The organism is Brevibacterium linens, assembly GCF_003999335.1.
Classification (GTDB): domain Bacteria; phylum Actinomycetota; class Actinomycetes; order Actinomycetales; family Brevibacteriaceae; genus Brevibacterium; species Brevibacterium linens.
Genome location: NZ_CP026734.1, coordinates 2642390 through 2756438, shown reverse-complemented (window position 1 = coordinate 2756438; position 114049 = coordinate 2642390). Strand labels below are relative to the sequence as shown.

Below are 114049 nucleotides of genomic sequence, written 5' to 3'. Positions count from 1 at the left end.
CATGAGTAGTCGGTGCCCTCGGCACCCCAGGTGCGGAACCCCTCCTCGGCCTCGGCGAGGTAGTTCTGGACCATGTCGTAGTCGTCGGTGAGCGGGAATGCGGAGACCGCGGTGGCGTTGAAGACGGTCAGTCCGATGCGTTCGCCGTCGAAGCGGTCGACGAGTTCCTGGTAGGACTCGAGCAGATCGGCATCGTAGCCGAGCATCGAGCCGGACACGTCGAGGCAGAGCATGACATCGCGCATCTTCCGTTCCGGGTTGACCGTCTCGATCCAGGCCGGGCGAGCGATTCCCGCCAGCGCGGACAGTCCGGTGAGGACGACGATGCCGAGGAGGGCGACCGTGGTCACCAGCCGTCTGCGCATGGCTCTGCGGAAACTCGGCAGGCTCGTCATCCGTCCGCTGTGAGCCACGGCCAGTGAGGACTCCGTCGACTTCGGACGGCGGAAGAAGTAGACCGCGGCCGCGGCGAGGACCAGCAGGATGAGCGCCAGCCACCAGAACATCAGGACCATCGCGCCACCAGCTTCCTGGCCTCGGCGATCTGCGGCTGCAGACCCGCCGGCTCCGCTTCGGCGAACTCCGCCTCATAGAGGCCGAGCAGGCAGTCCGCGAGGTCATCGAGACCGGCGACGGCCGCATCGCGGTAGGTCAGATGTTCGGCTTTGACGCCCCACGCGTCATGGGCGAATTCGCGCACGATCGCTGCCAGTTCCTGTGCCGATTCGCGCACGTCCGCGGACTCGGCGCTCAAGCCCGTCTCCACCGCGCTGATGCGGGAGAGGTAGATGCTGCGCACGGGAATCGGGATGCGCGGACCTTCCGCCGCGGTGACTCCGGCAGCGGAGCGGAAGAGCGGGGCGAAGACGTTTCCGAGCACCAGCAGCAGCACGAAGCAGGCCGCCACGTACCACGCCGGTGAGACCTCCAGGGGCCCGATGAGTTCAGCGGGGCCCACGGCGGTGCCTCAGCAGAAGAGTGTGGAGGCGGCCGAGGGCCGACTTCGGATGGTCGATTTCGATGTGGGCGATCCCCAGTTTGGCGAGAAGGTCGTTCCGCTGCTGACGGCGGGCTGCCTCGGCGAGGGCGAATTCCTGTCTGACCTCGGGTTTCGTCATCACCGAGGTCGGCAGCCCATGGTCGGGGCGGGCGACGTCGAACGGCGCCGAGGCGGCCGGCAGACCCGCGAGGTCCGCGTCGGTGATCGTGATCCACAGGACCTCGTGTTGGGCGCGCAGTCGGCGGATCGTCGCTTCGGCCTCCGGTCCCAGCGGGGCCTGATCGGAGATGACGACGAGCAGCATCCGACGGTTGATGTGGCTGGTGATCCACTGCAGCTGAGTGTTGATCGACCCGGGGGAGGTGGTGCCGGTCTCGGCGAGGATCTGCTGCAAGAGGTGTTCGAGGTGGGCCTCGCTGCCCTTCCGCGGGGAGGCGGTGGTGTGGTTCGCGTGGCCGTGGATGAGCATGACGTCGTCGGCGTGGCGGACGGCGAGGTACCCGACCATTCCGGCCATGAGGATGGCCAGGTGGCGTTTGTCGGCGCCGGCGGAGGTCACGGCGTCGAAGTTCCGGGAGGTGTCGACGACGAGTCCGAGGATGTGCCTGCGGTGGGCGACATAGCGTTTGACCAGGGGCTCGGTGTGTCTGGCGGTGGCTTTCCAGTCGATATCGCGGATCTCGTCACCGGGGATGTAGTCGCGCAGATCATCGAAGTCGAGGCTGTGGCCGTGGAAGACCGAGGAGTAGTCCCCGTCGAGGAGGCGCCGGGTCCGCCGGTGGGCGTGGATGGTCATCCGCGCCTTGATGCGATTGAGCAGGACAGTCATGGGTATCGCCGCTCAGGGGGTGGGCACGGCCATGAGGAGAGCGTCGACGATCTGGGTGCTCGTGATGTTCTCGGCGGCGGCTTCGAAGCCCAATTGGATGCGGTGGGCCAGCACTCTGTGGGTGAGGTCCTTGATGTCTTCGGGGATGACGTAGTTGCGGCCGCGGATCATCGCCAGCGCCCGGCCGGCGTTCGTGAACGCGATGGAGGCACGCGGGCTGGCTCCGTATTCGATGTATGGGGCGAATCGCCCGAGGTACTTCGTCGTATTGCGGGTGGCGTGGACGAGTTCGACGAGGTAGCGGGTGATGGCCGGGTCGATGTAGACGGTGCGGGCATAGCTCTGCATGGTCACGACATCGTCGAGAGTGCAGGCCGGATCGGGCACCGAATCCTTGTCGAAGACTCCGGAGTCGAGGCGGGAGAGGATCTCGACCTCCTCGCCGGGGTTCGGGTGGGTGAGCAGATCCTTGATCATGAACCGATCGAGCTGAGCTTCCGGCAGCTGGTAGGTGCCCTCCTGCTCGATCGGGTTCTGGGTGGCCATGACGAGGAAGGGGCGGGGGAGTTCGAAGCGTTTGCCGCCGATCGTCGTCTGCTTCTCCTGCATGGCCTCGAGCATCGCCGACTGGGTCTTCGCCGATGACCGGTTGATCTCGTCGAGGAGGACGATGTTCGCATGCACGGGGCCGAGCACCGTATTGAACGAGCCCTCATGCGCGTTGTAGATCTGCGAGCCGATGATGTCGGCCGGCAGCAGGTCAGGGGTGCACTGGATGCGGGAGAACTGTCCGTCCACGGCATTGGCCAACGCGGCGGCGGCCGTGGTCTTCGCCAGCCCCGGCACGCTCTCCAACAGCAGATGACCGCTGGAGAGGAGCCCGATGAGCAGGGATTCGCGCAGCCGCTGCTGCCCGACGACGAAATGGTCGAGGTAGGACTCCAAGGCCTTGAGGATCGTCTGTGCGTGCGCGATCTCCTGCGTGTTCGCCGGTGCCGTTGCCGTCATGGTCCCTCAGTCTCTCGGTGTCACTGTGCTCGTCAGTCACGCAGTGCGGTGCGTTTCTGTGGTCTCCAGCATATTGGGTGGCACTGACACGCAACAGCCGTCGACGTTGCAGTGCTGACACACTTCGACCGCGTCCCGGTCTGCTCCCGCCGGCCAGCCACCCTCCGTTCACGGCGGGGCCATCTCATGTCAGGACCGAGCTGTAGCGTCGGTGGGACCGACAGACGGATGGGAGGAGGTGCTGTGATGATCGCCTCCGCTACGACGTGACCGGCACCGCATGGAGGAGGTCGAAATCGTCGATCGAGGGTTCCGCAACATGCCCACAGGCAAAAAGTTTTCCTGTGGAAAGCGGTGGAAAACGTCGGTGGAAAAAGAGCCGAAAATGAATCTGGAAGCCGCCGATGCCAGCGTCCGCGCAGGTGATCGAACTACACGAGTGTCGTTCACAGTCTGTGGACGATTGTGGACGGTGATGACACAGGGTGTGAAACCTCCGAATGACACTGGTGTAACACTGGATATAGGGGTAAGGTCTAACCCGAACACAACATCTAGTGGTCACCCCTGAGCCTGCGCCTGGTGATATTCATCATGATCGAGCAGTTGACGGGACACGGTCACAGCCATCAGAATGCCGAACTGCACAGCAGATTGAAGGAGTCGTCATGATCACCGTGTACACCAAGCCAGCTTGCGTCCAGTGCAACGCCACCTACCGTGCTCTCGACGCCAAGGGCCTGAAGTACAAGTCGGTCGATCTCAGCGTCGACGAGAACGCCCTCGATGTCGTCAAGGCGATGGGCTACATGCAGGCTCCTGTCGTCGTCACCGACAACGACCATTGGTCGGGCTTCCGTCCCGACAAGATCGCCACTCTGACCGGCGAACAGTCTGCGTCCGTCGTGGCCTGACAATGCTGCTGGTCTACTTCTCTGCCAACTCCGAGTACACGCACCGCTTCGTCGCGAAGCTGCGTCACCCAGCAGTGCGGCTGCCGACGTTGACCACGGAGCCGACGCTGCGAGTGGATGAGCCATTCGTTCTCGTCACCCCCACATATGGGGCCGGCCGCAATCGCGGGGCTGTTCCCAAGCAAGTCATCAGATTCCTCAATGTCGAAGAGAACCGACGTCATCTCGTCGGTGTCATCGGCGCCGGAAACACGAACTTCGGCGAGGACTACTGCCGCGCGGCCGTCAAGGTCGCGGCAAAGTGTCAAGTACCCCTCATGTATCGAGTCGAACTCCTGGGCACTCAGGATGATGTCGACGCTGTCAACCTAGGATTGGACAAACTGTGCGCGAGCTCGCTGAAGACCGCAATGTAGAGGACATCATCCGCGAAGAGACCGATCTGGATTACCACGCGCTCAACGCGATGCTGAACCTGTACGACGAGGACGGCAGGATCCAGTTCGAACGTGACAAGCAGGCTGCCCGCCAGTACTTCCTGCAGCACGTGAACAACAACACCGTCTTCTTCCACAACCTCAAGGAGAAGCTCGACTACCTCGTCGAGAAGGACTACTACGAGCCCGAGGTCCTGGAGCAGTATTCGTTCGAGTTCATCGAACAGCTGTCGACGCGCGCCTATGATCAGAAGTTCCGCTTCCAGACCTTCCTCGGTGCGTTCAAGTTCTACACCTCCTACACGCTGAAGACCTTCGACGGGAAGCGCTACCTCGAACGCTTCGAGGACCGCGTCGTCATGGTCGCTCTGTTCCTGGCCCGTGGCGACGAGACGCTGGCCACCCAGCTCGTCGACGAGATCATCGCCGGCCGTTTCCAGCCGGCCACCCCGACGTTCCTCAACGCCGGAAAGAGGCAGCGCGGTGAGCTCGTCTCCTGCTTCCTGCTGCGCATCGAAGACAATATGGAGTCGATCGGCCGCTCCATCAACTCCGCTCTGCAGCTGTCCAAGCGCGGCGGCGGTGTGGCCTTCGCCCTGACGAACATCCGCGAATCCGGTGCCCCGATCAAGAAGATCGAGAACCAGTCCTCCGGCGTCATCCCCGTGATGAAGCTGCTCGAGGACTCGTTCTCCTATGCCAACCAGCTCGGAGCGCGTCAGGGCGCCGGTGCCGTGTACCTGCACGCCCACCACCCAGACATCTACAAGTTCCTCGACACCAAGCGCGAGAACGCCGATGAGAAGATCCGAATCAAGACCCTGTCCCTGGGCGTTGTGATCCCGGACGTCACCTTCGAGCTGGCCAAGCGCAACGAGGACATGTACCTCTTCAGCCCCTACGACGTCGAGCGCGTCTACGGTGTGCCCTTCTCCGACATCAATGTCACCGAGAAGTACACCGAGCTCGTCGACAACGCGGCGATCAAGAAGAAGAAGATCAACGCCCGCGAGTTCTTCCAGACTCTGGCCGAGATCCAGTTCGAGTCCGGCTACCCGTACGTGATGTTCGAGGACACCGTCAACAAGGCGAATCCGATCGACGGCAAGATCATCATGTCCAACCTCTGCTCGGAGATCCTCCAGGTCTCCGAGCCCAGCAAGTACGACGATGATCTCGGCTACGATGTCGTCGGCAAGGACATCTCCTGCAACCTCGGTTCGCTCAACATCGCTCTGACGATGGACTCGGACAACTTCGGTCAGACCATCGAGACCGCGATCCGCGGACTCACCGCTGTCGCCGAGACCTCGAACATCCAGTCCGTGCCCTCGATCGCCCGCGGCAACGACATGTCGCATGCCATCGGCCTGGGGCAGATGAACCTCCACGGCTATCTGGCTCGGGAGCACATCTACTACGGCTCCGATGAGGGCCTGGACTTCACGAACATGTACTTCTACACCGTCGCCTACCACTGTGTGCGCGCGTCGATGGAGATCGCGAAGGAGCGCGGTGAGACCTTCGCCGGCTTCGAGCGGTCGAAGTACGCCACCGGCGAATACTTCGACAAGTACACCGATGAGGCCTGGCAGTCGCGCACCGCTCGTGTGGCCGAACTGTTCTCCGCAGCGAACGTGCACATCCCGACCCAGGACGACTGGCGAGAGCTCAAGGCTCAGGTGGCCGAGCACGGCATCTACAACCAGAACCTCCAGGCCGTGCCGCCGACCGGTTCGATCTCGTACATCAACAACTCGACCTCGTCGATCCACCCGGTGGCCTCGAAGATCGAAATCCGCAAGGAGGGCAAGGTCGGCCGCGTGTACTACCCGGCTCCCTTCATGGACAACGACAACCTCGAGTACTATCAGGATGCCTACGAGGTCGGCTACGAGAAGATCATCGACACGTATGCCGAGGCCACGAAGCACGTGGACCAGGGGCTGTCGCTGACGCTGTTCTTCATGGACACCGCCACCACTCGTGACATCAACAAGGCGCAGATCTACGCCTGGCGCAAGGGGATCAAGACCATCTACTACATCCGGCTCCGGCAGCTCGCTCTGCAGGGCACGGAGGTTGAAGGCTGCGTCTCCTGCATGCTCTGATCAATGGAATCGGCGGACCGATGTGAATCGGTCCGCCGGCTTCGTGCGGGCCCCGTCCCACCGGCCGGGCCCGCGCATATGACTTTCGTCTGCCGCGCAGACAACTCGTACTCACGACGAACAGCACTTTGGGAAGAGAGAAAGCGTTGGAGAATCTGACTCTGGCATCGCATGTCGATGCCATCAATTGGAACCGCGTCGTCGATCCGATCGATGATGAGGTCTGGGATCGCCTGACCGGCAACTTCTGGCTGCCGGAGAAGGTCCCGCTGAGCAACGACATCCAGTCCTGGGCGACTCTGACCGATGATGAGAAGACGCTGACGATGCGCGTCTTCACCGGTCTGACCCTGCTCGATACGATCCAGGGCACTGTCGGTGCGATCTCGCTCATCCCGGATGCGGTGACCCCGCACGAAGAGGCTGTGCTGACGAACATCGCGTTCATGGAGAGCGTCCACGCGAAGTCGTATTCCTCCATCTTCTCGACCCTGTGCTCGACGAAGGAGATCGACGAGGCCTTCCGCTGGTCGCGTGAGAACAAGTACCTGCAGTCCAAGGCCGATATCATCCTCAGCTACTACCGGGGAGACGATCCGCTCAAGCGCAAGGTCGCCTCGACGCTGCTCGAGTCCTTCCTCTTCTACTCGGGCTTCTACCTGCCCATGTACTGGTCGGCACACGCCAAGCTGACGAACACTGCTGACCTCATCCGTCTGATCATCCGCGATGAGGCCGTGCACGGCTACTACATCGGCTACAAGTACCAGAAGGGTCTCGAATCGCAGTCCGAGGAGCGCAAGCAGGAGCTCAAGGACTACACCATGAACCTCATGTTCGAGCTCTACGAGAACGAGGTCGCCTACACCCACGACATCTACGATTCGGTGGGCCTGTCGGAGGACTGCAAGATGTTCCTCCACTACAACGCCAACAAGGCGCTGATGAACCTCGGCTACGAAGCGATGTTCCCCAAGGAGGTCACGAAGGTCAATCCGGCGATCCTCGCGGCTCTCTCACCGGGCAGCGATGAGAACCACGACTTCTTCTCCGGTTCGGGTTCGTCCTACGTCATCGGCAAGGCCGAGAACACCGAAGACGACGACTGGGACTTCTGAGTCCTTGCACCACAGATGGCGAATCGGCCCAAACCGAGCAGACAAGCTCGGTTTGGGCCGTTTCGGTATTTGTCATGAGCGTATGCCGTGATCGATGCGGCCGTGAATGACTGACGCCCACCTGCTGCGTAAAACCCGGCAGCAAGTGGGCGTCTTCTCAATCAGTCCGGATCAGGCCGACCCGATCGGGGTTGTGCTGGTCCCAGCGGATCAGAATGACCGGGGTCCGGTCAGGCGGCGGCCATCGGCGTGATCTCACGCAGCGAGGTGCCGGTGAACAGCACGAGACGGCCGGTCGCATCTTCGATCGTGATCTCACCAGGAGCCTGACGGCTGATCCGGGGATCGATCATTCCTGCGTGTGCGAGTCCGCGCTGGACCCACTGTGGGAACTCAGACATGGTTCCCTCCTTTCTTCAGTTGTGAATAGCAGGCATCGACGCGCGCTATTCTTCAGGTTCTCGATACGGCGATTGGGTGATCGCCACGGGGATCTGCGATTCGAAGAGACACAGTGTCCGGAACATTCATCTGCAAGGTCGAACCATGATCGGGGCCTACGACTTCACAAGTTTGTCGTCAGGAGCAACGCAACGATCGGTTCGATGAATGCGGACTACTTCGAACGCAAGTATTGATCGTATCGCGTCCGATCGACGATTGTCCAATTCGGATCAGACAGTTCCACTCAGGTTCGCGATATCCTCGCCGAGGCGGCACCGAGTCCGCGCTCCGACCGACCCTTGACGAGGTCAGGCATCGCGTCGTCAGCGACGGCCCTGCATCCGCGCCCGGACTCGCACCCACAGCGCGAAGGTGGCGATGAACAGCACGATACCGCCGGCCAGAAGGACGAGAGCCAGGGGATTGTCCAGCGCCACACCAACAGCCTGGGACGTCATCGACGGCTGCGGATCATCTGACTCCTGGGAATCCGCCGCACCGCTCGCATCCGAATCCGCGCCACCGGCATCACTCGAGCTGCCGGTGGCGGTGGGGACCGCCTCGGCGGTGGCCTGAACCCCGACGGGAACGGTCTGCAGCGATTTCGGGTCGGTCTGGGCGAAATCCCATTCGAGCAGGTCGACGGCGGCCTGACGCGAGTTGTTGTCGATGCCGAGCATCGTCGCGACCACACGGTGTCCGTCACGCTCGGCCACGGCCACATACGAACCCTTCGCGGCCCGGGTGAACCCGTTCTTCAGACCCAGCCCGCCGTCGACCTGGCCGACGATCTTCGTGTGGTTCTGGATCTCGTAGCCTTTGAACTTCTCTTTCGTCTCCGGGTTCGTCCCGCCCGGGAATTGATAAGTCTCTGTGCCGATGACTTTCATGAGGTAGTCGTCTTCGCACACCGCCCATGCGAGCTTCATGAGGTCCTCGGCGGTCGTGTACTGGCCCTTTGCGTCGAGTCCCGAGGTGTTCTTCGCCTGCGTATTCGACATGCCCAGCTCGGCAGCCTTCTCGTTCATCAGGTCCACGGCTTTGTACTGCCCGCCGGCTGCACGACCCAGAGCATTCGCCGCATCATTGGCGCTCGACATGAGCATCGCATGGAAGAGCAGGTCGATGGAGTATTTGTTCGTCTGCATGAGACCGACCTTCGTCCCATCGACTTCCATGTCCTCGAACTCGGCGGTCACCTTCTTCTTCTTGTCGTCGAACCCGTCGACGAGCGCGAGAGCCGTGAGCAGTTTGATCGTCGACGCCGGAGCGTGCCGCTTCTCCACATTCTTCGCCACATGCAGCTCCCCGGAGTCGAGGTCGCCGACAAGCCAGGACGTGCCCGTCGGCTTCGGCGGCTTCGCACCGTCACCGAGGTCGTCGGGACTGACATACGCCGGTGCTGTCGACTCCGCCGGCTGGGCCACCGCCTGCGCGGGGGCGGGGGAGTGGACGAGCTGGGCCGCGAGCACGAGCAGTGCGGCAGCGAAGCCGAGGACACGCAGGAGCGCGGCACGCGGTGAGGAAGCAGTCGAGCGGGTGAAACGCATGCGCCCCAGTCTACTTTCGCCGCAGGCAGCTCGTCCTCAGGATTCCCTCACCCTCTTCGAGGCGGCCCACACGAGAAGCGAGCGTCCGCCGGCAGCCCAGTCTGAAGCGGATAGCCCACGTTCAAATGTGGCCTATCCACCCTCGACTGGGCCACCTCCGCAAATGCATAGTTGAAGTTCAATAGCACATGTTCAAATCAGTGCTGTCTGACTTCAACCGTGTATTTGAGGAAGTTGTTCCCACCACCGAGGCGGCCCGATCCCACCGAGGAGGTCCCGCTAGACGGCCGCCAACCCGCTCAGAAGGGACGCAGACGAAAGCGGCCCCGCACCGTGTGGTGCGGGGCCGCTGCGGTCTGACTTGCGCTTACGCGATCAGAACGCGCGCTGCAGGATCGCCTGCTTCACCTCGGCGATGGCCTTGGTGATCTCGATGCCGCGCGGGCAGGCCTCGGTGCAGTTGAAGGTGGTGCGGCAGCGCCACACGCCTTCCTTGTCGTTGAGGACCTCGAGGCGCATGTCTCCGCCTTCGTCACGCGAATCGAAGATGAAACGATGCGCATTGACGATCGCGGCGGGACCGAAGTACTGGCCGTCGGTCCAGAACACGGGGCACGACGAGGTGCAGGCTGCACAGAGGATGCACTTCGTGGTGTCGTCGAAGGCCTCACGCTGTTCGGCCGACTGCAGACGCTCACGCGTGGGCTCGTGTCCCGAGGTGACGAGGAACGGCATGACCTCGCGGTACGACTGGAAGAAGGGCTCCATGTCGACGATCATGTCCTTCTCGAGCGGAAGACCCTTGATCGCCTCGACGGTGATCGGCTTGGACGTGTCGAGGTCCTTGAGCAGCGTCTTGCAGGCCAGGCGGTTGCGGCCGTTGATGCGCATCGCATCGGAACCGCAGACGCCGTGGGCGCAGGACCGGCGGAAGGACAGCGAACCGTCGATCTCCCACTTGATCTTGTGGAGAGCATCCAGCACGCGGTCGGTGCCGTACATCGTGACGTTGTATTCCTCCCAGTGCGGCTCCGAATCGACCTCGGGGTCGAAACGGGCGATCCGGAAGGTGCAGTCGAAGGACGGAATGGTTCCGCCTTCGCCCGACACGTGGGTCGGCAGGTCGATCTTCGACGCTGGCTCTGGGGTGGTATCGGTGCTCATCAGTACTTACGCTCCATCGGCTGGTAACGGGTGACGATGACGGGCTTCGTCTCCAGACGCATGCCCTTGATGCCGTCGGTCTCCGCTTCGGGATCGAGGTAGGTCATCGTGTGGTGCATGAACTTCTCGTCGTCACGATCCGGGAAGTCCTCGCGGAAGTGTCCTCCACGCGATTCCTTGCGGTGGATGGCGGCGACAGAGATGACCTCGGCGAGCTCGAGCAGGAAGCCGAGCTCGACGGCCTCGAGCAGATCGAGGTTGTAGCGCTTGCCGCGGTCCTGGATGCCCACGTTGTTGTAGCGCTCGCGTAGCTTGGCGATCTCGTCGAGAGCCTCACGCAGCGTCTCGTCGGTGCGGAACACCTGGACGTTGGCGTCCATGATGTCCTGCAGATCCTTGCGGATCGCCGCGATGCGCTCGGTGCCGTCCGAGGTGCGCATCTTCTCGAGCATCTCGACGACTTCGGTCTCCGGGCTCTCGGGCAGCTCGACGAACTCGGCGGTCTGCGCGTATTCCGCGGCGGCGATGCCGGCGCGCTTGCCGAAGACGTTGATGTCGAGCAGCGAGTTCGTGCCCAGACGGTTCGAACCGTGCACGGACACGCAGGCACACTCACCGGCGGCGTAGAGGCCGGGGATGACGGTGTCGTTGTCGGCGAGCACTTCGGCTTCGACGTTCGTCGGGATGCCGCCCATCGCGTAGTGCGCGGTCGGGAAGACCGGCACCGGCTCCGTGTAGGGCTCCACACCGAGGTAGGTGCGAGCGAACTCGGTGATGTCGGGCAGCTTTTCGTCGATATGCGAGGGCTCGAGGTGGGTGAGGTCGAGCAGGACGTAGTCCTTGTTCGGTCCGCAGCCACGGCCTTCACGGACTTCGTTGGCCATCGAACGGGCCACGATGTCACGCGGGGCGAGGTCCTTGATCGTGGGGGCGTAGCGCTCCATGAAGCGCTCACCCTCGGAGTTGCGGAGGATGCCGCCCTCACCACGTGCCGCCTCGGAGAGCAGGATGCCCAGGCCGGCGAGACCTGTGGGGTGGAACTGGAAGAACTCCATGTCCTCCAGCGGGATCCCGCGGTTGTAGGTCACGGCCATGCCGTCACCGGTCAGGGTGTGCGCGTTCGAGGTGGTCTTGAAGACCTTGCCGACACCGCCGGTGGCGAAGACGACCGACTTGGCCTGGAAGACGTGGATCTCGCCGGTGGCCAGTTCGTAGGACACGACTCCGGCCGGGCGCTTGACCCCGTCGACCTCGGTCATGAGGAGGTCGAGGACGTAGAACTCGTTGTAGAACTCCACGCCGTGCTTGACGCACTGTTGGTACAGGGTCTGGAGGATCATATGACCGGTGCGGTCTGCGGCGTAGCAGGAGCGGCGCACGGCGGACTTGCCGTGGTCGCGGGTGTGTCCGCCGAAGCGACGCTGGTCGATCTTGCCTTCGGGGGTGCGGTTGAACGGCAGCCCCATCTTCTCGAGGTCGAGGACGGCGTCGATGGCTTCCTTGGCCATCACCTCGGCGGCGTCCTGGTCGACCAGGTAGTCACCGCCCTTGACGGTGTCGAAGGTGTGCCATTCCCAGTTGTCCTCTTCCACGTTCGCCAGTGCGGCGCACATTCCGCCCTGGGCGGCACCGGTGTGCGAACGGGTGGGGTAGAGCTTCGTGAGAACGGCGGTGCGGGCGCGCTGGCCCGACTCGATCGCCGCACGCATGCCGGCGCCGCCGGCGCCGACGATGACGACGTCGTAATGATGTACCTGCATGTTTCTCCTTTAGGCCTTGCAGAACTCAGCCAGGACCGAGGGGTCCGCTCCGGCCGGGCAGGGATCGAACGTGAAGATGACGAGCGTGCCGAGCACGATGACGATGACCGAGGCGATGTAGAGGATCACCTGCAGGGACATGCGTGTGCCGGGCTTCTCGGAGTAGTCCATGATGATGGTGCGCAGACCGTTGGTGCCGTGCAGCATCGCCAGCCACAGCATGAGCAGATCCCAGATCTGCCAGAACGGGCTGGCCCACTTGCCTGCGACGAATCCGAAGTCGATGGCCTGGACGCCGTCGCCGGCCCACAGGTTCACGAACAGGTGGCCGAAGATGAGGATGACGAGCACGACGCCGGAGATGCGCATGAACAGCCATGCGAACATCTCGAACTTCGAGCGCGTCGACTTGTGCCGGGAGTAGCCGGTCCGCGGAGCCGGAATGGATGTTGTGCTCATGTCAGCCTCCGAAGGTGTGCATCAGCTGGCGGGGAATGAAGGCGATCATGATGATGAGCCACACAACCATGACTCCCCAGAACAGCTTCTTCTGATTTTTCGGGCCACTCTTCGAGAAATCGACGAGAATGACGCGCAGACCGTTGAACGCATGGAATGCGATGGCGGCGACGAGCGCGATCTCACCGAATGCCATGACCGGTGTCTTGTAGGTTCCGATCACTGCGTTGTAGGCCTCGGGCGAGACGCGGACGAGGGCAGTATCGAGCACGTGGACCAGAAGGAAGAAGAAGATTCCGACGCCTGTGACGCGATGCGCGACCCAGGACCACATTCCTTCGTTTCCTCGGTACAGAGTGCCCGTAGACGCTTTGGCCACGGAGCATCCTCCATCTTGATAATTCGGGTGTGTACGTCTAGAAACTACGCCGAAGACCGCTTCCGTGCCAGTCGAGACACGGGTGAGCGTCCCGGATCACACCGCAACCCTGGCAATTCCCTCAAAACTGGGATTCACCGTCTCGCGGAATTTCATTTACATCACAGTCGTGTGCTCTAAATTGTCTCGTTCCCGTTCTGACCTGGTCAGCCCGGGAACACGGGCACACCCTCGCCGAGGCGGTCCTGAGGTGGGGAGATCCCCACCGGGCGCTTGGGGATCGGCTCATCCGACACGGCGGGCAACCTCGGGGAAGGTGTGCCCGAACTCTGAGACACTGAGATCGTGAACACGCACTTCCACGCCATCATCCCCGCCGGCGGATCCGGAACGCGCCTGTGGCCGCTGTCGCGTCGGGCGACGCCGAAGTTCCTCCACGATGTCCTCGGCCTCGGTCGCAGCCTCATCCAGGCCACCTGGGACCGCGTCGCGCCGATCGTCGGCGACGACAGAGTCTGGGTGGTCACAGGCGAGAGCCACTTCGATCAGGTCGCCGAGCAGCTGCCGCAAATCGCCCGCGGCCAGATCATCGCCGAACCCTCCCCGAAGGATTCCGCTGCCGCCATCGGTCTGGCCGCCATGCTCATCGCCCGTGAGGATCCCGAGGCCATCGTCGGATCGTTCTCCGCCGATCATTCGATCACGAACGTCGACGAATTCCGGCTCGTCATCGATCAGGCCGTCGCCGCCGCGGAGACCGGAGACATCGTCACGGTCGGCATCATGCCCCGCAATCCCGCCACGGCCTACGGCTATATCGAGACCGGTGACCTGCTCGGGCTCGACGGGGCGCCCACGGCCCGGCGGGCGCTGGCATTCGCGGAGAAGCCGGAGGCGAGCACGGCTCGTCAGTATGTGAACTCCGGCCGCTACCGCTGGAACGCGGGCATGTTCATCGCCAAGGCCGCCGCCCTGCTCGACATCCTCGCCGAGGAGGACCCGCCCCTCTATTCGGGGCTGGCCCGGATCGCCGAGGCCTGGGACACCCCAGACCATGATGAGGTCCTCAGCGCCGTGTGGCCCGGACTGGAGAAGCGAGCCATCGACTATGTGGTGGCCGAACCGGCAGCCGCAGCCGGTCGTGTCATCGTCATCCCCGGTGACTTCGGCTGGGACGACGTCGGCGACTTCGATTCGGTGGCCAGGCTGCGCCAGCCGGTTCCCGGGGAACCGCGGGGAGTGATCTCGATCGGCGGGAACACCGACCTGCTCGAGGTCGATGCCTCGGGAGTCGTGTTCTCCGAAGGACCGCGGACGGTGGCCATCGTCGGGCTCGACGACCTCGTCGTCGTCGACACCGACGACGTCCTGCTCATCACCTCCCGCCCGCACGCCCAGGACGTGAAGAAGGCCGTGTCCCTCGCCGGTGAGCGCGGACTCGACGAACTGCTCTGATCCACAGTCGGCGCTCCCGGGGGAGTGGAGCGGGAAGTATGTCGAAATTGGTCGCAATGGGCACATTTATGACATCGAGTGCCTAGCATGGCTTGAAATGTTCGACATCGCCCATCCCCGACCTCCCCGCACTGAAGGACCCGACGTGATCAGCTCGACAATCGCTGAGATCGGTGCTGAACTCATCGATTTCCGCCGCGACATCCATGCCCATCCGGAACTGTCCTTCCAGGAGTTCGAGACCACCGACAAGATCGTCGCCCGCCTCGAGGCCGCCGGTCTCACGCCGCGGCGCCTCGAGAGCACCGGAGTCGTCTGCGACATCGGCGAAGGACCGGTGGCCGTGGGGCTGCGCGCCGATATCGACGCCCTGCCCGTCGATGACCTCATCGATGAGGAATTCCGGTCCACCGTGCCCGGCGTCGCCCACGCCTGCGGCCACGACGTCCACCTGACCTCCCTCATCGGTGCCGGCATCGCCCTGCAGAAGATCCACGAGACACGGCCCGGCGGACTCGGCGGCCGGGTGCGTCTGATCTTCCAGCCCGGTGAAGAGGTCACCCCGGGCGGTGCCCTGCGCGTGATCTCCCAAGGCGTGCTCGACGACGTGCCCGAGGTCTACGCCGTCCACTGCGACCCGAACGTCGACATCGGCAAGGTCGGTTCGCGCATCGGCGCCATCACCGCCGCCGGCGACACCGTCATCATCCGCCTCTCCGGTCACGGAGGGCACACCTCGCGTCCGCACCTGACCGAGGACCTCGTCTACGCGCTGGGCAAACTCGCCACCGATCTGCCCTCGACCCTGGGCCGGCTGATCGACCCGCGGCACGCGATCTCTCTGGTGTGGGGTGAGATCAGCGCCGGCCATGCCGCGAACGTCGTCCCCAGCGAAGGGATCCTGCGCGGAACCTTGCGCTGCCTCGACGTCGACGGCTGGAACCAAGTCGCCGAAGTGTTGCCCGAGCTCGTCGATCGCATCGCCGGACCCTACGGAGTCGAGGTCGACCTCGAACATCGCCGAGGCGTCCCACCGGTGGTCAACACCGAAGACCAGGTCACCCTCATCGAATCCGCCGTCCGCGGGGAACTCGGCGAGAACTCGGTGCAGCTGACCCCGCAGTCCATGGGCGGGGAGGACTTCGCCTGGTACCTCACCCACTGCCCGGGAGCGCTCATCCGTCTGGGCACCCGCACCCCCGGCGGCATCACCTACGACATCCACCAGGGCGATCTGCTCATCGACGAACGCGCCGTGGAGATCGCCGCCCGCGTGTTCACGGCCACCGCGCTCAAGGTCCTCGACCGCGACCGGTGATGGCCCGGCGGCTGATTGCCCGCGCGCGGTCGGCCGCTGCTGCCCTCTGACCTGCCACGTGATCTGCCACGGACGATGCCTGATTACGCCGTGTCAGGATGGGCCGATAATCTTGGACCCATGAGGATGAGAGCCCGAACCGCGCAGATCGCCGCGCTCGCCGCGGTCGGCGTCCTCACGCTCAGCGCCTGCTCCGTGAATGCCCCCGAAGCCCTCGAAGAGGAGCGACTGGGCTGCCTCGTCTCGGCACCGGCCGGCTTCGACGATCACTCCGCCGGTGCTCTCACCCTCGAGGAGACGGAACTGGCCCGTGGCGCCGGGGTCTTCTCGGGCACCTCGAGTCAACGCGTCTCGAGTGGGTCGGCCACCTCGGCGGCATTGGATCGGATGAACCGACACGACTGTGCACTGACCACGGTCATCGGGCCCGGTGGAGCGGACGAACTCGCGGACTTCGCCGCAGACCACCCAAAGGACTTGTTCCTCGGAGTCTCCAGCGGCACCGATGACCTGCCGAAAAACGTGCTGAGCATGGATTTCGACCTCGTCCCGCCGGCGTTCATCGCCGGCTACACCGCGGCCACCGCCTCGGAGACGGGGAAGGTCGGCGTCGTCGTCTCCCACGGGTTCCCACAGTCCGAACGTATCCTGAACGCCTTCGACGCCGGCGTCGACCTCTACAACAAGGAGAACGATGAGGACCTGCCGAAGGCGGAGTCCTACCGTCCCGCCTCGGGTGGGGCCGCCTCGGCGAGCGGTTCGCCTCGGGCGATCGACGACACCCGCAAAGCGGGGAAGGAGTACTTCGAACGGTCCTTCGACGCCGACGTCGACGTGCTCGTTCCCTTCGGGTCGGCGGCCGCAATGGGGGTGGTCACCTCGGCGGATGAGAAGCGGACCGATCTGACCACGGCCACGGAGGAACCCGAGGGCGACGACGAAGGACCGAGCCTGCCGAAGATCGTGTGGTATGGAACAGCGGGCGGATTCTCCAAGACGATCGTGGCCAGCGTGGAACCGAACGTGCGCCGCGGACTGCGCACGATGTTCCCCGATTGGCCGCAGAGCAAGAACCCCGACGAGGTGGCGCCCGCCCCGAAGACCGGGCCCGAGGAGATCGCCGGCTTCCGCGTCGCCGACCGCCACTACTGGGGCACCCTCGACAACGGCGGGGTGCGCATCGTCGCCGAGGACGGATTCCTCTCCCGCGTCTCCGACGCCGGTCGCGGGATCACGGACCTCAGGGAGCGGATCAAGAGCGGGGAGATCGATCCGGAGAAAGGATGAGGGGCTCAGCCGTCATCGGATAAGCTGAGACGGTGATGAATGTACCCGCCGGCGTCGCATCGGACGACCCCATCCTGCAGCTGCCCAAAGTCTCCCTCCATGATCACCTCGACGGCGGTCTGCGCCCGTCGACGATGATCGAACTGGCCGACTCGATCGGTCACACCCTGCCCGCCTCCGATGCAGAATCGCTGCGCAGATGGTTTTCGGAGTCCGCGAATTCCGGTGATCTGGTCCGCTACCTCGAGACGTTCTCGCACACCGTGGCGATCATGCAGAGCGAGGACAACCTGCGCCGTGTGGCCAAGGAATGGGTCCTCGACCAGGTGGCCGACGGAGTCTTCTACGCCGAGGCTCGGTGGGCTCCCGAACAGCACCTCGAGGGCGGACTCGAACTCGACGCCGTGGTCGAAGCCGTCCAGGCCGGTCTCGAAGAAGGTGTCTCCGAGGCGGCGGCCGACGGCAAGTACATCCGCGTCGGACAGCTCATCACGGCCATGCGTCAGGCCGACAACTCGCTGGCGATCGCCGAACTGGCCATCCGCCATCGTGAGAAGGGTGCGGATTCCGGAGTCGTCGGATTCGACATCGCCGGACCCGAGAACGGATTCCCGCCGTCCGCGCATCTCTCCGCCTTCAACGCCCTGCACCAGGCGTATGTGCCGGTGACGATCCATGCCGGAGAGGCCGCCGGCAAAGAATCCATCCACGAGGCGGTCACCATCTGCCACGCCCAGCGTCTGGGCCACGGCGCTCGCATCGTCGAGGACATGGACATCGTCGACGGTCAGGGTCAGCTCGGCAGCCTCGCAGCCTGGGTCCTCGACCAGCAGATTCCGCTGGAACTGTGCCCGAGCTCGAACCTGCAGACCGACATCGGCGGCACCATCGCCAGCCACCCGATCACGGGTCTGAAAGACCTCGGCTTTGCGGTCACCATCAACCCGGACAACCGGCTGATGTCGGGCACCTCCGTCTCACGGGAGATGCGACTGCTCGTCGACGAGGCCGGCTGGAACCAGACCGACCTCGAATGGGCGACGGTCAACGCTGTGACCGCGGCCTTCCTGCCGCTGGATGTGCGTGAGCGCATGCTCGATGAGATCCTCATCCCCGGATTCGCCCGGGTGACCATTTGAGCTCACGCAATGGCCGGGCCGCAGGCTCCGGTGCGTCACCGGAGCCTGAGGGGCACGGGATTCCGACCCCGCGGGCGATGATGCTGCCCGTCATCGTCCTCGGCGTCCAGGCATTGGCCCTGATCGGGGCGGCGGTGTCGTTCGTCATCACGGCGATCACCGCTGGGCCGTTGGCGGCGTCGCTGATCGGTCTGGCCGTCATGTTCCTCATCTTCGCAGCCGGTGTCGGCGCCGCGGCCCGGGGCGCCTGGCGCCTGCACCGGTGGGCGCGTCCGGCGGCGATCGCCTTCGAGCTGCTCGTCATCGTCTTCGCCTTCAGCGTCATCGGCGGTTCCCTGCTGCTGGGGCTCGCCTGCCTGGTCACCGCGATCGCCGTGATCATGGGCTTCTTCCTGCCCCCGGTCGTCGACGCCTACAACCGCGCTCTGACCGACTGAGCCGGTTCAAGCAGGTACTCGCCCGAACATAGGTCGCTTTTCGATACTTTCGAGCGAGAAAAGTATCCGATAGCGACCTGAGTTCGGCGCTGAGTAGCTGATAGTGACCCAAGTTTTTCGAGTTCGAGCAGCTGGGGCGGCCCGACGCTGCTGAGAGAATGCGTGAACTGTGCGCAGATTGCCAAAATCCGGCGTCTGCCGGGCAATCTGCGCACACTTGACTCGCGTCAGCGGGGCTGACCGCGGCTACGGGCCCGCGGATCAGTCGGAACAAGTCAGCATCACACCTGCGGCGGCGACCATTTCTGGACGCTCGCAGCCTGAGCGGCAATGAGTCGCGAGGGAACCGCGGAGAAGACGGCATTGCGCAGCCCCGCCAGCAGCGGCGATTCGAGTTGGAACATCTGCCCCATGAGCCGGGACTTCTGCGCGATCGACTGCGTCCGCGGGCGGCGCAGGGAGTCATAGCGGCCCAGTGCCGCAGCGAGGTCTGGCGGTACTGAGGCTCTCGGGCCCAAATTGTGGTCCGGGTTCGCGCCGGTGCGAGGGCCCGCACGGTGGTCCGGGTTCGCGCCGGCGCGAGTGCCCGCACCTGTGGCCGCTTGCTCTTCGACTCGTCCGAGCCGGCTCGCCCCAGATCCCGGAGACTCCCCGAGCAGCGGGGTGAGCAGGACTGTGAGTGTCGCCGCATCTTCGAGAGCCTGACCTCCGCCTTGGCCGAGGTCCGGCGTCATCGCATGTGCGGCATCCCCGAGGAGGACGACGCGGCCGCGGTGGAAGCTGGCCAGCCGGCGGGAGAGGTCGGAGATCGCGGTGCGGCGGACCGCCTCGGCGTCGGTGGCGGCGATGAGCTCGGCAATGGGGGAGTGCCAGCCGGTGAACATCTGCAGGGCGGTGGCCTTCTCGTCGGCGAAGACCGCGTCCTCGGGCATGTTCGCCACCGCGAACCAGTAGACGCGGCCGTCGGCCAGCGGGGCGATGCCGAAGCGGCGTCCGCGCCCGACCGATTCCCCTGCCTCGCCGGACAGATCCACCGGCACCGAGGTGATGCCCCGCCACGCGGAATACCCGGAGTACCGCGGTGCCACCGCCTCACCGGCGACAACGGTGCGGACCCGGCTGTGCAGACCGTCGGCGCCGATCACGAGGTCGAAACGTGCAGATGCATCGAGGTGCGAGGAGACGGGTGTGAAGGTCAGCGTCCCATCGGATGCTGCCGAGGCCACCTCGGCGTCGGTGCGCACAGTCCCAGGAGCCAGCGCCTCGAGGAGGATGCGGTGGAGATCGGCACGGTCGACGATGCGCAGCGCACCGACGGCCTCGTCGGGCACCCGCGCGATCCAACGACCATCGGCGCGACGCTGACCTGCGGCGAAGCCTTCGACACTGGAGTCGGTCACCGCATCGAATGCCTCGCGCAGGCCCAGGGTCTCCAGCGCGGCGAGACCGTTGGCGAAGATCGACAGCCCCGAACCACCGGCTCGCACCTCGGGGGCACGTTCGAACACGGTGACCTCGGCGCCGGCCCTCTGCAGTCCCACGGCCGCCGAGAGTCCGCCGATTCCAGCTCCGATGACAGCGATTCTCATAGAGTCATCGTCGCATGCAGGACGGTGGGTGGCGAGGGCGCCGGCTGGTCGTCGGTACGCGTTGAGTGTGCGCAGATTGCCCAAAAACCGCCGCCTCAGAATGGCAATCTGCCACCACTTAACTCGGACCGAGGCGGAGCGCAGAGATCATTGGAGGTATTCGCCGCAGGCTTCGGTGAGGAAGTCGCCGGCGACTCCGCCCTCTTCGCCGAGGCTGATGGCGGTCTTCTGGATGCCCCACCACACGCGAGGCGAGCCGCCCCACTGCTGGCGGAATTCTTCGCGACGGCCGGGATCCTCGGCGAGGTCATCGGCGGCCAGCCCGATGCGGTCCTGAGCGTCATCGGCGGTGCAGCGCTTCTCGTCGTTCGGGCCCTTCGGGTCGAGCTCGGGGATGTCTTCGTCGTCGACGGTTGTCAGCGTGTAGGCCGAGTTGCCGATCTCCTCGACGTCGAAGGTGCCGTGGATGAGCAGGAACGGGGACGCCCCGTCATCGACGTTGTCCGCATCGACGGTGACGCTGACGCTGTCGGGGCTGTCGGCAGTCACGGTCGTCTCGCCGGAATCGGGAACCTCGGGGTTGCCGGTGTGCACGTAGACCTTGAGGTAGGCCTCGGTCTTCTTCTCGGCCGCCTCGGCGAGGCCCTGCCACAGCGGGTCGGTGTCCTTCGCCCCACCCGGCGAGGAATCGACGATGGACACCTTCGGTGCATCGTCCGGCGTCTCGATCGGGGTGACCTCTTCTTTGCTCACCGAGGGTCGCGGCTGGGGCCGGGTCTCGTTGGGTGTCGCCACGCAGGCCGTCATCGTGGCAGCAATCGCAGCGGCGGACAGCAGGGCAAGGGGGCGAAGTCGCATGGTTCCTCGAGGTGTCGTCAGCGTCCAAGTGATATGGCTTCCAGCCTAGTGTGCGCGACGGCCCGTGCCCGGGTGGACGCGCGGCAAGGCGGCGAAAGCGGGGCGGGCGCGAGGCCTCTGCCCGGGCGCGAGGCTGCGTCCTGACGCCACAGACCTGACGCCACAGACCTGACGCCACAGACCTGACGTCCGGCCGCGCCGTCCGGCCCTGCCGACTCAGCCGCGGCGTGCTGCGGCGATGAGTTCGCGCAGGCTCTGCCGCTGGGCACCTGCGGCATCGAAGTTCGCTTCGTCGAGCCACTGCTCATATGCCGTTCGCAGGGCCGGCCATTCGCTGTCGATGATCGAGAACCACGCGGTGTCGCGGTTGCGGCCCTTGTACACGAGATGCTGCCGGAAGATCCCTTCGAAGGTGAACCCGAAGCGTTCGGCGGCTTTCTTCGACGGTGCATTCGCGTCATCGCATTTCCACTCGAACCGTCGGAAACCGGAGGCGAAGGCGAGATCGGCGCAGAGGAAGAGCGCCTCGGTGGCCGCGCGAGTCCGGGCCAGCCCCGGACCCCAGAGGATGTGTCCGATTTCCATGACGCCGTTGGCGGCGTCGATGCGCATGAGCGCCTGCCGGCCCTCGGCCCGCCCCGTGGACCGGTCCACGACGGCGAAGAAGAGGGGATCGGACGAGGTGGCCGCCTCGGCGATCCAGGTATCGAAGTCGCTGCGTTCGGTCTGCGGTGTCTGCGGCAGGTAGCGGAACCGCTCCTCGATCCCGTCCGGTGCCGAGACCGCGGAGAAGAGCGAATCGCCGTGGACGGTCGGATCGATGGGTTCGAGGTCGACATATCGACCGTGGACGGGTTCTCGCCGAGGCGGCTGTGCGCCCGGGAAATCCGTGAGGTCGTCGTGCATGGCTCAGTCCTCGCTGCCGTCGAAGCCGGTGGACAGCTCGCGCAGCAGTGCGGCCAGTTTTCGGCTGCCGGCGGGGGTGAGTCCGCTGAGGATCTCCCGCTCCTTCACCAGCAGATCGGCCAGGGCGGAATCGACGGTGGCGCGGCCGCTGTCGGTGAGGTGGACGAGCACTCCGCGTCGATCACCGGGATCGGGGCGGCGTTCGACCCAACCGCGGGCGACGAGGCGGTCGATGCGATTGGTCATGGTGCCGCTCGTGACGAGTGTCTCCTGCAGCAGGGTCGAGGGGGAGAGCTGATAGGGCTCACCGGCTCGGCGGAGGGCGGAGAGCACGTCGAAGGCCCAGCCCTCGATTCCGTAGTCGGAGAAGCTCGCCTTCCGCGCCAGGTCCAACTGCCTGGCCAGACGCGAGACTCGGGAGAGGATCTCCATCGGGGAGACGTCGAGATCCGGACGCTCACGTCGCCAGGCTGCGACAATTCGATCCACTTCGTCCATGAAACGATTTTACGTCCATATCAAGAATCTTGAGCGCAAAGATACTTTTTGACGAGAGATTCCTTACGCTCAGGGTCCATTTAACCTGCAAGGTTGGATGGACGGGTGCGTTTGGGAATATGGTTGTCCTTGGTTGTTGCATCCGTCAACGAACCTGCAGGGGCCAACCACCCGGCAGTGAGAGCGAAGGAATACACGTGGATCTTTTCGAGTATCAAGCACGTGACCTGTTCGAGAAGCACGGAGTGCCCGTGCTCAAGGCCCAGGTCGCGACGACGCCAGAAGCAGCGAAGAAGGCAGCCGAAGATCTTGGCGGCGGTGTCGTCGTCGTCAAGTCTCAGGTCAAGATCGGCGGCCGTGGAAAGGCCGGCGGCGTCAAGGTCGCCAAGAACCCCGATGAGGCCGAGGCACGCGCCAAGGACATCCTGGGTCTCGACATCAAGGGCCACATCACCGAAAAGGTGATGATCGCCGAAGGTGCCGACATTGCTGAGGAGTACTACTTCTCCGTCCTCCTCGACCGGTCCAACCGCACCTACCTGGCCATGTGCTCGAAGGAAGGCGGAGTGGAGATCGAGCAGTTGGCCGTGGAACGTCCGGAAGCGCTCGCCAAGATCCCCGTCTCCGCCATCGACGGCATCAACGATGCCAAGGCGGCAGAGATCGCGGAGGCGGCCGGCTTCGACGCCGATACCGCCGCGAAGGTCGCCCCCGTGCTGACCAGCCTGTGGACCGTCTTCGAAAAGGAAGACGCCACCCTCGTCGAGGTCAACCCGCTGGTCAAGACCGGTGCCGGTGACATCATCGCCCTCGACGGCAAGGTCTCGCTCGATGACAACGCCGACTTCCGCCACGAGGAGCACGAGGAGCTGCGCGACATCAGCGCAGAGAACCCGCTGGAACTCAAGGCCAAGAAGCTCGACCTCAACTACGTCAAGCTCGACGGTGAGGTCGGAATCATCGGCAACGGCGCAGGACTGGTCATGTCGACCCTCGACGTCGTCGCCTATGCAGGTGAGAACCACAGCGGCGTCAAGCCCGCGAACTTCCTCGACATCGGAGGCGGCGCCTCGGCTGAGGTCATGGCCAACGGACTCGACGTCATCCTCGGCGATGACCAGGTGAAGTCCGTGTTCGTCAACGTCTTCGGCGGAATCACCGCCTGTGACGCTGTGGCCGACGGCATCGTCAAGGCCCTCGAGATCCTCGGCGACCAGGCCACCAAGCCGCTCGTCGTCCGCCTCGACGGCAACAACGTGGAAGAGGGGCGCGCCATCCTGCAGAAGGCAGCGCACCCGCTCGTCACGCTCACTGACACGATGGACGGTGGAGCCGACAAGGCCGCCGAATTGGCTGCTGCCAAGTAAGGAAAGGTCTCTACAACAATGTCTATCTTCCTGAATTCCGATTCGAAGATCATCGTCCAGGGCATCACCGGCGGAGAGGGCTCGAAGCACACCGCTCGTATGCTCGCTGCCGGATCGAACGTCGTCGGCGGTGTCAACGCCCGCAAGGCCGGCACCACCGTGACGCACAACGACAAGGACGGCAACGAGGTCGAACTCCCCGTCTTCGGTTCCGTCGCCGAGGCGATGGAAGCCACCGGTGCTGACGTGTCCGTGGCCTTCGTGCCGCCGGCATTCTCCAAGGACGCCGCGATCGAGGCCATCGACGCGAAGATCGGTCTGCTCGTCATCATCACCGAGGGCATCCCCGTGCAGGATTCGGCCGAGGTCTGGGCTCGTGCGCAGGCGGCCGGAAACGCCACCCGCATCATCGGGCCCAACTGCCCGGGCATCATCACCCCCGGTGAGTCGCTGGCCGGCATCATCCCGGCCAACATCACGAAGAAGGGCAAGCTGGGCCTCGTCTCGAAGTCCGGCACCCTGACCTACCAGATGATGTACGAGCTGCGTGACCTCGGCTTCTCGACCGCCATCGGCATCGGCGGAGACCCGGTCATCGGCACCACGCACATCGATGCGCTCGAAGCCTTCGAAGCCGATCCTGACACCGAAGCCATCGTCATGATCGGCGAGATCGGCGGAGACGCCGAAGAGCGTGCCGCAGCCTTCATCAAGGAGAACGTGACGAAGCCGGTCGTCGGCTACGTCGCAGGCTTCACCGCTCCCGAGGGCAAGACCATGGGCCACGCCGGCGCCATCGTCTCCGGCTCCTCGGGAACCGCTCAGGCCAAGAAGGAAGCCCTCGAGGCTGCAGGCGTCAAGGTCGGCAAGACCCCGACCGAGACCGCTGAACTCATGCGCGAACTCCTCGCCTGAGTCGCGTGAGACGCAACCGCTGCTGAGGGCGGGCCAGCCGATTTCGACCGGCTGGCTCGCCCTCAGTGCATACCAGCTGGCTCAAAGTGCAGGCGCGCGCACGGCATAAATGCTCTGCTCGCGCTCCTGCACTTTGAGCCAGCTGCTGTCTTTGGAGGATGAACTGCGCCGATTGTGGCGGTGCGCAACAGCTGGGTCAACGTGCGGGCGCAGCGCACACATGCTCTGCGCATGCACGTTGAGCCAGCGGGTGTATGGAGAGGTGCGTGACGCCGGCGACTCCACTCCGGACAATTCGCCGCGCGTGGACCGCACTGCATACCTCGCGCGGCACGTACTAGTCTGAGAGCGTGAACTCCCAGACACCTGATCAGACAACGCCGTCGACGAACCCCGCGGACACCCTCCCCGACATCGGCACCGCCGCCCCGCCCGTCGACACCAGACCGACCGCGCACCCGCGCAACTTCGGCTCCGACAACTGGGCCGGAGTCCACCCCGAAGTCATCACCGCCATCGCCGAGGCCAACGTCGGCCACACGCCCGGCTACGGCGGCGACCCGTGGACACAGCGCTTCCGCGACATCATGGCCCACCATTTCGGGCCCGAGGCCCAGGCGTTCCCCGTCTTCAACGGCACCGGAGCCAATGTCCTGGCCCTGCAGTCGGCGCTGCCGCGGTGGGCCGCAGTGATCACGGCCGCCTCGGCGCATATCAACTACGACGAAACCGGAGCCCCGGAGAAGGTCGGCGGGCTCAAGATCGTCGGTGCCGCCACCGAGAACGGCAAACTCACCCCCGAAACCATCATGGGTGCGATCATCGGCCGCGGCCACGAACACAATGCGCAGCCGCTGGCCGTGAGCATCTCCCAGTCCACCGAATGGGGCACGACCTACACCCCGGACGAGATCGCGGCGATCGCGGCCACCGCGCACGAGAACGACATGATCCTCCACGTCGACGGGTCCCGACTCGGCAATGCCGCCGCCCACCTCGGCGTCGGACTCGGCGACATCACGACTGTGGTCGGAGTCGACATCCTCAGCCTCGGCGGAACGAAGAACGGCCTGCTCGGTGCCGAGGCGGTCGTCGTTCTGAACCCCGACATCGGCCACGGAATGCGATTCCTGCGCAAGATGAACCTGCAGCTGGCCTCGAAGATGCGCTTCCTCTCCGCTCAGCTGAACGCACTGTACGAGGGCGATCTGTGGCGCAACTCCGCCACCCGGTCGAATGCGATGGCGCAGCACCTTGCCCACAGACTCGCCGAGGCGGCCGAACGCGGCCGTGTCCCCGGGCTCGAGATCGTGCAGAAGGTCGAGTCGAACGTCGTGTTCGTCCGGATGCCCGCCGAGGTGGCCGCCCGGGCCCGGCAGACGTTCGCCTTCGGGGACTGGCCGTTGGTCAAGGACATCGTCCGCCTCATGTGTGCGTTCGATACGACGACCGAGGACGTCGACGCCCTGGTCGCCGCCATCGTCGGTGACTGAAGGACCTCACGCTCGGTTTCGGGCCCGGGCGAGGGTGACCGCACCGGCGACGAGGAAGACCGCGACGGAAAAGATCGCGCGGGGCCCCGATGCGATGAGCGACCATGCCATGAGCGGGACGAGCGCGAGATTGGCGACGCTCCACACTCGCAGTCCGGCGGTGCGGACGTAGGCGACGATGCACATGATGTAGATGATGACGAAGACGCCGCTGGCCGCGCCGATCATGTCGACGACGAGATCCGGTCTCACCAGGAGAATCACCAGCGACACCGTGAATCCGACGCTGAGGACCAGGATGGCCCGGCGCGGCGTCGCACCGGTTTCGACGGCCAAGGACCGCGGCAGAATCCGCTCCGTCGCGGCCACAGCGACGATGGTGGCCACGCCCCTGGTCCAGTCCAGGCCACGGCATTGAGCGTGATCGCCAGGATCCCCATGGCGGCCAGGACGCTTGCGGCGACTCCTCCCCACGGCGTGGACCGCAGAGCGTCGACGATCCCGGTGACCCGATCGACCTGGCTCGACTGCGCCTGAACGGCCACGGTGAGGGTGAGGACGAGGACCAGCAGCAGTGCCAGCGAGATGATCGCCACCGGGGCGAAGTCACGCCGTGGATCCGGCAGCTCACGGGCGAGGAAGGTGAGATTCTCGAAGCCGATGAACGCCCAGAACGCGATGAGCGCCCCGGCGGGGATGAGGGCCAGCTCGGGGATGTCGGGGACGACGTCGGGCGTTCGGCTCGGGTGCAGCAGAGACCAGGCGACGACCGCGACGATGGCGATGGCGAGGACCACCGCGCCGACGCGCTCGACAGTGCTGCCCAGCGACCGGCCGCGCAGATTGACGACGACGGCGAAGGCCATGAGCGCGGCGGCGATCGCGATCTCGGGAACGTCGATGGCCATGATGGCCGCGAGGTTCCGCGCCGCCATCACGGACCCCGAGGGCAGTCCGACGACCACGACCATCGAGAACATGAGGGGGACCATCTCCGCGGGACGACGCCCCAGCCCGACCCCGATCGTCTCGCGAAGAGGATCGGCGCTGTGCCCCGAGGCGGTGACGGTGTCGCGGAAGAGCATGAGCATGGGCAGGCAGACGAGCGCCGCGATGATCCAGGTGAGAGCGGCCGCGCCTCCGGACTCATGCAGGACGGCGGCCGGCACCGCGATGAGTCCGGCTCCGACGACGGATGACAGGCCTGCGGCCACGCCCGGTCCGAGTGACCAGATCCTCGCCCACCCCGTATGGTGTCCGTCGGGGAACCTCGGTGCAGACGATTGTGATGGTGCGACCGAGGTCGCAGAGGTGCGTCGTGAAGTCATGACTCCACTCAACCGTCGATCGCTGAGAACCACGAGTGTCTTAAACGACACGCCTCACCGGTTTTCGGTCATACATGGGACCATGTTCACCGCAGCAGTACTCGTTCGCAATGGGCTCTCACTCTTCGAATTCGGCGTTACGGCCGAGGTCTTCGGGATCGATCGCACGGAAGTCGGGTCACCGCCGATCGACTTCCGCGTCTGCTCGGAGGACGGACCGCGCTGGTTGGAGACGAAGCACGTCTCCACGGTGAGGATCGAGTCCACGCACGGTCTCGAGGGCCTTCGCGGCGCCGACGTCGTCATCGTCAGCGCCAGCCTGCCCCACACCGGCACCGAGGCGGAACAGGCAGCCCTCCGCCGTGCCCATTCGGAGGGTGCCGTGATCGTCTCACTGTGCAGCGGTGCTTTCCTGCTCGCCGGCGCGGGCCTCCTCGATGGTCGTCAGGCGAGCACTCACTGGCTGTTCGCCGACCAGTTGGCACGCGATTTCCCACGCATCGACGTCGTCGAGGCCAACCTGTTCACCGATGCGGGGCAGATCGTCACGGCCGCGGGCACCGCTGCGGCGATCGACGCCTGTCTGCACATCGTCCGACGCGAGATCGGAGCGACGACGGGCCGCATGATCGCGCGGAGAATGGTCGTCGCCCCGGCCCGCAGCGGAAACCAGCTGCAGTTCGTCGAGCGGCCGGTTCCCGCAGCCGCCGATCAGGGGCTCTCGGCCACGCTCGAGTGGGCGGCGAGCCGCCTCGGCGAGGACATCGACGCACCTGCCCTGGCCCGGCACGCGAAAGTGTCCGTACGGCAGCTGGGCAGGCGGTTCAAGCAGGAGCTCGGAACGACACCGCTGCAATGGATCACGCAGGAGCGGATCCGCGCGGCACAGGAGCTGCTCGAGGTCAGCGACCTGTCGATCGAGACGATCGGGCGGAAGGTCGGCTATTCGTCGGCGACCCAGCTGCGTGAGCACTTCCGCCGCTCGGTCGGGACGAGCCCATCGCAGTATCGGGAGTCCTTCGCCGCGGCTACTTCTTCGTCCGTCGGTCGACCTTGACCGAGACGACGGGGACGTCGGAGTCGAGGATGATGCGTTGGGCCGTCGACCCCATGATGAGCTTGCCGACAGGGGAGCGGCGGCGTGAACCGATGACAATCATGCGGGTGTCGGAGGTCGCCTCGGCCAGCGCCAGGAGCTCTTCGACGGGATCGTTGCCGCGGAGGAACTGAAGGATCTCGTGGGAGACGTCGGAGGACTTCAGAGTCTCCTTGAGCTCCTCGATGTCTTTGCTGGTGGCGACGCCGCGTTCGTCGGGGGTCTCACCGATTCCGGCATTGAGCACGACGAGGACGTCGTCGAATGCGCGGGCCTGCTCGATGCCGAATTCGACAGCGGCCTTGCCTTCGGACGACGGGGAATAACCGACGAGGATTGTCATGATCTCTCCTGGTGCGACATTGGACGAAGCTCTCTCAACTACTAGCATATCCGCCCAGTTCGGACGGGTGGCTGTTCACTCTGCGGGGAGGGCCTCGGCCGGTGATTGACGGCACACAAGCGAGGAGGCGGCACACGGCCCGCTCGGTTTAGACTGATCGAATGTCCGCCTCCCTGCTGCCCTCTGACTCCGCCGCCGCCCACCGCAGCCGGGAACTGTTGGCGGCTTACCCCCGGCTGAGCGACATGCCCGGTCTGCCGCAGGCGCGGATGCTCATCGATTACGTCATCGGACGCCGCTGCGGAGTCCTCGACGTCTCGGGCCGAGACACCGAAGGCGCCTTCGTCGCCGCCGAACTCTCAGCTGAGGTCCCTGAGAACCTCATCCTCGTCGATGATGGGCACGGCCTGCAGGCGACCCTGCTCAGCCGTCTGACGCAGGTGTGCACATACAACGACCGGCTCGACGAGGCGCGGGCCTCGGCTGCGGCGGTCGAGTCTTCGGCCGGCGCCGGCGATTCCGCGGGAGTAGCCGGAGAGCTCGGTACCGAAGCGGCACCCGTGCTGGCGGTGAGCGAGCTCAGAGAGATCGCGGAACTGGCCGAACTCGCGGTGGGGGAGACCTGGGCCGTCGTCAACGCTCCGAAGGCGCTGAACGCGCTCACCGAGACGATCGCGGTGCTGCAGCCGTTCGTGAGCACCATCATCGTCATCGGCCGCAGCGATGCGATGAGCCGCGGCGTCAACAAGGAACTTGCCCGCGGCTTCGGTCGAGTCGATGTCTCTCCCGGGGTCGGCAAGCACCGGATGATCATCGGCAGCCGCCCCCTGTCCTCTCCGAGCCTGCCGGAATTCCCGCGCCGCGGAGTGATCTCCCACGGCGGTGTCGGTGAGCTCGAAGTCCGCGCACATGGGGCCTGCTTCTCCGGGACGAAGAGCGATGAGGGCTCGGAGCTGCTCATCGACTCTCTGCTGGGGCTGCTCCCGGGTGAAGCGCTGGAGTCTGTGCTCGACCTCGGCTGCGGCAACGGTTGGCTGCTCACCGTGGCCATGCGGGCCTCGGGGGCGAATACGGGATTCGGCGTCGATGTGTCGAAGGCGGCGGTCACCTCGGCGAGGGCCACAGCGGAGGCGAACGGAGTCGACGTTGACATCATCCTCGGTGATGCCGCGGACCGGGAAGAGCCGGCGCTCGCGGGCCTGGGCGGATTCGACCTGGTCCTGCTCAATCCGCCGTTCCATCAGGGAACGACCATCGAGACAGAGACGGCCGCGGCGCTCATGGCCACGGCCGCCGAGCATCTGGCTCCGGGCGGGCAGGTGCTCACGGTGTTCAATTCGCATCTGCGCTACCGGGATCGTCTCGAATCGATCATCGGACCGAGTCAGCAGCTGGCCCGGAACAAGAAGTTCACGGTCATCGCCAGCCGCCGCCCCTGAGGCCTTTCGGCAGCTGTGCGACCGGGACGGCTGGTGTGCGATCGGGTCGGCAGCTGTGCGATCGGGACGGCAGGTGGCCGTCCCGACCGCACAACCTCACCGACGATTGCGGCGATAGATCCGCCAGGTGCTCACCTGGTCCCAGATCACGATGGTCCAGATCGCGATGACCGTGATGATCTGCTGGATGTCGGCGTTCGCGGTGTTCGTGAGCTCGAGGTGGAGGACCGGCTGAGTGAGCAGCGCGATGGTGAGGAAGACGGCCATGGCGACGTCGACGATTCCGCCGATGAGGGCGACGGCCGGTTTCGCCGAGGCGGTCGTGAACTTGATGATCTCGACGGCGGCCATGAGGGCAAGGAAGGCCCAGTAGCCGACCAGCCAGCCGACGCCGAGGTCGGGGTTGATGAACGTCTCCCCATTGTTGAGGTGGCCGACGTAGAGCAGGGTCGTGGGGATGAATGGGATGGCTGCCAGGGCGACGATGAAGACCAGCCCGAGCCCCGCCTCGGCGCGGATCTGCCTGCTGTGGGAATCGCGACGGTCGAGGTCATCGATCGTCCACGTGCCCGACTTCCGTTTGCGCATCGTTTCGGCTGCGCCGCCGTCCGAACTGCGGTCGCCGAGGCCGATGATGATCGTGATGACGGCGAAGGCGGTCAGCAGCGCGGTGACGGTGCTGCCGACGGTCTTGCCGATCAGTTCGCCGATCTGGACGTCGGGGGAGGTGGCGAGGGTGACCACGACATTCGTGAGAATGGCCAGCAGGCCGACGGCCGGCAGGATCCAGCGCAGGCTCCAGAGGAAGAGCGGGTACGATTTCGGGCCGATGAAATGCTGTGGTGAGTTCGAGTACTCCCGAGACAGCGCGACGGGATCGCCGAGCTCTTCGAGGACTTCGCGTTCGACAGTCGCCGTGTGATCCGGGGAACTGTCGGCATCCTCGCCGAGGCGGGCGTAGACCATGTCGTCGATCGTGGCGGTGATCTCGGCGGCGATGTCCGGGCGGGACTCTTCGGGGAGGTGGCGGGTGACGTTGTCGACGTAGATTTCGGTGAGCGCACTCATGGGGTGCCGTCCTTCCAGAGCTTGGTGATGCTGGAGTCGAGTTCGAGCCAGTGGCTGTGCAGTGCGGCGGCGACTTCGGCGCCGCTGTCGGTGAGCGTGTAGTACTTGCGGGGACGGGCTTGTTCGGTGTTCCAAACCGATGTGAGCAGCCCCTGTTTCTCCAGCCGCCGCAGCAGGGGGTAGAGGGTGTTCGCTTCGGTGGCGATGCCGGCTTCGGTCAGCGTCGTCAGCAGCGAGTAGCCGTACTGCGGCCGTCGACAGGCGACGAGGCTGGCGAAGACCACGGTGCCGCGTCGCAGCTCCTGTTCGTGGGTGGCCAGAGCCTTCACTGCTTCTTCGTTCATGCATCACACGATAGTGTGTGACGCACACTATTACAAGAGGCGGGGTGTTTTTTATTGCGGGACGGTGCGGTACGGCGCGCGGCAGGGTACGGCACGTTTTAGGGTGGGCAGCACATGTTTGAAGTCGGGCTATTCGCTTCAAACTGGGCTTTCCAACACACGCGCAGCGCGGGCATCGGCAGGTAGTCTTGCCTCATGAGCTCGAGGAAGTGGGTGCTCTTCGATATCGGGGGTGTGCTGGAGGTCGTTGATGATGACACCTGGGGACAGCATTTCTTTCGCCGGTGGCAGGAGCGATCCGGATTCTCGGCCGAGGAGTATCGGGCGCGCATTCTGGCGGCGGACTTGCCGGTCATCGATCGTCGCGCGGATACGCGGATCGAATATTGGTCGAAGTTGGGCCGAGCGCTCGAGATGGATTCGAACCTGATCGAGTCGATGCAGGCGGACATGTGGGACGAGTACTGCGGCCGGCTCAATGGTGAGCTGTTCGAATATGCATCCGCACTCCGCTCGCGCGCCGACGTGGCGATTCTGTCGAACTCGGTCGACGGTGCTCGCGCCGAGGAGGAGCGACGGTTCGGTTTCAGCGCCGTCTTCGACCCGATCCTCTACAGCCACGAAACCGGTCTGCTCAAGCCGGAGCCGGAGGCTTATGAGAATGCGCTTGAGCGGATGGGTGCAGATGCCGGAGACGTGTTCTTCATCGATGACCATGAGGTCTGCGCCGAGGACGCTCGGGCGGTGGGTATGAGCGCGATCGTGCACAGCGACAACCCGTCGACGATCAAAGCGATCGGGGAGTTTCTCAAGCAGGAGGCCTGAGCAGAGTCAGTGTGCTCCTCGTTGGGCGCCGACCTCGATGATGGGGGCCGGCGGTTCAGGCTTGTTCAGACGTGCTTTGCTGAAGTCGGCTGATCCGAATCGGCCGAATCAACAGCCAGCTCCGAAGGTTGGGTGCGGAAGCCCTTCGTCGTCACCCCGAGGATCACGGCGCCGATGACGAGCCATATGGTGCCCAGGGTGATCGCGTGGACGTCGAGCTGAGTGAGCAGGAACCCGATGACGATGACGCCGATGATCGGGCAGACGAGGTAGAGGAGCGCATTGTGTGACTGTCCACTTCGGCGTTCACGCACCCAATAGACGATGACCGAGACGTTGACCATGATGAATGCGAGGAACGCGCCGAAGTTGATGAACGAGGTCGAGGTGGCCACGTTCATGAAGATCGCGATGAGACCGATCGCGGCAATGGCCAGCAGCGACAGCACCGGAGTGTGGAAGCGCGGGCTGATCTTTCCGAAGAAGCTACGCGGAAGCACACCGTCGCGTCCCATCGCATAGAGCAGACGGCTGCCGGCGGCCTGAGCGGCGATGCCGGACGTGAACTGAGCGATGACAAGGGCGGCGAGGAAGACCGCACCGAAGAGATGTCCGCCGATGCTCTTGGCGATCTCGAACGCCGCGGCATCGGAATTCTCGAAGACTCCGCCGGGGTGCACGAGCTGAACCGCGTAGGCCACGACGACGAAGATGCCGCCGCCGATCAGCGCGATGAGCATAATGGCCTTCGGTACGGTCCGACGCGGCTCGATGGTCTCCTCGGTGAAGGTGGTGACGGCATCGAATCCGAGGAACGAATACGCGGCGACCGCGGCACCGCCGCCGATGGCCACGAGAGTCGAGTCGACGCCGGTGAACGGGGTCGCACTGATCAGCCCGGCACCGCCGTCCGAGGCGAACACGTCGGCCAGCGACAGGGCGACGAAGAAGACGATGACGAGGATCTGGAACGACATGAGGATGAGGTTGACCCGATCGGCGACCTTGATTCCCACGATATTGAGCACCGTGGTGAGGAGGATGAAGCCGATGATCCACATGGCCATCGGCACGGCCGGGAACTGCGCCTGCAGGTAGGAGCCGCCGATGAGCCAGATGACCATCGGCAGGAACAGGTAGTCGAGCATCGTCGCCCAGCCGACGAGGAATCCGACGCGCCCGTCGATGGTCTTGCGCACATAGGTGTACGCGGATCCCGCCACCGGATAGGCCGCAGCCATGCGGCCATAGCTGTTGGCAGTGAAAAGCATCGCACCGAGCGCGATCAGATAGGCGCTCGCGCTCGCCCCATTCGTCTGGGAGGCGATGACGCCGAAGATGCCGAGGACGATGAGAGGGGTGAGATAGGCGAGGCCGAAGATGACCAGGGACGGCAGTTTGAGTGTGCGGTTGAGTGTGACGGTGTCGGACATGATCGCTCCATTGTCGATGTCGGAATTCCGGGTAGCAGCTGTGCCTGCTGTGCTGAATTGTCGTGGCTTGCTGTCGGAGGTGGGCGGCCGCTCGGGTGCGGCAGTCGGCTCAGCGAATGCCGTGGCCGGGTGACCAGCGCTTCGGGTCGAGGGTGCCCCCGTAGAGGGGGAGGGGGATCGGGTCGTCGTCGCAGGCGAACTGCGACCACATGCGATTTGTCCCCGCGGTCCCGATCTCGCGGACGCGTTCGACCCGGCCGGGGTCGACGCGGACGATGATCGTGTCTTCGCCGAGCCCCGCCTCGCCGAGGATGAGTCCTTCGGGATCGACGACGATGGATCTCCCGCGGCCGACCGGTCCAGCGCAGTTGACGCTGAGCACGTAGACCTGGTTGACGATTGCGTTCGCGCGGGCGAGAACCAGTTCCTGTTCGCGGTCCTGGCTCGTCGTCTTGACGATGTTGAGGATCGCGTCGGCACCCATCCACGCCAGATGACGCGAGTGTTCGGGAAACCAGGCGTCGTAGCAGATCGAGAGGCCGAAGGCGCCGTGATCGGGAGTCTGCGCGACGACGAAATCGGTGCCCGGGCGATGTGGTTCGAACGGTCGCCACGGGAACATCTTGCGGTAGGTGGAGGCGAGATCACCGGCAGGAGAGAAGAGCAGCTGGGTGTTGAAGAAGCTCCCGTCGTCGGCGATCTCACCGATGCTGCCCGGGCACAGCCAGATGTTGTGCTCGGCGGCGATGCGGCCGATCTCGGCGACGAACTCCGAGTCGAGTCGCACAGCCTTCTCACGCAGAGCCGCGGGACGGTCGTTCGCAGGCAGGTCGTCGGCGCTGTGCAGGTGAAGCTCGGGATAGATGATCATTCCGAGCTCGGGAAACCTCGCCGAGGCGGCCGCCACGTCCGCACGAAAGTCGGCTAACGGGTCCGGCCTGGTCAGGGGCGCACGCTGGGCCAGCCCGACGGCCGTTTCAGTGGTGTCCACTTCGGTCCCCTCTCCGGCGAAAACGGTGCTTCGTCTCACTGCCGTTTTAATTGATCAGTTTGATCACTATAAGTCGATGTGACGTTAGACTCAATACATGGCAGCGAGAAATTCTTCGGCACCCGATCCTGCGGGCGTGGACTCTGCCGGTGCGGACTCCGGCCAGGCTGATGCGGTCGATCGAACGCTGTTCGCCGCCCCTGGAGCCGCGGAGCTCACTCGGCTGTCTGCCGTCGATACCGTCCGAGCCCGAGTTCTGCTCTCCATCGAGCACGCTCTGCTCGCGCCGGGCAGCAGACTGCCGAAGACCGAGCTCCTGGCGGCGGGCCTGGAGGTCAGCGTCATCACCGCTCGACGCGGCCTCGAGAGTCTCGTCGATGACGGAGTCCTCGTGCGCAGGCGGGGCCGCGGTGGCGGAACCTTCGTCGCCGACGATCCGCCACACCTCAACGACTCCGCTGTCACCGCCTACAGAGCAGACGCCGACGCGATCCACCGACTCATCGACCAGCGCAGTCTGATGGAATCGGCAATTGTGGCTGAGGCGGCGATGCGGGCCACCCCCGAGCAGTGTGATGAGCTCGATGCTCTCATCCAAGCGTCGGCCGATGCCGAGGACTGGCATGAGCACCATATTCCTGACACCCGTTTCCACCGATTCGTCGCCGAGATCAGCGGCCTGCCCGAGGCCCCGACCTACCTGGCCTGTTATGGCGGACTCACGAAGTACTTCGTGCCCTACCCGCAGGAGCAGCTCGAGGAGGGCCGTGATCATCACCGGCGGCTTGTGGCTGCGTTGCGGAATCATGATCCCCTCGCCGCCATCGAGGTCACCCGTGTCCATGTCGATGCCCTGAGGCGTGAGATGTTCGTCGGACTTGAGGACAATGACGGATGAGTGGCGCAGAGCCCGGCAACGGCGACCTCGGCGCTTTTTGGTCGACGGCGAGAAACTGCAACCCCGACCTACCGGAGGCGATGCCTGAAGCATGGGCCTTCGGGGCGACTCCCGAGCATGCGGACGACCTCCTCGCTCTTGTGCTGGCTGGGACGAAGACAGGCACCGCCTCGGCGCTGTGGGACATCGAAGCCGATGACGAATCCGTCCCCGAGGTGGGCGAACTGAGCATCATCCTCGACGGCCGAGGCCGGCCGAGAGCCCTCATCGAAACCACGGCGATCGACATCGTTCCGTTCTGCGAGGTGACCGCCGAGCATGCCCATTCGGAAGGTGAGGGCGACCGAACCCTGGCCGTCTGGCGCGAGATCCATGAGCGGTTTTGGCAGGAGCATGGTCGACGCGGGTTCTCGTTCGAGATGCCGGTCGTCTGCGAACGCTTCCGATTGCTGTTCGACTTAGAAGGTGAAGGGCGCGTGAGCGTCTCCGGCGACGAATCACAGGGGACGAGCAGATGAACGAGACCGAATACTGGGATCTCATTCACACGGAACGCGCGCGCCTGGCCGATCTGCTCTCCACCCTCGAGCCGGAGCAGTGGGCGCTCGCCACTCTGTGTGCAGACTGGACGGTCGAGCAGGTCGTCGCCCACCTGAGCGTCGCGGCAAACACCGGACGATGGGCCTGGATCCGCAGCATCGTCCGGGCGGGTTTCGACCCGGCTAAGCACAACGCGCGACTGCTCGAGCGCAGCCTCGGTGGCTCACCTGAGGAGACCCTTGCGAAGTTCCACAGCTCGATCTCACTGACTATCGCGCCGACCAAGGACTTCCCGGCCTTCCTCGGCGAAGTCATCGTTCACGGACAGGACATCGCACGACCACTCGAGCTCGACCTGATCCCCGACGCCGAGGCGACAGTCGAGGTGGCCCGATACTTCGCCTCGAAGGACTTCGCTGTGAACTCGAAGACCCTGGTCAAAGGGGTGAGACTCAGTGCTGTCGACGCCGACTTCGAATCCGGAAGCGGGCCGCAGGTGGCGGGTCGTCTCCTCGATCTCGTCATGGCCATGGCCGGCCGACCGGAGGCATTGGCAGACCTGACCGGGAGCGGAGTCGCCGAGCTCCGGCGACGGATGGACTGAAACCTCAGCCGAATCCGACGACGCCGACCGTCACCAGGACGAATCCGAGCAATTGCAGCGAAGCGCGCACGATCTGGAAGACGTCCCACCGTCTGCGCATGGCGATGAAACCTGTGGGGGCGGTCTCCTCGGTGATCCGTCCCGTCCGGGAATTGATCGGGACGTTCCCGACGATCGTCACGACCAGAGCGACGCCGAGGCTGATTGCAGCTGAGACCAGCCAGACGTTGGGCTCATCGATGGCAATGATGATGGCAAGCGCGGTCGCCGCGGTCATCCCCACCGGCATCACCCGGCCGAACGTCTTCAGCAGGCCCTTCTCCATGATGAGCTGATCGTCCGTCCCCAGTCGACGGATCACCGGGTGGACCAGGGCAGCCGACCCGAACTCCGCTGAGCCGACGAAACCGGTGACGAGGACCGTGGCCAATGCGACGGCGTCCATGGCCTCTCCTTCTAATAGGTAGTTTAACTATCCGTAATAGATAGTAGAGGTATCTGCTAAGGTCGAGCAAGATCAGTCACACAAAATTGCTGGCGGTGCCGGGAGGAGAGGGCGATGCAGGAGCCGACGGACAGACCGGAGATGAGGATGGCGGAGCTGTCCCGCCTTTCGGACCTCAGTGTGCCGACCATCAAGTACTACCTGCGAGAAGGGCTGCTGCAGCCGGGACGACGGACGAGCGTGAATCAAGCCGTCTACGATCGAACTCATCTCGAGCGGCTGCGCCTCATCCGGGCGATGACGTCGGTGGCCGGACTGCCCTTGGCGAAGGTGCGAGCCGTCGTCGATGCGGTGGACGGGCAGGCTTCGGAGATCGAAGCGATGGGCGTCACCCAGGACGCGCTCATCGGCGAGGCCGAGACGGACGATACGGCTGCCTCGGCGATCCTCGACCGTGCGATCACCGCGCGAGGATGGCGCTGCGCAACCTCATCGCCGGCCTATCGGGCGGCCGTGAACGCGATTGCCATGCTGTCCGACGAGGGCCTGACTCCGCTCCTCGAACGGCTCGACGCCTATGTCGAAGCGGCAGAAGACGTCGGCCGGACCGACCTCGACGCGATCAGCGACGCCGTCAGCCTGGAGGGGCGGATCCGCGGAGTCGTCCTCGGCAGTGTGCTGCGGACACCACTGCTCGAGGCGCTGGTTCTGCTTGCCCAGCAGCACTTCGCGCAGGACCTCACTCGCTCGGACGAGAGCTGACAGAGAACGGTTCGGTCTGGGCGACAGCCTCAGACCCATTGCTCCCATCGATCACAGTTGTGCCGGCTTCGCGTCGTAGGTGAGCCAGTTCGTCTTCGCTGCGACATCGTCATAGAGCACTTGAGCCTGAGTGTTGTCATCGGCGGTGATCCACCGGACCACCGAACAGCCTTCGGCCGCGGCAATCGTCTGCAACTGGGAGATCAAGGCACGGCCCGCGCCTTTGCCGCGCGCCTCGGGATCGGTGAAGAGATCGTCGAGCCAGATGCCGACGCTGCCGGTCGAGGGACGGGAGAAACGACGATAGTCGGCGATTCCGATGATCGTTCCGTCCGCCTCGGCGACGAGTCCCTGGCACTCATGATCGGGATCGATGATCCAGCCCCATACGCGGGAGACGACCTCCTCGGACGGTTCCAGTCGGTAGAACTCGCGGTAGGCACGGAAGAGCTCCTTCCACCGGGTCTCGTCGGACGGGGCGGCGGGGCGGATAGTCGGGGCCGGGAACGTCGTCATCGGCAGTCCTCTCACTGGGTTCGGTGCAGCACTGACCACATTACGTTCTCCGCATCAGTTCAGGCGGAGTTCCGGACGATGTGTGCTGAATGTGTGCGGCAGATTCCGCACGGATCGTCCGGAACTCGTCGCATGCGGCTCATATGAGACAGAAAAGTGCCCCGGAGAGGAAGCGTGTCGACTTCCGACCCGGGGTCCGTGGTACGCGAGAGGGGACTTGAACCCCTACGTCCGAAGACACTGGAACCTAAATCCAGCGCGTCTACCAATTCCGCCACTCGCGCTGAAGCGGCCACCCACGCGGCCACAACGTCCTCAAGATTAGCAGGGGCGGCCCGAGTTGCTGAAAACTCGGACCGCCCCGATGCTCAGGCCACGGTCGCGCCGCCGCCGCTCCCTGGGCAATGCGACGAAGTCGCAGTCGACTCAGGCTGCGTCGATGCCGAGCTCCTTGCGCACGCGGGCGACGTGCCCGGTGGCCTTGACGTTGTACTGGGCGAGTTCGACCTTGCCCTCGGCATCGACGACGACGGTCGAGCGGATGACGCCCTGGACGACCTTGCCGTAGTTCTTCTTCTCGCCGAAGGCACCCCACTCGGTCATCATCGTCTTGTCCTCATCGGAGAGGAGGTCGAAGTTGAGCCCCTCCTTCTCTATGAACTGCTGCAGCTTCTCCGGCTTGTCCGGGGAGATGCCGACGACGGCGATGCCGGCGGCCTTGAGTGCCGAGAGCGAGTCCCGGAAATCGCAGGCCTCGGTCGTGCAGCCCGGGGTCATAGCGGCCGGGTAGAAGTACACGACGACCCGCTGACCTCGGAAATCGCTGAGGCTGACGGAATTCCCGTCCTGGTTGACGAGGGTGAATTCCGGGGCGGTGTCGCCGACCGACAGACGTGGCATGAATGCTCCTCCTGATTGGGGTGGTCTCCGTGGTGGACAACCATTGCTGACCACCACTCTATTCCGTTGCCGGGCCCGATGCCTCGACCGATCCTTTCGCCGAGGCGGCCCGCCGTCTCAGTCGACCCGTGCGATGGCCTGCCCGACCGACACGACGTCGCCGACGGCCGCGACCTGGCGCAGCGTTCCCGCCACCGGTGCTTCGACCCGGGTCTCCATCTTCATCGCAGACAGCACCGCGACCTCGTCACCTTCTGCCACCGTCGCACCGTCGTCGACGAGGAAATCCACGAGGCTGCCCGGCACGGGTGCGGTGACATCCCCGGCGCTCGCCGAGGCGGCTCCACCGTTCCCGGCGGCACCGTCCTCACCGCCCTGGCCGGTGTTTCCCTGACCGGTCCCACCGACCGAGCCGAGGGCAGCGAGCAGTGCGGCGGGCAGGCCGATGGTGGTGAGCTTCCCGTCGATCTCGATCGACATGCGCTGCATCTCGCCATCGGCGACCGGGGCCGGGCGCTGCTGGGGGTCGAAGCGCGGCAGCAGCTCGGCTTCGATCCACTGGGTGTGGATGCCGTCGACACCGGCGACGCCGAGACCGGTGAATGCCTCATCGGTGAGGATCGCCAGGGAGCACGGCACCACGGTGGCCGGGCCCTCGACATGGAGCTCCTTCGCCGCTGTCACAGTGCGGGCGATCGCCTGCTCGCGGTCGGGACCGTGGACGATGAGCTTCGCGAAGAGGGAATCGAAGGCCGGCTGCACGGTGTCACCGGCACGCACACCGGAATCCCAGCGCACACCGAGGCCGCCGGGCACATCGAGGACATCGATGCGTCCCGGAGTCGGGAGGAATCCGCGGCCGGGATCCTCGGCGTTGATGCGCAGCTCGATCGCATGACCGACCGGCTGCGGGGTCGCCTCCAGTGACAGGCCGTGACCGAAGGCGATGCGGAACTGCTCGGCGACGAGGTCGACCCCGGAGGTCACCTCGGTGACGGGATGTTCGACCTGCAGTCGGGTGTTGACCTCGAGGAACGTCATGGTGCCGTCGGCGGCGAGCAGGAATTCGACGGTGCCGGCACCGCGATAGTCCACCTCGGCGCAGATGGCTTCGGCCGAACGGTGCAGGCGTTCGCGCTGCTCATCCGTCAGTCCCGGGGCGGGCGCTTCCTCGATGAGCTTCTGATTGCGCCGCTGAGCGGAGCAGTCGCGGTCACCGACGGCCACGACCCGACCCTGGCCGTCGCCGACGATCTGGACCTCGACGTGGCGCGGACGTTCGAGGTACTTCTCGACGAAGCATTCGGGTCGACCGAAGGCCTCGACGGCCTCACGGGTCGCCGATTCGAAGGCGCCGGCCACCTCGGTCAGCTCGTGGACGATCTTCATCCCGCGCCCACCACCGCCGTGGGCGGCCTTGATGATGATCGGCAGTCCCGCCTCGGCGGCGAAGGACTCGACCTCGGCCGCGTTCTCCAGGGGGCGGTCGATGCCCGGCGCCAAGGGGGCACCGACCTTCTGCGCGAGCTGACGGGCGGTGACCTTGTCGCCGAGGGCGGTGATCGTCTCTGCGTTCGGGCCGATCCAGATGAGCCCGGCGGCTTCGACAGCGGAGGCGAAGTCGGCGTTCTCGGACAGGAATCCGTACCCGGGGTGGACGGCATCGGCGCCGGCGGACTTCGCGGCGGTCAGGATCGCATCGATGTTGAGGTAGGTCTCACCCGCCGAAGTCCCGGGCAGGGCGAATACTTCGTCGGCAAGGCGGGCATGCATGGCGTCGGCGTCCTGATCGGCAAAGACAGCCACCGAGGTGTGCCCGTGCTGGGCGCAGGCGCGGATGATGCGGACGGCGATCTCGCCGCGGTTGGCGATGAGGATTCTCGACATTGTTCAGCCTTCGTTCTCGTTGGTGCGGGGCCCTGCTGCGGTGCTGGACGCCTCGGCCGAGTGGGCGTTCGGCGTCGGTCGGGCAGAGGTGGTGAAGCGCAGCTTCGCGCCGGGAGGCAGCTGCGCGGCGAGGTCGACATCATCGACACTGGCGATGATCGGATAGCCGCCGGTGAGCGGATGGTCGGGCCCGAAGAGCACCGGCTGACCGTTCGGCGGAACCTGCAGGGCACCGGTGACCGCGCCTTCGCTGGGCAGCTCCCCGGTGCGGGCACGTTCGAGTGGAACCTCACCGTTCAGTCGCAGTCCGACCCGGTCGGATTCGTGGGTGACCGTCCACTCCTGTGACAGCAGAGTCTCGATCCCGGCCTCGGTGAACCAGTCCTCGCGCGGTCCCAGCGTCACGCTCAGCGTCACGGTTTCCCCCGCCTGCGGAAGTTCCCTTGGCTGCGTGGGAGTGGGATCGACGAGGTGGGGCGCCGTCCGCGGATCGTGTACTCCCACCGTGGTGCCTTTGTCCACAGCGGCCGGACCGAGCCCGGCCAGGGTGTCGGCGGAGCTGCTGTCGAGAGCCGTCTCGACAGCGATTCCACCGCGGACGGCGAGGTAGCGGCGGACTCCGCGTTCGGTTGGTCCGAGCTCGAGTTCGTCCCCGTCGGATAGGGCAAAGGCCACGCCGAGGCGGGGCGTGAGGACCGTGCCATCGGCAGCGGTGACGGTGATCGTTCCGGTGGCCCCGGTGACAGCGGCGACGCCGTCACCCGTGCAACGCAGGAGCACTGCGCCCCCGAAGCTCTCCAGCCCGGCAGCGGTCTCGGCATTGCCGACGAGACGGTTGGCCGCGGTCAGCGCGGTGCGGTCGGCGGCACCGGCGGCGGAGACGCCCATCGAGGCGAAACCTGGTCGGCCGAGATCCTGGATGAGCAGCTGCAGCCCGGGACGCAGCACCTCGAGGGAGTGAGATACATCGGCGCTCGCCTCCGCACCTGCGGCAGAATCTTCCGCCGCAACGTCGACGATCTCCCGCCCCGCCTCGGCGAACTTCACGATCGTGCCGGGCACGAACAGGGCCGGTGGTTCCCGGTCCAGGTCCCACAGCTTCGCATCGGTGCGTCCGATGAGCTGCCAGCCGCCGGGGGAGGAGCGAGGGTAGACGCCGGTGAACTCGCCGGCCAAAGCCACCGACCCCACGGGCACTCGCGTGCGTGGGGAGGAGCGACGGGGAACGTTGAAGAGTTCGTCGTCGCCGGCGAGGTAGCCGAAGCCGGGGGCGAACCCGGCGAACGCGACCTGCCAGGTCGCGGCCTGGTGGCGTTTGATCACCTCGTCGGGGGAGACGGAGAGGAGGTCGGCCACCTCGGCGAGGTCGTCCCCGTCGTAGTGGACATCGATCGTCACCTCACGGGCCGCATCCGAGGCCGACTCGGTGTGCCCGAGCCCGCGCACTGCCTGGGCGAGGATCTCGGCGTTCGTGCGTGCGGGATCAAAACTGATCAGCACTGTGCGGGCGGCGGGGATGAGTTCGGTGACGCCGGGCAGATCGGCGGCTTCGAGACTGTGGTGCAGGGCCATCGTCGCGCCCAGATCCGCGCGTTCGACGAGGAGGTGACGCCTGGAGGCGGTGTGGAAGGTCAGGGTGCTGGCCAGCGGGGTCGAGATCATTGGCGGTAGGTGTCTTCCGGCTCGTCGGTGATGAACATCTTCCCAGGTGAGTGTGTGATCGCGAAGGGAATTCCCGAGGCCTGGATGGCTGCCTGCGGGGTGACTCCGCAGGCCCAGAAGACGGGAATGTCGCCGTCTTCGATGACCGGGGCGTCACCGAAATCGGGCGCGTCGAGGTCAGCGATGCCGATCTGGGACGGGTCGCCGATGTGGATCGGGGCACCGTGGACGGCGGGGAAGCGATCGGTGATGAGCACCGCCTCGGCGACCTGGGTTGCCGGGATCGGGCGCATGGACACGACCATGTCTCCGCTGATCCGGCCGGCCGGGCTGCAGGCCGTGGTCGTGCGGTACATCGGCACATTGCGACCGGCTGCCTGGTGGCGGATCGGGATGCCCGCCTGACTCAGACCGTTCTCGAAGGTGAACGAGCAGCCGATGAGGAACGACACGAGGTCCGGGTGGGTCTCCCAGGCCCCCGTGGCGTCGGTGACTTCGTCGGTCAGGGCGCCGTTCTCCCAGATCCGGTAGCCGGGGATGTCGGTGCGGATATCGCTGCCCGGCGCCAGCGCGGATGCCAGCTGTCCGGGTTCGAGGACGTCGACGACCGGGCACGGCTTCGGGTTGCGCTGGGTGAAGAGGAGGACGTCGAAAGCCCAGTCCGCGGGGACGGAGATGAGGTTCGCCTGGACGAGTCCCGGCGCCATCCCCGAGGTGGGACCGTCGAATCCTGCCCGGATGCGGGCGCGGGCTTCCGCGCCGGCAGCCCGCATCGTGTCCATGGCAGTGGTGCCTGTGGCGGCAGCGTTCATCGTCCGGCTCCGGCGAAGGCGGCGATCGCAACACCTTCGGATTCGAGGAGGTCGCGGGCGGCTCGGGCCATGTCGATGGATCCCTGGCTGTCGCCGTGGAAGCAGATGGACTGCGCATCGACGTCGACGAGGCTGCCGTCGATGGCTTCGACCTGTCCGGTCTGGACGAGGCGCAGGACGCGGGAGGCTACGGCCTCGGGATCGTGGAGGACCGCGTTCGGCTCCGACCGGGAGACCAGGGAACCGTCGGGGTTGTAGGACCGGTCAGCGAAGGCCTCGGCGGCGACGGTCAGCCCGGATTCGGCGGCGACGCGGTTGGCCACGCTGCCGGCGAGTCCGAGGAAGACCAGCGAGTCGTCGATGGCACTGACGGCATCGACGACGACCTTCGCCTGCGCCTCATCGTGGACGATCGCGTTGTAGAGGCCGCCGTGGGGTTTGACGTAGGAGACGGTTCCGCCGACGGCAGTGGTCAGGCCGATGAGCGCGCCGATCTGGTATTCGACCTGGGCCTGCAGGGTGGCTGCGGGCACGTCGAGGGCGCGTCGGCCGAAGCCTTCGTAGTCGTCGTATCCGGGGTGGGCTCCGATGACGACTCCGCCCTTCGTAGCGGCGTCGACGGTAGCGCGGATGCCTTCGGGATTGCCGGCGTGGAACCCGCAGGAGACGTTGGCGCTGGTGACGAGGCCGAGCATGGCCGCATCGTCGCTGACGACGCGGTCGGGGACGTTCTCCCCGAGGTCAGAGTTGAGGTCGATTCTCAGTTCGCTGTTGACAGACAATGTCATCCTCCGATTCCGATCATGGCGAAGATGGGGCCGACGGACTGTGTGGCCGTGTACCACGTGACCAGTGTTGCTGCGGTGCCGATGATGAGCAACCACTTCGGGTACGAATCCGTGCGTAGCAGGCGCGGCCTGAACCAGCCGATGTACATGAAGATCGTCAGACCGATCGGCAGGATGAGGCCGTTGAAGCCGCCGACGAAGACGAGCAGAGTGGCGGGTGCCGTGCCGAGGGCGAGGTAGACGATGAGTGAGACGACGATGAAGGCCACGGTCGCCAGCTGCAGCGGCCAACCGCCCTTGAGGCGCGTGGAGAAGGCGGAGAGAAAGGTCGCGGAGGTGTAGGCTGCGCCGATGACCGAGCTCAGTGCCGCGGCCCAGAAGATGGCGCCGAAGATGCGCATTCCCGCATCGCCGAGGACTGCGGCGAAGGCCTGACCGGCGGGGTTAGCCACGCTCGAGTCGAGGTCGAGGGCGACTCCGGAGGCGACGACGCCGAGGATGGCGAGGAAGAGGACGTAGCGCATGACACCGGTGACGATGATGCCCGACAGCGCCGAGCGCATGACCGAACCGGCGTTCTCCGGGCCGGTTTTGCCCGAGTCGAGGTATCGGTGGGCACCCGAGTAGGTGATGTAGCCGCCGACGGTGCCGCCGACGATCGTGGTCACGGTGGCGAAGTTGATGGTGTCGGGTGCGATCGACTGTCTGAGCGCCTCACCGACGGGCGGATTGGAGACGATGGCGACGATACAGGTGAGGATGATCATCCCGATGCCGAGGACGAGGACGACGGTGTCGACGACCTTTCCGGCGCGTTTGAACAGGAAGACGCCGATCGCGAGCACGCCGGTGAGCAGTCCGCCGAGTTTCGGGTCGATGCCCAGCAGTGCGTTGAGGCCGAGCCCGCCGCCGGCGATATTGCCGATGTTGAAGGCCAGTCCGCCGATGACGATGAGGACGGACAGGAGGATGCCCGACCCCGGCACGGCCGAGGAGGCCAGCTGGGCCGCGCGCTTGCCCGAGGAGGTCACCATCCGCCAGATATTGAGCTGGATGGCGATGTCGATGAGGATCGAGGCAAAGATCGCGAAGGCGAAGGCCGCCCCCATCTGAGCCGTGAAGGTGGCCGTCTGGGTGATGAAGCCCGGACCGATCGCCGAAGTGGCCATGAGGAAGATGGCCCCGACGATCGCGCTGCGGCTGATCTTCGAGCCGATCTCACTCGAGGCATTGTCAAGGCCCGAGGCGGTCCCATCCGTAGCAGGGGGTTCCGGCGGTTGGGATTCCGGTGCGTGTGACATAGGAGTCTCCGACTGTCTGGTGGTCAGTTGTTCCTTCGTGTGTGTCGATGGGGTGTGGATAGCGATGACTGTGTCCTGGCACACGTGAAGTGGTAAACAATTTAGCACTCATTGTTCAACAAACATAGACGGGGGTCACACTTTCCTCGTCTCTTTGTCGACTGACGGATGGGAGTTCGGGGTGCTGTTTCAGTAGAATGGAGAGGTGAATCACGATTCGTCCCTGGTCAACAGGCTCACTGACCGCCTCATCGCTGGAGAGCTGCGCCCCGGTGAGCGGCTGTCCGAAACCGCGCTGGCGAAGGAATTCGATGTTTCGCGCAATACTCTGCGTGAGGCGTTCCGGGTCCTCGGTGAGCAGGGCCTCGTCACGCATATCCCGCACCGAGGCGTCTCAGTGGCGTCACCGAGCACCGCCGATGTCGTCGACATCTACCGGGTGCGTCATCATGTGGAGTGCTCGGTGCTCGAGTACGCGCCGCGCAATCACCCGAACGCCGTGAGGATGGAGGCGGCCATCGAGGCTGCCGAGAAGTTCGCTGCCGAAGAGAACTGGCTGGAAGTCGGCACGGCGAACATGGGGTTCCACAATGCCGTCGTCTCGCTGTCGGACAGCAGGCGGTTGATGCGGTCGTTTGCCAATGTGCTCGCCGAGCTGCGCCTGGCCTTCCTCAAGGTGGAGGTCCTCGACTTCCTCCATGCGCCCTTCATCGAGCGCAACCGCGAGGTGGTCGAGATCTATCGCTCTGATGGGCCGGGGGCTGCGGCGACGATCCTCGGCGCCTACCTCGGTGATTCCGAGCGCCAGGTGCTCGGCGCCTACGCCCGCGCGGGACAGGACTGAACCGGGCCCTGCCCGTGCCGAGAGCCGCTCGTCCTGCCCCTGACCGGAGCCGAATCTGCTGGCAGCCCACCTGAAGTCAGACAGCACAGTTTCAAACATGGGCTTTTCGACTCAAACGGTGCCGCCGCCATCCAAGGGCCGGACCGTGCGGCTCGCGAGTGGTCCCCAATCAGGACGCCGCCGCAACAAGTCCAAACCCGCGAATCAGTACACCCTGTTCTGGATTGCACATGGAGCAACCTGATGATTCGAGAACAAGGTGAGCCGAAACAGCGAGCCGGCAAGGGTGAATGCGAAAGAGCCGCCTCCGACCGAAGTCGAAAGCGGTTCTCTGTGCTGTGCACCCCCCGGGACTTGAACCCGGAACCCACTGATTAAGAGTCAGTTGCTCTGCCAATTGAGCTAGAGGTGCGTGCCGCACATGCTGTGCAACGAGAATTAATATTACTCAGGTGACGACCGATCATGCAAACCGAGATCGGCCCATATTCGATTTTGTGATGAAGGTCGCAAACCCCTGGTCAGAGTCCCTGTCCCAGCGAATCCGGCGACCCGGAGTCCACTGATTAAGAGTCCCTCCACCGCACCGGATTCGTCCCCGATGTCCGGAGGCACTTCAGAGATACATCCCCGAACTCGACTGCTCGGCCGGCTCGGAGATCGCGTGGACGTCGCGTTCGCGCAGCAGCACATACGCGCGTCCTTCGAGCTCCACCTCGGCGAGTTCCTCGGGATCGTAGAGTACGGTATCGCCGAGGTTGGCCTGCCTCACATGCGGGCCCGCGGCTACGACCTGGCGCCACACGAGGCGTCTGCCCATGCTGGCGGTGGCGGGAATGACGATGCCCGCCGAAGATTTGCGTTCCCCGGCTTCCGCGCTGGGTTCGAGCAGGATCCGGTCATGGAGCATCCGGATCGGTAGTGCGGCATCAGCCACGCTTGCGACCGGAGAGTCCGACGATGAGGGCGGCCACACCGAGGACGGCACCGGCACCGAGTGCGATGATCTCGGGCTTGGGGGAGCCGTCTTCCTCGACGACCTCGGACTTCGCCTTGTTGACGGCCCGCGTTGCCAGCACCTTCGGGTGGATGCGGCCGACGAGCTCGTCGATGTTCTCGGCGATGCGCTCTTCGCGCAGTCGGATCGACTCCGCGAGCTGCGCGGTTGTCGCCTGGTCGACGGTCACATCTGAGGTGTAGACGTTGTCAGTCATCGGGTCGAGTCCTCCCGGTCGAGAATGCTTTGCTGCGTCTGTGACCTTGTGCCACAGTGCTTCGCTGCCCAGCTTAGCGGCTGGGCACTGCGAGTGTCAGATATCGGCCGCGGTTCGACGGAATGTTACGATCTCGACGCTCGCGTCCGCGGGCATGGTCGGGTAGTGCCCGCGGAGACCGGCGATATACCGCTCCAGCCCACCCGGGCGGGTGAGGTCGAGATCCTCACACCGCAGTTCGTCGAGTCCCTTCACCATCACCGAGGTGACTTCCACGGGAAGCGTGCCATGCTCGGTGTTCTCGAAGTACGCCAGAGATGACCTGACGGCAGCGTCCGCGCGGGGCCAGCACTCCTCGTGTTTGGTTCCCGACTGCGACGATCGTGACCAGTGGGCCGGCATTCGCGGCTGCGGCGGCACCGATCGCGACGAGTTCCGCGCAGGGGCCGCCGGTGACGTGGAAGACACTGACTCCGGTGTGGATGCGTCCGGTGGTGTCCATCGCGGCTGCGGCGACGGTGTGGTTCTCATCGGCGCCGAGTCCACGCGCGAGTTCTTCTGCGGCGGCGACCACGCGCAGTTCGGAGGCGAAGAGGTCCATCCGGCCTCAGTCCTGTTTTCCGCGGCGACCCATGAGGTAGATGATGAACCCGACCGCGGCCATGCCGGAGGCGGCGAGGACGAAGACGGGCCAGGAGCTGACGATCGTGGAGATGATGGATTCGCCGAACGAGGTCGCCGGATTCTGATTGGCCCGCGGAGACGGCTGATCTCCACCCGTGATGAGATCCGTATCGTCTTCGGGTGCCGGCTCCTCGGGGTTGCGTGGCACCGGGTCCGAATAGTCGGGGCGTTTGGTGTTCTCACCGTCACCGGGCAGCCATTCGTCACCGGCGTTGCCGGGAATGGTTTCGCGTTCGTCGTCCGGGGAGACATTGCCGTTCGACGGGTCGGGGGTGGTGCCGTCGGCGTCGGAGGCTCCGACCGATGAACCGGCGCCGTCTGTGTCCGAATCCTTCTCTTCGTCCTCGTCGGAATCCGAATCGGGACCCGAGCTGTCGGAATCGCTGCTGCGAGAGCCATCGGTGCCGGAACCGGTGTCGGCGTCGTTTTCCCTGCCGCCGGTGTCCGAGTTGTCTGACGTGTCCGCACGGTCATTCGATCCCGAATCCGATGAGGTGGAGCCATCGGTCGAGGCGGCGCTGTCATCAGAGGTGTCGCTGTCCGACGACGCCCCGTCCGTGCCGGCGTCGCGGTCGCTCGTGGAGCCGTCGTCGGAGGTGACACCGTCCTTGTTGGCGGTCTTGCCACCACCGGTGTCGCTGTCGGAAGTGTCGCCGTCGGACGAGGTCGACCCATCCGCCGTCGGAGCGGGATCGCTGTCTGTCGAACCGTTCTCATCGGCGCCGGCGGTCGAATCGGCGGAGGACGAGCCATCCGGGTCGCTCGATGCTTCGGCCCCGTCGTCGTCGGGGTACTGCTGACCCTCGGCGACGATCTGGCCCTCGTCATCGACCGTGAAAGTCCATTCGGGGTTCGGTCCGGAGGGAGCGAACTCCTCGAAGTCCATCGCATCGGTCTGACCGTCGGCAACGATCTGACCTTTGTCATTGAAATGGTATTCAGTGGGTGCTGCTGCAGCGGTCGCTTCTGCAACGGACTGCCCGCTGTCGTCGGTGTCCGAATCATTCGCGGCCGAATCAGCGGCATCGCTGGTGGAAGACTGTGCGGGAATCCGCTTCATCGCCTGTTCCGGGGCTTCGAAAGACTTTCCGACCCAGCTCTTCGGCAGGGTGCCGGCGCCTATTTCCTGGTCGTTGGCCGGGACGGACAGTTGATGGCCGACGATCTGCCATTCGGCGGTGAGTTCACCGTCGATTTCGCACGGTTCGTCCGAGGTCCACTCCTGGTCCTTGCAGGCCTTGTCACCGTCTTCATCGGGACCCGGAACTGAGTTGTCGTCGGCCACACCCTCGACTTCGGTCACACCATTGTCGGCGCTGCTCGAATCGGCGTCGGTGCCGTCCACGCTGTCTGCCGTCGAATCTGCGTCATCACCTGAAGCGGAATCTGTTCCCGCAGAAGCGTCAGCCTCGGAACTCGTACTGGCGTCGGCCGTGGGAGTGGGACTCGGCTGGGCGAGTGCGGGAGAGAACGTCGCCGAGATCGGCAGTGCTGCCAGGGCAAGCGCGGCGCCGATTGCGACGGCTCTGCGGCTGAACCTGTGTGAGACTGGCACTACGTTCCTTCGCGGTGGGGATTGCGACTGCACTGGGTCAAGGGGACATGACGTTCAGACACATCGGGCACTATCCTAATGTCTCGGCCAGATGTGTTAAAGCCATAGGCGTGTTTCGCCGTGCCGCGGGATCCGTGACAGAGCGGCGGTCCGGGGCCGACGATCCGGCACCGAAGACCTGTCGCCGACGTTCCCCACCGGGAACCGGCGACCTCTGCCGGGAATCAGCGATCCTGCGTCTCGGACTTCTTCGGGTAGGCCCGAACGGTCGAATCGCTGCCGAGCACCAGAGCCTCGTTGCCCTCATCGACGACGGCCAGCAGATCGGTGTCTGTCTTGAACGCCTGCTTTCCGGCGAGCAGGCATGAGGTGTTCGTGTCCATCGTGCAGGGCACGATCGTTCCGCGCGGTTCGGAGAGATGGATGTCGCGGCTTGAGACGTCCATGAGCAGCAGACCCGACTCGAGATCGAAGAGATAGGGGCCGATATAGGCGCGCTTTCCGGCCTGTCCGCGCACCCAGGACTTCTCGCCGACGATGTCGGTCGTCGTGGTCACGGTCGAGAGGATCGACCCATCGTCGAGGGAGTGGACGACGATCTGGATCCTGTGGCCCGAGTTCGTCGAGGCGCCCTGTTCGCCCCACAGCGTGATCGCCTTGCCGTGGCCGGCCGAGATCCAGTCGATGATCTTCAGGTCGTCGCCGGGCCTTTCGAGCTTGATGCTGCGCTCGTCGCCGGTCTCGATGTTCTGCGCCGTGACCGGACCGTTCCAGTCCGAACTGAAGAGTTCATCGTCGTCGATGGCCATCGGTGTCGACCCGGCCTGCGGGGTGGGGACGTCTTCCAGCCCATCGGCGCCGAATGTCGAGAGCTTGTTGCCCGATTTGATGAGCACGCTCTTGCCGGCCGAGGTGATGCGTGCGTTCTCCGGCAGCTGGTAGGTCTTCGGCTTCGATTTCCCGTCGAAGAGCGCCTCGGCGGTATCGCCCGACTGCCACAGCAGGGCCGGCCGTCCGTCGATGACGGTGTCGACGGCGAAGGTCGGGGACTCGTCAATCTTGGCTTTGTACCGAGACCGGCCGGTGTCTGCATCGAGGACTTCGAGGCGGTTGTCGTTGACGAGGAGGACTCCGCGATCAGAAGCCGTCACGGAGGCGCGTCTGGGGACCTCGGCTTCCCAGGCCGGGGAATTGTCGTAGCTGGGCACAACGTCTTGGGTCTTGTCGACGGAGAGTTCGGAGGCGGGGTTGACCTGCTGTTCCGAGCCGATCGTCTGCGGGGTGTCGGGGGAGTCGACGGGGACGATGTTGGGAACGACGAATGCGCCGATCATGAGGATCGCCAGACCGATGAGCACGAGCCCGGGGACGGTGATCTTCTTCAGCCGCTGCGGGCGTTTGCGGGCCGAGCGTCTGCGCACCGGGGTCTTCTTCACTGTCGGCGTGGCCGGTGCGGCCGGTCCGGAGAACGGGGTGCCCAGCGGGTAGCTGTCACCGTTCGAGCTCTGGCCCTTTGCCTTCTGGTTAGAAGGCTCCGGATGTCCGGGCGCCTGCGCCGAACCATCCGAACCATCCGTGGACGTCGCGGCGGACGCTTCGTCCACGGCCGCCTCGGCGCCGGTGTCCTGCGCGGGGGCCGCCCCGACTTTCCCGTTCTCATCGATGCCGATCTCGGTCTTCTTCGACCCATCATCGATCGTCACGGTCAGGGCAGTCGCGGTCTCCTTGGCATAGTCGCTGAGGTAGGAGATGGCCCGCCCGGTGTCCGAATAGCGACTCGTCGCCCCGTTGAGGGTGGTGTAGGTGAACCCGTCGTCGGAGACGGAGATCAACGCACGAGGCATGTACAGGGTTCCTTGACAGTCATCGAGGGCAGGGCCGAGTCAATACTAATGAATGTCCTGAGGTGCTCCTACCCGTTTTCCGAAACCGTTATAGATCTCTACTGAATCGTTGCACGCAATGAGATCTGCGTCTCATCGGGGCTCAGGGGCGGTTCTGGTTTGCCCGGGTCAGGCGGGAGCGGTTACGATATATCTTGCTGTCTGCGCCTTGGGGTGCAGCGCATGTGGTGGGTATAGCTCAGCTGGTAGAGCGCCGCGTTGTGGTCGCGGATGTCGCGGGTTCAAGTCCCGTTACTCACCCCGCTCGGGAAGCCCCGTGATCTGTGCGAACGGATCACGGGGCTTCTCTCATTCCCGCCGTGTGCCCACACTCGCCCCACCCCCGATCGTCGACGGTCATCGTCGCCCCGCCCGCGATCATCGATAATGAGGTCATGACCACCGACTGCTCCCTGACGGTCGTCGGCAGCATCAACGCCGACATCACCGCCACGACCTCCCGACTTCCCGCCGCCGGTGAGACCGTGGGAGGCGGCCGACTGTCGCGCTCGCCCGGTGGGAAGGGCGCGAATCAGGCCGCAGCGGCCGCCCGTCTCGGTGCGCGGACCCGCATGATCGGTGCGGTCGGTCGCGACTCCGACGGCCGGGCGATGCTCGAAGCGCTCCGTGCCGCCGGCGTGCGGACCGATGACATCGCCGAGGCGACCGCCGAGACCGGGACCGCGCTCATCATGGTCGACGCCGCCGGTGAGAACCAGATCGCCGTGTGCGAAGGTGCAAATGCTTCAGTCAGCCTCGCGGGAATCGAATTCGGTGCCCACGAGGCCGTGCTCACTCAGCTCGAGATCCCTCTCGACCTCATCGTCGAACTCGCCCAGCGTGTGCCCGGGTTCCTCGCCGTCAACGCGGCTCCCGCCCGTCCTCTGCCCGCCGAGGTGGTCGATCGTGCCGATCTCATCATCGTCAACGAGACCGAATACTGCCGGCTGCCGCAGCTGCAGACCGGGCAGCTCGTGGCCGTCACCTATGGGGCGAAGGGATCGGCACTGCTGCAGAAGGGTGAGCAGATCGCCTTCGCCGAGGCGGTCGAAGCGACCCCCGTGAGCGCAGTCGGCGCCGGAGACGCCTACTGCGCGGCCCTGACCATCGGCCTGATCAGCGGACTCGCGCCGGAACGCGCACTGCGGGCAGCCAACGCCGTGGGCGCGGCCGCCGTGGAGGTCGCCTCCGCCCAACCGGAGCTCGACGTGTTCGAGACGTACCTGTCCGCCCGCGACTGACCTGGCAGACTGAACGCAGACGAACCCATCCGCTGCCGCCACCCGAGACGCGTTGCCGCCACACCGGGTTCGCGCCATCGGCGGCCCACACCCACCCGAGGAGGACCATTGACAAACACCCCCGACGCGTCTCTGTTCACCGGGCTGAGTGCCTTCCCGCTGACGCCGCTGAAGGATGAGTCGATCGATGAGGATGCCTTCGTCGGGCTCATCGAACGCCTCGTCCTCGCCGGAGTCGACTCGATCACAGCGTTGGGCTCGACCGGTTCGTACGCGTATCTCGACACCGATGAGCGTGCCCGAGTGGCTGCGTTGACGGTCGAATCCGCTCTCGACATTCCCGTCTTCGTCGGCGTCGGGGCGCTGCGGACGAGGGATGTGCTGGCCAATGTAGCCTCGGCCGAAGCCGCCGGAGCCCACGGACTGCTGTTGGCGCCGGTGAGCTATCAGCCGCTGACCGACGACGAGGTGTTCGGCCTCTTCCGCACGGTCACCGAGTCCACCGACCTGCCCGTCGTCGTCTACGACAACCCCGGCACCACGCACTTCACGTTCACCACCGAGCTCTACTCGCGCCTGGCCGGGCTCGACGGTGTGGCCTCGATCAAGATCCCCGGAACTCCGGCCTCACCTGCCGGATGGGAGGAGCGCATCGGCGATATCCGTGCGGCCATCGGCAGCGAGGTGACGATCGGCATCTCCGGCGATGCCCATGGTGCCGAGGGCCTCATCGCCGGTTGTGATGCTTGGTACACGGCAGTCGGCGGCACCATCCCCGAGCCGCTGCTCGAGATCACGCGGGCCGCGGAACTCGGCAATGCGCAGCTGGCCCGCGAACTCTCCGCCGAGCTGCAGCCGCTGTGGGATCTGTTCACCGAATTCGGCGGAAGCCTGCGCGTGACCGCCGCCATCGCCGAACACCTCGGGCTCGTGGGTGCCGGCAGCCTTCCCCTGCCGGTCCGCGATCTCGACGCCGCAGCGAAGCGGAAAGTCGCCGAGGTGGCCGAGCACCTCGACCTTGCCTGACCCCGAACCTCGGTTGACCCCCGAACCTCGCCGAGCGCTGACGTCTCCGCCGACCGCGCACCGCACACCCTGGTACAGCGACGGCAACGTGAGCGGTCGGCGCGTCGTCGCCGGGCAGACGAGTTCACCGTCCGTCCATCTGCGGTTCGGAACCGGTCCATTCCGGGTGCCTATGAATAGGTGTTTGCGGGTTCAGTCGGCCCGCGACACCCAATCGATCCCGGAGAACCGATGACGATCCCACTGTCTGCGAAGACGCTCACGGCCTCGGCGGCCGCCCTCCTGTTGGCCACCGGCTTCACCGTCGGCGGCTCGACGACAAGCACAAGCTCCGCCCAAGCTGCAGAAGTGGACGATCCCATCAGCTCCTCGGCCTCGGATGCGCAGAGCGAGATGGGCTTCCTCGGATCCCACGAGACCGGACAGTTCGACGAATCGCCGCCGAGATCACCGCGGTCCACGGTGACACGGTCTTCACCGTCAACGCCCAGGCGGCCACCGTCGACGTCATCGACGCTTCGGACCCGACAGACCCGCAGAAGGTCTCCGAGATCACCGGCACCGGGGTGGCGAACTCGATCTCCATCCGCGAGGACGGCCTCGGCGTCATCGCCCTCGAGAACGAGGACAAGACGCAGCCGGGAACCGTGATGTTCTTCGACGCGAACGACTCCGAGGCGGACATCCTCGGCGAAGTTCCTGTCGGGTCCCTGCCCGACATGGTCACCGTCACCCCGGATGGCAGCCACGCCCTGGTCGCGAACGAGGGCGAGCCGGCCGATGATTTCTCCACCGACCCCGAAGGTTCGGTGTCCGTCATCGACCTCCCCGCCGAGGTGGCCGCACCGTCGGCCTCGGACGTGCACACTGCGGACTTCCACGAGTTCGAGGACGGCGGGACGAAGACCCTGCCCGAGGATGTGCGGATCTTCGGACCGACACCCGAAGAGGACCTGCCGATTTCGCGCAATCTCGAACCCGAGTACATCACTGTCGCCGGTGACAAGGCCTATGCGACCCTGCAGGAAGCGAACGCGATCGCGGTCGTCGACATCGCCTCGGCGTCGGTAGAGGAGATCCTCCCGCTGGGTCTCAAAGATCATGGCCAGGCCGGCAGCGGTCTCGACGCCTCCGACCGGGATCCCGAGGATGCCCCGACCGTGAACATCACCGAATACGAGGGGCTCAAGGGCGCGTACATGCCCGACACGATCTCGACGCTCACCTCCGGCGGCACCGACTACCTCGTGACCGCGAACGAGGGCGATTCGCGGGAGTGGGGTGACTTCGTCGACGCGGCCAGGGTCAAGGACCTCGGCGAAGACGGCCTCGCGCCGGTGTGCGAGACCTCGCCGCTGGCCGACAAGCTCGGCGATGAGGATCTCGGGCGACTGAACATCATCACCGATCTGGGCCTCAACGACGCCGGCGACTGCTACGAGGAGCTCGTGGCCTTCGGTGCTCGCTCGTTCTCCGTGTGGACGACCGATGGGAAGCTCGTCGCCGATTCCGGGGACGAGTTCGAGAAGCTGACCGCCGAGGCGGTGCCCGAGTTCTTCAACTCCAACCATTCCGAGTCGAACCTCGAGGGGCGCAGCGACGACAAAGGCCCCGAGCCCGAGGCGCTGACCATCGGTGAAGTGGGGGAGAGGACCTACGCTTTCGTCGGCTTCGAACGCATCGGCGGAATCGCCGCCTTCGATCTCAGCGAGCCGAGCGCACCGAAGTTTGCGACCTACTTCAACAACCGGGACTTCTCGGTCTCCGTCGAGGACGAGATCGAGGACGCCTCGGATCCGGCTGAGCTGCTCTCGCGCGCCGGAGACCTCGGGCCGGAGGGCCTCACGTTCCTCGGTGCGGACGAGTCGCCGACGGGAGAGGCCGCGCTCGTCGTCGGCAACGAGGTCTCGGGCACGACGAGCCTCTACTCGGTCGCCGATCTCGCGAACGGTGGAGACGACGGCGACGATGAGAACGCCGGCGCTGATGCTGCGGGTGCCGATGACGATGCCGGCGCTGACCAAAACGCGGGTGCGAACGAGGATGCGGGTACCGACGACGATGCTCAGGCCGATGCCGGCAGCGAATCGGACTCGGGCAGCGAATCGGACTCGGCCGCCAACGGTACGGGCGCTGACGGGGCGGAGTCGGACAGCGACTCGAACACCGGCGCTGGCAGCGACTCAGCAGCCGGCTCGAACGCAGACGACTCCGAAGCTTCCAGCGACGCCGACGGAGATCCGCTGCCGCGTACCGGCGCCGATCTCGGTCAGTACCTCATCCTCGGCGGCATCGCTGTCGGTCTTATCGCGATCGGCAGTGCGGCCTTCTTCCTCACCCGCCGTCGCAGCTGAATCCCCGCCGACCGCTCACCTCAGCGTCGACCGCTCGCCCCATAACGCGAGCGGTCGACGGCAACTCGAGCGGTCGGCGTGACCGGGCAGGCACATCAGTCGATCTGGCCGATGGGTTCGCGCTTCTCGGCCTGGAACTGGTCCTCGGCGCGTCCGCGGGCCCAGTAGGCGGAGATCGACAGCGACTCCCGCGGGACTTCGCGGTCCTTGAGGATCGTGCGGATGATCTTGATCGTCTCGCGCTCGCCGTGGGCGAAGACCTGCGGGGTGCCCGAACGCCATTCGAGCTCCTCGACCGCGGCAATGAGCTCTGCGTCCGAGTCCACCCATCTCACTTCGATGCCGGCAGGCGCTGCAGGCAGAACGCGATCGGCTTCGTCGGTGACGCACGCCAGGACGACCCCGGCAGCTCCGGCGGGCATCGCCTCGAGGGCAGAGGTCACGGCGGGGATCGCGGAATGGTCGGCGATGAGCAGGTGCCAGGCGGACTCGGCAGCGGGGGCGTACTTTCCGCCTGCTCCGGAGAGGACGAGTGTGTCTCCGGGCTGCGCGTTCTTCGCCCAGGGACCGGCGATTCCGTCATCGTCGTGGATGACGAAGTCGATGCTCAGCCACTTCTCCTCCAGGTCGATCTCCCTCACCGTGTAGGTGCGCCGGCTCGGCAGCTTCTCGGGAGACTCCTCGCGCAGCTGCGCCAGATCATAGGGTGGGACGAGCTCATGCGCCGGATCGGCGAAGAGGAGTTTGACGTACTTGTCGGTCGCATCGTTCGAGCTGATGTTGTCGAAGGTATCGCCGCCGAGGCGGAGCCGCACCAGATGCGGGCTGACCTCGGTCCTCTCGAGGACGGTGAGCACCGCCTGCCGGCGGGCAGGTCGTGCGGTGCGTTCGGGGGTGTCGGGTGCGGTCGTCACGGGCGGCCTTTCTCAAACGGGGTGCCCCTGGAAGCTCACGGTCGGGCTCTGAGGGAGGAGCCGCCTCGGCGCAGGGGTTCGGTAAGGCTCACCTTATCAAATCCTTGTCGACCGCCCGCCGTCGCGGTCAGGCGGCACTCGTCGACCGTCGGGACCCGCGGTCGGTGGGACCGGTCGACCGCCCACCGTCGCTGTCAGGTGGGCCAACCGATCACCCGCCATCGCGGTCAGTGGGACCGGTCGGCCATCTCCCGGCGCCGGTCGTCGCGGATGCGTTTGAGGCCCTTGACCGATTTGAGCGAATCGAGGATCTGCACGTCCGGAAGCGCGGAGTTCGGTCCCCTGCACTGCATCATGTCGTCGGGGTCGAGCAGGACCACGCGGATCCCATCGTCCTTCATTCGTGACAGCGCCTCGGTGAGCATGCTCCGGGCGACGGAGTTGATCTCGTTGACGCGGCGCAGGTCGAGGACGAAGGTGTTCGTGGTGGAACCGGGTTCGTCCATCGCGCGCAGGACGTTCTCCGAACCGCTCCACTGGATGAGTCCCTGCAGGCTGCAGATGCGGACCATCTTGCCCTCCGAGTCGACGAAGCGGCGGTCACGGCGGATGATCGACCGTGCCGGTTCCGGAGCATCCATGATGTGCAGGCTCAGGCGGTCGGAGAGGTCCTGGAAGATCTTCGCTCCGCGGACGCTCGTGCCGTGCCTGTCCAGGCGCGGGGAGAACGTGGCGATGCCGACCTGACCGGGCATGACACCGAAGACTCCGCCGGAGACACCGCTCTTGGCGGGAATCCCGATCTCCGTCATCCAGTCGCCGGCTGCGTCGTACATGCCGCACGTCATCATGACTGCGAGCACCTGCCGGTTGACCCTGGGGGAGAGCACCCGTTCCCCGGTCAGCGGGTTGATGCCGCCGCCGGCCAGCGTCGAGGCCATGATGGCGAGGTCTTTGACGGTGACGGTGATCGCGCACTGTTCGATATAGCCGCGGACCACCTCGTCGGGGTCGTCATAGAAGATGTCGTAGGAGCGGAGCATGTTCGCAATGGCGACGTTGCGGTAGGCTTCGCGCCACTCCCCGTCGGCCACCGATTCGTCGATCGACAGCTCCCGGCCGGCGAAGCGGGAGAGGCCCGCGCGCACGATCTCGGTGCGTTCGGCCAGTCCTGCACCGGGATCGCCGAGGAGCGAGTGGATGGTCATGGCTCCGGCGTTGATCATCGGGTTGAGTGGGCGGCCCGACTTCTTGTCCAGCGAGAGCTCATTGAACTTCTCACCGCTGGGTTCGACGCCGACGTGCTCGAGCACTCCGGCCAGGCCCTCCTGCTCGAGGGCGAGACCGTAGATGAAGGGCTTCGACATCGATTGGATCGAGAACTCGAAGTCGGCGTCGCCGGAGGTGTATTCGATGCCGTCGAGGGTCGAGATGCAGATCGCGAGCTTCTCCGGATCCGCTGAGGCAAGGTCCGGGATGTAGTCCGCATTCTCCCCGGACCGGTCCGGTCGGAATCGTTCGAGCGTCTCATCGAGGAAATCCGGGATGGGCGATCGCATGGCACCTCCTGCTGCAGTTGTAGTCGGTTGTTCCAGGACTGGCACCGCTCGTGCCTGCGCTGACACCGGCCCGATACTACGTTGGAACCATGACACGGACCAAGTTGCTCCTCCTCGTCGGCCTCGCGTTCACCGCGGTCACCGTTGTCGTCATCGGCGTGATCGTGACCGCGTTGGTGCTGCGGTCCACACCGCCCCACCACGAGACCACGAGGCTGTCCGAACATGCGCTGACCCCGCAGGAGACCATTACCGAGGTGGCCCCGCGCAGAGACGGGACCGTGCAGATCCGCCAAAGGCTGATCTTCGAAACCCCACCCGAGAACCGACAACCTGTCGGTCTGTGGATCAGTGACGCAGGGGTGGGTCAAGATCCGCAAACCGACCGCCGACTGGCGATGATGCCGACACTGTCGTCGCTGAGCGCAGTCGAGCTGAGCACAGCCGACGATTCGACTCAGGACTCACCGAAAGCCCTCGGAGAGCTGAACATCGACGTCGACGAGTCGGAGCAGAAGGGCTTCGACCATCCGGCGGTGCACGTCGAAATCACCCCGCAGGATTCCGACGGAGAAGCCGTGCAGTGGAGCGAAGGTCGTCATGTCATCGAGCTCGAATACGCCCTCGATGACGTGTTCATCTCCGTGGACGGCGTGGAATTCTTCGCCGTGCCCGTCCCCGCCCTCGGCAATGGTCAGCTCGCTCAGAAGACACATACGCTCGACATCGACACCGACGGGCCCGTCTACTGTCCTGCCGACAACGTCGACTTCGCCCTCGGCGACGGCTGTGACGCTGAATCATTCGCTCGGGTCGATGACGCTGATGACTCTGATACCGGCGCGCACGTGGTGTGGCGGGAGTCCGTAGCCGACAGCCGTGAAATCATCGCCTTCGCTCCTCCTGCAGGAATGACGGCGTCCCCGATCCCCGCGTCTGAAAGGTAGGGATGAGCGAGATGAAGCACAGATTCGCACGCAGTCGCGCGTTTTCCGTCACGGCGGCGCTCGCAGCGGCTGTGGCGATCACGACTGTGATCGCAGCGCCCGGCGGAGTGGATGCCGCACCGAACCCGCTGCGCAGCAAGTATGTCGAGCACACGGTCAGCATCGCCGCCGACGGCAGCTACTCGGTGCGGATGGACACGAAACTCGAGCTCGCGCTCGATACGGCATGGGGGTTCGGCGGGGAAGTCCACGACGGATTCCGCCTGCCCGACACCGAGTCTCTGCTGCCTCCGTACCTGCGGGCTCAGTATTCGAATCCGCGGGGAACCATCGATTCGACCGCTGGCGAGGCGCACATCGACACAGAGCTGCATTCGGTCGATATCGACTTCTCCACGGACCGGCTCGCCGCAGGATCTCACCGAGGAATCCTCGACTACGAGGTTGCCGGAGCAGCCGTGCCGGCCGCGGACCTGAACGGAGAACAGGACAACGGCGTCGTCGTCTACGTCCGACCCCTGGACCTTGGAGACCTCGTCATCGAGTCCGCGGCACCGATCACCGCTGTCGACTGTGAGGTCTTCGCTCCGCGCGGCCAGTCGTGCGGGGAGAAGAAGGGAGAATCCTGGACCGTGTCGGGAGAGGAGCTGCTGCGCGATCACACTGTCATCGACGCAGTCCGGATCACGATCGACGCCGACCCGACAGCAGTGCCGACGCCGGACATCGATTCCTGAGTCGGCCTCACTCGCGCCTGAGTCCGGCAAGGAGCGCCTGAGACCGGCGACGGTGGTGGGCGTTCCGGACCGTGAGGATGAGCGCGGCGAGCACGGCCGAGAGCAGTGAGGCGCTGAGAACGGCAACCTTCGCAACATCGTGTTCGACCGAACCGGCGGTGAAGCTGAGGTCGGCGACGAGGAGGGAGACGGTGAAGCCGATGCCGGCAAGCAGACCGATGCCGGTGAGGTCGGCCCAGCGCAGGCTGGGGTCCACACTTGCGGTGAACCGGGTGACCAGCCACGTGGAGGCGAGGATGCCGACCGGCTTGCCGACGATCAGTGCCGTCATGATCCCGTACGTCAGGGGATGGGAGAACGCGGAGGCCAGACCGTGGAGTCCTCCGATATCGACACCGGCGGCGAAGAAGGCGAAGACCGGAACGGCGAACCCGGCAGACAGCGGTCGGATACGGTGCTCGAGCGCCTCGGCGAGGTCGATGGAGCGAGCGTGTTCGTCACCGGTCGTGCGGGTCGAACCACGACCGACGACGGCGGGGATCATGAAGCCCAGCAGCACTCCGGCGATGGTCGCGTGGACACCGGAGGCGTGCATGAGTGCCCAGGCGATGAGGCCGAGCGAGAGGAGGACGACCCACGCGGCCCACGCACGGTCGACGAAGACGCGACGGAAGCGGTGTGCGACGAGTCCGAAGACGAGGACGACTCCGAGTGCCGTGGCAAGGGGGAGAATCGCGATGGTCTCGGTGTAGAAGACCGCGATAATGGTGATCGCCAGCAGGTCGTCGACCGCGGCCAGGGTGAGCAGGAAGATGCGCAGCGCCTTGGGCAGGTGGGAGCCGACGATCGCGAGGACGGCAACGGCGAAGGCGATGTCGGTCGCGGTGGGGATGGCCCAACCGCGCAGCAGCTCCGGACGGGTGAGCAGAAGGGCCGCACAGATGAGGGCGGGGACGAGGACTCCGCCGGCCGCCGCGGTGATCGGGACGACGGCGGTGCGGAGACGCCGCAGGTCACCGCGGGTGAATTCCGCCTTGAGTTCGATGCCGACGAGGAAGAAGAAGACTGCGAGCAGTCCGTCGGCGGCCCATTGTCCGATGCTCAGCCGCAGGTGCCAGGGTTCATAGCCGAATTCCCAGTCGCGGATTGCGAAGTATGCAGCCGATGCGGGGGAGTTCGCCCAGATCAGAGCGGCAGCAGCGGCGATGAGGAGCAGTGCGCCGCCGACGGTGTCGCGGCGGAGCGCCCGGAACAGCTGCTGTCCCGGGGTGTTCGGTGAGGCGGATCGTGAGGTGGGTGCAGAGGTAGTGGTCACAGGGATCCCGTTCGTGGTCGGCAGACAAGAGAGATCGACCCGAAGAGTGGATGTGCAGACAGCGCTCAGTTCGGCGACGCTGAGCGTCCGTGCGTGATTCGAGCGGACGTCGTCGGCTCGGCAGATGAGAGCTGTCGGAGAGTCACACCAGGGGTCGGAGCGGAAGATCTCCGTGTGAGAACGGCTGTGTGCCCGACTGCATCTCGCCCCACGCGGTGATGTAGCCGTTGGTGCCCGAGTGCGGCAGAACCCACACTTTCAGGCGGAAAGCGGCATTGCGCATGGAGGGAGTCATCCCCGACAGTGGAGCCGACCGGCAGCGCGCCGTGCCACCGAGACATAAGGCCGTGCCACCGGCCGAAGTCCTAGCTGATCTGCTGCATGAGCAGGTAGCTTGAGCCCAGTCCACTGTTGCACTCGAACCCTGAGCCCACCGGGCGAAGATGACACTTCGGCCCCACTGATCTTCGAGAATCGGGTTCGGTTCCCCCAGGAACCCGACCGCCGAGGAACCCGATCGCCGAGGCGGCCCGCCCCGACCGTAGTCGCCCAGGTCCCCAACCGGTCACTGCAGGCTGACCCCGGATCCGTGGAGGCTCACCTGCAGTCCCGCCTCGGTGGCGGTAATGTCGGTGAGTTCGAGACCGGCGGGCAGGAAGTCGAGATCGATGACGATATCGGAGATCTCTGAGGTGAGGAATCCAGGCAGGCGATCGAGGGAGAACTCAGCCGAACCCAGCTTGATCGTCGTCGCATCGACGACGACCCGTCTGCCGTCGGCATTCGGGTCGATGCCCACGAGCAGATCCTGACCGAGCATCGACCCCTTGAGGTAGAGCTCACCGTCGACGGTCGTGAAAGACATCCCCTCGGGCAGGTTCGCATGCTCGGCGGCGAGCTCGTCGAGGGTCGAGTGGGGGAGCACCGCAGTGCCCTCGACGGTGCCGATCGGCTTCGACCCGCCGGTGGGAACGTCATAGAGCTTCGCATTGACATCGGTGAAGTCGACGCCCTCATAGTTGGCCTCATCGGCGGTGACATGCACCGAGTTCAGTTCTCTGGAAGCCAGCTGCGTGAGGATGGGGAAGCCTTCGACAGAGACCTCGGCGTCTCCGTAGTCGGCAAGCCTGTCGGCGATGCGCTGCTCCGTGGTGTAGTCGACGATGCGGTCGGCAGCGATGATGCCGATGATGAGGGTGAGGACGATGACGACGGCGGAGACGATGAACGTCGTCCGCCGGCGGCGACGTCGGGGCCGCTCGTTCGGCTGCGGGTACTGAAGAGTCTGCGCCGTAGTCATGGGCTCCATTGTTGCGCACTCGCCGGTCCATTCGCATTCGCTGGTCCGAGTGCGCTCGCCGGCTCGGCAGAGTCGAACGTCCCCGCTGCGCTCACTCGTTGAGAATGATGACGTCGAGGGTGCGCGGTCCGTGCACTCCTTCGACCCGGCTGAGCTCGATGTCGCTCGTGGCCGAGGGCCCGGAGATGAACGTCAGGGGTGCGTGCGCGTCGAGCCGAGCGATTCCCTCAGGGACGATGTCGACGATGTCGTCCGTCCGGACGATGCACACATGATGGTCGGGCACGAGCGTGATCGCCCTCCGGCCGCACTCGCCCGATCCGTCGAGGACGATGGTGCCCGTCTGCGCGATCGCCACCGCCGAGGCGGTCACCACCGCCCCCTGAGCGTCGAGCTCGTCGACGCTGAGCTCCTCACCGGGAGCATCGACCCGCACATCACCGGAGTACCCCTCCAGCCAGGACGAGTCGAGACCGCGGGGGACGACGACCGAGGAGTGGTCGCCGATGAGTTCGGCGATCGTTGCGCTCGGGTCGCCGTCGGCGCGGTGGACGTTGGCTTTGTAGTCGACGAGGCGGTCGATGAGCAGCTCGACGAGGTCCTCACCAGTGTGCGTGCCCTCATGGTGGTATCCGGCGTCGGCGGCCGTGGCGGCAGGCTTCGCCGAGGCGACCCCGCCGGATACGGCATCTGCCGTGCCGCCGGTGCCCGGTACCGCTGTGCGCGGAGACGACGACACGTATTCCCCGCCGCCGCGGCGACCGAGGGCCTCACTGATGCGGGCGAGGATCTCCTCGCGGGCGGTATCGCTCATCGCTGTCCCTCCTCGTCGCGGTCGTTCGCTTCCTCTTCGGCCCACAGCTGTCGGAAGCTCTTCTCGGGCAGGGCCGGGATGTCGCGGCTCGAGGTCCAGGCGCCGGCGATTCCGGGCAGAGCGTTGATCTGCTCGCCGCCGGTGACCTTGTGCGCGAGAGGCAGTCCCTTCTCCGCCGCGGCCATCCGCTTCCCGTCGCCCATCATCCACGACGCGCCGGTGAGGGCGGCGTCGAGCTGGGAGGACACAGGGGAGTGGTTGGCTTTGACATCTTCGCCCCGCAGATGGACGAGGATCTCCGGGATATTGATCTTCACGGGGCACACGTCGTAGCAGGCGCCGCACAGGCTCGACGCGTACGGCAGTGAACCGTTGCCCTGCTCTTCGACTCCTGTGAGCAGCGGGGAGAGGATCGCTCCGATCGGTCCCGGATAGGTCGAGCCGTAGGCGTGGCCGCCGGTGCGTTCGTAGACGGGGCAGACGTTCATGCATGCCGAGCAGCGGATGCAATTGAGCGCCGCACGTCCGTGCTCATCGGCCAGCGCCCGAGTGCGTCCGTTGTCGAGGAGAACGAGATGGACGTTCTGTGGACCGTCTCCCTCGGACTTCCCCGTCCAGAACGAGGTGTACGGGTTCATCCGCTCACCCGTCGACGAGCGTGGCAGCAGCTGCAGGAACACCTCGAGATCGGCGAACCTCGGCAGCAGCTTCTCGATGCCCATGACGGTGATGAGCGTCTCCGGCAGGGTCAGGCACATGCGCCCGTTGCCCTCGGACTCGACCACTCCGAGGGTGCCGGTCTCCGCGATACCGAAGTTCGCTCCGGAGATCGCGACCTTGGTGGTGAGGAATTTGTGGCGCAGATGTCGGCGGGCCGCCTCGGCGAGGACGGCAGGTTCGTTCGTCAGTTCCCCGGCGTCGGGCATCTTGTCCATGAAGATCTCACGGATCTCATCCCGGTTGCGGTGGATGGCGGGAACGAGGATGTGGCTGGGTTTGTCCTCGCCGAGCTGGACGATGAGTTCGGCCAGATCCGTCTCGAACGCATCGATGCCCTCGGCCTCGAGGTGCTCGTTGAGACCGATCTCCTGGGTGGCCATCGACTTGACCTTGATGACCTCGCGGCGGCCGGTCTCGAGCACCGGCGCATTGTCCTCGACGAGTTCGGTGACGATGGCATTGGCCTCATCGGCGTCACGGGCCCAGTGGATGATGCCGCCGGCGGCGGTGAATGCCTCTTCGAACTGCGCGAGGTACTCGGGCAGGTTCTCCATCACTTCGTTCTTCGTGGCCTCACCGGCGTCGCGCAGGTTCTCCCAGTCGTCGAGCTCGGAGACGACCTCGGCGCGCTTCGACCGGATCGTCGAGGTGGCGTGGCCGATGTTGTTGCGCAGCTGCTGGTTGCTCAGATGCTGGTGTGAGACCTCGGGAAAGGCCTCGGCTTCGATGATGTTGCCCTGCCCGCCGGGCAGATCGCTGCGTCGCTTCGACGGCAGCAGCGGCATTCCCAGAAAGGTCATCGCAGGCTCCCTCCGCTCACTTCTGCTCCTTCGCTCGGCGCCCGCAGCGGGTCCTCCCTCGTCGACGCGAGGATCCGGGCCAGATGGACCGCGGCTTGACCGACGCGGAACCCGGACTGGGTGCGGCTCGGCTCGGACGGAGAGGTGCCCCGATGGCCTGGGGCGAGGTGGTCATCATCGTCGGCCCCGACGACCGTCGTCAGCGTCTCGGTCGTGTGCCCATGCTCATCGGTCGAGCTCGTCTCCTTCACATGCACGGCGGTGACGTCCGGGGCGCCGTCGAAGCTGCCGGTGCGTTCGAACCGCGACATTCCGCCGCCGATGTGCAGCAGACAGGAGACATCGCCGCCGGTGCAGACATCGGCTTCGGTCGCCTGGATCGTGCGCACCTTGTCGGCGAGCATCGCCGAGGACACCTCCGGGTTCTTCACGGAGAAGGTGCCGCCGAACCCGCAGCAGGAATCGGCCAGAGGCAGTTCGACGAAGTCGATGCCCTCGACGGACCGGACGAGGGAGGACTGCCGATCGCCGAGGCGCAGCAACCGCATTCCGTGGCACGACGGGTGATACGTCACCCGGTGCGGGAAATAGGAACCGAGATCGGTAGCGGCATCCGTGACGCCTTGGACGTCGGTGAGGAACTGGGTGAGCTCGTAGGTGCGGCCGGCCACCTCGGCGGCCTCGGACGCCAGGGCATCATTGCCCACCCGGGTGGCGACCATCGGCTGCTGGTGGCCGAGCGAGGCCACGCAGGAGGCGGACGGGGCGACGGCGACATCCCATTCGGTGCTCGTGAAGGCGCGGACGTGATTGGCGATGACCGGTTCGGCCTGCGCGAACTTACCGGAGTTGATGTGCATCTGCCCGCAACACGACTGGCCTTCGGGGAAGATCACCTCATGGCCGAGCCGGCGCAGAATACTCACGGTTGCCTGCGCAACCTCGGGATACATCGCATCGACGATGCAGGTGGCGAACAGTGCGATCCTCATCTGACCTCCAAGCCGGACGCTGTGCTGATGCGGTTGGCGGATGGCTTCCGACCGGGACGATGCCGTGGTCGCAAACGGTCCGTGTCACTCCATGCTCAGACGGTAGCACCGGGTTCTGACGCGGCAAATGGACACGACCGGAGGGGCGCGCCGGTGCGCGGATCAACGCGGAAGTCCGGTCGCCTCGGGGGAGGGCGAAACGATTTAGGTCCTATGACCCTGCGCTAATCTCCTGCGTCGATCTCGGTGGCGACGATGCCCGCGCAGACCCATTTACCTGGGACGGGACCGCCCATAGGATGACGATATGGATTCCCAGCGCACACAGAACATCAGAACGGTCTCGGCCCGCATCAGCTCGTTCCACTCATCGATCTACTTCTCACAGACGGTCGGCGCAAAGTACGCCGAACAGGGACTCGCGCCCGGCGTCGAAGGCAATATGGCCGCCCGGTCGGCCCCGTTGGGACGGGTGAATCCCGGAGTCGTGTCCGCCGCCTATTACAACTACTCCCCGAACTTCATCGCCGAGATGCTGCCCCGCATCTGGGAGACGGTCACTCCCGAGCAGATGATCGAGGCCCGCTTCGACGCCGTGAGCGCGTACATGGCCGAACTCTTCGGCGACCGTGACGATATCGCCCTGCTCACCGAGGCGGCCACCCAGCTGACCGAAACGCTGACCCCCGTGCTCACCGCCATGGACTTCGCCGGGCGGCCCCTGTCCGCGGCCACCGCCGACGTCATCGGCTCCCACCAAGCGAACACCGCTTTCGAGAAGCTGTGGGACGTGGCCACCGTGGCCCGCGAATTCCGCGGCGACGGCCATGTCGCCTCCCTCGTCACCGCCGGTGTGCCCGGAATCGACGCTCTCATGCTCGATGTCGCGACCGGAGCCGGATTCCGTCCGCGAGCAGCACAGAAGACCCGCGGCTACACCGACGAGGAATGGCAGACCGGACAGACCCGACTCGCCGAGGCGGGGCTGATCACCGTGGAGAAGGACGACCGCGGTTTCGACCTGCCTACCATCACCGAGGCGGGACGGGACCTGAAGGAACAGGTCGAAGCACTGACCGACGGCACCGTCGCCACCGCTTGGTCGGTGCTCGACGATGCGACGATCGAATCGCTGCTCGCCCCCAGCCGTGACCTGCTGCGCGTGATCGCGAAGTCCGGTGCCTTCCCGTCGAACATCTTCGCGCGGCCCGAGAAGAAGGCCGGCTGAAGCTGATTCAGCTCTGGTGTGCCCGCTCCACATGAGAGCGAGCGTGGTCGAGTGCCGCCGGCAGCTCATCGAACAGGTGCCGGTGGTGGCGCAGGGCGGCGAGCACTCCGACCTGTTCGAACAGTCCGGCCTGACTGTCCCTGACGCCTTTGATGAGCACCGTGATCCCGCGGCGTTCGAGAGCCGTGACCATTTCGGTGAGGATATGAGCTCCGGTGGCATCGACGAGTTCGAGCTGCGACATCCGCAGCACGACGACCGAGACTCCATTGAGTTCCATGACCTCATCGGAGATGCGATCGGCCGAAGCGAAGAACAGCGGTCCTCGGAAATGGACGATCGCGATCTTCTCGTCGCCTGGCTGAGCGGCCTCTGTTTCCGAAAGTCGTTCGATGCGAACCGAGGTCGTTGCGGACAGTTTCCGCAGAGCGAAGAACGCCGCCACGACGACACCGATGCCCACAGCCACGATGAGGTCGAAGGAGACGGTGATGAGCGCAGTGATGACGAACCCGAAGGCATCGGATTTCGTCGAGCGCAGAATCGAGCGCATCGTCTCAAGGTCGATCATGCGCACTGCGGTGACGAAGAGGACTCCGCCAAGGGCGGCCAACGGGATCTGACTCACCGGAGCCGCTGCCACCAACACGATGAGCAGCAGCACCGCCGCATGGGTGATCGAAGCCAGACGTGTGCGCCCTCCGGCCCGGATATTCACCGAGGTGCGGGCGATCGCACCGGTGGCGGGCATGCCGCCGAACAACGAGGACCCGATCGACGCAACACCCTGACCGACGAGCTCCCGATCGGGCTGGTAGGCACCGGCATCGGACATCGACGAGGCGACCCTGGCCGAGAGCAGCGATTCGATGGCGGCGAGCGCGGCGATCGTGCCCGCAGCCGGCAGCAGAGCCGGCAGAACGGCAGGATCGATGACGGGAATGCTCGGGGCAGGCAAGGACTGGGGGATCGCCTCGATCGTGGCCAACGGGTTCGGAATGATTCCAGACAGCACGGTGACGATGATGATGCCGACCAGCGATCCGGGAATCGCGGAATGGATCTTCGGGGAGACCACCATGCACACGGCGACGATCGCCACAGCGCCCAGAGAATAGGGCAGATACGACCAGTCCGCATCCGAGATGAGCTGCACGGCTGCCGCGAAGGCATTCATGCTCACCTCACCCGGTGCCAGATAGCGCGGAGTCGTGACGAACGGAATCTGCTGGAGGAAGATGATCGCTGCGATGCCGATCGTGAACCCCTCGATCACCGGCCACGGAATGAACGACACTGTCCGCCCCAAACGCAGCAGACCGGCGGCGACGACGATGAGCCCGGCGATGAGGGTGACCGTGATGACCGCCTCGGCGCCGTGACTGGCCACGATCGGCACGAGCACCACGGCCATGGCACCGGTTGGACCGGAGATCTGCAGGTGCGAACCGCCGAAGACAGCAGCGAAGAAGCCAGCGACGATCGCGGTGATGAGTCCCTGCTCAGCCGTGAGACCGGAGCTGACTCCGAACCCCAGCGCCAAAGGCAGGGCGACGATGCCGACGGTGGCTCCGGCCAGCAGGTCCTTCGGCCAGGAGCGGCGGGTCTCACGGTAGTCGGCGACCGACGGCAGCAGAGACCGGGTGCGGCGCAGCAGCGATGCCGGGCTCATGCGGTATCCGCGCCCGGGATCTTCGGCAGTGACCGGGCTTCAGCGAGTCGCTGCTCATCGTCTTCGAGCATCGTCAGCAGCAGGCTCCTGGCCACCGCGAGCAGCTCTGCGGTGCGCCGGTCGGCCAGACGATAGTAGACATGGCTGGCCCGACGTTCGGATTCGACGAGACGGTGGCGCCGCAGTACCGCGAGATGCTGCGAGAGGTGCGAGGCCTCGAGCGCGGTCTCTGCCTGCAGATCGGCCACACTGACCTCGTCGTTGCCGGAGAGGAGCTCGAGGATGCGGATGCGGAAGGGGTGGGCGAGGCCCTTGAAGAGGTTCGCCTTGACCTCGTACAGGGGGCGCTGAAGCTGATCCAATGGCATGATGAAACCATCATATCGAAAGGTCGGGTTCAGATCCGACCGGTCTCAGAGAATGATCAGCCCGGTTCCGCATCTGCGGAACCGGGCTGGTGCTCACGATCGCTTCGGAAGGCGGCGGTCAGTCCTCGTCGGTCTGCTTCGGGTAGGTCTCGGCCACCTCGGCGGCAATCGACTTCGCCTCGTCGGAGCTCGGTCCCTCGGCGGAGAACACGGCCCTCCGGTAGTACTGGAGCTCGATGATCGAGTCGATGATGTCGCCGAGCGCGCGGTGCCCGCCGTGCTTCGCCGGTGCCTGGAAGTAGGCGCGGGGGAACCACTGCTTGGCCAGTTCCTTGACCGAGGAGACGTCGATGATCCGGTAGTGCAGGTGCTCGACGAGTTCGGGCATCTGCTTGTTCAGGAACACCTTGTCGGTGCCGACCGAATTCCCGCCCAGCGGAGCCTTGCCGGACTCGGGACATGCTTCTTCACGTATTCGAGGACCTGGGCCTGCGCCTCGGCGACGGTGGTGCCCGCGTCGAGTTCGGTGATCAGACCCGAGGTGGTGTGCATATTCGTGACGAACTCATTCATGTTCGCCCGGGCATCCGCCGAAGGCCTGATGACGATGTCGATTCCCTCGTCGAGGGGGTTGAGCTCGAAGTCGGTGACGATCGCGGCCACCTCGATGAGTTCGTCCCGCACCTCGTCGAGGCCGGTCATTTCGCAGTCGATCCACACAATTCTGTCGTTGCTCACCCGCCCAGCTTAGGCCAGGGGCCAATGATCGGGACATTCCGGGGCGGGCGTGTGAACGTCGACACACACTGAGCGTGCGCACAAAGGCGATGTCCGGCATGTGACTTAAACTTGGAGAGTCCCCGAACTGGGGTGCCATTTTTGCTCGGCTGAGGGAAGGTACGCACGTGCGCTACACATTCGCTGTGATCCTCATGGTGGTGGGTGTCGTCGTCGGTGGCCTCGGCATCCTGCAGAAGACCCTGTGGGCGCCGGAGGAAACGATCACTGCCACCGCACAGATCGACGCCGACAAACCGGCAGTCATCGTCGACCCCGGAATGCTCAACCTCTACGAAACCCCGACCACCCTCACGGTCAAGGGCAGCGGCGACCTCACGATCGCCCAAGCTCCGATCGAGAACGTCGAAGCCTGGGCAGGACAGTCCGCCTACGACCGCATCACCGGTCTCGCCGAAGGCGGAAAGCTCACGACCAAGGCGACCGACGGTGAAGGCAAGGTGCCCAACCCGGCCGGTGCCGATCTGTGGCAGTCGGAAGTCACCGGCACCGATTCGGTGGAACTGGAGTGGAACGACGATGCCAACCGAACCGGCTTCCTCATCGCCGGTGACGGTGAAGCCGGAGCGGTCAAATCCGTGACGCTGACCTGGCCCAACCACGCAGACACCCCCTGGGCGCTGCCGCTGATGATCATCGGAGGTGTCGTCTTCATCAGCGGCGTCGTCCTCCTCGTCCTCGGCGCGAACAATTCGAAGAAGGAAGCGAACCGACGCAAGGCCCGCCAGGAACGTCGCCGCAAGCTCGCCGAATATGGCACCGCATTCGCCGTCGTCCCCGTGCTCGCACTCAGCGCCTGCGGGCCCGAAGAGCTGCCGAAGCCCGAACCGTCCGAGGCGCCGAGCTCAGCGGCCGCGGGAGTCACCGACGACCAGGCCAAGCGGATCCTCGACTCTGTCGCCACCGACATCAAGGCCGCAGACAAGAAGACCGACAAGAAGGCGCTGGCCGAACGTGCCGCCGGCCCTGCTCTCAAACAGCGCGAAGACCTGTACACGATCAAGGAAGACGTCGACGACCAGAAGATGGCACCGGCCGTGGCCAGCGACGAGATCGTCGCCAACTACACCTCGGCCACCGATGCCTGGCCGCGCGTGACCAGCCTGATCACCTCTGCCGGAGGGAGCTCGCAGCTGCTCGTGCTGACCCAGGAGGATCCGCGCAGCAACTACAAACTGTGGTCGCAGACCCAGCTGACGGCCGGCACGAAGCTGCCCGAACTGCCCGACTCGCGTCAGGGCGCGACGATGCTCGAGCCCGGATCCAAGGACTTCGTCACGACTCCGGAGAAGGCCGTCGCCGACTACGCGAAGGCCCTCGGCAGCGGAGCGGACTCGAAGGAGGCGAAGAAATTCGACTCCGATGACTTCTCGAAGTCCATCTGGAAGAACCAGAAGGAGCAGAAGGCCAGCGCCGAAGAAGGCAATGCCGAGGTGAAGTACAAGTACACCCCGGGCAAGGAGCTCGTCGCGCAGGGCACCGCCGGGGACGCCGCCATCGTCACCGGAGTCATCGACGCCGAATCGACGATCAGCCCCGAATCGAAAGAGGGACGCACCGGCACCCTGACCCTGTCATCGCCGCAGAAGGAACTCGTCGGCTCTGCGACGACCAAGGACCCGGTGACGACGAAGACCACCCAGGTGCTCACCTTCCTCATGCCCAAGGACGGCAAGGTCAGACTCATCGGCGGTCTCGAGACTCTCGCCGGAGCCGAAGCAGGCTGAGGCGGAAGGGTCGGCACCGTGGTGCTACTTCCCTGACGGCTACAGAAATAGCCGTGGGCGCACCGGTGTTGATACGTTCTGTTGGAAAAGCATGGACCAGGTGCGTCACGGTTTGCACCGAGCCCACCGACCGCGTCACAAAGGAGACCACGTGTCAATGGATCCCTCGCAGGAGAACGCACAGCCCGATCAGGGACTCGACCTGTCGGCGGTGCGCAGCAAGAATATGCCGGCCGAACAGGGCGGACAGGCCGGTGCGGGTGCCGGTGCCGCCGGCGGCCAGGCCGGAGGGGACCCGAATGCGGTCGCCGTTCCCGGACTGGTCTTCGATGTCGATGAGTCGACCTTCACCAGCCTGGTGGCGATGTCCGACCGCGTGCCCGTCGTCATCGACCTGTGGGCCGAATGGTGCGAACCCTGCAAACAGCTCTCGCCCATCCTCGAACACGTCGTCACCTCCTATGGGGGACGCCTCGTGCTGGCCAAGGTCGACGTCGATGCGAACCCGCGTCTGCAGCAGGCCTTCGGCGTCCAGTCGATCCCCACGGTCGTCGCCCTCATCAAGGGCCAGCCCGTGCCGCTGTTCCAGAGTGCTCTGCCCGAACCGCAGGTCCAGGCATACTTCGACGAACTGCTCAAGCTCGCCGGTGAGAACGGCGTGACCGGGCACGCCGTCACCGGGGAAGCCGAACCCGAACCGGCCGGCCCCGCCCACCCGGAAGCCGAAGAGGCTCTGGCCAAGGGCGACTTCGACACCGCTGAGAGCTTGTTCAAGGCTGCGCTGGCGAACTCTCCGGCCGACGAAGAGGCGAAGTTCGGTCTAGCCCGGGCCGGACTGGGTCGCCGCCTCATCGACCAGGAACCGGCCGACCTCATCGCTGCCGCCGATGCCGACCCCAAGGACGTCGAAGCCGCGAAGGCAGCCGCCGATGCCGAAGTCGTCAGCGGCAACGCCGCCGGTGCCTTCAACCGACTCATCTCTCTCATCCGCACCTCCACGGGCGATGAGAAGGAATCCCTGCGCCTGCGCGTCCTCGATCTCTTCGAGGTCCTCGGCGCCGACGATCCAGCCGTGACCAAGGCACGGACCGCACTCATGAGGGCATTGTTCTGATCCAGCGAATCCGACTCATCACCGCCGTCCTCTTCGGCGTAGCGGCACTTACGCTAGCCGGACTGGTCATCTCTGCGCTCTCGGTCGTCGGCACCGACGAGATCACCGAGACGCCGGCCTTCACAGTCAGGGACGGAGCCTACGCCGTCGTCCTCGACGAGGCGATCGTGCCCTACTCGGGTTCGAGCGTGACCGTGACGGCGAAGAACTCGAAGGGCACGGAGCTGTTCGTCGGCACCGCCAGCGGCGTCGACGCCGACAGCTACCTCGACGGTGTGGCACAGGAGCAGATCAGTGATGTCTCGTTCCCGAACTCCGCCTCCCATCGGTTCACTCCCGGTGATGACAAGCCGGAGGCCGATATCGCCGACCGCGACTGGTGGATCAGCACAGATACGGGGCAGACGGTCGCGAAGACCTTCGACCTCGATGCGCAGCCGCAGGTGCTCGTCATCGCGCCTGCGAACTCCGATGACAGTCTCGAGGGAACGACGGTGAGCCTCCAGATGCGCGTCAAGGGCGTGTTCGCACTCAGCCTGCTCGGCATTGCCGGCGCCATCATCCTCGCCGGATTCTCCGTGTTCTTCTTCATGCGCTGGTGGGCCTCACGCATCCGCCCGCCGAAGAAGGACACCGGCAGCTCGGACAACAGCGGACCCGCGGGCGGCGGACCCGCGGGCGGCGGACCCGCGGGCGGCGGACCCGCGGGCGGCGGCAGCGACTCCGACGGCGGCGAAGACGGTCCCTCAGACGGCTCCGGCCGCAGCGGCCGTGACGACAGGGGACCGGCCGCTGACCGTCCGGTCAAGGGCGAGCCGGGTCTGGCGACCCAGCCGATCTCGACAGTGCAGCCGGACACGGCCGGCCAAGCGCCGCCTCGGCGACGGGATCTGCGGAACCGGCGGTCCTTCCGCGCGGTGACGGCCTCGGTGTTGGGCACCGGACTCGTGCTCAGCGGCTGTGCGGACTTGCCGATCGCCAAACCCAGCAGCCCGGACGTCACTCCGTACGAACGCACCGCGGTCCGCCCCGGTGAGGCCGGGAAGTTCATGACGAACTACACGGAATCGCTGGACAAGACGCTCGGCGACAAGGGCACCGACCTCGACAAGATCCAGGCGGCACCGCTCATCGACCACACCCGCGCGCAGATCCAGATCGCGGACAAGGCGAAGCAGAAGCTGCGTGCGCCGAACTTCACCGAGGTCGTCGCCGGCAGCCCGAACTTCACCGAATACCCGATGTGGTTCTACGCCTTCGGCACCGCCGACAAGAGTTCCACGGACGGCGACGAGCAGCTGACCCAGGTGATGCTGGTGACGCGGGAATCGGCCTCGACCGATCCGCTCGTGCGCTCGGCATCCTATATCCCCGCTGACCAGATGCCGACGCTGATGGCCGATGACAGCGGAGCCGTCGAGGAGGGCCCCGAGGACTTCGCCGACGAGATGACGACCGCCTCCGATGACGTCTCGTCGTTCCTCGTCGACGGCAAAGCGAAGTCAGGGGGACCCGACGGACTCAAGGAGGGCGGATTCAAGGGATTCCGCGACTACGTGGGTGACCTGCGGGACAAGGACTCCGGCTTCGACAAGGTCGACATCGACTGCAAGCCCTATGAGGACCTCAAGTTCGAGGACATGAGTTTGAGCACCGAGCACGGTGCGATCGGAATGGGCGAAGTGCGCTGCACGCTGACGATCAAGGCGCCGTCGGACTACGCTCTCGACCTCGGCGACACCGTCGAAGCCGTGAAGACGAACGACAAAGAGGGCGACACCATCACGGTCGACACCGCGCACCCCTATGTGCTGATGCGAACCGGTGACGAACTCACCGCAGTCGCCACCGACTGGAACGTCTTGTCCTCCAAGGTGGAGTGACCCGGGTGCAGCTGTGTTGGGCGCGGTGCGTCAGCCGCGGTGGGCACTGGCCGCTCGTCGTGTCAGCACGCGCGGGTTCCAAACACCAGCGGGTTCGAAATTCATACGCACGGATCGAGATCACGGCATATGAACTTTGAGCCCGCTCATGCGCGACTCAGCTGCGGCTGGCGCGGCTCAACTGCGGTTGCTGCGGCTGGCGCGGCGGCCGACGCGCAGCAGCCACCACAGGCCGATGAGCGGCAGGAGCAGCGGAATATAGCCGTACCCGCTGCCGAAGTTCGACCACACCGACGGCTTCGCGAAGTCCTCGGGATGGGTGTGGCTGAGGATGCCGACGACGATGACGCCGACGAACTCGATCGCGCAGGCGGCGACGGCGATCCGGTGTGAGACCCGGTTGCCGATGACCAAGCAGACCGTGGCGAGGATGTAGATCACCGCAGCCATGGCGGACAGCGAATACGCGATCGGCGCAACGTCGAACTCGCGGATGAGCTGATAGCCCGCCCGGGCCGTGGCCGAGAGCGCGAAGACGCCGTACACCGCTGTCAGCGCCCGTCCCGGCCCCGTATGCATCGCCGAGTACGGCGACCGTCCCGTCTTTCCCCGCGCCGAGGCGGCCGTGGAGTCCGTGTCGCCCGCTGCTTGTGCCCGGCCTGCTGGGCTATTGCCTGCTGAGTTCGCATCGTCGGCGGAGTCCCCGCCGAACCGATTGCGCCTGGTCACTGCCAAATCTGGTCCAATCTCTCGATCATGACGATCACCGTCAGCCCTGCCGCAGCCAGGACTCCCGGCCCCCAGCGGCTCAGTTCCGCAAAAGCCCAGAAACCGGCCAGCGCCATCACCATGATCGCGGTGATGATGTAGCCGAAGTACAGCAGCGGGTCGACATCATGCGTGGAACCGAAGGTCGCGATCGAGATGATCAGCTGCACGATGAGCAGCAGCAGAAGCAGAGCGGCACCGCCGAGCAGGGCCTTGCCGGCCGGACGGTTGCGGATGGTCTCGATGATCGACCACAGGGTCAGGATGCCGGTGGCGGCATAGAGGACGATGGTGAAAACGGTGAACACCCGAGTCAGTTTAGTCGGCCATGCCAGCGGGCAACTCGTCCGGAGGTGCCGCTTGGCGGGTGAGATGCCGCACGGATCCTGGCCGTAGCCCGGCTCACGGCCTAAAATTGCAGGGTGCCCATCTATCTCGATCACGCCGCCACCTCGCCGATGCCCGCCGAGGTGCTCGAGGTGTACACAAAAGAGCTGGCCCGCCGGGCCAACCCTTCGGCCCTGCACGCGGTCGGCCAAGCCGCGCGGATGCGCATCGAAGAGGCACGCGAGGTCATCGCCCGCGCGGTCGGTGCGGCCACCTCGTCGGAAGTGATCTTCACATCCGGCGGCACCGAAGCGGACAATTTCGCGCTCAAGGGCCTCTACCTCGCTCGCAACAACGACACGTTCAACGCGCCGGCACGCCCGCGGGTGCTGACGACGACGATCGAGCATCCCGCGATCCTCGAGACCGTGGAGTGGTTGGAGAGCCTCGGCGCCGAAGCCGTCTACCTCGACGTCGAAGAGACCGGACGACTCGATCTCGACGCGGCACTGACCGAACTGCGCCGCGACCCAGAACGCACCGCGCTCATCAGCGTGATGGCCGCGAACAATGAGATCGGCACTCTGCAGCCGATCGCCGAGATCGGTCAAGCCGCCGCCGAACTCGGCATTCCCTTCCATATCGACGCCGTGCAGGCGCTCGGGCAGATCCCGCTCGACTTCGCCGCACTCAAGGCGACGGCGATGACGATCACCGCGCACAAGATCGGCGGCCCCGTCGGCATCGGCGCACTCCTGCTCGACCGCGCGGCGACGCCGACGCCGATCCTGCACGGTGGGGGACAGGAGCGCAGCGTGCGCTCGGGCACTCTCGACGTCGCCGGTGCGGTGGCCTTCGCGGCCGCCGTCGATCTCGTCACTGCAGACCTCGAGGCCCGGGCGGCACGCCTGTCGGGGCTGCGGGACCGCCTCATCGACGGAATCGAATCGAGCATCGACGGGGTCAGGCTCTCCGGCCCGCGCGGAGCGGACCGCCTGCCGGCCAACGCCCACTTCACGTTCCCGGGGTGCGAGGGGGACTCGCTGCTGTTCGGTCTCGATGCCAGGGGATTGGCCACCTCGACGGGTTCGGCCTGTTCTGCCGGTGTCTCCCGTCCCTCCCATGTGCTCTTGGCCTGCGGTCTGGATGAGGACAGCGCCCGCACCACCCAACGCTTCACACTCGGTCACGATACGACCGAAGCCGATGTCGATGCCCTGCTCGCGGCTCTGCCCGAGGTCGTCGACCAGGCACGCCGAGCCGGGATGGTTTCGGCAACACCCCGATGGATGCAAGGAGCATCATGAGAGTACTCGTCGCCATGTCCGGCGGAGTCGATTCCTCCGTCGCAGCCGCCCGTGCCGTCGACGCCGGACACGAAGTCGTCGGCGTTCACCTCGCCCTGTCCCGGATGCCTGGGACCCTGCGCACCGGATCGCGCGGCTGCTGCACGATCGAAGATTCCCGCGACGCCCACCGCGTGGCGGGAATGCTCGACATCCCCTTCTACGTCTGGGACTTCTCCGAGAGGTTCAAGGAAGACATCGTCGATGACTTCATCGCCGAATACGCCGCCGGACGCACCCCGAACCCGTGCATGCGCTGCAATGAGCGCATCAAGTTCGCGGCCCTCCTCGACCGCGCCCTGGCGCTCGGCTTCGACGCCATCGCCACCGGCCACTATGCCGAGGTGCTCCGCGATGACGACGGCCGGCCCGAACTGCACCGCGGTGAGGATCTGGCCAAGGACCAGTCGTACGTCCTCGGTGTGCTCACCTCCGACCAGCTCGAGCACTGCTACTTCCCGATCGGGGCGACCGCGTCGAAGGCCGAAGTGCGTGCCGAGGCGGCCGAGCGCGGTTTCTCCGTGGCGAACAAGCCCGACTCCTACGACATCTGCTTCATCCCCGACGGGGACACGAAGGCGTGGCTGGCCGACAAGATCCCGATGCGTCCGGGACTTATCAAGGACTCCGAAGGTGAGGTCCTCGGCGAGCATGACGGCGCGATGACGTACACGATCGGTCAGCGCAAGGGCCTGGGCATCGAGAAGCCCGCTCGTGATGGCAAGCCGCGGTTCGTCACCGGCCTCGACCCGGCGACGAACACCGTCACCGTCGGATCGCGTGCCGACCTCGCTGTTTCGCATCTGACAGGCATTCGCACCTCCTGGGCCGGTGCAGCACCCTCGGACATGGGGGACACCCCGGAGACCGGAATCGACTGCGAAGTGCAGATCCGTGCCCACGCCGATCCGGTGCCGGCCCGGGCCTGGCTCGGCGAGTTCGTCGCCGCAGCCCCCGAGCATGAAGTCAACCCCATCGTCGACGAGGTCGAGGTGCCTGCCGCACGTCCGGCCGGGCAGCTCATGCACGTCGATGTCGATGAGGAGCTGTCCGGAGTGGCTCCGGGCCAGACCATGGTCATCTACCGCGGCACCCGTGTGCTCGGCCAGGCCACCATCGACTCCACGGCGAAGGACCGCATCACCCCGGCACCCGAGTTCGCCGGCGCCTGAGGCGCTTTCGCGAGTCGAGGCGAGGGGTTCGGGCCCGATGTCGGCCACTGGCGATACTCTGGGGGCATGAAGGAAAGTCCCCAAGATGTCGTCACGGCGCCTTATGGAACCTGGTCGTCACCTCTGGGTGCCGCCGAGGTGGCTGCCGGTGCCGCTCCGATCTTCGATGCCGCTTTCCGCGGGGACGAGATCTTCTACTCGACGAAGATTCCCGCAGAGAAGGCCCGCACCGGACTCGTCCGCACGTCGCTGTCACGTCCGGGAGAGCGCGAGCAGGTCATTCCGACCGGGTTCAACATCCGCTCCGCCGTCCACGAATACGGGGGAGCCTCGTGGGCTCTCGACCAGAGCAGCGAGGTCATCTACTTCGTCAACGCCGCTGATCAGCGCGTCTGGCAGATCATTCCCGGGCGAGCCCCGCACGCGCTGACCCCAGACACCTCGGGGCGGATCCGCTACGGGGATCTGCACATGAGTCCGTGGGGGCTGCTTTGTGTGCGCGAGGACTGTCGGTCCACCCGTCGTGAACGCGCCATCGTGCTGCTGACCAAGCACGGGACGACGAATGTGCTCTCGACCCACTCGCATTTCATGGCCTGGCCCAGGCTCTCACCCGACGGCAGCACCCTGGCATTCATCGGCTGGGAGCACCCGAACATGCCCTGGGACGGAACCACGCTGTGGCTCGTCGATGTCCGCACCCCGGCCACCCCTGCGGTCGCCGTGCTCAGCGGCGACGGGATCGAACGCCCGCGCACATCCGACCCGGGATTGCCGAGTCCGACCGACCCGGGAATCTCGCTGCTCCAGGCGGAGTTCACGTCGGATTCGTCCCTCCACGTCATCTCCGACCATGAAGGGCACTGGTCGCTGTACGGCCTCGACATCGATCCCGTCGCCGTGCGTCCCCTCGTCACCGACGACCGTCAGGCGCCGGCGCCCGAAAGAATCGGATTCGACCGGCTGAGATCGGTCATCGACACCGGCGAGGAGATCGGCGGGGCCCTCTGGCAGCTGGGCACCCGGTGGCACCTCAACGACGGAGATGAGGTGTGGGCCCATTCGCAGGCGGCGACCGCGACACTCGTGCGCCGCCGGCTGCCCCCTTCCTCCACAACGCTGAGTCCTTCCTCCCCGCCCTGGGAGACCATCGATACGACGGGGGAGACGTTCGGCACGATCGAACTCCTCGACCTCGGACGCACTCACCTGCTTCTGACCGCGAAGTCGACGAGGCGACCCGGAGTCCTCTACGCCGTCGACCGGGTGACCGGACTGTTCACGGAGATCGCCAGCGAACGCCTCGACACCCACCAGGGCTACTATTCCCGCCCGAGCGTCGGCGAACTCGGGGGAGTGCCCGTCGTCATCCATCCTCCCCACAATCCCCGCTTCGCCGCCCCCGATGACGAACACCCTCCCTTCGTGGTCTCGATCCACGGCGGACCGACGGGACAGGCGACCCCGGAGATGACGGCCCGCACGAGCTTCTTCACCTCCCAGGGCATCGGCGTCCTCGAGGTCAACTACGGCGGGTCGACCGGATTCGGCCGCGCCTGGCGTGACCGGCTGCGCGGCGGATGGGGAGTCGTCGACGTCGAGGACACCGTCGCCGCCGTCAACGGGCTCGTCGCAGCCGGACTCGCCGACCCGAACCGCATCGCGATCTCCGGAGCCTCATCGGGCGGGTGGACTGTGCTGTCCGCCCTGGCCTCGACGAACGTGTTCGCCTGCGGCACCTCGTATTTCGGAGTCACCGACCTCATGCGCTTCGTCGTCGACACCCACGACTTCGAATCCCACTACATCGACGGGCTCGTCGGCCCCTGGCCCGCCGCCCAGGACGAATACATCGCCCGTTCGCCGATCCGCCGGACCAGCGATATCACCGTGCCCGTGGCCGTGATGCAAGGCGACCGTGACCCGATCGTCCCGCCCTCACAGGCCCAGGAGTTCGTCGATACACTTCAACTGGCCGGAGTGGAGTACATTTACCGTCTGTACAAGGGCGAATCCCACGGCTTCGTCCGCGCCGAAACCATCATCGATTCCCTGGAAAGCGAGTTCGGATTCTATGTCGACGTCTTCGGAATCCCCCGCGCCCACCAGCATGGCTGACCGAGTTCTGCCCGCCGCCACGACCACGGGAATCTGGCTGCCCGGAGCCCGTGATCCGCGTCGTGGCTATATTGCGACCAGCCCGGTTCGAGAGGCCGCGGCCGCCGGCTTCGACATCCTCGCCGACCAGCTGCCGCCGGTGCCCCTGACCGCTGACCGGTCCGAGGACAGGTGGGGCGCCGACGCCATCGGCCGTGCCGTCGGCCTGCTCACCGAACTCCACGTCGACCGCACATCCTACGGGTGGCGGCTGACCGCCTCGGCGGGCAAAGACGAACGGCTCGAGGACTCCGCCCTCATTGAAGCCTTTGACGCGATCGCCGAATACGGTGGGTCCCGGCCCGGGCAGGTCCAGATCAGCCTGCCGGGACCGTGGACGCTCGTGACCGCGCTGAGCCTGAGCTCCGGCGCCCGCGTCCTCGGCGACCACGGCGCCCGCCGTGATGTCGTTCAGGCCTACGCCTTCGGCATCGCAGCCTTCACCGATCGCATCGCGGGCTTGGGCATGCAGCCGACCGTCCGCCTCGTCGAATCACGCCTGACCCCGGTGCTCACCGGCACCTGGCCGAGCGTGTCCGGGTGGGCGAGCCTGCCCGCCATCAGCGAAACCCAGGTGTGGGCGGCGCTCGAATCCACACTGCGCCACCTCCCGCCCACCGTGCTCGCCCTGCCGGACCTCGAGCCCTTGCGCCTGCAGGGCAAGGAGATCCCCGCCGCCGAGGCGGTCCGCCGCAGCGGCGCCCGTTCCGTGTCAGTGCCGTTGGTTAGCCTGAGACCACACAGCTGGGAGCAGCTGGCGATCCTCGCCGAGGCGGGGCTCGGCACCTGGATCCACCTGCCGACCGAGGCCGGTGGGCGATCGGACGCGGTCAATCACTGGTGCGAGCGGATCCGCACCCCGTGGTCGCGCATCGGCATGGGGGTCACGAGTCTGCGCGAATTCGGGATCATCGCCGGACCCGAACTGCCGCTGACCTTCCCGCCGCTGCTGGAGGACCAGCAGGGGCTCGGGCCCGAGCACAATCGGGCAACTATGACCATCGCCGCCGGTCTGCGGCGGGCTCTTGAGGAGATCGAATGACCACGACACCGGAGAACGCCGACTCATCGACGCCCGAGCACCAGACCTCGGATTCGACCACACTCGACCTGCAGGGCGTCGACCTCACCGACGCGACCGCTCGCGCTCAGGCTCATGCCCAGCTGACCGAGAAGATCGAGGAGCTGCGGGCCGCCTACTATCAGGACTCCCTGCTCGTCTCCGATGCGGAATACGACGAACTCGTCCATCGTCTCGAAGACCTCGAGGCGCAGTTCCCCGAACTCGTCACCGACTCCTCGCCGACGCAGACAGTCGGCGGCGTCGTCGATACCTCGACCTTCGACCCGGTCGAACACATCGGTCCGATGTACAGCCTGGACAACGTCTTCGACTACGACGAACTGCGAGCCTGGTACGAGCGGGTACGGTCGGCCACCTCGGTGAAGTCGAAGTTCCTGTGCGAACTCAAGATCGACGGTCTCGCCGTCAACCTGCTCTACCGGAACGGCGAACTCGTGCGGGCGGCGACCCGCGGCGACGGACGCATCGGTGAGGACATCACCGCGAACGTGCGCACGATCTCCGATATCCCGCACCACCTCGATACCGAGCACCCGCCGGCCGAGGTGGAGATCCGCGGTGAGGTGTTCTTCCCCGTCGAGGACTTCGCCGAACTCAATGCCTCGCTTGTTGCCGAGGGCAAAGCCCCCTTCGCGAATCCGCGGAACTCCGCGGCCGGTTCGCTGCGGCAGAAGGACCCGGCCGTCACGGCGCGTCGGCCCCTGCACATGCTCGTCCACGGAATCGCCGTGTGGACGCCGGCCGACGATTCGCATCCCGAGCCTGCCCACCAGTCCGAGGTCTACGAACAGTTCCGGTCGTGGGGTCTGCCGATCAGCGACTATTTCAAGGTTCTCGACACCGTCGATGAGATCGAAGACTTCATCGCCTACTACGGCGAACACCGTCACGACGTCACCCACGAGATCGACGGGATCGTCATCAAGATCGACAATATCGCCGTGCAGGAGGCGATGGGCTACACCTCTCGCGCACCGAGGTGGGCGACCGCATTCAAATACCCGCCCGAGGAGGTCACGACGAAGCTCATCGACATCCAGGTGCAGGTGGGTCGGACCGGGCGAGTGACCCCATTCGCCGTAATGGAACCGGTGAGCGTGGCCGGGTCGACCGTCGAGCGGGCGACCCTGCACAACGGATACGAGGTCAAACGCAAGGGTGTGCTCATCGGCGACACCGTCACCCTGCGCAAGGCCGGCGACGTCATCCCCGAGGTGCTCGGCCCGGTCGCGGCCCTGCGGGACGGAACCGAACACGAATTCGTCATGCCCACCCACTGCCCGTCCTGCGGGACCGAGCTCGGTGAGCAGAAGGAAGGCGACAAGGACCTGCGGTGCCCGAACTCACGGTCGTGTCCCGCGCAGCTGGCCAATCGCATCTTCTACCTCGCCTCCCGTGCGGCCTTCGACATCGAAGCCCTCGGCGAGGAGGCCGCGCTGGCGCTGACGGCACCGGCCGAACCGGATACACCTCCGCTGACCTCGGAGGCCTTCCTCTTCGACCTCACTCCCGATGATCTGCGCGATGTCAAGATCTGGCGGAACAAGAAGTCCAAGGGTGTGGAGACCGGCGAACGAGAACTTGTGCCCTACTTCTTCACCCGTGGAACCGCGAAGAAGCCGAGCGCTCAGAGCGCGAACACGAAGAAGCTCTTCGACGAATTGGAGAAGGCAAAAGATCAAGAACTGTGGCGGGTGCTCGTCGCTTTGTCGATCCGCCACGTCGGACCGACCGCGGCACGGACCCTGGCCGCGAAGTTCCGCACCCTTGAGGCCATCCGTGCGGCCAGCCTCGAAGAGCTGTCGGCCGTCGAGGGCATCGGTCCGACGATCGCACAGAGCATCCGCGATTGGTTCGAGATCGACTGGCACAACGAGATCGTCGACACTTGGGCGGCAGCCGGGGTGCGGATGGAAGACGAGGAAGTCGAGGCCGCCGCGCAGACCCTCGAAGGGCTGACGATCGTGGCGACCGGATCACTGAGCTCGTTCACCCGCGATGGCATCAAAGAGGCGATCCTCGGCGCCGGCGGCAAGGCAGCGGGATCGGTGTCGAAGAAGACCGACTATGTCGTCGCCGGTGAGAACGCCGGGTCGAAGTTGGACAAGGCGGAGTCGCTGGGCGTGCCTGTCCTCGACGAGGACCAGTTCCGGGTGCTGCTGGAGACCGGCAGCCTCGACTGAGGGAATGCATCTCGGTTCCCGGAGGTTCCAAGGTGCGGCTGTGCACTCATTCGTGACCGAACTCGAAGTCGGGGTTCAGACTCAGTCAAGCTCAGAGACAGCTTCGAGTGGAAGAGTGTGGGGCATGAGATGGATCCCAAAAGTCCTTGCCGGTACCTGCGTGGTCGTCGCCGCGGCCCTGACCGCGGTTCCCGTGACGGCGGGCCTGGCCGACCTGGTTCTGGGGCCGGGACCGAACAGCACCAAACGCAGTGCGCAGCCGGCCCTGACGTCCATGCGCACTTCGGCGGCCCCGGCCACCGGGCGTACCGAGGAGTCGACGACTGCATTCGACGGCATCTCGACGGACGGTCATGAGGTCATCGAAGGCACCATCGTCGACGATTCGGCGGCCGGTGCCCTGTCGTCCGGCTCACTGTCGACCGGCACCGACCTCGTCGCGGCCACCGCGGCCGACGCCCGGACCCGCATCGCCGATCTCGCCGCCGACCTGCAGTCCGGAGTCTCTGCCGGAGAGTTCACTCAGGCCGACGCCGACCGCGTCGTGGCCGACATGGCCGGATACATCCACGGCACCCGCACCTGGCCCGAACGCCTCTCCGCCTGATAATTGCTACCTGACGGCGGCCCAGCAACCTCGCGCGAGGTTGCTGGGCCGCCGTCAGGTAGCAATGGGGGAAGGTCACAGCGGGACTTCGGGAGGGCGCCCCGCGGAGAGACTAGACTGGGGGCGAGTGAAAACGACGATGAAAGGCAGGGAATGACGGAGTCTTCCGCAATCACCCCCGAACAGGTGGAGCATCTGGCTTCACTGTCTCGGATCGCCATGAGCGAGGACGAGCTGAAATCGCTCGCCGGTGATCTCAGCACAATTCTGGGAAACGTCGCCAGGGTCAACGAAGTGGCCGGCGACGATGTGCCCGCAACCAGCCACCCGATCCCGCTGACGAACGTCATGCGCCCCGACGTCGTGGGCGAGACGCTGACCAGCGAACAGGCTCTGGCCTCGGCCCCGGCCGCCGAGGACGACAAGTTCCTCGTCCCGCAGATCCTCGGGGAGGAATGAGATGACCGCACTGACGAACAAAAGCGCCCTCGAACTCGCCGCAGGACTGAAATCCGGCGAGTTCTCCTCCGTCGACGTCACGCAGGCTCACCTCGACCGCATCGCCTCCACCGAGGATGACTTCAACTCCTTCATCACCGTCACCGACGAACTCGCCCTGGAGACAGCGAAGACCGTCGACGCCAAGCGTTCCGCCGGTGAGGACCTCCATGCCCTGGCCGGTGTTCCGGTGGCGCTGAAAGACCTCGTCGTCACCGAAGGCACGCGTACGACCGCCGGGTCGAAGATGCTCGAGAACTGGGTTCCGCCCTACGAATCGACGGTGCACACCTTGGTCAAGGCTGCCGGTCTGCCGGTGCTCGGCAAGACCAACCTCGACGAATTCGCCATGGGATCGACGACCGAGCACTCGGCCTTCGGCAACACCCGCAACCCCTGGAACCTCGACCACGTGCCCGGCGGTTCGTCGGGCGGCGCGGCCGCAGCACTGGCCGGTTTCCAGGCCCCGCTGTCCGTGGGTACCGACACCGGCGGATCCGTCCGCCAGCCCGCCGCGTTCACCGGCACCGTCGGCGTCAAACCGACCTACGGGTCGATCTCGCGCTTCGGCATCATCGCCATGGCCTCGAGCCTCGACCAGGTCGGACCGATGGGCCGCAACGTCGCCGACGCCGCAGCCCTGCACGAACTGTTGGCCGGACACGATCCGCTCGATTCGACGTCGCTGCCCGACGAGGTCGGCGGATTCCTGACCGCCGCCCAGACCAGCGAGCTCAAGGGCAAGAAGCTCGGCGTCATCAAGCAGCTGGCCGGTGAGGGGTACCAGGACGGAGTCCGCACCGCGTTCACCGCAGCGCTGGAAACCGCGGCCGCCGCAGGTGCCGAGATCGTCGAGGTCGACTGCCCGTCGATCTCCTACGCCCTCGACGCCTACTACCTCATCATGCCCTCCGAGGTGTCGTCGAACCTCGCCCGCTACGACGGCATGCGCTACGGCCTGCGCGTCGAACCCGAGTCCGGTCCCGTCACCGCCGAGACCGTCATGTCGGCGACTCGCTCGTACGGCTTCGGTGATGAGGTCAAGCGCCGCATCATCCTCGGCACCTACGCCCTGTCGGCCGGATACTTCGACGCCTACTACGGTTCGGCGCAGAAGATCCGCACCCTGGTCCAGAACGACTTCGCCAAGGCCTTCGCTGCGGCAGACGTCCTCGTGTCCCCGACCGCCCCGACGACGGCACTGAAGTTCGGCGCGGAGAAGGCCGCCGACCCGATGGCCCTCTACCTGGGCGACGTCGCGACGATCCCGGCGAACCTCGCCGGCATCCCCGGCCTGTCCCTGCCGGCAGGCCTGGCCGATGGTCTGCCCGTCGGCTTCCAGATCCTGGCTCCGGCCCGTGAGGACGTCAAACTCTACGAGGTGGCCGGCCCCTTGGAAGCCGCACTCGAATCCGCCGGCGGATGCGTGCTCGACACTCTCGCGGAAGGACTGAACGCCAAGTGAAATACGAAGACGCGATCAAGAAATACGATCCGGTCATCGGCATCGAGGTCCACGTCGAGCTCGGCACCGCGACCAAGATGTTCGACGCCGCACCCAACACCTTCGGCGGGGGACCGAACACGAATGTGACCCCCACCTCGCTGGGCCTGCCCGGGTCCCTGCCCGTGGTCAACGAGAAGGGCGTCGAGTACGCGATCAAGATCGGTCTGGCACTCGGCAGCGAGATCGCCGAGACCTGCCGGTTCGCGCGCAAGAACTACTTCTACCCGGACGTGCCCAAGGACTTCCAGACCAGCCAGTCCGATGAGCCCATCGCGGCCGAGGGCCAGGTCGAGGTCGAGCTCGAGGACGGCACCATCGTCACCGTCCCCGTCGAGCGCGCCCACATGGAGGAAGACGCCGGCAAGAACACCCACGTCGGAGGGGCTACCGGCCGCATCCAGGGCGCCGACCATTCGTTGGTCGACTACAACCGCGCCGGTGTGCCGCTCGTGGAGATCGTCACCCACCCGATCACCGGGACAGGGGAGCGAGCCGCCGAGGTGGCCGCCGCCTATGTGCGCACGCTGAGGGACATCTTCCGCGCCCTCGACGTCTCCGAAGCCCGCATGGAACAGGGCAACGTCCGCGCCGACGTCAACGTGTCCCTGCGCGAGAGCCCCGAGGCGCCGTTGGGCACCCGCACGGAGACGAAGAACGTCAACTCCTTCCGTTCGATCGAACGTGCCGTGCGCTTCGAGATCGCCCGTCAGGCGACCCTCCTCGAGGCGGGGGAGAAGGTCGTCCAGGAGACCCGTCACTTCCACGAGGAGACCGGAGAGACCTCGTCGGGACGTCCGAAGTCCGACGCCGACGACTACCGCTACTTCCCCGAGCCCGACCTCGTGCCGCTGCAGCCGTCCCGCGAATGGGTCGATCAGCTGCGGGCGAGCCTGCCCGAGCTGCCGGCGCAGAAGCGTCGCCGCCTCCTCGGGGAATGGAAGTTCTCCGACCTCGAGATGCGCGACATCGTCAACGCCGGACTCCTCGAAGCCATCGAGGACACCGTCACCGCCGGTGCGAAGCCCGCGAATGCACGCAAGTGGTGGACCGGTGAGGTCGCCCGCCTGGCCAACCAGGAGGACAAGCACCCCACCGAGATCGTCACCCCCGCTCAGGTGGCAGGACTCGTCGACCTCATCGGCCAAGGCAAACTCAACGACAAACTGGCCAAGGACGTGTTGGCTGGAGTCGCCGCCGGCGAGGGTGATCCCGCCGAGGTGATGGCCGCCCGCGATCTCGAGATCGTCGAGGACACCGGGGCACTCGAAGCCGCCGTCGAGGAGGCCATCGCTGCCAACCCCGATGTGGTCGAGAAGATCAAGGGCGGAAAGATGCAGGCCATCGGTGCGCTCATGGGCCCGATCATGAAGGCCACCCGCGGGCAGGCCGATGCCGGGAAGGCCAAGGAGCTCATCCTCGCCAAGTTGGGCGGCTGAGCACAGGTCCGAACTGATCCTGGTCGACGCCGGCGCCTGACAGTGTCGAGCAAGACTCAGGATTGATCCAGCCACACCCTCTAGACTGTGCGTCCAAGGGAGCCGACCGGGTTCCCGAGCACAGCGGAGGGTGTGGCTGTTCGCATTCCCCGCAGCCGATGGCCCGCCAGGACAGGGCCAAGAGCGTGACCCACACGCGTGGAGGTGAAGCGGTGTCTGAGTGGAAATCGCTGTGGAAGAGCGAATGCGGGAAGTCCGCGCCGATCTACCGGGTGCTCGTGCCCGACAGCGTCAACGAGGCGGTGCTGCGCGCCTGGAGTGCCCGCGGATACCGCTACACGGCCGGTGCCCCGAGCGCGATCATGCTCACCGGTGGGATGAGCCGGAACTTCTTCCGCTCCAGCGTCCTGTTCAAGGGCGGCACCGCTGCCGGCACCGCCGTGACCGCGGGATTCGCGGCTCCTGGAGGACTGGCTCTGGTCTCGGGATTCGCCGATGCCGCACTGACCTTCGGCGGGATGGGTGCGGCCACCGCCCTGGGGACCGGAATCTTCGCGGCCGTCACCGGCCCCAAATACTTCCGTGATCCGAAGCGTCTGAGCCGGAAGAACCGACGCAAGGTTGCCGCCGCCCAGTGGGTGACCCCGTCCAGTCTCGGCTATCTGCCCGGGCGCAAGGAAGGCCGCGACACCGACGAGCAGCGTCTGTTCCATCTCGCGGTCACGATCGCCCGCAAGATCGTGCGCACCCGCGCCTGGACCCATCCGATACTCAAAGACCACGTCTCCCGCGTCGACCTCGACCATGCCGTGGCCTCCATCGGCGTGCGGCTGCAGGAACTCGTCAGCCTCCGCGAGGAGATCGAGGGCATCCGTGATGCGGGGACCGCGAAGTCGGTGGAGACCTATCTGTCGAAGCTGGCCGTCGCGTTCTCGTCCATGGCACGCCGCGTGGAGTCGATGCACGACTACTACGAACGCCTCCTCCAACTCGATCAGCAGCTCATGCTGCTGCACAACTCCGAACGCTCCCGCGAGCTCGGTGATCGGGTGCTCGACGTGCTGTCTCGCACCGCCGCCGACGATTCCGCTGATTGGCAGTTCAGGGAGCTGCGCATCGACGCGGACTCGCAGTCGTCGATCATCTCCGGACTCGTTGCCGAACTCGACCAGACTGCCGATGATTTCGACGACTTCGACACCCGGTTGGCCGCAGCTCAGAAATCCGTGGACGAACTCGAGGCTTAGGCTCGGCTCTGGTTCAGTGACCGAAGGGGTCGGGGTCGACTCCCGGCATCCATGACAGGCCCGGCTGGTTGTAGCCATGCGCTTCCTGGGCCTTCTTCCACTTCTTCGACCAGCGCTTATCGAGGCGGTCGACATAGAGGGTTCCCTGCAGGTGGTCGTATTCGTGCTGCATGATGCGCGCGAACCACCCGTCAGCGCTCAGGGTCACCGGTTCGCCTTTCTCATCCAAGCCGTTGACGGTGACCCTGTCGGCACGTTTGAGGGGGAAATCGAGACTCGGCACCGACAGGCACCCTTCGGTCTCATCGTCGGGATCGGGACGGGTGTCGGGAACCTTCGAGGCAATGAGCACGGGATTGACGAAGGTGCCGCGACGACGCACACCATAGTCGTCATCGGCGTTGTACACGAAGATGGACTTGCCGACGCCGATCTGCGGTGCGGCCAGTCCGACACCGTTGCTGGCATCGAGTGTCTCGTGCATGTCTGCGACGAGTTCGGCAAGGTCCTCGTCGAACTCGACGATCTTCTCGGCACGACGATGCAGAACGGGCTCGCCGTAGACGACAATGGGATGAATAGCCATGAGGATAATCGTATCGGTCACCGCAGACCGTCTCAGCCTCAGCCTGACGACCATGGTCGGGCATGAGCGTCAGGGAGAACCGCCTCGGTGATCATGTCCACCGATTGCTCAGCGGTTGTTCCGATTCGGACCTGCGGCAGATGGATAGATATGCGACCGCTCCCAGCCTGTGATACGGAACGTCATATAGTTTCGCCGCCAGCGAACACAGATTGTTGAGCAACATATCTGGGAACACGTTCAGGGTCGGCGTGGTTATGATGAGGGCAAGCCGTCTCGGACCACGAGATGAAAGCTGTCGCTCAACGCTTGCCGGAACAGCTCTGCCGAGTGGTGAGAGGCCTGTGACGGCGGGTGCACACAGAAGCGTGAAAGGACTTACTTTGACCATCTTCAACAACGTCTCCGATCTGGTCGGCCGTACTCCGCTGATCCGCGTCAACAAGGCCAGTGAACGCTCCGGCGCCGAAATCGTTGCGAAGCTCGAATCGTACAACCCGGGCAACTCCGTCAAGGATCGCATCGGTGTGGCGATGATCGACGCGGCTGAGAAGTCCGGCGAACTGCAGCCCGGCGGAACGATCGTCGAAGCCACCTCCGGCAACACCGGCATCGCTCTGGCGATGGTCGGCACCTCCCGCGGTTACAAGGTCAAGCTGACGATGCCCGAGTCGATGTCGAAGGAACGTCGCGCCCTGCTGCGCGCCTTCGGTGCCGAACTCGTCCTCACCGACAAGGCCGAAGGTATGAAGGGGGCAGTGGCCAAGGCCGAAGAGCTTGCTTCCGACGGCGCCGTCCTCGTGCGCCAGTTCGAGAACCAGGCCAATGCCGAGATCCACAAGGCCACCACCGGTCCAGAGATCCTCGCCGACACCGATGGCAAGGTCGACATCTTCGTCTCCGGCATCGGCACGGGCGGGACCATCACCGGTGCGGGGGCCGCGCTGCGTGAGGCCAACCCGGATGTGAAGATCGTCGCTGTCGAGCCCGCCGCTTCGCCGCTGCTGACCGAGGGCACGGCCGGACCGCACGCGATCCAGGGCCTCGGCGCGAACTTCGTGCCCAAGGTGCTCAACACCGATATCTACGACGAAGTCGTCGATGTTGACAACGACGACGCCTTCGAGCGGGCTCGCGCCGTCGCTCTCGAAGAGGGCCTGCTCGTCGGCATCTCCTCCGGTGCTGCCCTGGCGGCGGCCGAGGCTGTCGGCGCACGCCCGGAGAACGCCGGCAAGCGCATCGTCGTCATCCTCCCCGACTTCGGTGAGCGCTACCTGTCGACACCGCTGTTCTCCGAATACCTCGACTGACATCGAGTGATCAGCGTGAGGGCGTCAGACTTCGGTTTGGCGCCCTCGCTGTCTGAGGAGTTCTGCGTCAGAGAGGCGTGGGAATTCTTCCGCCCGGATCCGACTTGCACGAGACAGACCAAGACGAATGAGCAGGGGGAGTCAACGATGAAGGCACTGTGGACAGCGGCCGCGGCGGCCGCCGGTGCGGCAGCCTATGGGCTGAGCAGACCCGGTGTGCGCGAGACGCTCAAAGAAGACCTTGAGACGGTGAAGCGGCGAGATCCGGCGGCGCGCAATGATTTCGTCTCATTGGTGTCCTACCCGGGGATGCATGCCATCTGGGCCCACCGCGGACTCCACCGCCTGTGGCAGCACGATGCTGGAAAGGTGCCCGCGCGACTGATGTCCCAGCTGGTGCGGACGCTGACCGGTGTGGAGATCCACCCGGGGGCGCAGATCGGGCGTCGCTTCTTCATCGACCACGCCAACGGCGTCGTCATCGGCGAGACCTCGGAGATCGGCGACGACGTCATGCTCTATCACCAGGTGACCCTCGGCGGCACATCGATGGCACAGACGAAGCGCCACCCGACGATCGGCAACCACGTGCTCGTCGGCGCCGGGGCGAAGATCCTCGGCCCGGTCGTCGTCGGCGACAACTCCGCGGTCGGAGCCAATGCCGTCGTCGTCAAGGACGTGGCGGCCGACTCGAGTGCCGTGGGCATTCCCGCGACTGTGCGCCCGAAGAAGAAGGTCGGCGCCGCCTCGGCGAAGGCATCTGCGGATGACGGTTCGGTGAAACACCCGGATTTCGTCCTCGAGGACCCCGCGCTCTGGATCTGAGGCGGCTCCTGCTGCCGGACTGGCGGCGGCTCCTGCCTCCGGGTCTCAAAAGCGGCTCCTGCCTACGGGCGGGAGCCGCTTGTCGTGCTTTGTCGGGTCGTTCCACGGTGAGAACCGGGCTGGAACCACCGGGGATCGACCCGACAATCGACCGTTTGCGGTCATGGACTCGCGATGCACTCAGGTGACCGCCCAGGGGTCGGGAATACTTCTGAGACCACGTCTGTTAAGCTTTCAACTAGTTACTTCAAAATTGAAGTGAGTTCATTCAGCGGGGCGGCCGCTCAAGCCGCAGGAGCCCAGACGCAGGAGGCGCCATGGAATTCGGAATCTTCACAATCGGCGATGTCACCACTGACCCCACTGACGGCACCACCGTCAGCGAACACCAGCGGATCAAGAACACCGTCGAGATCGCCAAGAAGGCCGAGGAAGTCGGACTCGACGTCTTCGCCACCGGTCAGCACCACAACCCGCCCTTCGTGGCACCGGCGAATCCCCCGATCCTGCTGTCCAACATCGCCGCACAGACGCAGACACTCGAACTCTCCACGGCGACGACGCTCATCACCACGACCGATCCCGTGCGCATCGCCGAGGACTACTCCTACGCGCAGCACCTCTCCGACGGTCGCATCAGCCTGATCATGGGCCGCGGCAACACCGGTCCCGTCTACCCGTGGTTCGGCAAGGACATCCGTGCCGGCATCCCGCTGGCGGTCGAGAACTACAACCTGCTCTACCGTCTGTGGCGTGAGAAGAACCTCGACTGGGAAGGCAAGTTCCGCACTCCTCTCAACGGCTTCACCGTCACCCTGACCCCACTGGACGAGGTTCCGCCGTTCGTGTGGCACGGTTCGATCCGCAGCCCCGAGATCGCCGAACAGGCCGCCTACTACGGCGACGGGTTCTTCCACAACAACATCTTCTGGCCGACCTCGCACACCGCCCGGATGGTTCAGCTCTACCGCCAGCGCTTCGAGTACTACGGCCACGGCACGGCCAGCCAGGCGATCGTCGGCCTCGGCGGTCAGGTGTTCATGCGCAAGAACTCCCAGGACGCCGTCCGCGAGTTCCGACCCTACTTCGACAATGCCCCGGTCTACGGCCACGGACCCAGCCTCGAGGACTTCTCGACGCAGACTCCGCTGACCGTCGGGTCACCCCAGCAGGTCATCGAGCGCACCCTGAGCTTCCGCGACTGGGCCGGCGACTACCAGCGTCAGCTCTTCCTCATCGACCATGCGGGACTGCCGCAGAAGACGGTGCTCGAACAGCTCGACCTGCTCGGCGAAGAGGTCATCCCCGTCCTCCGCGAGGAGTTCGCGAAGGGCCGCCCGGCCGATGTCCCCGATGCCCCGACGCACGAGTCGCTGGTCATCCGCCACCGCGAAGGCCGGGATCCGATCCCCGGCGGCGGAGAAGGATCACGTGCCTTCGAGGACCGCCAGGCACGCGCCGCCGAGTCCGTCGGGAACGACGCCCAGGATGCGACACGGGAAGGAGCCGACCGCTGATGAGCACGAAGACGATGAATATCGTGGCCGTGACCACCTCGCTCAGCGAGGACTCGACCACACTCAAGCTCACGAACCGGATCCTGGCATCCGCCGCCTCGGCGGGGGAATCGGTGGGCAGCGACGTGACCACGGACGTCATCAACGTCCGCAGCCTCGCCACCGCGCTCACGGACATGACCCTGACCGGGTTCCGCTCCGAAGCGCTGGAGACGGCCTTCGCGACCATCGCCGCGGCCGACGCCGTCGTCACGGTCGCGCCGGTGTACAAGGCCGCTCCTGTCGGTCTGCACACCCTGTTCTGGCAGCTCATCGACGACAAGGCGCTGAGCCGCAAGCCCGTGCTCATCGCCTCCACCGGCGGCACCGCCCGGCATTCCCTGGCCGGGGACGCCGTGCTGCGGCCGATGCTGTCCTACCTCAAGGGCATCGTCGTGCCCACGACGGTCTTCGCCGCGACCGACGACTGGGGAACCGTCGCAGGCGGCCGGGCGCTGACCGCCCGGATCCGCCAGGCGGGGGAGGAGCTCGTGTCCCTGACCGCAGCGATCAGCGGGGCCGGAAGCGACGACCTCGCCGAGGTGGCCGACCCCGATCCGCGCGCACGTGCAGGGGCGGGTGCGGCCCCGGATGCCTCGGCGAATCGCGGATTCGTCGACGAATTCGACCCCGCGAACGTCACTCCGTTCGCACAGCTGCTCGAGGGCTGAGATGACGGAGATCAGATTCGGACTCGGGAGGGAGGCGCTGGCGCAGAACGCGTGGCGGACCTACTTCGAGACATCGCAGCGCCTGCGTCAGGCTCTCGAGGCCCAGCTCAAGGACGATGCGGGGCTCGACGTCAGCGACTACAACACTCTGCTCCTGCTGTGGGAGGCGCCGGAGCGGGCGCTGACGATGAGCGCCCTGGCGAAGAAGCTCGTCTTCTCACCCTCGCGGCTGAACTATCGGATCAAGGTCCTCGTCGAGGCGGGACTGGTGACGAAGACTCAGTGCCCCGGGGATGGGCGTGCTCACAATGTGGCGCTGACCGAGGCGGGAGCGCGGGCCTTCCTGTCCGCCGGCTCCCAGCACAAGAGCTATGTCGACGAGGTCTTCTTCGACCATGTCAGTGACGCCGAGCTCGAGGTGATCGAAGCCGTCTTCACTCGGATCGGGAAAGCGCTGCCGGCGAACTGAGACAGGTGTCGGTCGAGGGGTGAGGTGGGCACTGCCCGAGGGCTGAGGCCGGTCATCTCAGAGTGACGAACGTCTCGGCATGGTCTGAGACTGCGTGCCACAATGAGGGCATGTCCATCACCACAATCGCCTTCCCGAACTCCGAGCTCCGCAATCGTGTGATCGCTCAGATCCCGGCTCACCAACGCGCTAATCTCGACCTCGTCGTCTTCTCCGACGCCGAACGGTCGGCCAAGCTCAGCCGTGACGACGTCGACGTCGTGATCCTGCCGTACCTGAATTCCGGGCCGACGATCGAACTGCTCGACGAGCTGCCCAATCTGCGTATGGTCATCACGCAGACGACCGGATACGACCCCGTCGCCCACCTGCCCGAGCGTGGAATCCAGGTCGCGACCGCCTCCGGCGTGCATACGGGAGGCACCGCCGAGCTCGCACTGGCGCTGACCCTGGCCAGTCTGCGCGGAATCGACGACGCCGTGCGCTCGCAGGTCTCGCGGGTGTGGGAGCACCACCGCTACCGTTCGCTGCAGGACCGACGCGTGATGATCATCGGCGTCGGTGAGATCGGCTCGGCCATCGCCGACCGCTTCGACCCCTTCGAGGTCCAGCTCACCCGCGTCGCCTCGACCGCGCGTGAGGACGAGCGCGGGAAGATCCACGGCGTCGACGAGCTGCCGAGGCTTCTGCCCCACACCGAGGTGGTCGTGCTCATCACCCCGCTCAACGAAGGGACGCACCACCTCGTCGACGCGGAGTTCCTCAGCCTGCTTCCCGACAATGCGCTCATCGTCAACGTCGCCCGCGGCGAGGTCGTCGATACGGACGCGCTCGTGGCAGAGCTTGCCACCGGACGACTCCATGCCGCACTCGACGTCACCGACCCGGAGCCGCTGCCGCGCAACCACGCGCTGTGGGGCACCCCGAACACCCTCATCACACCCCACGTCGGAGGAGACACCTCGGCGTTCGAACCACGGGTCGTGAAGATCCTCGCCGCGCAGGTCAGGCGGATCAACGACGGAGAGCAGCCGGTCAATCTCATCAAGGCCTGAAGCGCGGTCAACAGAAAGCCGGAGCTGTCGCGCACAGCAGGCCTGAGGAACGGTCAATAGGTCACGCCAACCTGACCTAAGCGGGCCCCGAACACCGCAGTGCCGCCGGACTCCCGCATGGTGCCCACGAGAGGTTCCACCATGCGAGAGTCCGGCATGCGGATGCTGAAATCGGGCGTAGCATGCCTGCATGAGCATCGATACAGACACCACCACTCCCGACATCAAACCCCGTTCTCGCGATGTCACTGACGGTCTCGAAGCCACCGCCGCGCGTGGAATGCTTCGCGCCGTCGGCATGGGCGACGACGACTGGGTGAAGCCGCAGGTTGCGATCGCGACCTCGTGGAACGAGATCACCCCCTGCAACATGTCGCTGCAGCGTCTCGGTTCGGCCGCCAAAGAGGGCGTCCACGAGGCCGGTGGCTTCCCGCTGGAATTCGGCACCATCTCCGTCTCGGACGGAATCTCGATGGGCCACGAAGGCATGCACTACTCGCTGGTCTCACGTGAGGTCATCACCGACTCCGTCGAGACCGTGATGAGCGCCGAACGACTCGACGGCTCCGTGCTCATGGCCGGCTGCGACAAGTCGATCCCCGGAATGCTCATGGCCTCCGCCCGCCTGGGACTGTCGAGCGTCTTCCTCTACAACGGTTCGATCATGCCCGGCACCGCGAAGATGGAGGACGGCTCGGAGAAGGAAGTCACCCTCATCGACGCCTTCGAGGCAGTCGGCGCCTGCCGCGCGGGCACCATGTCCCCGAAGGACGTCGACGCCATCGAACGCGCCGTCTGCCCCGGCGAGGGCGCGTGCGGCGGAATGTACACCGCGAACACCATGGCCTCGGCCGCCGAGGCGATGGGCATGTCGCTGCCGGGTTCGGCCGCTCCGCCGGCCATCCACCGCAACCGCACGATGTTCGCCCGCAAGTCCGGCGAGGCGGTCGTCAACCTGCTGCGGCAGGGCATCACCGCGAAGGACATCATCACCCGCGAATCGCTCCACAATGCGATCGCCGTGGTCATGGCCTTCGGCGGTTCCACGAACGCGGTTCTCCACCTGCTGGCCATCGCGCACGAGGCCGGAGTGACGCTGGAGCTCGACGACTTCAACCGCATCGGCGACAAGGTCCCGCACCTGGGCAACGTCAAGCCCTTCGGCCAGTATGTGATGAACGACGTCTTCAAGATCGGCGGCGTGCCCGTGATCATGAAAGCCCTCCTCGACGCGGGTCTGCTCAACGGAGACTGCCTGACCGTGACCGGCAAGACCGTGGCCGAGAACCTCGAGTCGATCAACCCGCCGGACCCCGACGGGAAGATCCTGCGTGCGCTGAGCAATCCGATCCACGCCACCGGCGGCCTGACCGTGCTGCAGGGATCGCTGGCCCCCGAAGGTGCCGTCGTGAAGTCCGCCGGTTTCGACGCCGACGTCTTCGAAGGCACCGCTCGCGTCTTCGACCAGGAGCAGCCGGCGATGGACGCCGTGCTCAACGGCGAGCTGAAGAAGGGCGACGTCGTCGTCATCCGCTACGAAGGCCCCAAGGGCGGACCCGGAATGCGTGAGATGCTCGCGATCACCGGCGCCATCAAGGGCGCGGGCATCGGCAAGGACGTCCTGCTGCTCACCGACGGTCGCTTCTCCGGCGGTTCGACAGGTCTGTGCATCGGCCACATCGCCCCCGAGGCGGTCGACGGCGGTCCGATCGCGCTCGTCGAGGACGGCGACAAGATCACCGTCGACATCGCGGCTCGCTCGATCGAGCTCCACGTCGACGAAGAGGTGCTGGCCGAGCGTCGCAAGTCCTGGACGCTGCCCGAGAACCACCGCCTCACCGGTGTGCTCGGCAAGTACGCAAAGCTCGTGCAGTCGGCGTCGAAGGGCGCGGTCTGCTTCTGAGCATGTCCTGATCAGCCGCTGACCGTCGTCCGCGGCAGAACCAACACCAGCGCCGAGGTGGCGCAGACGATTCGTCTGCGCCACCTCGGCGCTTCTGTGCGTTTTCCGTTGGCACTGCCGAAGCAGGGAGAGGGAACGGAGGAAGCAACTGGGGCCGCTGCCTGTCGGCAGCGGCCCCAGCCACTCAGACGAGAATCACCTGAGGATCACTTGAGTTTGTCAGATCCCTTGACGTATCCGATCTTCGTCCAGTCGGGGCTTTCGAAGCCGAAGGCGCCGTAGTTGGCGAGGTCGGGGTTGACGACGAAGAAGTCGTAGGACTGCCACAGCGGGATGACGCCGGCGACGTCCCAAAGCTTATCGTCTGCCTGATTCATCAGATCTGCTCGCTCGTCTTCATCGGTGGAAGTCGCTGCCTTGTTGAGTAGCTTGTCGACTTCCTTATCACCGATGTTGCTGAAGTTCTGGCCGCCATTGGTCTTCCAGATCGAGTCGCCGCTGGAGAGGAACGGGTTGCCTGAGTACCCGAACAGCGTCATATCGTACTTGCCGGGATCGATGTACTTGGCGAAGAGATCCGTCGGCGGAACCTTGTGCTCCTTGACTGTGACACCGATCTCCTTGAGGTTCTCCTGGACAACGGGCAGGACTGCTTCGTTCGTCTTCGAACCGTCGTTGTAGACGTATTCGAGTGTGATCGGCTCGCCGTCCTTCATCGCCTTGCCCGAGTCGTCGTACTCGTAGCCGGCGTCTTCGAGCATCTTCTTTGCGGCGCCCGCGTCAGCATCGGCGCGACCGTCAGAGGTGTCCTTGTACCCGTTCTGATTGGTCATGAGCATGCGGTTGTTGAGCTGCTCGGTGTCCTTCGGGTAAGGCATCGTCGAGTTGACCGAAAGGAAGATCTCTTCACGGTCGAGAGTCTTGAAGACAGCCTGGCGCAGAGTCTCGTCAGCCAACGGTCCGCCCTTTTCACCGTTGAGAGTGATGTGGCTCCAGTCTGGTGCTGATGCGCGGCGCAGTTCAGCACCATTGTCGATCATCGGCTTGACGACGGAGTATTGGGCAGGAACCGTGGTCTCAATGGCATCGAGCTGTCCGTTCTGGAAGCTGGAGGCCGCTGCCGAAGGATCTTCGATCGTGGTGATGAGGACAGAATCCAGGGGAGCCTTGTCTCCCCACCAGTTGTCGTCGGGCTCCATCTGGACGGTCTTGTTCTTCGAATCGATCTTCTTGACCTTGTAGGGTCCCGCAGTGACCTTCGGACCATCGACCCACGCATCGTTGAAGGTCTTTGCATCCTTGACGAGCGAGTCGGGGGCAACGTCGGCCAGCCCCTTCCAGTCCGCGTAAGGTTCTTTGAACGTCACCTTGGCAGTGAGGTCGTTGTCGCCTTTCTCGATCTTCTTGACCTGGTCATAGCCCTCGGAGGACACGATGTTGTAGTCCTTTTTCGACCCGTCCATCGTCTTGAAGACATTTTCAATGGACTTGTAGTCAATCGGAGTGCCGTCCGACCACTTCATCCCCTCGTTGAGTTCGATCTCAACGACGAGTGGATCCTCAGAGACCACGTCGAGACGCTTCGTGTAATTTTTGTTCGGGACGACCTCGCCATCGGCCGTGTAGCTGTATAGATCGGGATAGATCATATCCATCATGTCGTTGGTATTGGTCTCGTACCTGTCGAGATTGAGGATGTTCCAATTCGCGGGGAACGCATTGTTCGTCAGTCGCAGGTCGCCTCCGTCGCCGACCTCACCGCGGTCTTTCGCATTGATCTCATTGGCGCTGGCGTCGAGCGCTTTGTCATCGCCGTCCTTGCCGCCGCCTTCGGGTGCTTGAGAACACCCTGCCAGCGCGAGACCCGCGATTGCCATGGCGGCAACTCCGCAGGTGAACTTCTTTCTGAGAATCATTTTCTGCATCTCCTTTGATTTCGAGGCCGCCGCCTTGCGACGGTATTCGGCCGGTGCGGGGCTGAGAAGCTGAGCCGGTGGTGTCCTCACCACGAACTCACATGGTGGTCAAGCTCTTGAGACGTTGCTTGGTGGATGCTCCTTTACGGTTCTTCGGGCGCGCAGTCGAACGGCCGGGGGCGAGTGACAGCCGGCAAGAGCGATGAGTTCTCTCGTCATCGGGACTCACCAAAACCGGAGAACGCCTCGGCATCGATCGTGGTGCTGCGGCGAGCCCGGGCCTTGGCCGGATCAGGGATCGGAACTGCAGCAAGCAGCTCGCGGCTGTACTCGTGCCGCGGGTCGTCGAAGACGTTTGCGGTGTCTCCTATTTCGACCAGCTTTCCGGACTTCATCACCGCGATGCGGTCGGAGATGTGACGGACGACCGACAGATCGTGGGAGACGAATAGGAAGCTCACGCCCAATCGGGACCTGAGGTCGGCAAGCATCTTCAGCACTCCGGCCTGAACAGTGACGTCCAGGGCGCTGGTCGGCTCGTCGAGAACGATGAGTTTCGGCTCGCAGGCCAGTGCGCGAGCCACCCCCACACGCTGTCGCTGACCGCCGGAGAACTGTGCCGGATACCGAGAAGCATGTTCGGGCGTGAGGCCGACGGTCGTCAGCAGCCAATCGACCCGCTCATTCATACGTTCCTTGCTGTACCCCTGAACCTGCATCGGCTCCTTGAGGATGTCGCTGATCGGCATCCTCGGATCCAGTGCAGCCATCGGGTCTTGGAACACTACCGTCACGTCGCTGCGCATCGTCGCTCGGTCTGCGCGAGTGAGCGAAGAAGTGTCTTTGCCGTTGATCCTGATCGCGCCCTTCTGCGGCTTGCGCAGCTGCATGATCTCCAGCAGGGTAGTGGTCTTACCCGATCCGGATTCACCGACCAGAGCAAGGCATTCGCCTTCACGGATGTCGAACGAAATGCCGTCTACGGCCCGTTGCTCGCCGATCTTCTTACGGATGAGCGCACCCTTGGTGATAGGGAAGATGCGTTCGAGGTCGGTCACCTCGAGGACGACGGGACGCTTCTCCCGAGGGAGGAGGGTCTCGGAGACCTCAGCAACTTTGGCCATCGCCGAACCCGCGATGCTCTTCGATTCGCTCGGATCGTCGAGATCGATACGCGGCACTGCGGCCAAGAGATCTCGGGTGTACTTCTCCCTGGGGCTGTAGAAGATCTCCTCGACATCCCCTTCCTCAACCATCCGCGATTCCTTCATGACCAAGACGCGCTCGGCGAACCCGGCCACCACGCCCATGTCATGCGTGATGAGAACGGTGGCGGCACCAAGCATTTCCTGTGCCGACTTGAGCAGGTCCATCACCTGCGCCTGGATAGTGACGTCCAGGGCGGTTGTCGGTTCGTCGGCGATGATGAGTTCGGGTTCATTGGCGATCGCCATGGCGATCATGGCTCGTTGCCGCATTCCGCCGGAGAACTCGTGCGGATACTGTTTGGCGCGCCTGCTCGGATCCGGGATGCCGACTGAGTCGAGGAGTTCGACCGAGCGCGCATCAGCCTTGGCTTGTGATACCTCGGGATGATGGATCCGAACGACCTCGGAGATCTGTCGACCGACTTCGTAGACGGGAGTCAAAGCCGACAACGGGTCCTGGAACACCATCGAAACCGTGTTTCCGCGGAGGGTGGACAGTTGTCTGTCATTGAGCTCGAACATGTTGCGGCCGAGCAGGTCGATGCGACCAGAGACGCTCGCGTTGGCCGGCAGCAGCCCCATCACGGCCAGCGAACTGACGGATTTGCCCGAACCGGATTCCCCGACGATCGCCAGGGCCTCGCCCTTCCTGACCTCGTAGGACAGGTTCTGGACCGCATGAACGGTGTTGGTTTCGGACGGGAACGATACGCTCAGATCGTTCACTGTGAGCACAGTGTCAGTCATTGTCATCGGCCTCAGAGTCTGCTGGAATCGCTGGTCGGGTCGAGGGCGTCTCGCAGCGCCTCGCCCATCATGTTGATGGAGATGACGAGCGCCGCGAGCACCATTGCGGGCGGGATCCAGGTGTACGGAGCTGAGATGTTGTAGTCCTGGAGCACGGTTCCCAGCGAGACCTGCGGGTACTGAATGCCGAAGCCGATGAACGACAGACCGGTTTCGCCGAGGATCGCAGCACTGACGCCGAGCGTCGTGTCGATGATGATCCAGCTGGCGATATTGGGAATGATGTGACGCAGGATGTTGACGACAGGATTGACTCCCATGAACTTGGCGGCTTCGACGTATTCGGTCCTGACCAGCTGCTGGGTCATGGCGCGCAGGACACGAGCGGTGAGCATCCAGGCGAACAGAGACAGCAGCGGGATCATCCACAGCCACGATGCCTGCTGGAGCGCCGGGCTGAAGAGCATCATCAGCAGAAGCGCGGGGACGACGAGGAAGAGGTTCGTCAGGTTGACGAGGAACCCGTCGGCAATCGCGCCCCATTTTCCTTTGCTGCTGACGTAGCCGGCAACGGTGCCGACGAGTATTGCGAGGAGCGAGGTGAGGATGGCGGTGCCGATACCGATGACCAGCGAGATTCTCAGTCCCTGCATGGTCCGGGCGAAGATGTCGAGTCCGTTTTCGTTGACTCCGAACCAATGGTACTGCGTCGGTCCGGTCAGTGAATTCGCGAGATCGCGTTCGAACGGCCCGTACTGGTAGATCATCGGCGCGAAGATCGCGACGAGTATCAGCAGCACGAAAGTCGTCAGTCCGATCCAGGCACCCGAGCTGCGGAAGAACCTGCGTCGGATGAGAGCCGCCCGTCCGAGGGGTGCCGGCACGTGAACATTCTCGTCGGTCCGGTCCGGATCTGGCACATGTGTCGGATCGGGTGTGTCGAGCGTCGTGTTCCAGACTCCTGAACTATCTTTACTCAATGCTCTCACCTCACACGGGGATCGAGGACGCCCTGCAGGAAATCTGCAAGGGTTGCTGACAGCAGGGTCAGTACGGCTGTGTAGAGCACAACTCCCACCGTTCCGTTCACGTCGGCCAGCGAAATCGAGGAAATGGCGAAGCGGCCGATGCCTTGCCAGTTGAACATGAGCTCAACGAACAGCGAGCCGGCGAAAGCCGCCCCGACTGCAAACGCGAAGTACTGTCCCATGGGGATCAGAGCCATGCGCAGACCGTGGCGTGTCATCGCTTGGCCGCGGCGAAGCCCTTTCGCGCGAGCCGTTCTCAGATAGTCACTGCCGAGCACGTCAAGGGCCGTGACTTTCATATATCTGGAATACGAAGCTGCGGCAGTTGCGGTGAGAACGATCGTCGGCATCACCAGAGCCTTGATCTGATAGGAGATCGCGTCCCATGACCCGGGCTCGAGGAGAGGATTGATGGGGTTGATAGCCGGCAGGCCCCAGCCGGTGAGGTCGAGGACACCTTGGTTGATCTGTTGGACGATGAGGATGATCACCGGTGTCGGCAGGGCCAGGATGAGAAACGAACCGAAGGTGAAGGCCCGGTCGTCGATCGAGCGGCGGCGAACAGCCGAGACCATTCCGAGGGCGACGCCGAGAACGGTTCCGATGATCGTACCGAGCAGCACCAGGCGCAGGCTGATGGGCACACGGTTGAGCAGCTCTTCCCAGACCGGGACCATCGCCTTATTGGTGCCTGTGGTGACGCCGAGGTCACCGCGGACCAATCCGCCGAGCCAGTTCGCATACCGCTGGAACAGCGGCACATCCGGATTGATGTTGCGAGCATCCAAGTACTGCTGTGCGGTCTCGAGGGGGACTGGTTCCTTCGCGATAGGCGGGTAGAGGATTGCTTCGGGATGCATCAGGCCTGCGGCCAGAAGGTAGGCGAAGCTGGAGGCGACGAATGCCAGAATCAGGTAGGTCAGTGCTCGGATGGACATGAACCTAAGCACTGAGACTCCTTTGTCGTTTGCTCAGGTTGGGGAAAGTCTTCATTCCAGGTGGAACCCTTGTGGTCGACGGTGGTCAGATGTGACGTGTACTACATTCAGGGTATCCGACATTTGGACAATTTCAGCAAGGCATCCTAAAAAATTTGACGATATGATTAGTCTCGTGATTTGGATAGATGTCGCCATCGTGGTTATCGGGGCCGTTGCCGCGGTCGCGGTGAGCGATGTCCTGGGACATCGAAATCTGCCGACATGGCCGGTTGGGCTCATTGCGGTGGCTGGATTCATCTTCGCGGGTCTGACTTACAGTTCATGGCTTGCGGCTGGTGCTCTGGGTCTCGGCTGCGGGGCGCTGATCGTGTCTGCACGAGGATTTGTTCAGATGGTGATGGAGCGACGCAGTCGTCGCACGGACTCGCGGACAGACCGAGGGGAATGACATGCGCATCGTCGTACTCGATGACTATCAGCAGGTGGCCGCGGACTTCGCGGACTGGTCCCGTCTCGACTCCGAGGTCGAGTTCGTCCACCGTCCCATCGTCGACGACGATGACCTGGTCAAGGTGCTCACCGGCGCCCAGGTGGTCGTGGCGATGCGGGAGAGAACCGCGTTCACGACCGGCCGACTGGCACGACTGCCGGATCTGCGGCTGCTCGTGACCACGGGGCGGGTCAATGCCTCCATCGATGTGGAGGCGGCGCATCCGCAGGGCATCGTGGTCTGCGGAACCGAGTCGACCACCTCGGCGACGCCGGAGCTGACCTGGGGACTCATCCTCTCTGTTCTGCGCAGCATCCCTGCCGAGGACGCCTCGGTCCGCAGCGGAGGCTGGCAGACGAGCGTCGGGGGAGACCTCGACGGACACCGCCTCGGCGTCGTCGGTCTGGGACGACTGGGAACGAAGGTCGCGCGGGTCGGCGCTGCCTTCGGCATGGACGTCGTGGCGTGGAGCCAGAACCTCGACGCGGAACGGGCAGATGCCCTGGGCGTGCGCGCGGTGAGCAAGGACGAACTGTTCTCCACGGCGGACGTGGTGACGATCCACTACAAGCTCAGCGACCGCAGTCGAGGACTCGTGGGAACCGCCGAACTTGAGACGATGAAGCCGGGCAGCGTCCTCGTCAACACCTCGCGCGCCGGACTCGTCGACACCGACGCACTCATCGCCGTGCTGGAGGCCGGTGGGATCCGGGGTGCCGGACTCGACGTCCACGACGAAGAGCCGCTGCCGGTGGACCATCGCCTGCGCAGCACACCGCGCACCGTGCTCACCCCGCACCTGGGATACGTCACCGAAGACACCTATCGGATCTTCTTCACTCAGGCAGTCGAGGACATCGCCGCCTGGATCGCAGGAGAGTCGATCCGCGTGCTGGGTTGAGAATGCGTGCCGGATACAGGCGCGAGCGTATCGGCAACTTTCATTCCACCTCGCGAAATCGGCAGAAAGGGGGACGCAGCTTTCGAGCACATCGATCGACGCGATCTTACCTGTCACTGTGCTCGCGTATTCGAACTAGCCCTGAGCGAGCGATCCCCAGACTTCGACGTTAAATCCATTGCTTGACATAGCGGACCGCCCGTTATGGGCTGCATCCCGTACTTACGATTCTAGGACTGTGGCGCTGAGGGCGAGGCTTTACAGCTAACGTACCCGTTGCCCAGCCAAGACTAAGAATCCGCAGTCACCACGAAAGTTCCGTCAGCGTGGACGGCCACCGCAGAATGTTCAGATCTCGGAACCTGGGGAGTCCAGCGGCAAGCCATGCTTCTGGTATCGATGGGATTCTGGATGTTGGCGTCGATAGAAGTCCCATCCGCGACTGGAACAATATGATTAGTAAGTCCACCGAGGTTTCCCCTTAGTGTCCTCATAACAGTGGTCTCTGCTCCAAAGGGTGGTTCAGTGATTACTCAGTCGTCGACGACCAGCAGTGGCCCAATACGCTCTAGTCGGCAAGATCGAATATCGGGCTAGATCGGTCGACGGTACGGGGCCGAACTCTGATGGAAGATAGGTTTCTCGGGATGAGAAATGTATATGTGAGGGAATCTTGGTAAATGATCTACACCAACATCGGCGCTAACGTTTTCTCACTTCACAAGGATGTTCTATCCTCGGCATTACCAAATTCATAGATGAGGAGTAACCGATGGCGCGTATCCTATTGGTGCGTCAGACTCCTGCATAGTTGTTTAGCAGAAATCCCTGCCGATGAGACAGTTACCATGGGAGCCGCAGGGTGAAGCTGACGGCTCGTCCGTGTAGATGATCTGGCTGTTAAGCGCACCAAACGCGCCTATTGACAATATAAACGTGGCGATTGCAGTACCGCCCAGCGTGCAAATTTTGGTTAGCTTTGACATTGCGATCCTCATATTCTCGTCTGGGTCCACGTCGTTGACTCATCATTAATCAACGATGCGGAAAACTATACCTAGGGCTGAAAGTTGTTTGAACCAATTTATCGAAATGTTACTTAACTATATCGGATTTTAATATTAACTTCTGTTGTGTATGGAACGAAATAGATATTAACTTGGGTTCGGTAGAAGCGATTGCAATCTAACGAGGACATCGCAGCCTGGATCGCAGGAGAGCCGATCCGCGTGCTGGGCTGAGCCGACTCGATCGCGCCAACGGATATGGTGAGGTGAGAGAGGTGCCACACAACTCGGCCCCTCCGCGAGAGCACTACGAACGAAAGCAGAGGCACCATGGCCGACCAATCCGACAGAGACGACAGCGGGAAGACAGTCCTCGATGCGAGTCTGGAGGTCTTCCGTGCCCATGGGATGACGACGATCTTCGGCAACCCCGGTTCGAACGAGCTGCCGTTCCTCGCCGGTCTCGGCGACGACTTCCGATTCGTCCTCGGTCTGCATGAGCAGGTCGTCGTCGGCATGGCCGAAGGATACGCACGTGCCACGGGAGCCCCGGCGCTGGTGAATCTGCACGCCGCCTCGGGGTCGGGCAATGGCATGGGTGCGTTGACGAACGCCCACTACGGGCACGTTCCGCTGGTCGTCCTCGCCGGTCAGCAGGTGCGCCGCACCGTCGGACAGGAGACGATGCTCGCCAGCGTCGATGCCTCGACGCTGCCCGCCCCGCTGGTGAAGTACTCGCACGAGCCGCTGTCGGCCCTCGACGTGCCCCGCGCCCTGTCGCAGGCGGTCCTCGAGGCGGCCACCCAGCCCAGCGGTCCCGTCTATGTGTCCGTCCCACTCGACGACTGGGACCAGTCGGCGCTTCCCGACGACGCACTGTTGGCGCAGCGGTCGGTGGCGACGGCGGGGACGATGTCGACCTCGCTGCTTCGCGAGCTCACGGACGTCCTCGACGGGGCACAGAACCCTGCCCTCGTCCTCGGGCCGCAGGTCGATGCCGCCGCCGTCGCTGATTCGACGGTCTATGAGGATGCCATGGTGCTGGCCGAACGCCTGAACGCCTCGGTCTTCGTCGCTCCCTCGCCGACTCGCTGTCCGTTCCCGACCACGCACCCGAACTTCGACGGCGTCCTCGTCCCAGGTATCAAATCAGTGCGTGACCGGCTTGCCGGCCACGATGTCGTCCTCGTCATGGGAGCCGCCGCCTTCCGATACCACCGCTGGGAACCGGCGAACTACCTGGAGCCGGGCACCGAGGTCATCCAGATCACCCAGGATCCGCGGGAGGCGACACGGGCAGCGTTCGGGCGCGCCGTCATCGCGGACGTCGCGACCGCGCTCGCCGACCTCGCAGAGGCGACGACGGACCGAGGAACTCGCCGAGGCGACCGTGGGTCTCGGGTCGTCACCGCACCTGCCGAGTCGGAGCAGGGAATGTCCGGCACCGAGGTGCTCGACGTCCTCAACGATCACGTCGACGACTCCGTCGTCTACGTCAATGAGACGACCACCCTCGATCTCGACTACCTCGAGCGGATCGTCATCGACCGGCCCGGGATGTACCACTTCCCGGCCTCGGGCGGACTGGGCTTCGGTCTGCCGGTCGCGCTGGGTTTGGCGATCGGTGCCCCGGAGAAGACCATTGTCGCCACCGTCGGCGACGGGTCCGCGAACTACGGTCTCACGGCTCTGTACACGGCTGCCCAGTTGGGCACGAAGACGATCTTCGTCATCGTCAACAACTCCGGCTACGGTGCGCTCTCCGGATTCGCCGAGCGAATGGGCGTTCCCGATACGCCGGGACTGACCTTGGGCACGATCGACTTCGTGTCGTTGGCGCAGGGGTACGGAGTCCCGGCCAGCCGGACCACGACGCGGGAAGAGTTCGAGACCGCCTACCGTGAGGCGCTGCAGGCCGACGGACCGGTGCTCATCGACGCCGTCGTCCTCGGCGTCGACGGCCGGCCGACAGCGTGACCGCCGCCGTGTGGGCAGCGCCCTGAGACCGACGAAGCCGCCGGAGAGTCAGAACTCTCCGGCGGCTTTCGCATTGCTCAACCCGACTGGGTCAGTTCACCTCGGCGGGATCGGCCGAGACGCGGCCGCCGTTTTCGAGCGCGTCGATGGCTGCCACCTCGGCGTCGGTGAGTTCGAAGTCGAAGACGTCGAAGTTCTGTTCCATGCGGTCGCGGTTGTTCGACTTCGGGAAGACGACGTGGCCCTTCTGCAGGTGCCAGCGGATGATCGCCTGGGCCCAGGACTTCTCATGGGCGGCGGCGATCTCACCGATGACGGTGTTCGCGTAGTCGACCTTGCCCTGGCCCAGCGGACCCCAGGCTTCGATCTTGATGTCGTGCTCGGCGAGCAGCGGACGGGTCTCGACCTGCTGGAACTGCGGGTGGACCTCGATCTGGTCGACGGCGGGGATGATGCCCGTGTCGAGGATCTCCGGCAGGAAACGGTGGTCGAAGTTCGAGACTCCGATGGAGGTGGTCAGACCCTGATCGCGGTAGCCGGGGAAGGCTTCCCAGGTCTCGACGGAGTTCCTGTTCTCAGGGGTCGGCCAATGGATGAGGTAGAGGTCGACGTGGTCGAGGCCGAGCTTCTCCAGGGATTCACCGAGAGCGCGCTTGGATTCCTCCGCACCGTGGCGGTCGTTCCACAGCTTGGTCGTGATGAAGAGTTCGTCACGGGCGATTCCGGACTTCGCGATGGCCCGGCCCACGCCTTCCTCGTTGCCGTAGACGGCGGCGGTGTCGATGTGACGGTAGCCGACCTCGAGGGCGTCGGTGACGATGCGTTCGGTCTCGTCGGGGTCGACCTTGAAGACGCCGAAGCCCAGCTGGGGGATCGTCTTGCCGTCGTTGAGAGTGAGTGTGGGAACCGTCATGGTGTACGCCTTTCGTCACGGACTGGAATGGTGCGTGGGAGACATCCTTGTGGGAGACCTCCGCGGGGACGGGAATCTGAAGGTGAGCCCCCTGCGACCCTACAACGACAGGGTCGGTGGCGATCATTCCCAGTCTCGGCCTGTTTCTCCCTGTTTCGATTCGGCTCGGAGCGCTCGGTGTCGAGACTGGCACACGTGATGACCACGGAAGCGTGTGTGCGTCCGATAGGTTCGAGACATGGTGGGACGAAGAGCAGGTTTTCGCAAGACGATCGCAGCGGGCGCAGCTGTACTCGCCTTGACTGTCGGCTTGTCCGGGTGTTTCGGGCCGGACCTCAGCGACCGCGCACATGACATCGGCGGGGTCCTGTCGACGAAACCGGGGGTCGAAGATGTCAGAACTGTTTACCAGAACGGCTTCGATTCGGGTCGGTTGCTGGCACACACCGTCACGATGTCCACCGATGCGACTCACAATCAGGCTGTCGAGGTCGCCGCCACGTTCGATCAGGAGACTGGCAGCGAATTCGATCGCTATGACCAAGAGCTCACGCTCGTGATTTCGCACCAGGTCATCGAGATGCGAGACTCCACGAGCAGCGACATCATGGAGGAGCGAACACCGCATCTTCTTGCGCTCGCGTCAGAACTGTCCGCCGACCGAATCGAGTGGGATCAACAGTCCGAGCAGAATCCCTTTGACGATTCGCTGCGCCTGACGGCTGTGCAGAGTGGCCCCTTCAGGACACTCAGTGTGGTGCGGGCAGAACTCGGCTCCGAGAGCTTTGAGCTGAGAACAAAGGCTCCATCTCGGGCTGAGTGGATGGTGGCCTTCCCGTACTCGGAACAGGCGCAGAATCGTCAGGAGACGGCAATCAGTCCGATTCTCGGCCAGACCGATGAGATCAGGATCGAAGACGACCAGGTGTCGAGCTACCGCGTTGAAGTCCATGACGGGCCGGCAGCCGTCGGTCAGCTGAGAGAGAAGATCGAACGCATCGATACCGTCAACCCTCAGCCCTGGGACTTCCACTGGAATCTCACCACGGGCCCGAACAGTCAGTGGAATCCAGGATGGGTCAATGTGGGCGGATGCGACTATGGTGAGGAGCCAGACTCGCAGTCCGCCTCTTCCGCGCAGACTCTTGAGGATCAGCTGCGAGCACTGTACGACACGTGCCAGTGATCGTCAGTGGCGGTCCTGACAGACAGCGGCTGACCTGCCTTCAGCTTCGCCCCTCCTCCTGTGCGCGCCTCTTGCCGGTGGACTCCGCGGCGGCGATCTGGGCCTTGTCTGCACTGCACCGATCACCGTCACGGTGATCCCACTGACGGAGGTTTCCGACCCCGTCTTCGCGCAGGCGTTCGTCGGTCTCGGTGGGGCCATCGACATCGTCCATCTGTGAGGCGCAGGCTTCACTCCACGAAGAGGGTGTGCACCTCACCCGTATGTTCGCGACCACCGAGTTCGCTCAGTTCGAGGACCACTGCCGAGCCGATGACTTCGGCGTCGAGGTCGGCGACGAGGGACTGAGCAGCGGTGAGCGTCCCGCCGGTGGCGAGGATGTCATCGATGAGGAGGACGCGCTCGCCCTTCGTCAGGACATCGGGGCCTTCGATCGTGGCGGTGCCGTATTCGAGGGTGTAGGACACGGCGGCAGCCGGGCGGGGGAGTTTGCCGGCCTTGCGGATCGGCAGGATTCCGACTCCCGTCATCGCGGAGATGGCACCGGCGAAGAGGAAGCCGCGGGCCTCGAGTCCGCCGACGATATCGAACTGTCCGGCGAACGGTTCGATGAGCGCCTCGGTGACGGCCCGCATCGCCGGGCCATCGGCGAGCAGCGGGGAGATGTCGCGGAAGATCACTCCCGGTTCGGGATAGTCGGGAATCGAGGTGATGAGGCTCTGGGCGCGGGCGAGATCGGATTGAGTCACGGCACAACGATACTCGGTGGCGCCATTGTGCCCTCAGCGCGGATCGGCACAATGGGAGGTACCGAAGACCGCCGTCGATCGGAGGAGCAATGACATCGGATGCGACGCACGATCGAATCGCCGAGGCGTTCGCCCGTGTTCCGCGCGAACCGTTCCTGCCGGTGGCGGAACGACAGAACGCCTCCGACAATGTGCCCCTGCCGATCGGGCACGGACAGACGAATTCGCAGCCGAGCACCGTCGCGGACATGCTCCGACTCCTCGATCCGCAGCCGGGTGAGACCGTCCTCGACCTCGGATCAGGCTCCGGGTGGTCCTCGATGCTGCTCGCCGTCCTCGTCGGTCCGGCCGGGCGGGTGCTCGGGGTCGAACGCCATCCCGAGCTCGTCGACTCCTCGCAGGCGGCCATCGACGCCGTCACTGCCGATTCCGCAGACCGGGAGGCCCTCGCCGAGGTGGCCATCCACGCAGCCGTTCCGGGTGCCCTCGGTCTCCCGGCCGAGGCCCCGTTCGACCGGATTCTCGTCTCCGCCGGGGCGGAATCCCTGCCCGCCGAGCTCGTCGATCAGCTGGCCCTCGGCGCCACCATGGTCATTCCCGTCGCAGGGGAGATGCTCCGAATCATCCGTGACGGGCTCGGTGCCGACGAGCTGACGATCACTCGTCACGGGTGGTATCGGTTCGTGCCGCTGATCAGCGAGTGACCTCACACGAGGGAGTCGCGCCAGGCCTGGTGCAATTGGGCGAACTTGCCCGTCCCGGAGATGAGTTCGTCGGGCGTGCCGTCCTCGATGATCCGACCGGATTCCATGACGAGCACGCGATCGGCGATCTCGACAGTGGACAGGCGGTGGGCGATGATGATCGCGGTCCTGCCCTCGAGCACCGTGGCCAGAGCGTTCTGCACCAGCCGCTCGGACGGAATGTCGAGGTGAGCGGTCGCCTCATCGAGGACGACGACATCCGGATCGGCGAGGAACACCCGGGCAAAGGACACGAGCTGACGCTGTCCCGAACTCAGGCGACCGCCGCGCTTCTTCACATCCGTGGCATAGCCCTCGGGCAGTCGGCGGATGTACGCATCCAAACCGACGGCGGTCGCGGCCGCCACGACTGCCTCGTCGCTGGCACCAGGATCGCCGATGCGGATGTTGTCGGCGATCGTGCCGGCGAAGAGGAACGACTCCTGAGTGACCATGACGACCGACGACCGCAGCTGTCCGTCATCGAGGTCACGCAGATCCACCTCGTCGAGGGTGATCCGACCGACGCTGGGGTCATAGAACCGGGTGACGAGCTTGACCAGGGTCGACTTGCCCGCGCCGGTGGCGCCGACGAGCGCGACGATCTGCCCCGCGGGGATGTGCAGATCGAAGCGGGGGAGGACATCGGGTCCGTCGGCGTAGGCGAAGCGGACGCCGTCGAGATCGAGGGAACGTCCAGTGGCGGGTCGTGTGGGTGCGGCGTCATTGTCCGCAGGCGGTGCGCCACCGCTCGCGTGCGCAGGCAGAGCCTTCGGCTGGGTCGGTTCGACCACCTCGGGGTCGGTGTCGAGGACCGCCGCGATCTTCTCCAACGCCGCCGAGGCGGACTGGTAGAGATTGAACGCCTGGACGAGTTCGTCGAGCGGGCCGTAGAAACGGCGCAGGTAGAGGATGAACGCGGCGAGCACGCCGATCTGCGTCCATCCTTCGATGACGAGCCACGCACCGACGACGATGATGACCGTCTGGGTGATGTTGCCGATCAGCCGCGTCCATCCGGCGAACCAGGCCACCCCACGCAGGGCATCGGTGTTCGCATCCCGATACCGCGCATCCTGATCGCTCAGCGTCCCGCGCCGCTCGGGCTGACGGCGGTACGCCTGCACGGCGCGGATGCCGCCCATCGTCTCGACGAAGTGGACGATGACCTTCGCGATCGACGTCCGCGTCCGCCGGTAGGCGCTGCGCTGAGTCGAATGCGCGGCCTTCGTGATGAAGAACAGCGGCACGAAACCGGCGAAGACGACGATCGCCAAGGGCACATCGAGGACGACGAGCGTGACGGCGATGAACAGCATCTGCAGCACCGCCAGCGCCGTCTCGAACAGGGAATACGACAGGAACTGCTGCACCGATTCCATGTCCGAGGTCTGCCGGGACACGAGCCGACCCGAGGTCGACTTCTCGTG

At 65.1% G+C, this 114049-nt stretch carries 105 protein-coding genes, 3 tRNA genes and 1 pseudogene (2 of these 109 cut by a window edge); 51 read left to right on the top strand and 58 right to left on the bottom strand.

Going from position 1 to position 114049, the window contains the following annotated elements:
- The 4 genes in view from CXR29_RS12510 to CXR29_RS12495 are tightly spaced (at most 12 nt apart) and all read right to left on the bottom strand, a layout consistent with a single transcriptional unit that may run on beyond the window.
- Positions 1-515, bottom strand: the 5' portion of a protein-coding gene (locus CXR29_RS12510; protein ID WP_127364678.1) for a vWA domain-containing protein. The gene continues 460 nt to the left of window position 1, outside the view; 515 of the gene's 975 nt are visible here — the first part of the coding sequence; the start codon lies at positions 513-515; its stop codon lies off the left edge, out of view.
- Positions 506-958: a hypothetical protein gene (locus tag CXR29_RS12505; protein WP_127364677.1), complete on the bottom strand. Its 453-nt coding sequence runs from the start codon at positions 956-958 to the stop codon at positions 506-508. Before CXR29_RS12505 ends, CXR29_RS12510 begins: the two co-directional genes overlap by 10 nt.
- Positions 945-1829 (bottom strand): DUF58 domain-containing protein, encoded by an 885-nt coding sequence (locus CXR29_RS12500; protein WP_101554064.1) that lies wholly within the window; start codon positions 1827-1829, stop codon positions 945-947. The genes CXR29_RS12505 and CXR29_RS12500 overlap by 14 nt, the downstream gene beginning before the upstream one ends.
- A gap of 12 nt (positions 1830-1841) precedes the next feature.
- Positions 1842-2837 carry an AAA family ATPase gene (locus CXR29_RS12495; protein ID WP_127364676.1) on the bottom strand — a complete coding sequence of 332 codons (996 nt, stop codon included), beginning with the start codon at positions 2835-2837 and terminating at the stop codon, positions 1842-1844.
- Between the two features lie 668 nt (positions 2838-3505).
- On the opposite strand from CXR29_RS12495, the gene nrdH reads away from it, so the two are divergent.
- The 4 genes from nrdH to nrdF all read left to right on the top strand — a co-directional run bounded on the left by nrdH (position 3506) and on the right by nrdF (position 7417).
- Entirely contained in the window at positions 3506-3751 is a 246-nt protein-coding gene (gene nrdH / locus CXR29_RS12490; RefSeq protein WP_025778731.1) for a glutaredoxin-like protein NrdH, read from the top strand.
- A gap of 2 nt (positions 3752-3753) precedes the next feature.
- Entirely contained in the window at positions 3754-4167 is a 414-nt protein-coding gene (nrdI, locus tag CXR29_RS12485) for a class Ib ribonucleoside-diphosphate reductase assembly flavoprotein NrdI (RefSeq protein ID WP_025778729.1), read from the top strand.
- Positions 4168-4172: 5 nt separating this feature from the next.
- Positions 4173-6299: a class 1b ribonucleoside-diphosphate reductase subunit alpha gene (nrdE, locus tag CXR29_RS12480; protein ID WP_241241684.1), complete on the top strand. Its 2127-nt coding sequence runs from the start codon at positions 4173-4175 to the stop codon at positions 6297-6299.
- Positions 6300-6445: 146 nt separating this feature from the next.
- Positions 6446-7417 carry a class 1b ribonucleoside-diphosphate reductase subunit beta gene (gene nrdF, locus CXR29_RS12475; protein WP_025778726.1) on the top strand — a complete coding sequence of 324 codons (972 nt, stop codon included), beginning with the start codon at positions 6446-6448 and terminating at the stop codon, positions 7415-7417.
- A 230-nt stretch (positions 7418-7647) separates the two neighbouring features.
- Here the strand turns inward: nrdF and CXR29_RS17325 are convergent, their stop codons facing one another.
- The 6 genes from CXR29_RS17325 to sdhC all read right to left on the bottom strand — a co-directional run bounded on the left by CXR29_RS17325 (position 7648) and on the right by sdhC (position 13173).
- Entirely contained in the window at positions 7648-7818 is a 171-nt protein-coding gene (locus tag CXR29_RS17325) for a hypothetical protein (protein ID WP_164742818.1), read from the bottom strand.
- A 366-nt stretch (positions 7819-8184) separates the two neighbouring features.
- Positions 8185-9411, bottom strand: coding sequence for a D-alanyl-D-alanine carboxypeptidase family protein (locus tag CXR29_RS12470; RefSeq protein WP_127364674.1), 1227 nt, complete (start codon positions 9409-9411; stop codon positions 8185-8187).
- 375 nt (positions 9412-9786) lie between these two features.
- Positions 9787-10575 carry a succinate dehydrogenase iron-sulfur subunit gene (locus tag CXR29_RS12465; RefSeq protein ID WP_025778715.1) on the bottom strand — a complete coding sequence of 263 codons (789 nt, stop codon included), beginning with the start codon at positions 10573-10575 and terminating at the stop codon, positions 9787-9789.
- Positions 10575-12335 carry a succinate dehydrogenase flavoprotein subunit gene (sdhA, locus tag CXR29_RS12460; RefSeq protein WP_101555636.1) on the bottom strand — a complete coding sequence of 587 codons (1761 nt, stop codon included), beginning with the start codon at positions 12333-12335 and terminating at the stop codon, positions 10575-10577. The genes CXR29_RS12465 and sdhA overlap by 1 nt, the downstream gene beginning before the upstream one ends.
- Positions 12336-12344: 9 nt before the next feature.
- The gene (locus tag CXR29_RS12455; RefSeq protein ID WP_025778711.1) at positions 12345-12794 is read right to left on the bottom strand and encodes a succinate dehydrogenase hydrophobic membrane anchor subunit; all 450 of its coding nucleotides are present in this window, start codon (positions 12792-12794) and stop codon (positions 12345-12347) included.
- A 1-nt stretch (position 12795) separates the two neighbouring features.
- Complete coding sequence (gene sdhC / locus CXR29_RS12450) at positions 12796-13173, bottom strand: succinate dehydrogenase, cytochrome b556 subunit (protein ID WP_081770431.1); 378 nt, start codon at positions 13171-13173, stop codon at positions 12796-12798.
- 345 nt (positions 13174-13518) lie between these two features.
- Between sdhC and CXR29_RS12445 the strand changes: the two genes are divergently transcribed.
- From CXR29_RS12445 to CXR29_RS12425, 5 genes are all read left to right on the top strand, one after another.
- On the top strand, positions 13519-14628 hold the full coding sequence (locus CXR29_RS12445; protein WP_101594137.1) for a mannose-1-phosphate guanylyltransferase: 1110 nt from the start codon (positions 13519-13521) through the stop codon (positions 14626-14628).
- Positions 14629-14773: 145 nt separating this feature from the next.
- Positions 14774-15946 carry an amidohydrolase gene (locus CXR29_RS12440; RefSeq protein WP_025778706.1) on the top strand — a complete coding sequence of 391 codons (1173 nt, stop codon included), beginning with the start codon at positions 14774-14776 and terminating at the stop codon, positions 15944-15946.
- 120 nt (positions 15947-16066) lie between these two features.
- Entirely contained in the window at positions 16067-17233 is a 1167-nt protein-coding gene (locus CXR29_RS12435; protein WP_241241442.1) for a BMP family ABC transporter substrate-binding protein, read from the top strand.
- Positions 17234-17268: 35 nt separating this feature from the next.
- Positions 17269-18372, top strand: a complete 1104-nt coding sequence (locus tag CXR29_RS12430) for an adenosine deaminase (protein WP_101556122.1) — start codon at positions 17269-17271, stop codon at positions 18370-18372.
- Entirely contained in the window at positions 18369-18809 is a 441-nt protein-coding gene (locus tag CXR29_RS12425) for a hypothetical protein (protein ID WP_231488584.1), read from the top strand. Before CXR29_RS12430 ends, CXR29_RS12425 begins: the two co-directional genes overlap by 4 nt.
- Before the next feature lie 281 nt (positions 18810-19090).
- Here CXR29_RS12425 and CXR29_RS12415 read toward each other — a convergent pair whose 3' ends face one another.
- The 4 genes from CXR29_RS12415 to CXR29_RS12400 all read right to left on the bottom strand — a co-directional run bounded on the left by CXR29_RS12415 (position 19091) and on the right by CXR29_RS12400 (position 22660).
- Positions 19091-20398 (bottom strand): FAD-dependent monooxygenase, encoded by a 1308-nt coding sequence (locus CXR29_RS12415; protein ID WP_241241441.1) that lies wholly within the window; start codon positions 20396-20398, stop codon positions 19091-19093.
- 147 nt (positions 20399-20545) lie between these two features.
- The gene (locus CXR29_RS12410) at positions 20546-21256 is read right to left on the bottom strand and encodes a hypothetical protein (protein ID WP_101556123.1); all 711 of its coding nucleotides are present in this window, start codon (positions 21254-21256) and stop codon (positions 20546-20548) included.
- A 216-nt stretch (positions 21257-21472) separates the two neighbouring features.
- Entirely contained in the window at positions 21473-22162 is a 690-nt protein-coding gene (locus CXR29_RS12405) for a GNAT family N-acetyltransferase (protein ID WP_101556124.1), read from the bottom strand.
- A 3-nt stretch (positions 22163-22165) separates the two neighbouring features.
- On the bottom strand, positions 22166-22660 hold the full coding sequence (locus tag CXR29_RS12400) for a MarR family winged helix-turn-helix transcriptional regulator (RefSeq protein ID WP_127364673.1): 495 nt from the start codon (positions 22658-22660) through the stop codon (positions 22166-22168).
- Positions 22661-22857: 197 nt separating this feature from the next.
- Here CXR29_RS12400 and sucC point away from each other — a divergent pair, with 197 nt between their 5' ends.
- The 3 genes from sucC (at position 22858) to CXR29_RS12385 (ending at position 26435) form a co-directional block, all read left to right on the top strand.
- The gene (sucC, locus tag CXR29_RS12395) at positions 22858-24027 is read left to right on the top strand and encodes an ADP-forming succinate--CoA ligase subunit beta (protein WP_101556125.1); all 1170 of its coding nucleotides are present in this window, start codon (positions 22858-22860) and stop codon (positions 24025-24027) included.
- A gap of 18 nt (positions 24028-24045) precedes the next feature.
- On the top strand, positions 24046-24942 hold the full coding sequence (gene sucD, locus CXR29_RS12390; protein ID WP_101556126.1) for a succinate--CoA ligase subunit alpha: 897 nt from the start codon (positions 24046-24048) through the stop codon (positions 24940-24942).
- 413 nt (positions 24943-25355) lie between these two features.
- A complete protein-coding gene (locus tag CXR29_RS12385; protein ID WP_164742888.1) occupies positions 25356-26435 on the top strand; it encodes a threonine aldolase family protein in 1080 nt (359 codons plus the stop codon).
- Between the two features lie 6 nt (positions 26436-26441).
- Here the strand turns inward: CXR29_RS12385 and CXR29_RS12380 are convergent, their stop codons facing one another.
- On the bottom strand, positions 26442-26699 hold the full coding sequence (locus tag CXR29_RS12380) for a hypothetical protein (RefSeq protein ID WP_127364671.1): 258 nt from the start codon (positions 26697-26699) through the stop codon (positions 26442-26444).
- Positions 26696-27763: an amino acid permease gene (locus tag CXR29_RS12375; RefSeq protein ID WP_127364670.1), complete on the bottom strand. Its 1068-nt coding sequence runs from the start codon at positions 27761-27763 to the stop codon at positions 26696-26698. The genes CXR29_RS12380 and CXR29_RS12375 overlap by 4 nt, the downstream gene beginning before the upstream one ends.
- An 82-nt stretch (positions 27764-27845) precedes the next feature.
- Between CXR29_RS12375 and CXR29_RS12370 the strand changes: the two genes are divergently transcribed.
- On the top strand, positions 27846-28820 hold the full coding sequence (locus tag CXR29_RS12370; RefSeq protein ID WP_127364669.1) for a GlxA family transcriptional regulator: 975 nt from the start codon (positions 27846-27848) through the stop codon (positions 28818-28820).
- Here the strand turns inward: CXR29_RS12370 and CXR29_RS12365 are convergent.
- On the bottom strand, positions 28792-29202 hold the full coding sequence (locus CXR29_RS12365; RefSeq protein WP_127364668.1) for a universal stress protein: 411 nt from the start codon (positions 29200-29202) through the stop codon (positions 28792-28794). The genes CXR29_RS12370 and CXR29_RS12365 overlap by 29 nt on opposite strands.
- 161 nt (positions 29203-29363) lie before the next feature.
- On the opposite strand from CXR29_RS12365, the gene CXR29_RS12360 reads away from it, so the two are divergent.
- A complete protein-coding gene (locus CXR29_RS12360; RefSeq protein ID WP_101553563.1) occupies positions 29364-30641 on the top strand; it encodes a class I SAM-dependent methyltransferase in 1278 nt (425 codons plus the stop codon).
- Between the two features lie 96 nt (positions 30642-30737).
- Here the strand turns inward: CXR29_RS12360 and CXR29_RS12355 are convergent, their stop codons facing one another.
- Both CXR29_RS12355 and CXR29_RS12350 read right to left on the bottom strand, forming a co-directional pair.
- Positions 30738-31709 carry an HAAS signaling domain-containing protein gene (locus CXR29_RS12355; RefSeq protein WP_127364667.1) on the bottom strand — a complete coding sequence of 324 codons (972 nt, stop codon included), beginning with the start codon at positions 31707-31709 and terminating at the stop codon, positions 30738-30740.
- Complete coding sequence (locus tag CXR29_RS12350; RefSeq protein WP_101553565.1) at positions 31706-32053, bottom strand: PadR family transcriptional regulator; 348 nt, start codon at positions 32051-32053, stop codon at positions 31706-31708. The genes CXR29_RS12355 and CXR29_RS12350 overlap by 4 nt, the downstream gene beginning before the upstream one ends.
- Before the next feature lie 195 nt (positions 32054-32248).
- Between CXR29_RS12350 and CXR29_RS12345 the strand changes: the two genes are divergently transcribed.
- Positions 32249-32878 (top strand): HAD-IA family hydrolase, encoded by a 630-nt coding sequence (locus CXR29_RS12345; RefSeq protein WP_241241440.1) that lies wholly within the window; start codon positions 32249-32251, stop codon positions 32876-32878.
- Positions 32879-32943: 65 nt separating this feature from the next.
- On the opposite strand, the gene CXR29_RS12340 is transcribed toward CXR29_RS12345, so the two are convergent.
- On the bottom strand, positions 32944-34311 hold the full coding sequence (locus CXR29_RS12340; RefSeq protein ID WP_101595755.1) for an APC family permease: 1368 nt from the start codon (positions 34309-34311) through the stop codon (positions 32944-32946).
- 109 nt (positions 34312-34420) lie between these two features.
- A complete protein-coding gene (locus CXR29_RS12335; RefSeq protein ID WP_241241439.1) occupies positions 34421-35302 on the bottom strand; it encodes a carbon-nitrogen hydrolase family protein in 882 nt (293 codons plus the stop codon).
- A gap of 97 nt (positions 35303-35399) precedes the next feature.
- Between CXR29_RS12335 and CXR29_RS12330 the strand changes: the two genes are divergently transcribed.
- From CXR29_RS12330 to CXR29_RS12320, 3 genes are read left to right on the top strand one after another with little or no spacing between them, the layout of a single operon-like run.
- Positions 35400-36200, top strand: coding sequence for a FadR/GntR family transcriptional regulator (locus tag CXR29_RS12330; protein ID WP_127364666.1), 801 nt, complete (start codon positions 35400-35402; stop codon positions 36198-36200).
- On the top strand, positions 36197-36718 hold the full coding sequence (locus CXR29_RS12325) for an ASCH domain-containing protein (RefSeq protein WP_101595750.1): 522 nt from the start codon (positions 36197-36199) through the stop codon (positions 36716-36718). Before CXR29_RS12330 ends, CXR29_RS12325 begins: the two co-directional genes overlap by 4 nt.
- Positions 36715-37344: a maleylpyruvate isomerase family mycothiol-dependent enzyme gene (locus tag CXR29_RS12320; protein ID WP_101595748.1), complete on the top strand. Its 630-nt coding sequence runs from the start codon at positions 36715-36717 to the stop codon at positions 37342-37344. The genes CXR29_RS12325 and CXR29_RS12320 overlap by 4 nt, the downstream gene beginning before the upstream one ends.
- Before the next feature lie 4 nt (positions 37345-37348).
- Here the strand turns inward: CXR29_RS12320 and CXR29_RS12315 are convergent, their stop codons facing one another.
- Positions 37349-37789 (bottom strand): anthrone oxygenase family protein, encoded by a 441-nt coding sequence (locus CXR29_RS12315; RefSeq protein ID WP_101553570.1) that lies wholly within the window; start codon positions 37787-37789, stop codon positions 37349-37351.
- A gap of 114 nt (positions 37790-37903) precedes the next feature.
- On the opposite strand from CXR29_RS12315, the gene CXR29_RS12310 reads away from it, so the two are divergent.
- Positions 37904-38551 carry a MerR family transcriptional regulator gene (locus CXR29_RS12310; RefSeq protein ID WP_206516212.1) on the top strand — a complete coding sequence of 216 codons (648 nt, stop codon included), beginning with the start codon at positions 37904-37906 and terminating at the stop codon, positions 38549-38551.
- 51 nt (positions 38552-38602) lie between these two features.
- On the opposite strand, the gene CXR29_RS12305 is transcribed toward CXR29_RS12310, so the two are convergent.
- The 8 genes from CXR29_RS12305 to CXR29_RS12270 form a co-directional block, all read right to left on the bottom strand.
- The gene (locus CXR29_RS12305) at positions 38603-39067 is read right to left on the bottom strand and encodes a GNAT family N-acetyltransferase (RefSeq protein ID WP_101553571.1); all 465 of its coding nucleotides are present in this window, start codon (positions 39065-39067) and stop codon (positions 38603-38605) included.
- A gap of 199 nt (positions 39068-39266) precedes the next feature.
- Positions 39267-39351 (bottom strand) — tRNA-Leu (locus tag CXR29_RS12300).
- A 142-nt stretch (positions 39352-39493) separates the two neighbouring features.
- Positions 39494-39967, bottom strand: coding sequence for a thioredoxin-dependent thiol peroxidase (gene bcp, locus CXR29_RS12295; RefSeq protein ID WP_127364665.1), 474 nt, complete (start codon positions 39965-39967; stop codon positions 39494-39496).
- Positions 39968-40084: 117 nt separating this feature from the next.
- Positions 40085-41854 carry an acetyl/propionyl/methylcrotonyl-CoA carboxylase subunit alpha gene (locus tag CXR29_RS12290; RefSeq protein ID WP_127364664.1) on the bottom strand — a complete coding sequence of 590 codons (1770 nt, stop codon included), beginning with the start codon at positions 41852-41854 and terminating at the stop codon, positions 40085-40087.
- A 3-nt stretch (positions 41855-41857) separates the two neighbouring features.
- The gene (locus tag CXR29_RS12285) at positions 41858-43516 is read right to left on the bottom strand and encodes a 5-oxoprolinase subunit B/C family protein (protein WP_127364663.1); all 1659 of its coding nucleotides are present in this window, start codon (positions 43514-43516) and stop codon (positions 41858-41860) included.
- Positions 43513-44328, bottom strand: coding sequence for a putative hydro-lyase (locus tag CXR29_RS12280; protein WP_206516211.1), 816 nt, complete (start codon positions 44326-44328; stop codon positions 43513-43515). Before CXR29_RS12280 ends, CXR29_RS12285 begins: the two co-directional genes overlap by 4 nt.
- Positions 44325-45116, bottom strand: a complete 792-nt coding sequence (locus tag CXR29_RS12275; protein ID WP_206516210.1) for a LamB/YcsF family protein — start codon at positions 45114-45116, stop codon at positions 44325-44327. Before CXR29_RS12275 ends, CXR29_RS12280 begins: the two co-directional genes overlap by 4 nt.
- Positions 45113-46417, bottom strand: a complete 1305-nt coding sequence (locus tag CXR29_RS12270) for an NRAMP family divalent metal transporter (RefSeq protein WP_127364662.1) — start codon at positions 46415-46417, stop codon at positions 45113-45115. Before CXR29_RS12270 ends, CXR29_RS12275 begins: the two co-directional genes overlap by 4 nt.
- Positions 46418-46622: 205 nt before the next feature.
- Here CXR29_RS12270 and CXR29_RS12265 point away from each other — a divergent pair, with 205 nt between their 5' ends.
- Positions 46623-47261, top strand: a complete 639-nt coding sequence (locus CXR29_RS12265; RefSeq protein ID WP_127364661.1) for a GntR family transcriptional regulator — start codon at positions 46623-46625, stop codon at positions 47259-47261.
- Positions 47262-47600: 339 nt separating this feature from the next.
- On the opposite strand, the gene CXR29_RS12260 is transcribed toward CXR29_RS12265, so the two are convergent.
- The 6 genes from CXR29_RS12260 to CXR29_RS12235 all read right to left on the bottom strand — a co-directional run bounded on the left by CXR29_RS12260 (position 47601) and on the right by CXR29_RS12235 (position 52558).
- Positions 47601-47673, bottom strand: a tRNA-Lys gene (locus CXR29_RS12260).
- A gap of 204 nt (positions 47674-47877) precedes the next feature.
- Entirely contained in the window at positions 47878-48198 is a 321-nt protein-coding gene (locus CXR29_RS12255; RefSeq protein ID WP_127364660.1) for a GroES family chaperonin, read from the bottom strand.
- Positions 48191-48475 (bottom strand): DUF3618 domain-containing protein, encoded by a 285-nt coding sequence (locus CXR29_RS12250; protein ID WP_062862037.1) that lies wholly within the window; start codon positions 48473-48475, stop codon positions 48191-48193. The genes CXR29_RS12255 and CXR29_RS12250 overlap by 8 nt, the downstream gene beginning before the upstream one ends.
- Before the next feature lie 226 nt (positions 48476-48701).
- A complete protein-coding gene (locus CXR29_RS12245; protein WP_127364659.1) occupies positions 48702-49076 on the bottom strand; it encodes a cytidine deaminase in 375 nt (124 codons plus the stop codon).
- Between the two features lie 6 nt (positions 49077-49082).
- A complete protein-coding gene (locus tag CXR29_RS12240) occupies positions 49083-50714 on the bottom strand; it encodes a hypothetical protein (protein ID WP_127364658.1) in 1632 nt (543 codons plus the stop codon).
- Between the two features lie 224 nt (positions 50715-50938).
- On the bottom strand, positions 50939-52558 hold the full coding sequence (locus tag CXR29_RS12235) for a hypothetical protein (RefSeq protein WP_127364657.1): 1620 nt from the start codon (positions 52556-52558) through the stop codon (positions 50939-50941).
- 227 nt (positions 52559-52785) lie between these two features.
- Here CXR29_RS12235 and CXR29_RS12230 point away from each other — a divergent pair.
- The 4 genes from CXR29_RS12230 (at position 52786) to CXR29_RS12215 (ending at position 57218) form a co-directional block, all read left to right on the top strand.
- Positions 52786-52858: transfer RNA gene (locus CXR29_RS12230), tRNA-His, on the top strand.
- 134 nt (positions 52859-52992) lie between these two features.
- Positions 52993-53838, top strand: a complete 846-nt coding sequence (locus tag CXR29_RS12225) for a ribokinase (RefSeq protein WP_127364656.1) — start codon at positions 52993-52995, stop codon at positions 53836-53838.
- Between the two features lie 108 nt (positions 53839-53946).
- The gene (locus tag CXR29_RS12220; protein WP_241241438.1) at positions 53947-54864 is read left to right on the top strand and encodes a dihydrodipicolinate synthase family protein; all 918 of its coding nucleotides are present in this window, start codon (positions 53947-53949) and stop codon (positions 54862-54864) included.
- A gap of 176 nt (positions 54865-55040) precedes the next feature.
- Positions 55041-57218, top strand: coding sequence for a choice-of-anchor I family protein (locus tag CXR29_RS12215; RefSeq protein ID WP_338142545.1), 2178 nt, complete (start codon positions 55041-55043; stop codon positions 57216-57218).
- Positions 57219-57313: 95 nt separating this feature from the next.
- Here the strand turns inward: CXR29_RS12215 and CXR29_RS12210 are convergent, their stop codons facing one another.
- Both CXR29_RS12210 and CXR29_RS12205 read right to left on the bottom strand, forming a co-directional pair.
- Positions 57314-58132, bottom strand: coding sequence for a siderophore-interacting protein (locus CXR29_RS12210; RefSeq protein WP_127364655.1), 819 nt, complete (start codon positions 58130-58132; stop codon positions 57314-57316).
- A 227-nt stretch (positions 58133-58359) separates the two neighbouring features.
- Positions 58360-59691, bottom strand: a complete 1332-nt coding sequence (locus CXR29_RS12205; RefSeq protein WP_101595711.1) for a glutaminase — start codon at positions 59689-59691, stop codon at positions 58360-58362.
- A gap of 89 nt (positions 59692-59780) precedes the next feature.
- Between CXR29_RS12205 and CXR29_RS12200 the strand changes: the two genes are divergently transcribed.
- Positions 59781-60638: a hypothetical protein gene (locus CXR29_RS12200; RefSeq protein WP_127364654.1), complete on the top strand. Its 858-nt coding sequence runs from the start codon at positions 59781-59783 to the stop codon at positions 60636-60638.
- An 11-nt stretch (positions 60639-60649) separates the two neighbouring features.
- Positions 60650-61375 carry a hypothetical protein gene (locus CXR29_RS12195; RefSeq protein ID WP_127364653.1) on the top strand — a complete coding sequence of 242 codons (726 nt, stop codon included), beginning with the start codon at positions 60650-60652 and terminating at the stop codon, positions 61373-61375.
- Positions 61376-61382: 7 nt separating this feature from the next.
- On the opposite strand, the gene nhaA is transcribed toward CXR29_RS12195, so the two are convergent.
- The 6 genes from nhaA to CXR29_RS12170 form a co-directional block, all read right to left on the bottom strand.
- Positions 61383-62690 carry a Na+/H+ antiporter NhaA gene (gene nhaA / locus CXR29_RS12190; protein ID WP_420897582.1) on the bottom strand — a complete coding sequence of 436 codons (1308 nt, stop codon included), beginning with the start codon at positions 62688-62690 and terminating at the stop codon, positions 61383-61385.
- Positions 62691-62832: 142 nt separating this feature from the next.
- On the bottom strand, positions 62833-62985 hold the full coding sequence (locus CXR29_RS17320) for a hypothetical protein (protein ID WP_164742817.1): 153 nt from the start codon (positions 62983-62985) through the stop codon (positions 62833-62835).
- Between the two features lie 270 nt (positions 62986-63255).
- Positions 63256-63990, bottom strand: coding sequence for an LmeA family phospholipid-binding protein (locus CXR29_RS12185; RefSeq protein ID WP_101595696.1), 735 nt, complete (start codon positions 63988-63990; stop codon positions 63256-63258).
- A gap of 91 nt (positions 63991-64081) precedes the next feature.
- Positions 64082-64804 (bottom strand): LutC/YkgG family protein, encoded by a 723-nt coding sequence (locus CXR29_RS12180; protein WP_127364651.1) that lies wholly within the window; start codon positions 64802-64804, stop codon positions 64082-64084.
- Positions 64801-66324, bottom strand: a complete 1524-nt coding sequence (locus tag CXR29_RS12175) for a LutB/LldF family L-lactate oxidation iron-sulfur protein (RefSeq protein ID WP_241241437.1) — start codon at positions 66322-66324, stop codon at positions 64801-64803. Before CXR29_RS12175 ends, CXR29_RS12180 begins: the two co-directional genes overlap by 4 nt.
- Positions 66321-67316 carry a (Fe-S)-binding protein gene (locus CXR29_RS12170; RefSeq protein ID WP_127364650.1) on the bottom strand — a complete coding sequence of 332 codons (996 nt, stop codon included), beginning with the start codon at positions 67314-67316 and terminating at the stop codon, positions 66321-66323. The genes CXR29_RS12175 and CXR29_RS12170 overlap by 4 nt, the downstream gene beginning before the upstream one ends.
- Before the next feature lie 307 nt (positions 67317-67623).
- Here CXR29_RS12170 and CXR29_RS12165 point away from each other — a divergent pair, with 307 nt between their 5' ends.
- Complete coding sequence (locus tag CXR29_RS12165) at positions 67624-68544, top strand: SCO6745 family protein (RefSeq protein WP_127364649.1); 921 nt, start codon at positions 67624-67626, stop codon at positions 68542-68544.
- 7 nt (positions 68545-68551) lie between these two features.
- Here CXR29_RS12165 and CXR29_RS12160 read toward each other — a convergent pair whose 3' ends face one another.
- From CXR29_RS12160 to orn, 3 genes and pseudogenes are all read right to left on the bottom strand, one after another.
- The gene (locus CXR29_RS12160; RefSeq protein ID WP_101553592.1) at positions 68552-70216 is read right to left on the bottom strand and encodes a SulP family inorganic anion transporter; all 1665 of its coding nucleotides are present in this window, start codon (positions 70214-70216) and stop codon (positions 68552-68554) included.
- Positions 70213-70584 (bottom strand): ArsR/SmtB family transcription factor, encoded by a 372-nt coding sequence (locus CXR29_RS12155; protein WP_101553593.1) that lies wholly within the window; start codon positions 70582-70584, stop codon positions 70213-70215. Before CXR29_RS12155 ends, CXR29_RS12160 begins: the two co-directional genes overlap by 4 nt.
- A gap of 118 nt (positions 70585-70702) precedes the next feature.
- A pseudogene (gene orn / locus CXR29_RS12150) lies at positions 70703-71286 on the bottom strand (oligoribonuclease).
- Between the two features lie 203 nt (positions 71287-71489).
- On the opposite strand from orn, the gene CXR29_RS12145 reads away from it, so the two are divergent.
- From CXR29_RS12145 to CXR29_RS17315, 3 genes are all read left to right on the top strand, one after another.
- Positions 71490-73109, top strand: a complete 1620-nt coding sequence (locus CXR29_RS12145; protein ID WP_127364648.1) for a DUF8094 domain-containing protein — start codon at positions 71490-71492, stop codon at positions 73107-73109.
- Between the two features lie 157 nt (positions 73110-73266).
- The gene (locus CXR29_RS12140) at positions 73267-74223 is read left to right on the top strand and encodes a tetratricopeptide repeat protein (RefSeq protein WP_101553595.1); all 957 of its coding nucleotides are present in this window, start codon (positions 73267-73269) and stop codon (positions 74221-74223) included.
- 167 nt (positions 74224-74390) lie between these two features.
- A complete protein-coding gene (locus tag CXR29_RS17315; RefSeq protein WP_164742816.1) occupies positions 74391-76106 on the top strand; it encodes a hypothetical protein in 1716 nt (571 codons plus the stop codon).
- Positions 76107-76283: 177 nt separating this feature from the next.
- Here the strand turns inward: CXR29_RS17315 and CXR29_RS12125 are convergent, their stop codons facing one another.
- Complete coding sequence (locus CXR29_RS12125) at positions 76284-76685, bottom strand: hypothetical protein (RefSeq protein ID WP_101553597.1); 402 nt, start codon at positions 76683-76685, stop codon at positions 76284-76286.
- A 146-nt stretch (positions 76686-76831) separates the two neighbouring features.
- Entirely contained in the window at positions 76832-77317 is a 486-nt protein-coding gene (locus CXR29_RS12120) for a hypothetical protein (protein WP_241241436.1), read from the bottom strand.
- Between CXR29_RS12120 and CXR29_RS12115 the strand changes: the two genes are divergently transcribed.
- The 10 genes from CXR29_RS12115 (at position 77297) to CXR29_RS12070 (ending at position 90438) form a co-directional block, all read left to right on the top strand.
- Positions 77297-78508: a cysteine desulfurase family protein gene (locus tag CXR29_RS12115; RefSeq protein WP_101553598.1), complete on the top strand. Its 1212-nt coding sequence runs from the start codon at positions 77297-77299 to the stop codon at positions 78506-78508. The two genes, CXR29_RS12120 and CXR29_RS12115, sit on opposite strands and share 21 nt — an antisense overlap.
- Positions 78505-79719 carry a tRNA 2-thiouridine(34) synthase MnmA gene (gene mnmA / locus CXR29_RS12110; protein ID WP_127364645.1) on the top strand — a complete coding sequence of 405 codons (1215 nt, stop codon included), beginning with the start codon at positions 78505-78507 and terminating at the stop codon, positions 79717-79719. Before CXR29_RS12115 ends, mnmA begins: the two co-directional genes overlap by 4 nt.
- A 66-nt stretch (positions 79720-79785) precedes the next feature.
- The gene (locus tag CXR29_RS12105; protein WP_127364644.1) at positions 79786-81837 is read left to right on the top strand and encodes a S9 family peptidase; all 2052 of its coding nucleotides are present in this window, start codon (positions 79786-79788) and stop codon (positions 81835-81837) included.
- Complete coding sequence (locus CXR29_RS12100; protein WP_241241435.1) at positions 81830-82918, top strand: uroporphyrinogen decarboxylase/cobalamine-independent methonine synthase family protein; 1089 nt, start codon at positions 81830-81832, stop codon at positions 82916-82918. Before CXR29_RS12105 ends, CXR29_RS12100 begins: the two co-directional genes overlap by 8 nt.
- Positions 82915-85143 carry an NAD-dependent DNA ligase LigA gene (gene ligA / locus CXR29_RS12095; protein ID WP_127364642.1) on the top strand — a complete coding sequence of 743 codons (2229 nt, stop codon included), beginning with the start codon at positions 82915-82917 and terminating at the stop codon, positions 85141-85143. The genes CXR29_RS12100 and ligA overlap by 4 nt, the downstream gene beginning before the upstream one ends.
- A gap of 124 nt (positions 85144-85267) precedes the next feature.
- Complete coding sequence (locus CXR29_RS12090) at positions 85268-85750, top strand: hypothetical protein (RefSeq protein WP_127364641.1); 483 nt, start codon at positions 85268-85270, stop codon at positions 85748-85750.
- A gap of 153 nt (positions 85751-85903) precedes the next feature.
- Entirely contained in the window at positions 85904-86209 is a 306-nt protein-coding gene (gatC, locus tag CXR29_RS12085) for an Asp-tRNA(Asn)/Glu-tRNA(Gln) amidotransferase subunit GatC (protein WP_039211078.1), read from the top strand.
- 1 nt (position 86210) lies between these two features.
- A complete protein-coding gene (gatA, locus tag CXR29_RS12080; RefSeq protein WP_127364640.1) occupies positions 86211-87713 on the top strand; it encodes an Asp-tRNA(Asn)/Glu-tRNA(Gln) amidotransferase subunit GatA in 1503 nt (500 codons plus the stop codon).
- Complete coding sequence (gene gatB / locus CXR29_RS12075; protein ID WP_127364639.1) at positions 87710-89191, top strand: Asp-tRNA(Asn)/Glu-tRNA(Gln) amidotransferase subunit GatB; 1482 nt, start codon at positions 87710-87712, stop codon at positions 89189-89191. Before gatA ends, gatB begins: the two co-directional genes overlap by 4 nt.
- Before the next feature lie 212 nt (positions 89192-89403).
- Positions 89404-90438, top strand: a complete 1035-nt coding sequence (locus CXR29_RS12070) for a hypothetical protein (protein ID WP_240811913.1) — start codon at positions 89404-89406, stop codon at positions 90436-90438.
- A gap of 13 nt (positions 90439-90451) precedes the next feature.
- Here the strand turns inward: CXR29_RS12070 and def are convergent, their stop codons facing one another.
- On the bottom strand, positions 90452-91024 hold the full coding sequence (gene def, locus CXR29_RS12065) for a peptide deformylase (protein ID WP_206516209.1): 573 nt from the start codon (positions 91022-91024) through the stop codon (positions 90452-90454).
- Positions 91025-91407: 383 nt separating this feature from the next.
- Here def and cysK point away from each other — a divergent pair, with 383 nt between their 5' ends.
- From cysK to ilvD, 7 genes are all read left to right on the top strand, one after another.
- Complete coding sequence (gene cysK / locus CXR29_RS12060) at positions 91408-92334, top strand: cysteine synthase A (RefSeq protein ID WP_127364638.1); 927 nt, start codon at positions 91408-91410, stop codon at positions 92332-92334.
- Positions 92335-92481: 147 nt separating this feature from the next.
- A complete protein-coding gene (gene epsC / locus CXR29_RS12055; RefSeq protein ID WP_240811914.1) occupies positions 92482-93159 on the top strand; it encodes a serine O-acetyltransferase EpsC in 678 nt (225 codons plus the stop codon).
- Positions 93160-93476: 317 nt separating this feature from the next.
- Positions 93477-94676 carry an LLM class flavin-dependent oxidoreductase gene (locus CXR29_RS12050; protein WP_127364637.1) on the top strand — a complete coding sequence of 400 codons (1200 nt, stop codon included), beginning with the start codon at positions 93477-93479 and terminating at the stop codon, positions 94674-94676.
- On the top strand, positions 94676-95386 hold the full coding sequence (locus CXR29_RS12045; RefSeq protein WP_240811915.1) for an NAD(P)H-dependent oxidoreductase: 711 nt from the start codon (positions 94676-94678) through the stop codon (positions 95384-95386). The genes CXR29_RS12050 and CXR29_RS12045 overlap by 1 nt, the downstream gene beginning before the upstream one ends.
- A 1-nt stretch (position 95387) precedes the next feature.
- A complete protein-coding gene (locus CXR29_RS12040) occupies positions 95388-95855 on the top strand; it encodes a MarR family winged helix-turn-helix transcriptional regulator (protein WP_101595671.1) in 468 nt (155 codons plus the stop codon).
- A 110-nt stretch (positions 95856-95965) separates the two neighbouring features.
- The gene (locus tag CXR29_RS12035; RefSeq protein ID WP_127364636.1) at positions 95966-96910 is read left to right on the top strand and encodes a 2-hydroxyacid dehydrogenase; all 945 of its coding nucleotides are present in this window, start codon (positions 95966-95968) and stop codon (positions 96908-96910) included.
- Positions 96911-97100: 190 nt separating this feature from the next.
- Positions 97101-98813, top strand: coding sequence for a dihydroxy-acid dehydratase (gene ilvD, locus CXR29_RS12030; protein WP_127364635.1), 1713 nt, complete (start codon positions 97101-97103; stop codon positions 98811-98813).
- Between the two features lie 206 nt (positions 98814-99019).
- Here ilvD and CXR29_RS12025 read toward each other — a convergent pair whose 3' ends face one another.
- From CXR29_RS12025 to CXR29_RS12010, 4 genes are all read right to left on the bottom strand, one after another.
- Positions 99020-100729: an ABC transporter family substrate-binding protein gene (locus tag CXR29_RS12025; protein WP_127364634.1), complete on the bottom strand. Its 1710-nt coding sequence runs from the start codon at positions 100727-100729 to the stop codon at positions 99020-99022.
- A 215-nt stretch (positions 100730-100944) separates the two neighbouring features.
- A complete protein-coding gene (locus CXR29_RS12020) occupies positions 100945-102690 on the bottom strand; it encodes an ABC transporter ATP-binding protein (protein ID WP_240811916.1) in 1746 nt (581 codons plus the stop codon).
- A gap of 5 nt (positions 102691-102695) precedes the next feature.
- Positions 102696-103568: an ABC transporter permease gene (locus CXR29_RS12015; RefSeq protein ID WP_240811917.1), complete on the bottom strand. Its 873-nt coding sequence runs from the start codon at positions 103566-103568 to the stop codon at positions 102696-102698.
- 101 nt (positions 103569-103669) lie between these two features.
- Positions 103670-104662, bottom strand: a complete 993-nt coding sequence (locus tag CXR29_RS12010) for an ABC transporter permease (protein WP_241241434.1) — start codon at positions 104660-104662, stop codon at positions 103670-103672.
- Between the two features lie 440 nt (positions 104663-105102).
- On the opposite strand from CXR29_RS12010, the gene CXR29_RS12005 reads away from it, so the two are divergent.
- Both CXR29_RS12005 and mdlC read left to right on the top strand, forming a co-directional pair.
- Entirely contained in the window at positions 105103-106044 is a 942-nt protein-coding gene (locus CXR29_RS12005) for a D-2-hydroxyacid dehydrogenase family protein (protein ID WP_101553617.1), read from the top strand.
- A gap of 1337 nt (positions 106045-107381) precedes the next feature.
- Complete coding sequence (gene mdlC, locus CXR29_RS12000) at positions 107382-109028, top strand: benzoylformate decarboxylase (RefSeq protein WP_127364633.1); 1647 nt, start codon at positions 107382-107384, stop codon at positions 109026-109028.
- A 91-nt stretch (positions 109029-109119) separates the two neighbouring features.
- Here mdlC and CXR29_RS11995 read toward each other — a convergent pair whose 3' ends face one another.
- On the bottom strand, positions 109120-109941 hold the full coding sequence (locus CXR29_RS11995; protein ID WP_101595050.1) for an aldo/keto reductase: 822 nt from the start codon (positions 109939-109941) through the stop codon (positions 109120-109122).
- 454 nt (positions 109942-110395) lie between these two features.
- Between CXR29_RS11995 and CXR29_RS11990 the strand changes: the two genes are divergently transcribed.
- Positions 110396-111127, top strand: coding sequence for a hypothetical protein (locus CXR29_RS11990; protein ID WP_127364632.1), 732 nt, complete (start codon positions 110396-110398; stop codon positions 111125-111127).
- Between the two features lie 40 nt (positions 111128-111167).
- On the opposite strand, the gene CXR29_RS17310 is transcribed toward CXR29_RS11990, so the two are convergent.
- Positions 111168-111341 carry a hypothetical protein gene (locus CXR29_RS17310; RefSeq protein ID WP_164742814.1) on the bottom strand — a complete coding sequence of 58 codons (174 nt, stop codon included), beginning with the start codon at positions 111339-111341 and terminating at the stop codon, positions 111168-111170.
- Positions 111342-111357: 16 nt separating this feature from the next.
- Entirely contained in the window at positions 111358-111876 is a 519-nt protein-coding gene (locus tag CXR29_RS11980; protein ID WP_127364631.1) for an adenine phosphoribosyltransferase, read from the bottom strand.
- 89 nt (positions 111877-111965) lie between these two features.
- On the opposite strand from CXR29_RS11980, the gene CXR29_RS11975 reads away from it, so the two are divergent.
- Entirely contained in the window at positions 111966-112580 is a 615-nt protein-coding gene (locus CXR29_RS11975) for a protein-L-isoaspartate O-methyltransferase family protein (RefSeq protein WP_127364630.1), read from the top strand.
- A 2-nt stretch (positions 112581-112582) separates the two neighbouring features.
- On the opposite strand, the gene CXR29_RS11970 is transcribed toward CXR29_RS11975, so the two are convergent.
- Positions 112583-114049, bottom strand: the 3' portion of a protein-coding gene (locus tag CXR29_RS11970; protein WP_127364629.1) for an ABC transporter ATP-binding protein. Its footprint extends 387 nt past the window's final position; the window shows 1467 of its 1854 coding nt (coding positions 388-1854); its start codon lies beyond the right edge, outside the window; it ends in the stop codon at positions 112583-112585.

What these genes read in the sequence shown, in the direction of transcription:
- CXR29_RS12500 (WP_101554064.1), bottom strand. Translation starts at nt 1,829, where the DNA reads ATGACTGTCCTGCTCAATCGCATCAAGGCGCGGATGACCATCCACGCC.
- CXR29_RS12495 (WP_127364676.1), bottom strand. Translation starts at nt 2,837, where the DNA reads ATGACGGCAACGGCACCGGCGAACACGCAGGAGATCGCGCACGCACAG.
- nrdH (WP_025778731.1), top strand. Translation starts at nt 3,506, where the DNA reads ATGATCACCGTGTACACCAAGCCAGCTTGCGTCCAGTGCAACGCCACC.
- nrdI (WP_025778729.1), top strand. Translation starts at nt 3,754, where the DNA reads ATGCTGCTGGTCTACTTCTCTGCCAACTCCGAGTACACGCACCGCTTC.
- CXR29_RS17325 (WP_164742818.1), bottom strand. Translation starts at nt 7,818, where the DNA reads ATGTCTGAGTTCCCACAGTGGGTCCAGCGCGGACTCGCACACGCAGGA.
- CXR29_RS12470 (WP_127364674.1), bottom strand. Translation starts at nt 9,411, where the DNA reads ATGCGTTTCACCCGCTCGACTGCTTCCTCACCGCGTGCCGCGCTCCTG.
- CXR29_RS12465 (WP_025778715.1), bottom strand. Translation starts at nt 10,575, where the DNA reads ATGAGCACCGATACCACCCCAGAGCCAGCGTCGAAGATCGACCTGCCG.
- sdhA (WP_101555636.1), bottom strand. Translation starts at nt 12,335, where the DNA reads ATGCAGGTACATCATTACGACGTCGTCATCGTCGGCGCCGGCGGCGCC.
- CXR29_RS12455 (WP_025778711.1), bottom strand. Translation starts at nt 12,794, where the DNA reads ATGAGCACAACATCCATTCCGGCTCCGCGGACCGGCTACTCCCGGCAC.
- CXR29_RS12435 (WP_241241442.1), top strand. Translation starts at nt 16,067, where the DNA reads ATGAGGATGAGAGCCCGAACCGCGCAGATCGCCGCGCTCGCCGCGGTC.
- CXR29_RS12430 (WP_101556122.1), top strand. Translation starts at nt 17,269, where the DNA reads ATGAATGTACCCGCCGGCGTCGCATCGGACGACCCCATCCTGCAGCTG.
- CXR29_RS12415 (WP_241241441.1), bottom strand. Translation starts at nt 20,398, where the DNA reads ATGAGAATCGCTGTCATCGGAGCTGGAATCGGCGGACTCTCGGCGGCC.
- CXR29_RS12410 (WP_101556123.1), bottom strand. Translation starts at nt 21,256, where the DNA reads ATGCGACTTCGCCCCCTTGCCCTGCTGTCCGCCGCTGCGATTGCTGCC.
- CXR29_RS12405 (WP_101556124.1), bottom strand. Translation starts at nt 22,162, where the DNA reads ATGCACGACGACCTCACGGATTTCCCGGGCGCACAGCCGCCTCGGCGA.
- CXR29_RS12400 (WP_127364673.1), bottom strand. Translation starts at nt 22,660, where the DNA reads ATGGACGAAGTGGATCGAATTGTCGCAGCCTGGCGACGTGAGCGTCCG.
- sucD (WP_101556126.1), top strand. Translation starts at nt 24,046, where the DNA reads ATGTCTATCTTCCTGAATTCCGATTCGAAGATCATCGTCCAGGGCATC.
- CXR29_RS12375 (WP_127364670.1), bottom strand. Translation starts at nt 27,763, where the DNA reads ATGACTTCACGACGCACCTCTGCGACCTCGGTCGCACCATCACAATCG.
- CXR29_RS12370 (WP_127364669.1), top strand. Translation starts at nt 27,846, where the DNA reads ATGTTCACCGCAGCAGTACTCGTTCGCAATGGGCTCTCACTCTTCGAA.
- CXR29_RS12365 (WP_127364668.1), bottom strand. Translation starts at nt 29,202, where the DNA reads ATGACAATCCTCGTCGGTTATTCCCCGTCGTCCGAAGGCAAGGCCGCT.
- CXR29_RS12360 (WP_101553563.1), top strand. Translation starts at nt 29,364, where the DNA reads ATGTCCGCCTCCCTGCTGCCCTCTGACTCCGCCGCCGCCCACCGCAGC.
- CXR29_RS12355 (WP_127364667.1), bottom strand. Translation starts at nt 31,709, where the DNA reads ATGAGTGCGCTCACCGAAATCTACGTCGACAACGTCACCCGCCACCTC.
- CXR29_RS12350 (WP_101553565.1), bottom strand. Translation starts at nt 32,053, where the DNA reads ATGAACGAAGAAGCAGTGAAGGCTCTGGCCACCCACGAACAGGAGCTG.
- CXR29_RS12345 (WP_241241440.1), top strand. Translation starts at nt 32,249, where the DNA reads ATGAGCTCGAGGAAGTGGGTGCTCTTCGATATCGGGGGTGTGCTGGAG.
- CXR29_RS12340 (WP_101595755.1), bottom strand. Translation starts at nt 34,311, where the DNA reads ATGTCCGACACCGTCACACTCAACCGCACACTCAAACTGCCGTCCCTG.
- CXR29_RS12330 (WP_127364666.1), top strand. Translation starts at nt 35,400, where the DNA reads ATGGCAGCGAGAAATTCTTCGGCACCCGATCCTGCGGGCGTGGACTCT.
- CXR29_RS12325 (WP_101595750.1), top strand. Translation starts at nt 36,197, where the DNA reads ATGAGTGGCGCAGAGCCCGGCAACGGCGACCTCGGCGCTTTTTGGTCG.
- CXR29_RS12320 (WP_101595748.1), top strand. Translation starts at nt 36,715, where the DNA reads ATGAACGAGACCGAATACTGGGATCTCATTCACACGGAACGCGCGCGC.
- CXR29_RS12315 (WP_101553570.1), bottom strand. Translation starts at nt 37,789, where the DNA reads ATGGACGCCGTCGCATTGGCCACGGTCCTCGTCACCGGTTTCGTCGGC.
- CXR29_RS12310 (WP_206516212.1), top strand. Translation starts at nt 37,904, where the DNA reads ATGCAGGAGCCGACGGACAGACCGGAGATGAGGATGGCGGAGCTGTCC.
- CXR29_RS12305 (WP_101553571.1), bottom strand. Translation starts at nt 39,067, where the DNA reads ATGACGACGTTCCCGGCCCCGACTATCCGCCCCGCCGCCCCGTCCGAC.
- bcp (WP_127364665.1), bottom strand. Translation starts at nt 39,967, where the DNA reads ATGCCACGTCTGTCGGTCGGCGACACCGCCCCGGAATTCACCCTCGTC.
- CXR29_RS12290 (WP_127364664.1), bottom strand. Translation starts at nt 41,854, where the DNA reads ATGTCGAGAATCCTCATCGCCAACCGCGGCGAGATCGCCGTCCGCATC.
- CXR29_RS12285 (WP_127364663.1), bottom strand. Translation starts at nt 43,516, where the DNA reads ATGATCTCGACCCCGCTGGCCAGCACCCTGACCTTCCACACCGCCTCC.
- CXR29_RS12280 (WP_206516211.1), bottom strand. Translation starts at nt 44,328, where the DNA reads ATGAACGCTGCCGCCACAGGCACCACTGCCATGGACACGATGCGGGCT.
- CXR29_RS12275 (WP_206516210.1), bottom strand. Translation starts at nt 45,116, where the DNA reads ATGACATTGTCTGTCAACAGCGAACTGAGAATCGACCTCAACTCTGAC.
- CXR29_RS12270 (WP_127364662.1), bottom strand. Translation starts at nt 46,417, where the DNA reads ATGTCACACGCACCGGAATCCCAACCGCCGGAACCCCCTGCTACGGAT.
- CXR29_RS12250 (WP_062862037.1), bottom strand. Translation starts at nt 48,475, where the DNA reads ATGACTGACAACGTCTACACCTCAGATGTGACCGTCGACCAGGCGACA.
- CXR29_RS12245 (WP_127364659.1), bottom strand. Translation starts at nt 49,076, where the DNA reads ATGGACCTCTTCGCCTCCGAACTGCGCGTGGTCGCCGCCGCAGAAGAA.
- CXR29_RS12235 (WP_127364657.1), bottom strand. Translation starts at nt 52,558, where the DNA reads ATGCCTCGTGCGTTGATCTCCGTCTCCGACGACGGGTTCACCTACACC.
- CXR29_RS12225 (WP_127364656.1), top strand. Translation starts at nt 52,993, where the DNA reads ATGACCACCGACTGCTCCCTGACGGTCGTCGGCAGCATCAACGCCGAC.
- CXR29_RS12205 (WP_101595711.1), bottom strand. Translation starts at nt 59,691, where the DNA reads ATGCGATCGCCCATCCCGGATTTCCTCGATGAGACGCTCGAACGATTC.
- CXR29_RS12200 (WP_127364654.1), top strand. Translation starts at nt 59,781, where the DNA reads ATGACACGGACCAAGTTGCTCCTCCTCGTCGGCCTCGCGTTCACCGCG.
- CXR29_RS12195 (WP_127364653.1), top strand. Translation starts at nt 60,650, where the DNA reads ATGAAGCACAGATTCGCACGCAGTCGCGCGTTTTCCGTCACGGCGGCG.
- CXR29_RS17320 (WP_164742817.1), bottom strand. Translation starts at nt 62,985, where the DNA reads ATGACTCCCTCCATGCGCAATGCCGCTTTCCGCCTGAAAGTGTGGGTT.
- CXR29_RS12185 (WP_101595696.1), bottom strand. Translation starts at nt 63,990, where the DNA reads ATGACTACGGCGCAGACTCTTCAGTACCCGCAGCCGAACGAGCGGCCC.
- CXR29_RS12180 (WP_127364651.1), bottom strand. Translation starts at nt 64,804, where the DNA reads ATGAGCGATACCGCCCGCGAGGAGATCCTCGCCCGCATCAGTGAGGCC.
- CXR29_RS12175 (WP_241241437.1), bottom strand. Translation starts at nt 66,324, where the DNA reads ATGACCTTTCTGGGAATGCCGCTGCTGCCGTCGAAGCGACGCAGCGAT.
- CXR29_RS12170 (WP_127364650.1), bottom strand. Translation starts at nt 67,316, where the DNA reads ATGAGGATCGCACTGTTCGCCACCTGCATCGTCGATGCGATGTATCCC.
- CXR29_RS12165 (WP_127364649.1), top strand. Translation starts at nt 67,624, where the DNA reads ATGGATTCCCAGCGCACACAGAACATCAGAACGGTCTCGGCCCGCATC.
- CXR29_RS12160 (WP_101553592.1), bottom strand. Translation starts at nt 70,216, where the DNA reads ATGAGCCCGGCATCGCTGCTGCGCCGCACCCGGTCTCTGCTGCCGTCG.
- CXR29_RS12155 (WP_101553593.1), bottom strand. Translation starts at nt 70,584, where the DNA reads ATGCCATTGGATCAGCTTCAGCGCCCCCTGTACGAGGTCAAGGCGAAC.
- CXR29_RS12140 (WP_101553595.1), top strand. Translation starts at nt 73,267, where the DNA reads ATGGATCCCTCGCAGGAGAACGCACAGCCCGATCAGGGACTCGACCTG.
- CXR29_RS12125 (WP_101553597.1), bottom strand. Translation starts at nt 76,685, where the DNA reads ATGCATACGGGGCCGGGACGGGCGCTGACAGCGGTGTACGGCGTCTTC.
- mnmA (WP_127364645.1), top strand. Translation starts at nt 78,505, where the DNA reads ATGAGAGTACTCGTCGCCATGTCCGGCGGAGTCGATTCCTCCGTCGCA.
- CXR29_RS12105 (WP_127364644.1), top strand. Translation starts at nt 79,786, where the DNA reads ATGAAGGAAAGTCCCCAAGATGTCGTCACGGCGCCTTATGGAACCTGG.
- CXR29_RS12100 (WP_241241435.1), top strand. Translation starts at nt 81,830, where the DNA reads ATGGCTGACCGAGTTCTGCCCGCCGCCACGACCACGGGAATCTGGCTG.
- ligA (WP_127364642.1), top strand. Translation starts at nt 82,915, where the DNA reads ATGACCACGACACCGGAGAACGCCGACTCATCGACGCCCGAGCACCAG.
- CXR29_RS12090 (WP_127364641.1), top strand. Translation starts at nt 85,268, where the DNA reads ATGAGATGGATCCCAAAAGTCCTTGCCGGTACCTGCGTGGTCGTCGCC.
- gatC (WP_039211078.1), top strand. Translation starts at nt 85,904, where the DNA reads ATGACGGAGTCTTCCGCAATCACCCCCGAACAGGTGGAGCATCTGGCT.
- gatA (WP_127364640.1), top strand. Translation starts at nt 86,211, where the DNA reads ATGACCGCACTGACGAACAAAAGCGCCCTCGAACTCGCCGCAGGACTG.
- def (WP_206516209.1), bottom strand. Translation starts at nt 91,024, where the DNA reads ATGGCTATTCATCCCATTGTCGTCTACGGCGAGCCCGTTCTGCATCGT.
- epsC (WP_240811914.1), top strand. Translation starts at nt 92,482, where the DNA reads ATGAAGGCACTGTGGACAGCGGCCGCGGCGGCCGCCGGTGCGGCAGCC.
- CXR29_RS12050 (WP_127364637.1), top strand. Translation starts at nt 93,477, where the DNA reads ATGGAATTCGGAATCTTCACAATCGGCGATGTCACCACTGACCCCACT.
- CXR29_RS12045 (WP_240811915.1), top strand. Translation starts at nt 94,676, where the DNA reads ATGAGCACGAAGACGATGAATATCGTGGCCGTGACCACCTCGCTCAGC.
- CXR29_RS12040 (WP_101595671.1), top strand. Translation starts at nt 95,388, where the DNA reads ATGACGGAGATCAGATTCGGACTCGGGAGGGAGGCGCTGGCGCAGAAC.
- CXR29_RS12035 (WP_127364636.1), top strand. Translation starts at nt 95,966, where the DNA reads ATGTCCATCACCACAATCGCCTTCCCGAACTCCGAGCTCCGCAATCGT.
- ilvD (WP_127364635.1), top strand. Translation starts at nt 97,101, where the DNA reads ATGAGCATCGATACAGACACCACCACTCCCGACATCAAACCCCGTTCT.
- CXR29_RS12025 (WP_127364634.1), bottom strand. Translation starts at nt 100,729, where the DNA reads ATGATTCTCAGAAAGAAGTTCACCTGCGGAGTTGCCGCCATGGCAATC.
- CXR29_RS12020 (WP_240811916.1), bottom strand. Translation starts at nt 102,690, where the DNA reads ATGACAATGACTGACACTGTGCTCACAGTGAACGATCTGAGCGTATCG.
- CXR29_RS12005 (WP_101553617.1), top strand. Translation starts at nt 105,103, where the DNA reads ATGCGCATCGTCGTACTCGATGACTATCAGCAGGTGGCCGCGGACTTC.
- mdlC (WP_127364633.1), top strand. Translation starts at nt 107,382, where the DNA reads ATGGCCGACCAATCCGACAGAGACGACAGCGGGAAGACAGTCCTCGAT.
- CXR29_RS11995 (WP_101595050.1), bottom strand. Translation starts at nt 109,941, where the DNA reads ATGACGGTTCCCACACTCACTCTCAACGACGGCAAGACGATCCCCCAG.
- CXR29_RS11990 (WP_127364632.1), top strand. Translation starts at nt 110,396, where the DNA reads ATGTCCACCGATGCGACTCACAATCAGGCTGTCGAGGTCGCCGCCACG.
- CXR29_RS17310 (WP_164742814.1), bottom strand. Translation starts at nt 111,341, where the DNA reads ATGGACGATGTCGATGGCCCCACCGAGACCGACGAACGCCTGCGCGAA.
- CXR29_RS11975 (WP_127364630.1), top strand. Translation starts at nt 111,966, where the DNA reads ATGACATCGGATGCGACGCACGATCGAATCGCCGAGGCGTTCGCCCGT.